101 protein-coding genes and 2 tRNA genes (2 of these 103 running past the window's edge) are annotated in these 114,168 nt (G+C 73.0%); 46 read left to right on the forward strand and 57 right to left on the reverse strand.

Annotated elements, in window-relative coordinates; genetic code table 11:
* The 5 genes from AC4H2G_RS08180 to AC4H2G_RS08200 form a co-directional block, all read left to right on the forward strand.
* A protein-coding gene (locus tag AC4H2G_RS08180; RefSeq protein WP_494365255.1) for a branched-chain amino acid ABC transporter permease crosses the window boundary here: on the forward strand, positions 1–691 show its 3' portion. Its footprint begins 659 nt before the window's first position; the window shows 691 of its 1,350 coding nt (coding positions 660–1,350); its start codon lies off the left edge, out of view; the stop codon is at positions 689–691.
* On the forward strand, positions 688–1,446 hold the full coding sequence (locus AC4H2G_RS08185) for an ABC transporter ATP-binding protein (RefSeq protein ID WP_435736440.1): 759 nt from the start codon (positions 688–690) through the stop codon (positions 1,444–1,446). The genes AC4H2G_RS08180 and AC4H2G_RS08185 overlap by 4 nt, the downstream gene beginning before the upstream one ends.
* The gene (locus AC4H2G_RS08190; protein ID WP_494365256.1) at positions 1,439–2,221 is read left to right on the forward strand and encodes an ABC transporter ATP-binding protein; all 783 of its coding nucleotides are present in this window, start codon (positions 1,439–1,441) and stop codon (positions 2,219–2,221) included. The genes AC4H2G_RS08185 and AC4H2G_RS08190 overlap by 8 nt, the downstream gene beginning before the upstream one ends.
* 92 nt (positions 2,222–2,313) lie before the next feature.
* Complete coding sequence (locus AC4H2G_RS08195; protein ID WP_494365257.1) at positions 2,314–3,501, forward strand: acyl-CoA dehydrogenase family protein; 1,188 nt, start codon at positions 2,314–2,316, stop codon at positions 3,499–3,501.
* 97 nt (positions 3,502–3,598) lie between these two features.
* Positions 3,599–4,807, forward strand: coding sequence for a trans-sulfuration enzyme family protein (locus AC4H2G_RS08200; RefSeq protein WP_494365258.1), 1,209 nt, complete (start codon positions 3,599–3,601; stop codon positions 4,805–4,807).
* On the opposite strand, the gene AC4H2G_RS08205 is transcribed toward AC4H2G_RS08200, so the two are convergent.
* Positions 4,793–5,170 carry a hypothetical protein gene (locus AC4H2G_RS08205; RefSeq protein ID WP_494365259.1) on the reverse strand — a complete coding sequence of 126 codons (378 nt, stop codon included), beginning with the start codon at positions 5,168–5,170 and terminating at the stop codon, positions 4,793–4,795. The two genes, AC4H2G_RS08200 and AC4H2G_RS08205, sit on opposite strands and share 15 nt — an antisense overlap.
* A gap of 96 nt (positions 5,171–5,266) precedes the next feature.
* On the opposite strand from AC4H2G_RS08205, the gene AC4H2G_RS08210 reads away from it, so the two are divergent.
* Positions 5,267–5,959 (forward strand): AMIN-like domain-containing (lipo)protein, encoded by a 693-nt coding sequence (locus AC4H2G_RS08210; protein ID WP_494365260.1) that lies wholly within the window; start codon positions 5,267–5,269, stop codon positions 5,957–5,959.
* 11 nt (positions 5,960–5,970) lie between these two features.
* Here the strand turns inward: AC4H2G_RS08210 and AC4H2G_RS08215 are convergent, their stop codons facing one another.
* From AC4H2G_RS08215 to murA, 5 genes are all read right to left on the reverse strand, one after another.
* Entirely contained in the window at positions 5,971–7,020 is a 1,050-nt protein-coding gene (locus AC4H2G_RS08215; protein ID WP_494365261.1) for an NAD(P)H-dependent glycerol-3-phosphate dehydrogenase, read from the reverse strand.
* The gene (locus tag AC4H2G_RS08220) at positions 7,017–7,745 is read right to left on the reverse strand and encodes a lysophospholipid acyltransferase family protein (RefSeq protein ID WP_494365262.1); all 729 of its coding nucleotides are present in this window, start codon (positions 7,743–7,745) and stop codon (positions 7,017–7,019) included. The genes AC4H2G_RS08215 and AC4H2G_RS08220 overlap by 4 nt, the downstream gene beginning before the upstream one ends.
* A gap of 56 nt (positions 7,746–7,801) precedes the next feature.
* On the reverse strand, positions 7,802–8,407 hold the full coding sequence (locus AC4H2G_RS08225; RefSeq protein WP_494365263.1) for a response regulator: 606 nt from the start codon (positions 8,405–8,407) through the stop codon (positions 7,802–7,804).
* Positions 8,404–9,699 (reverse strand): sensor histidine kinase, encoded by a 1,296-nt coding sequence (locus AC4H2G_RS08230; RefSeq protein WP_494365264.1) that lies wholly within the window; start codon positions 9,697–9,699, stop codon positions 8,404–8,406. Before AC4H2G_RS08230 ends, AC4H2G_RS08225 begins: the two co-directional genes overlap by 4 nt.
* Positions 9,700–9,807: 108 nt before the next feature.
* Positions 9,808–11,124, reverse strand: coding sequence for a UDP-N-acetylglucosamine 1-carboxyvinyltransferase (gene murA, locus AC4H2G_RS08235; RefSeq protein WP_494365265.1), 1,317 nt, complete (start codon positions 11,122–11,124; stop codon positions 9,808–9,810).
* Between the two features lie 321 nt (positions 11,125–11,445).
* On the opposite strand from murA, the gene phnD reads away from it, so the two are divergent.
* Genes phnD through AC4H2G_RS08260 form a run of 5 tightly spaced genes read left to right on the forward strand, consistent with a single transcriptional unit; the run spans position 11,446 to position 15,664 of the window.
* Positions 11,446–12,375 (forward strand): phosphate/phosphite/phosphonate ABC transporter substrate-binding protein, encoded by a 930-nt coding sequence (gene phnD, locus AC4H2G_RS08240; protein ID WP_494365266.1) that lies wholly within the window; start codon positions 11,446–11,448, stop codon positions 12,373–12,375.
* Positions 12,376–12,380: 5 nt separating this feature from the next.
* Complete coding sequence (locus tag AC4H2G_RS08245; protein ID WP_494365267.1) at positions 12,381–13,244, forward strand: phosphonate ABC transporter ATP-binding protein; 864 nt, start codon at positions 12,381–12,383, stop codon at positions 13,242–13,244.
* Positions 13,225–14,067 carry a phosphonate ABC transporter, permease protein PhnE gene (gene phnE, locus AC4H2G_RS08250; RefSeq protein WP_494365268.1) on the forward strand — a complete coding sequence of 281 codons (843 nt, stop codon included), beginning with the start codon at positions 13,225–13,227 and terminating at the stop codon, positions 14,065–14,067. The genes AC4H2G_RS08245 and phnE overlap by 20 nt, the downstream gene beginning before the upstream one ends.
* Positions 14,064–14,984 carry a tyrosine-protein phosphatase gene (locus AC4H2G_RS08255; protein ID WP_494365269.1) on the forward strand — a complete coding sequence of 307 codons (921 nt, stop codon included), beginning with the start codon at positions 14,064–14,066 and terminating at the stop codon, positions 14,982–14,984. The genes phnE and AC4H2G_RS08255 overlap by 4 nt, the downstream gene beginning before the upstream one ends.
* Positions 14,981–15,664: a TetR/AcrR family transcriptional regulator gene (locus tag AC4H2G_RS08260; RefSeq protein ID WP_494365270.1), complete on the forward strand. Its 684-nt coding sequence runs from the start codon at positions 14,981–14,983 to the stop codon at positions 15,662–15,664. Before AC4H2G_RS08255 ends, AC4H2G_RS08260 begins: the two co-directional genes overlap by 4 nt.
* A 90-nt stretch (positions 15,665–15,754) precedes the next feature.
* On the opposite strand, the gene AC4H2G_RS08265 is transcribed toward AC4H2G_RS08260, so the two are convergent.
* Complete coding sequence (locus tag AC4H2G_RS08265; protein WP_494365271.1) at positions 15,755–16,795, reverse strand: adenosine deaminase; 1,041 nt, start codon at positions 16,793–16,795, stop codon at positions 15,755–15,757.
* Positions 16,796–17,025: 230 nt separating this feature from the next.
* Between AC4H2G_RS08265 and AC4H2G_RS08270 the strand changes: the two genes are divergently transcribed.
* Positions 17,026–18,387, forward strand: a complete 1,362-nt coding sequence (locus AC4H2G_RS08270; protein WP_494365272.1) for a lytic polysaccharide monooxygenase — start codon at positions 17,026–17,028, stop codon at positions 18,385–18,387.
* A 134-nt stretch (positions 18,388–18,521) separates the two neighbouring features.
* Here AC4H2G_RS08270 and AC4H2G_RS08275 read toward each other — a convergent pair whose 3' ends face one another.
* Positions 18,522–19,277: an SDR family NAD(P)-dependent oxidoreductase gene (locus AC4H2G_RS08275; protein WP_494365273.1), complete on the reverse strand. Its 756-nt coding sequence runs from the start codon at positions 19,275–19,277 to the stop codon at positions 18,522–18,524.
* Positions 19,278–19,729: 452 nt separating this feature from the next.
* Between AC4H2G_RS08275 and AC4H2G_RS08280 the strand changes: the two genes are divergently transcribed.
* Complete coding sequence (locus tag AC4H2G_RS08280) at positions 19,730–20,674, forward strand: SDR family oxidoreductase (protein ID WP_494365274.1); 945 nt, start codon at positions 19,730–19,732, stop codon at positions 20,672–20,674.
* Positions 20,675–20,765: 91 nt separating this feature from the next.
* Complete coding sequence (locus AC4H2G_RS08285) at positions 20,766–21,707, forward strand: SDR family oxidoreductase (RefSeq protein WP_494365275.1); 942 nt, start codon at positions 20,766–20,768, stop codon at positions 21,705–21,707.
* A gap of 79 nt (positions 21,708–21,786) precedes the next feature.
* On the opposite strand, the gene AC4H2G_RS08290 is transcribed toward AC4H2G_RS08285, so the two are convergent.
* A complete protein-coding gene (locus tag AC4H2G_RS08290; protein ID WP_494365276.1) occupies positions 21,787–22,701 on the reverse strand; it encodes a Kelch repeat-containing protein in 915 nt (304 codons plus the stop codon).
* A gap of 296 nt (positions 22,702–22,997) precedes the next feature.
* Positions 22,998–23,858: an aldo/keto reductase gene (locus AC4H2G_RS08295; RefSeq protein ID WP_494365277.1), complete on the reverse strand. Its 861-nt coding sequence runs from the start codon at positions 23,856–23,858 to the stop codon at positions 22,998–23,000.
* A 215-nt stretch (positions 23,859–24,073) separates the two neighbouring features.
* Here AC4H2G_RS08295 and AC4H2G_RS08300 point away from each other — a divergent pair, with 215 nt between their 5' ends.
* The 5 genes from AC4H2G_RS08300 (at position 24,074) to AC4H2G_RS08320 (ending at position 30,273) form a co-directional block, all read left to right on the forward strand.
* Positions 24,074–24,916, forward strand: coding sequence for a helix-turn-helix transcriptional regulator (locus AC4H2G_RS08300; RefSeq protein ID WP_494365278.1), 843 nt, complete (start codon positions 24,074–24,076; stop codon positions 24,914–24,916).
* A gap of 283 nt (positions 24,917–25,199) precedes the next feature.
* Positions 25,200–25,820 carry a (2Fe-2S)-binding protein gene (locus AC4H2G_RS08305; protein WP_494365279.1) on the forward strand — a complete coding sequence of 207 codons (621 nt, stop codon included), beginning with the start codon at positions 25,200–25,202 and terminating at the stop codon, positions 25,818–25,820.
* Complete coding sequence (locus tag AC4H2G_RS08310) at positions 25,820–26,797, forward strand: FAD binding domain-containing protein (protein ID WP_494365280.1); 978 nt, start codon at positions 25,820–25,822, stop codon at positions 26,795–26,797. Before AC4H2G_RS08305 ends, AC4H2G_RS08310 begins: the two co-directional genes overlap by 1 nt.
* Positions 26,798–26,833: 36 nt before the next feature.
* Positions 26,834–28,024 (forward strand): XdhC family protein, encoded by a 1,191-nt coding sequence (locus AC4H2G_RS08315; RefSeq protein ID WP_494365281.1) that lies wholly within the window; start codon positions 26,834–26,836, stop codon positions 28,022–28,024.
* On the forward strand, positions 28,006–30,273 hold the full coding sequence (locus AC4H2G_RS08320; RefSeq protein ID WP_494365282.1) for a xanthine dehydrogenase family protein molybdopterin-binding subunit: 2,268 nt from the start codon (positions 28,006–28,008) through the stop codon (positions 30,271–30,273). The genes AC4H2G_RS08315 and AC4H2G_RS08320 overlap by 19 nt, the downstream gene beginning before the upstream one ends.
* Before the next feature lie 128 nt (positions 30,274–30,401).
* Here AC4H2G_RS08320 and AC4H2G_RS08325 read toward each other — a convergent pair whose 3' ends face one another.
* The 4 genes from AC4H2G_RS08325 to lpdA all read right to left on the reverse strand — a co-directional run bounded on the left by AC4H2G_RS08325 (position 30,402) and on the right by lpdA (position 34,075).
* Positions 30,402–30,884: a hypothetical protein gene (locus AC4H2G_RS08325; RefSeq protein WP_494365283.1), complete on the reverse strand. Its 483-nt coding sequence runs from the start codon at positions 30,882–30,884 to the stop codon at positions 30,402–30,404.
* Complete coding sequence (locus AC4H2G_RS08330) at positions 30,874–31,809, reverse strand: nucleotidyl transferase AbiEii/AbiGii toxin family protein (RefSeq protein WP_494365284.1); 936 nt, start codon at positions 31,807–31,809, stop codon at positions 30,874–30,876. The genes AC4H2G_RS08325 and AC4H2G_RS08330 overlap by 11 nt, the downstream gene beginning before the upstream one ends.
* A complete protein-coding gene (locus AC4H2G_RS08335) occupies positions 31,806–32,369 on the reverse strand; it encodes a type IV toxin-antitoxin system AbiEi family antitoxin domain-containing protein (protein WP_494365285.1) in 564 nt (187 codons plus the stop codon). The genes AC4H2G_RS08330 and AC4H2G_RS08335 overlap by 4 nt, the downstream gene beginning before the upstream one ends.
* Before the next feature lie 299 nt (positions 32,370–32,668).
* Positions 32,669–34,075 (reverse strand): dihydrolipoyl dehydrogenase, encoded by a 1,407-nt coding sequence (lpdA, locus tag AC4H2G_RS08340; protein WP_494365286.1) that lies wholly within the window; start codon positions 34,073–34,075, stop codon positions 32,669–32,671.
* A gap of 387 nt (positions 34,076–34,462) precedes the next feature.
* On the opposite strand from lpdA, the gene AC4H2G_RS08345 reads away from it, so the two are divergent.
* The 4 genes from AC4H2G_RS08345 (at position 34,463) to AC4H2G_RS08360 (ending at position 40,657) form a co-directional block, all read left to right on the forward strand.
* The gene (locus AC4H2G_RS08345) at positions 34,463–37,111 is read left to right on the forward strand and encodes a leucine--tRNA ligase (protein WP_494365287.1); all 2,649 of its coding nucleotides are present in this window, start codon (positions 34,463–34,465) and stop codon (positions 37,109–37,111) included.
* Positions 37,112–37,337: 226 nt separating this feature from the next.
* On the forward strand, positions 37,338–38,330 hold the full coding sequence (locus tag AC4H2G_RS08350; RefSeq protein WP_494365288.1) for a DUF808 domain-containing protein: 993 nt from the start codon (positions 37,338–37,340) through the stop codon (positions 38,328–38,330).
* A 38-nt stretch (positions 38,331–38,368) separates the two neighbouring features.
* Positions 38,369–39,676 (forward strand): hemolysin family protein, encoded by a 1,308-nt coding sequence (locus AC4H2G_RS08355; protein WP_494365289.1) that lies wholly within the window; start codon positions 38,369–38,371, stop codon positions 39,674–39,676.
* A gap of 93 nt (positions 39,677–39,769) precedes the next feature.
* Positions 39,770–40,657 carry an LLM class flavin-dependent oxidoreductase gene (locus AC4H2G_RS08360; RefSeq protein WP_494365290.1) on the forward strand — a complete coding sequence of 296 codons (888 nt, stop codon included), beginning with the start codon at positions 39,770–39,772 and terminating at the stop codon, positions 40,655–40,657.
* 427 nt (positions 40,658–41,084) lie between these two features.
* Here AC4H2G_RS08360 and leuD read toward each other — a convergent pair whose 3' ends face one another.
* Positions 41,085–41,720, reverse strand: coding sequence for a 3-isopropylmalate dehydratase small subunit (gene leuD, locus AC4H2G_RS08365; protein WP_494365291.1), 636 nt, complete (start codon positions 41,718–41,720; stop codon positions 41,085–41,087).
* A 73-nt stretch (positions 41,721–41,793) separates the two neighbouring features.
* A complete protein-coding gene (gene leuC / locus AC4H2G_RS08370) occupies positions 41,794–43,275 on the reverse strand; it encodes a 3-isopropylmalate dehydratase large subunit (protein WP_494365379.1) in 1,482 nt (493 codons plus the stop codon).
* 180 nt (positions 43,276–43,455) lie between these two features.
* On the opposite strand from leuC, the gene AC4H2G_RS08375 reads away from it, so the two are divergent.
* From AC4H2G_RS08375 to AC4H2G_RS08385, 3 genes are all read left to right on the forward strand, one after another.
* Positions 43,456–44,175: an IclR family transcriptional regulator gene (locus AC4H2G_RS08375; protein ID WP_251151737.1), complete on the forward strand. Its 720-nt coding sequence runs from the start codon at positions 43,456–43,458 to the stop codon at positions 44,173–44,175.
* A gap of 218 nt (positions 44,176–44,393) precedes the next feature.
* Positions 44,394–44,561 carry a hypothetical protein gene (locus tag AC4H2G_RS08380; RefSeq protein WP_251151738.1) on the forward strand — a complete coding sequence of 56 codons (168 nt, stop codon included), beginning with the start codon at positions 44,394–44,396 and terminating at the stop codon, positions 44,559–44,561.
* Positions 44,562–44,565: 4 nt separating this feature from the next.
* Complete coding sequence (locus tag AC4H2G_RS08385; protein WP_494365292.1) at positions 44,566–45,552, forward strand: PH domain-containing protein; 987 nt, start codon at positions 44,566–44,568, stop codon at positions 45,550–45,552.
* 51 nt (positions 45,553–45,603) lie between these two features.
* Here the strand turns inward: AC4H2G_RS08385 and AC4H2G_RS08390 are convergent, their stop codons facing one another.
* The 3 genes from AC4H2G_RS08390 to AC4H2G_RS08400 form a co-directional block, all read right to left on the reverse strand.
* Positions 45,604–46,032, reverse strand: coding sequence for a hypothetical protein (locus tag AC4H2G_RS08390; RefSeq protein WP_494365293.1), 429 nt, complete (start codon positions 46,030–46,032; stop codon positions 45,604–45,606).
* 124 nt (positions 46,033–46,156) lie between these two features.
* Positions 46,157–46,229: transfer RNA gene (locus AC4H2G_RS08395), tRNA-Glu, on the reverse strand.
* Between the two features lie 99 nt (positions 46,230–46,328).
* Positions 46,329–46,400, reverse strand: a tRNA-Gln gene (locus AC4H2G_RS08400).
* 226 nt (positions 46,401–46,626) lie between these two features.
* Between AC4H2G_RS08400 and AC4H2G_RS08405 the strand changes: the two genes are divergently transcribed.
* Entirely contained in the window at positions 46,627–47,406 is a 780-nt protein-coding gene (locus AC4H2G_RS08405) for a class I SAM-dependent methyltransferase (RefSeq protein ID WP_494365294.1), read from the forward strand.
* Positions 47,403–48,065, forward strand: a complete 663-nt coding sequence (locus AC4H2G_RS08410) for a hypothetical protein (RefSeq protein ID WP_494365295.1) — start codon at positions 47,403–47,405, stop codon at positions 48,063–48,065. The genes AC4H2G_RS08405 and AC4H2G_RS08410 overlap by 4 nt, the downstream gene beginning before the upstream one ends.
* 40 nt (positions 48,066–48,105) lie before the next feature.
* On the opposite strand, the gene AC4H2G_RS08415 is transcribed toward AC4H2G_RS08410, so the two are convergent.
* Both AC4H2G_RS08415 and AC4H2G_RS08420 read right to left on the reverse strand, forming a co-directional pair.
* Positions 48,106–49,083 (reverse strand): aldo/keto reductase, encoded by a 978-nt coding sequence (locus AC4H2G_RS08415; protein ID WP_494365296.1) that lies wholly within the window; start codon positions 49,081–49,083, stop codon positions 48,106–48,108.
* A gap of 65 nt (positions 49,084–49,148) precedes the next feature.
* A complete protein-coding gene (locus AC4H2G_RS08420) occupies positions 49,149–50,081 on the reverse strand; it encodes a LysR family transcriptional regulator (protein ID WP_494365297.1) in 933 nt (310 codons plus the stop codon).
* Positions 50,082–50,150: 69 nt separating this feature from the next.
* On the opposite strand from AC4H2G_RS08420, the gene AC4H2G_RS08425 reads away from it, so the two are divergent.
* Positions 50,151–51,257, forward strand: a complete 1,107-nt coding sequence (locus AC4H2G_RS08425) for a YeiH family protein (RefSeq protein ID WP_494365298.1) — start codon at positions 50,151–50,153, stop codon at positions 51,255–51,257.
* A 238-nt stretch (positions 51,258–51,495) separates the two neighbouring features.
* Entirely contained in the window at positions 51,496–54,504 is a 3,009-nt protein-coding gene (locus tag AC4H2G_RS08430) for a glycoside hydrolase family 9 protein (RefSeq protein WP_494365299.1), read from the forward strand.
* 24 nt (positions 54,505–54,528) lie between these two features.
* On the opposite strand, the gene AC4H2G_RS08435 is transcribed toward AC4H2G_RS08430, so the two are convergent.
* From AC4H2G_RS08435 to pdxR, 3 genes are read right to left on the reverse strand one after another with little or no spacing between them, the layout of a single operon-like run.
* Positions 54,529–55,332, reverse strand: coding sequence for an HAD family hydrolase (locus tag AC4H2G_RS08435; protein WP_494365300.1), 804 nt, complete (start codon positions 55,330–55,332; stop codon positions 54,529–54,531).
* Positions 55,329–56,825, reverse strand: a complete 1,497-nt coding sequence (gene gltX, locus AC4H2G_RS08440) for a glutamate--tRNA ligase (protein WP_494365301.1) — start codon at positions 56,823–56,825, stop codon at positions 55,329–55,331. The genes AC4H2G_RS08435 and gltX overlap by 4 nt, the downstream gene beginning before the upstream one ends.
* 21 nt (positions 56,826–56,846) lie before the next feature.
* Positions 56,847–58,286: a MocR-like pyridoxine biosynthesis transcription factor PdxR gene (gene pdxR, locus AC4H2G_RS08445; protein ID WP_494365302.1), complete on the reverse strand. Its 1,440-nt coding sequence runs from the start codon at positions 58,284–58,286 to the stop codon at positions 56,847–56,849.
* 47 nt (positions 58,287–58,333) lie between these two features.
* Here pdxR and AC4H2G_RS08450 point away from each other — a divergent pair, with 47 nt between their 5' ends.
* A complete protein-coding gene (locus AC4H2G_RS08450; protein ID WP_494365303.1) occupies positions 58,334–58,885 on the forward strand; it encodes a carboxymuconolactone decarboxylase family protein in 552 nt (183 codons plus the stop codon).
* A gap of 47 nt (positions 58,886–58,932) precedes the next feature.
* Here the strand turns inward: AC4H2G_RS08450 and AC4H2G_RS08455 are convergent, their stop codons facing one another.
* Together AC4H2G_RS08455 and AC4H2G_RS08460 are read right to left on the reverse strand one after the other, a co-directional pair.
* A complete protein-coding gene (locus tag AC4H2G_RS08455; RefSeq protein WP_494365304.1) occupies positions 58,933–59,715 on the reverse strand; it encodes a fumarylacetoacetate hydrolase family protein in 783 nt (260 codons plus the stop codon).
* A 38-nt stretch (positions 59,716–59,753) separates the two neighbouring features.
* Positions 59,754–60,647, reverse strand: coding sequence for a methyltransferase domain-containing protein (locus AC4H2G_RS08460; RefSeq protein WP_494365305.1), 894 nt, complete (start codon positions 60,645–60,647; stop codon positions 59,754–59,756).
* Positions 60,648–60,769: 122 nt separating this feature from the next.
* On the opposite strand from AC4H2G_RS08460, the gene AC4H2G_RS08465 reads away from it, so the two are divergent.
* The 3 genes from AC4H2G_RS08465 (at position 60,770) to AC4H2G_RS08475 (ending at position 63,472) form a co-directional block, all read left to right on the forward strand.
* Entirely contained in the window at positions 60,770–61,963 is a 1,194-nt protein-coding gene (locus AC4H2G_RS08465) for a heparan-alpha-glucosaminide N-acetyltransferase domain-containing protein (protein ID WP_494365306.1), read from the forward strand.
* A 9-nt stretch (positions 61,964–61,972) separates the two neighbouring features.
* A complete protein-coding gene (locus AC4H2G_RS08470) occupies positions 61,973–63,028 on the forward strand; it encodes an aldo/keto reductase (protein WP_494365307.1) in 1,056 nt (351 codons plus the stop codon).
* 63 nt (positions 63,029–63,091) lie between these two features.
* Positions 63,092–63,472 (forward strand): MmcQ/YjbR family DNA-binding protein, encoded by a 381-nt coding sequence (locus tag AC4H2G_RS08475; RefSeq protein ID WP_494365308.1) that lies wholly within the window; start codon positions 63,092–63,094, stop codon positions 63,470–63,472.
* A 154-nt stretch (positions 63,473–63,626) separates the two neighbouring features.
* Here the strand turns inward: AC4H2G_RS08475 and AC4H2G_RS08480 are convergent, their stop codons facing one another.
* The gene (locus AC4H2G_RS08480; protein ID WP_494365309.1) at positions 63,627–64,595 is read right to left on the reverse strand and encodes a DUF4190 domain-containing protein; all 969 of its coding nucleotides are present in this window, start codon (positions 64,593–64,595) and stop codon (positions 63,627–63,629) included.
* 310 nt (positions 64,596–64,905) lie between these two features.
* On the opposite strand from AC4H2G_RS08480, the gene AC4H2G_RS08485 reads away from it, so the two are divergent.
* Complete coding sequence (locus AC4H2G_RS08485) at positions 64,906–65,805, forward strand: 3-methyladenine DNA glycosylase (RefSeq protein ID WP_494365380.1); 900 nt, start codon at positions 64,906–64,908, stop codon at positions 65,803–65,805.
* Here the strand turns inward: AC4H2G_RS08485 and AC4H2G_RS08490 are convergent.
* On the reverse strand, positions 65,783–66,256 hold the full coding sequence (locus AC4H2G_RS08490; protein WP_494365310.1) for a peptidoglycan-binding domain-containing protein: 474 nt from the start codon (positions 66,254–66,256) through the stop codon (positions 65,783–65,785). The genes AC4H2G_RS08485 and AC4H2G_RS08490 overlap by 23 nt on opposite strands.
* 128 nt (positions 66,257–66,384) lie before the next feature.
* Between AC4H2G_RS08490 and AC4H2G_RS08495 the strand changes: the two genes are divergently transcribed.
* Positions 66,385–67,203: a phosphotransferase gene (locus AC4H2G_RS08495; RefSeq protein ID WP_494365311.1), complete on the forward strand. Its 819-nt coding sequence runs from the start codon at positions 66,385–66,387 to the stop codon at positions 67,201–67,203.
* A gap of 44 nt (positions 67,204–67,247) precedes the next feature.
* Here the strand turns inward: AC4H2G_RS08495 and AC4H2G_RS08500 are convergent, their stop codons facing one another.
* A complete protein-coding gene (locus AC4H2G_RS08500; RefSeq protein WP_494365312.1) occupies positions 67,248–67,841 on the reverse strand; it encodes a YdeI/OmpD-associated family protein in 594 nt (197 codons plus the stop codon).
* A 97-nt stretch (positions 67,842–67,938) separates the two neighbouring features.
* Between AC4H2G_RS08500 and AC4H2G_RS08505 the strand changes: the two genes are divergently transcribed.
* The gene (locus AC4H2G_RS08505) at positions 67,939–70,644 is read left to right on the forward strand and encodes a DEAD/DEAH box helicase (protein WP_494365313.1); all 2,706 of its coding nucleotides are present in this window, start codon (positions 67,939–67,941) and stop codon (positions 70,642–70,644) included.
* Positions 70,645–70,655: 11 nt separating this feature from the next.
* Here AC4H2G_RS08505 and AC4H2G_RS08510 read toward each other — a convergent pair whose 3' ends face one another.
* The 3 genes from AC4H2G_RS08510 to AC4H2G_RS08520 form a co-directional block, all read right to left on the reverse strand.
* The gene (locus tag AC4H2G_RS08510) at positions 70,656–71,066 is read right to left on the reverse strand and encodes a carboxymuconolactone decarboxylase family protein (RefSeq protein ID WP_494365314.1); all 411 of its coding nucleotides are present in this window, start codon (positions 71,064–71,066) and stop codon (positions 70,656–70,658) included.
* 128 nt (positions 71,067–71,194) lie between these two features.
* The gene (locus tag AC4H2G_RS08515) at positions 71,195–72,154 is read right to left on the reverse strand and encodes a GNAT family N-acetyltransferase (protein ID WP_494365315.1); all 960 of its coding nucleotides are present in this window, start codon (positions 72,152–72,154) and stop codon (positions 71,195–71,197) included.
* Between the two features lie 122 nt (positions 72,155–72,276).
* Positions 72,277–72,909, reverse strand: coding sequence for a GNAT family N-acetyltransferase (locus AC4H2G_RS08520; RefSeq protein ID WP_494365316.1), 633 nt, complete (start codon positions 72,907–72,909; stop codon positions 72,277–72,279).
* A 71-nt stretch (positions 72,910–72,980) separates the two neighbouring features.
* Between AC4H2G_RS08520 and ybaK the strand changes: the two genes are divergently transcribed.
* Positions 72,981–73,484, forward strand: a complete 504-nt coding sequence (gene ybaK / locus AC4H2G_RS08525) for a Cys-tRNA(Pro) deacylase (RefSeq protein WP_494365317.1) — start codon at positions 72,981–72,983, stop codon at positions 73,482–73,484.
* A 68-nt stretch (positions 73,485–73,552) separates the two neighbouring features.
* Here ybaK and AC4H2G_RS08530 read toward each other — a convergent pair whose 3' ends face one another.
* Entirely contained in the window at positions 73,553–73,951 is a 399-nt protein-coding gene (locus tag AC4H2G_RS08530; protein ID WP_494365318.1) for a YccF domain-containing protein, read from the reverse strand.
* Between the two features lie 88 nt (positions 73,952–74,039).
* Between AC4H2G_RS08530 and AC4H2G_RS08535 the strand changes: the two genes are divergently transcribed.
* The 3 genes from AC4H2G_RS08535 (at position 74,040) to AC4H2G_RS08545 (ending at position 77,779) form a co-directional block, all read left to right on the forward strand.
* Positions 74,040–74,789 (forward strand): YggS family pyridoxal phosphate-dependent enzyme, encoded by a 750-nt coding sequence (locus AC4H2G_RS08535; RefSeq protein WP_494365319.1) that lies wholly within the window; start codon positions 74,040–74,042, stop codon positions 74,787–74,789.
* A gap of 105 nt (positions 74,790–74,894) precedes the next feature.
* Entirely contained in the window at positions 74,895–76,721 is a 1,827-nt protein-coding gene (locus AC4H2G_RS08540) for a glycoside hydrolase family 15 protein (RefSeq protein ID WP_494365320.1), read from the forward strand.
* On the forward strand, positions 76,718–77,779 hold the full coding sequence (locus AC4H2G_RS08545; protein WP_494365321.1) for a glucose 1-dehydrogenase: 1,062 nt from the start codon (positions 76,718–76,720) through the stop codon (positions 77,777–77,779). The genes AC4H2G_RS08540 and AC4H2G_RS08545 overlap by 4 nt, the downstream gene beginning before the upstream one ends.
* A 56-nt stretch (positions 77,780–77,835) precedes the next feature.
* On the opposite strand, the gene murQ is transcribed toward AC4H2G_RS08545, so the two are convergent.
* The 8 genes from murQ to cimA all read right to left on the reverse strand — a co-directional run bounded on the left by murQ (position 77,836) and on the right by cimA (position 88,456).
* Positions 77,836–78,786, reverse strand: coding sequence for an N-acetylmuramic acid 6-phosphate etherase (murQ, locus tag AC4H2G_RS08550; RefSeq protein WP_494365322.1), 951 nt, complete (start codon positions 78,784–78,786; stop codon positions 77,836–77,838).
* Positions 78,783–80,066, reverse strand: a complete 1,284-nt coding sequence (locus tag AC4H2G_RS08555) for an anhydro-N-acetylmuramic acid kinase (protein ID WP_494365323.1) — start codon at positions 80,064–80,066, stop codon at positions 78,783–78,785. Before AC4H2G_RS08555 ends, murQ begins: the two co-directional genes overlap by 4 nt.
* Complete coding sequence (locus AC4H2G_RS08560) at positions 80,063–81,823, reverse strand: glycoside hydrolase family 3 N-terminal domain-containing protein (RefSeq protein WP_494365324.1); 1,761 nt, start codon at positions 81,821–81,823, stop codon at positions 80,063–80,065. The genes AC4H2G_RS08555 and AC4H2G_RS08560 overlap by 4 nt, the downstream gene beginning before the upstream one ends.
* 8 nt (positions 81,824–81,831) lie before the next feature.
* Positions 81,832–82,614: a carbohydrate ABC transporter permease gene (locus tag AC4H2G_RS08565; protein WP_494365381.1), complete on the reverse strand. Its 783-nt coding sequence runs from the start codon at positions 82,612–82,614 to the stop codon at positions 81,832–81,834.
* A gap of 83 nt (positions 82,615–82,697) precedes the next feature.
* Positions 82,698–83,702, reverse strand: coding sequence for a carbohydrate ABC transporter permease (locus tag AC4H2G_RS08570; protein WP_494365325.1), 1,005 nt, complete (start codon positions 83,700–83,702; stop codon positions 82,698–82,700).
* A gap of 108 nt (positions 83,703–83,810) precedes the next feature.
* Positions 83,811–85,121 carry a sugar ABC transporter substrate-binding protein gene (locus AC4H2G_RS08575; protein ID WP_494365326.1) on the reverse strand — a complete coding sequence of 437 codons (1,311 nt, stop codon included), beginning with the start codon at positions 85,119–85,121 and terminating at the stop codon, positions 83,811–83,813.
* Between the two features lie 285 nt (positions 85,122–85,406).
* On the reverse strand, positions 85,407–86,456 hold the full coding sequence (gene lplAB / locus AC4H2G_RS08580) for a lipoate-protein ligase LplAB (protein ID WP_494365327.1): 1,050 nt from the start codon (positions 86,454–86,456) through the stop codon (positions 85,407–85,409).
* Between the two features lie 341 nt (positions 86,457–86,797).
* The gene (gene cimA, locus AC4H2G_RS08585) at positions 86,798–88,456 is read right to left on the reverse strand and encodes a citramalate synthase (RefSeq protein ID WP_494365328.1); all 1,659 of its coding nucleotides are present in this window, start codon (positions 88,454–88,456) and stop codon (positions 86,798–86,800) included.
* Positions 88,457–88,783: 327 nt separating this feature from the next.
* On the opposite strand from cimA, the gene AC4H2G_RS08590 reads away from it, so the two are divergent.
* On the forward strand, positions 88,784–89,383 hold the full coding sequence (locus AC4H2G_RS08590; protein ID WP_494365329.1) for a hypothetical protein: 600 nt from the start codon (positions 88,784–88,786) through the stop codon (positions 89,381–89,383).
* An 82-nt stretch (positions 89,384–89,465) separates the two neighbouring features.
* Here the strand turns inward: AC4H2G_RS08590 and AC4H2G_RS08595 are convergent, their stop codons facing one another.
* Together AC4H2G_RS08595 and AC4H2G_RS08600 are read right to left on the reverse strand one after the other, a co-directional pair.
* A complete protein-coding gene (locus tag AC4H2G_RS08595) occupies positions 89,466–90,602 on the reverse strand; it encodes a branched-chain amino acid aminotransferase (protein WP_494365330.1) in 1,137 nt (378 codons plus the stop codon).
* A 183-nt stretch (positions 90,603–90,785) separates the two neighbouring features.
* Complete coding sequence (locus AC4H2G_RS08600) at positions 90,786–91,838, reverse strand: 3-isopropylmalate dehydrogenase (protein WP_494365331.1); 1,053 nt, start codon at positions 91,836–91,838, stop codon at positions 90,786–90,788.
* Between the two features lie 167 nt (positions 91,839–92,005).
* Between AC4H2G_RS08600 and AC4H2G_RS08605 the strand changes: the two genes are divergently transcribed.
* Entirely contained in the window at positions 92,006–93,226 is a 1,221-nt protein-coding gene (locus AC4H2G_RS08605) for an ROK family transcriptional regulator (RefSeq protein WP_494365332.1), read from the forward strand.
* Positions 93,227–93,233: 7 nt separating this feature from the next.
* On the opposite strand, the gene AC4H2G_RS08610 is transcribed toward AC4H2G_RS08605, so the two are convergent.
* The 10 genes from AC4H2G_RS08610 to AC4H2G_RS08655 form a co-directional block, all read right to left on the reverse strand.
* On the reverse strand, positions 93,234–93,785 hold the full coding sequence (locus tag AC4H2G_RS08610; protein WP_494365333.1) for an ASCH domain-containing protein: 552 nt from the start codon (positions 93,783–93,785) through the stop codon (positions 93,234–93,236).
* 235 nt (positions 93,786–94,020) lie between these two features.
* Positions 94,021–95,046, reverse strand: coding sequence for a ketol-acid reductoisomerase (ilvC, locus tag AC4H2G_RS08615; RefSeq protein WP_494365334.1), 1,026 nt, complete (start codon positions 95,044–95,046; stop codon positions 94,021–94,023).
* Positions 95,047–95,111: 65 nt separating this feature from the next.
* Positions 95,112–95,636, reverse strand: coding sequence for an acetolactate synthase small subunit (ilvN, locus tag AC4H2G_RS08620; protein ID WP_251151781.1), 525 nt, complete (start codon positions 95,634–95,636; stop codon positions 95,112–95,114).
* Between the two features lie 3 nt (positions 95,637–95,639).
* Positions 95,640–97,538: an acetolactate synthase large subunit gene (locus AC4H2G_RS08625; protein WP_494365335.1), complete on the reverse strand. Its 1,899-nt coding sequence runs from the start codon at positions 97,536–97,538 to the stop codon at positions 95,640–95,642.
* A gap of 482 nt (positions 97,539–98,020) precedes the next feature.
* Positions 98,021–99,016, reverse strand: coding sequence for an ABC transporter permease subunit (locus tag AC4H2G_RS08630; protein WP_494365336.1), 996 nt, complete (start codon positions 99,014–99,016; stop codon positions 98,021–98,023).
* Complete coding sequence (locus AC4H2G_RS08635) at positions 99,013–99,990, reverse strand: ABC transporter ATP-binding protein (protein WP_494365337.1); 978 nt, start codon at positions 99,988–99,990, stop codon at positions 99,013–99,015. The genes AC4H2G_RS08630 and AC4H2G_RS08635 overlap by 4 nt, the downstream gene beginning before the upstream one ends.
* A 123-nt stretch (positions 99,991–100,113) precedes the next feature.
* Entirely contained in the window at positions 100,114–101,973 is a 1,860-nt protein-coding gene (locus AC4H2G_RS08640; protein WP_494365338.1) for an alpha-glucosidase, read from the reverse strand.
* A 71-nt stretch (positions 101,974–102,044) separates the two neighbouring features.
* Positions 102,045–102,566 carry a hypothetical protein gene (locus AC4H2G_RS08645; protein WP_494365339.1) on the reverse strand — a complete coding sequence of 174 codons (522 nt, stop codon included), beginning with the start codon at positions 102,564–102,566 and terminating at the stop codon, positions 102,045–102,047.
* 8 nt (positions 102,567–102,574) lie between these two features.
* On the reverse strand, positions 102,575–103,714 hold the full coding sequence (locus tag AC4H2G_RS08650) for a DUF4037 domain-containing protein (protein WP_494365340.1): 1,140 nt from the start codon (positions 103,712–103,714) through the stop codon (positions 102,575–102,577).
* A 55-nt stretch (positions 103,715–103,769) separates the two neighbouring features.
* Positions 103,770–104,489: a 4a-hydroxytetrahydrobiopterin dehydratase gene (locus AC4H2G_RS08655; protein WP_494365341.1), complete on the reverse strand. Its 720-nt coding sequence runs from the start codon at positions 104,487–104,489 to the stop codon at positions 103,770–103,772.
* A 199-nt stretch (positions 104,490–104,688) separates the two neighbouring features.
* Between AC4H2G_RS08655 and AC4H2G_RS08660 the strand changes: the two genes are divergently transcribed.
* Entirely contained in the window at positions 104,689–105,453 is a 765-nt protein-coding gene (locus AC4H2G_RS08660) for a 4'-phosphopantetheinyl transferase family protein (protein ID WP_494365342.1), read from the forward strand.
* 15 nt (positions 105,454–105,468) lie between these two features.
* Here AC4H2G_RS08660 and AC4H2G_RS08665 read toward each other — a convergent pair whose 3' ends face one another.
* The 3 genes from AC4H2G_RS08665 to ilvD (AC4H2G_RS08675) all read right to left on the reverse strand — a co-directional run bounded on the left by AC4H2G_RS08665 (position 105,469) and on the right by ilvD (AC4H2G_RS08675) (position 110,625).
* The gene (locus AC4H2G_RS08665) at positions 105,469–106,773 is read right to left on the reverse strand and encodes a 4a-hydroxytetrahydrobiopterin dehydratase (protein WP_494365343.1); all 1,305 of its coding nucleotides are present in this window, start codon (positions 106,771–106,773) and stop codon (positions 105,469–105,471) included.
* A 51-nt stretch (positions 106,774–106,824) separates the two neighbouring features.
* The gene (gene ilvD, locus AC4H2G_RS08670) at positions 106,825–108,531 is read right to left on the reverse strand and encodes a dihydroxy-acid dehydratase (protein ID WP_494365344.1); all 1,707 of its coding nucleotides are present in this window, start codon (positions 108,529–108,531) and stop codon (positions 106,825–106,827) included.
* A gap of 231 nt (positions 108,532–108,762) precedes the next feature.
* Complete coding sequence (gene ilvD / locus AC4H2G_RS08675) at positions 108,763–110,625, reverse strand: dihydroxy-acid dehydratase (protein WP_494365345.1); 1,863 nt, start codon at positions 110,623–110,625, stop codon at positions 108,763–108,765.
* A 277-nt stretch (positions 110,626–110,902) separates the two neighbouring features.
* On the opposite strand from ilvD (AC4H2G_RS08675), the gene AC4H2G_RS08680 reads away from it, so the two are divergent.
* Positions 110,903–111,529, forward strand: coding sequence for a DoxX family protein (locus AC4H2G_RS08680; protein ID WP_494365346.1), 627 nt, complete (start codon positions 110,903–110,905; stop codon positions 111,527–111,529).
* 48 nt (positions 111,530–111,577) lie between these two features.
* Here the strand turns inward: AC4H2G_RS08680 and AC4H2G_RS08685 are convergent, their stop codons facing one another.
* Positions 111,578–113,230 carry a peptide MFS transporter gene (locus AC4H2G_RS08685; protein WP_494365347.1) on the reverse strand — a complete coding sequence of 551 codons (1,653 nt, stop codon included), beginning with the start codon at positions 113,228–113,230 and terminating at the stop codon, positions 111,578–111,580.
* Between the two features lie 52 nt (positions 113,231–113,282).
* Here AC4H2G_RS08685 and AC4H2G_RS08690 point away from each other — a divergent pair, with 52 nt between their 5' ends.
* A protein-coding gene (locus AC4H2G_RS08690) for a cryptochrome/photolyase family protein (RefSeq protein WP_494365348.1) crosses the window boundary here: on the forward strand, positions 113,283–114,168 show its 5' portion. The gene runs 518 nt beyond the window's last position; only the first 886 of its 1,404 coding nucleotides appear in the window; the start codon lies at positions 113,283–113,285; the stop codon falls past the right edge of the window.

Genomic DNA, 114,168 nt, shown 5'->3' on the forward strand with positions numbered 1-114,168 from the left:
GACGCGCAACTACAAGCTCGTCGCGTACGTCGTCTCGGCCACCTTCACCGGCCTCGCCGGCGGCATGTACGCCCTGTGGTTCGGCGACCTCGACCCGATCTTCCAGTTCTCGATCATGCTGGGCTCCTACATGGTGCTCATGGCGCTCTTCGGTGGCGTCCGGCACCTCTACGGCCCGCTCCTCGGCGCCGTCGTCGTCGGTTTCGGCCTCGAGTTCTTCAAGCTCGAGTTCGGCGACACCCAGTTCCACCTCGTCGCCACCGCCCTGCTCCTCGGCGTCGTCGTCCTGTTCATGCCGGACGGGATCATCCCCGCGGCCCAGTCGCTCCTCAAGCGCCTCGGCCCCCAGGACTCCTCGATCCGCGAGATGACCGCGGCCGACCTCCTCGAGCACAACCGCGCCGCCGCGGCGAGCCCTTCCGAGGGTGACCCGAAACCCGGAGGCGCACCGGACGCCGTCGGGCACCAACCCCGGCACGCGGAAGGTGCCGTGCCCACCGAGGGCCCGGGAGAGGACGAGGGGCCGCGTCGTGGTGGGTCTGGCGGGAGCGAGCGAGGAACGAGCGAGCGGATGGTAGACGCGGCCCCTCGTCCTCGGACGGGCCCGGACGCGACCACCCCGCCCGCGACCACCCCGACCACTCCCACCACCAAGCCCGCGACGACTCCGACCGAGGAGGACGACCGATGACGGCGACGACCGCACCCCCGACCACGCGCAACCTCGAGACCGTCGGCCTCTCCAAGTCCTTCGGCGGCGTCCACGCCGTGCGCGACGCCACGGTGACGTTCCAGCACGGGAAGATCAACGCGCTGATCGGCCCGAACGGCTCGGGCAAGACGACGTTCTTCAACTGCGTGACGGGCATGATCAAGCCGGACTCCGGCACGGTGACGTTCCGCGGCGAGGACATCACGCGCAAGGCGCCGCACAAGATCGCGCGGGCGGGGATCGGGCGCAGCTTCCAGCTGTGCCGGATCTTCCCGCGCATGACGGTGCTCGAGAACATGCTCGTCGCGGTCCGCCGGACGCGCGTGCGCGAGCTCCTCGCGGGCGCGCGCAACGCGGAGGAGATCGACAAGGCGCGCGCGCTGCTCGTACGCGTCGGCATCGACCACCTGGAGAACGCCGAGGCGCGCAACCTGTCCTACGGGCAGCAGAAGCTGCTGGAGCTCGCGGGCGTCCTCATGGGCGACCCGGACACGATCATGCTCGACGAGCCCGCCGGCGGCGTGAACCCGGCGCTCATCGGGCGGATCGGGACGCTCGTGCAGGAGCTCAACGCCGAGGGCAGGACGTTCCTCGTCGTCGAGCACAACATGGACATGGTCATGAGCCTGTCCCACCACGTCATCGTGTTCGACCGGGGCCGGCCCATCGCCGAGGGCTCCCCCGCCGTCGTGCAGTCCGACCCGCGAGTCCTGGAGGCCTACCTTGGTGTCTGAGCCGACCCCCGCAGCGGGGGCGCAGCAGGAGTACCTCCTCGAGCTGGACGACATCCAGGCCGGCTACGGCCGCGCGGCGATGGTCCTGCGCGGGCTGACGATCAAGGTCCCGGCGTCGACGGTCGTGTGCCTCGTCGGCCCGAACGGGGCCGGGAAGTCGACGGTGCTCAAGGTCGCGAGCGGGCTGCTCAGGCCGCGGTCGGGGCGCATCCTCGTCGGCGGTCAGGACGTCACCGGGCAGGGTCCGCAGGAGATGCTCTCGTCCGGGCTGGCGCACGTGCTCCAGGGGCACAGCGTGTTCCGCGAGATGACGGTGGCGGAGAACGTGCTGCTCGGTGCCTACACGCTGCGCGACAAGCAGCAGGTCGCGGAGCGGGTGGCGTTCGTGCAGGACCTCTTCCCGATCGTCGGCGAGCGGTGGAAGCAGCTTGCCGGCCTGCTCTCGGGAGGGCAGCAGAAGCAGGTCGAGTTCGCGCGCTCGCTCATGGTGAGCCCGCGGGTCGTGCTGCTCGACGAGCCGTCCATGGGGCTGGACCCGAAGACCACGGCCACGGTGTTCGAGCAGGTCGTGCGGATGCGCGACGCGGGCGTCGCCGTCCTGCTCGTCGAGCAGAACGCGCGCCGGGCGCTCGAGACCGCCGACATCGGGTGCGTCCTCGACCTCGGGCGCGTCCACATCACCGGCCCGGCGCCCGAGCTCCTCGCCGACCCCCAGCTCTCCGAGCTCTACCTCGGCGGGCGCCCGGGCGAGCGCGCGGCGTCGGCGAACGGGTGAGCACCGCCGCCTGACGGCGGGCCGACGTACGGTGGGCGTGGCCGGGTCCTCCCGGCCACGCCCGCCGCCGTCCCACCGACCCGAGGACCACGATGCCCAGCCCCGTCCCGTTCGCCCCCGCCCGCCGTCTGCTCGACGACGACCTCCTCGAGACCGTCCGCTCGCGCGCCGCCGGGTACGACCGCGACAACGCGTACTTCGCCGAGGACCTGGCGGACCTCACCGCCGCGGGCTACCTGCGCGCTCTCGTCCCGGAGTCGTTCGGCGGCGCGGGCCTCGGCCTGCGCGAGACGGCGCGCGAGCAGGCGCGCCTCGCGGGCGCCGCTCCCGCGACGGCGCTCGCCGTGAACATGCACCACGTGTGGACGGGCGTCGCGCGGTACCTCCACGTGCGCGGGGACTCGTCGCTCGACTGGCTGCTCGAGGAGGCGGGACGCGGCGAGGTGTTCGGCTTCGGCTACTCCGAGGCGGGCAACGACCTCGTCCTGCTCGGGTCGCGCACCGAGGCCCGGCCCGACGGCGCGGGCGGCTACACGTTCCACGGGCGGAAGATCTTCACGTCCAACTCCCCGGGCTGGACCCGCCTCGGCGTCCTCGGTCTCGACGCGGGGTCCGACGACAGGCCCGACGACGGCCCGCACCTCGTGCACGCGTTCCTGGACCGGGACGCGGGCGGGATCGAGATCCTCGACGACTGGGACACGATGGGTATGCGCGCGTCGCAGTCGCGCTCGACGGTGCTCGACGGCGCTCCGGCACGCGCCGACCGGGTGGTCCGTCGGATCCCGCCCGGCCCGACGCTCGACCCGCTCGTCGTGGGCATCTTCACGACGTTCGAGACCCTGCTCGCGGCCGTGTACACGGGGATCGCCGACCGGGCGCTCGAGCTCGCGATCGCGGCGGCTCGGCGCCGGACGTCGATGAAGAACGACGGCGCGCCGCTCGCGCAGGACCCGGACATCCGGTGGCGCCTCGCTGACGCGGCGCTCGCGCTCGACGGCGTGTGGCCGCAGATCGACACGGTCGCGGGCGAGCTCGACGCCCTCGTCGACCGTGGCGCGGGCTGGTTCCGCGCGACGGCGGGCCTCAAGGTGCGCGCGACGGAGACGGCGAAGCACGTCGTCGACCAGGCGGTGCGCGTCGCGGGCGGGTCGAGCTACTTCGCCGGCAACGAGCTCGGGCGCCTCTACCGCGACGTGCTCGCAGGCCTGTTCCACCCGTCCGACGACGAGTCCGCCCACTCGACGATCGCCCAGTCGCTGCTGGGCCCCCTCGACTGACCCGGCTCGCGTGAGCCGCCCCGCCTGAGCCGGGACGACATGGTCGGCAACTGGTCGCCCGGGGCACGGGACTACCCGCGCGGCGTAGCCTGCCGCCATGACCTCGCACGACCTGCCCGACGCCGTCCCGCCCGCCCCGCACGACGCCGCCCCGCACGACGCCGCCCTGCAGGGCCCGGCCTTCTCCCCCGCGACCCTCGTGGTCGCCGCAGGTCGGCCCGCGCGGGCGCAGGGCGCACCCGTCAACCCGCCCGTCGTGCTGTCTTCGACCTACGTCTCGCAGGGCGTCCAGCAACCCGGCGAGCTCCTGTACGCACGCATGGACACCGAGACGTGGCACCCGTTCGAGGAGGCGCTCGCCACGCTCGAGGGTGCCGGCCGTCCAGCGGTCGCCTTCTCGTCGGGGATGGCGGCGATCGCCTCCGTCTTCTCGTTCGTCCCCGCCGGAGGGGTCGTCGTCGTCCCGCGGCACGCGTACCAGGTCACGCTCGGCTTCGCGGACGACCTCGCGCAGCGCGCTGGGGTCGAGGTCCGGCGCGTCGACGTCGCGGACACCGACCAGGTCGTCGCGGCGCTCGACGGCGCGTCGCTCCTCCTGGTCGAGTCGCCCACCAACCCCATGCTCGAGGTCGCGGACCTGCCGGTGCTCCTGGCCGCCGCCCGTGAGCGCGGCGTGCTGACCGCCGTCGACAACACGTTCGCGACGCCGCTCGGCCAGCGCCCGCTCGACCACGGCGCCGACCTCGTCGTGCACTCCGTGACCAAGTACCTCGCCGGTCACTCCGACGTCGTCCTCGGCGCGGTCGTGGCCTCCACCGACGAGCTGGCCCAGCGCGTGCGCGCGTACCGCACGCTGCACGGCGCGATCCCCGGACCGTTCGAGGTCTGGCTCGCCCTCCGCGGCCTGCGGACCCTCGCCCTGCGTGTCGAGCGCTCGCAGACGAGCGCGGCGGAGCTCGCGCGCCGCCTCGCCCACCACCCCGGCGTCGCGGAGGTCCGGCACCCGAGCCTGCCCGACGACCCGGGGCACGAGCGCGCCGCGCGGCTCATGACGGGCTTCGGGTCGATCCTCGGGGTCCGGCCGGTCGGCGGCGCCGAGGGCGCGGACGCCGTCGTCGCGGCGGTGCGCCTCTGGGTCCCCGCGACGAGCCTCGGGGGCGTCGAGTCGAGCCTCGAGCGTCGGCGCCGGTTCGCGACGGAGTCCGTCACCGTCCCCGAGGACCTGCTGCGGCTGTCGGTCGGCATCGAGGACGTCGAGGACCTGTGGCGCGACCTGGACGGGGCGCTGCGCTCAGCGCGCGGCTGACGGCCGCCCCTCGGCGGGCGGCCCACCGAGGGGCACGACCGACGGGCCGTCCGGCCGCTCCTCGGCAGGCACGTAGAACACGCCCTGCTCCAGGTCGACGTCGAAGGGTCGCCCCTCCGCGGGCCGCTGCACGATGTCGAGACGCTGCCGCTCCTTCTCCTCGGTCACGTGCGTCCGGCTCGGCTGGAAGATCTCGACGATCTCGCCGAACATCCCCGACCCGGCGCTCTCGCCGTGCTCCGCCTCGCGCCGTGCCCGCGCCTCCTTGCCGGAGGCGAAGCGCTCGATGCCGACGACGAGCAGCGCGAGGACCACGAGCGTCACGAGGATGCCCGCTGCCTGCGTCCCGAGCTGCGCGATCATCTCGTCACCCTACCGAGACCGGACCGCCGTCGGAACGTCGCCGAAGCGTGTCCGGACCGTCGCGCGGGCGTGACCGACCCTTCCTAGGATCGGGGGATGACGACGACGAGGCGCGCGAGCAGGGCCAGGTCCACCCCCGTCATGGCGACGGCGACGGCCGCAGTGCTCGCCCTCACGCTCGCCGCGTGCTCCACGGACGGCGGGACCGACGACGACGCGACGCCGACGGAGACTGCGACGAGCGAGACGCCGAGCCCGACCGAGTCCTCCGAGCCCCCGACCGAGGCCCCCACCGACGACCCGACCGTGCCCGCCGACGAGTCGTCCGACGCGCCCGTGCCGTTCCCCGCGAACACCGAGCCCGACGTCCAGGAGCCCACGGCCGGGGCGCTGCTCACCGTGACCGACATCCGGATCGGCCACCACGACGGGTACGACCGCGCGGTGCTCGAGCTCGGCGGGACGGGCATGCCCGGCTGGCGGGTGGAGTACGTCGACCGGCCCGTCGGCGACGGGAAGGGCGACGTCGTCGAGGTGGACGGTGACGTCTACCTGCAGGTCATGATCTCTGGCTCCGGCTACCCCATGGACACGGGCGTCGAGGAGTACTCCGAGCCGAACCCGGTCGAGGGGGGCGACGACGGCGTGATCGAGGAGGTGCGGCTCCTCGGCGTCTTCGAGGGCTACACGCAGGCGTTCGTCGGGGTCGACGGCGAGCAGCGGCCGTTCCGCGTGTTCGCGCTGGAGAACCCGACCCGGGTCGTCGTCGACGTGCGCGACGACGGCTGACCTCCCGGGGCTCAGCGCTCCGCGGAGACCCCCTCGGCCTTCTGGGGCCGTGACAGCAGCCCGCGCGCCATCTCGTCGACGGGCATGCCCTCGTGCAGCACCGCGACGACGCCCGCCGTGATCGGCATGTCGACCCCGACCTTCTGCGCGAGCTCGAGGACCGAACGGCACGACTTGACGCCCTCGGCGGTGCCACCGGTCGCGGTGACCGCCTCGTCGAGCGACATGCCCTGCCCGATGTGCTTGCCGAGCGTGTGGTTGCGCGACAGCGGCGAGGAGCACGTCGCGACGAGGTCGCCCATGCCGGCCAGACCGGAGAACGTCTCGGCCTCCGCGCCGAGGGCGAGCCCCAGTCGCGTGATCTCGACGAGACCGCGCGTGATGACCGTGGCCGTGGTGTTCCAGCCGAAGCCGCGGCCCTGCGCGATGCCGACCGCGAGCGCGATGACGTTCTTCACCGCACCGCACAGCTCGACGCCCACGACGTCGTGGTTGGTGTACGGGCGGAAGTACGACGACGAGCACGCGCGCGCCACGAACCGCGCGACGTCCTCGTCGACGCTCGAGACGACCGTCGCGGTCGGCTGCCGGTGCGCGATCTCGCGCGCGAGGTTCGGTCCGGACACGACGGCGACGCGCTCCGCCGGGAGGCCGAGCGACTGCGCGACGACCTCGCTCATGCGCTGGTCGGTGCTGAGCTCGACGCCCTTCATGAGCGACACGGCGACGGCGTCCGGTTCGACGAGCGGGCGCAGCTCCTCGAGCGTGGCGCGCGCGACCTGCGACGGGATCGCGACGACGACGAGCCCCGCGCCCCTGAGCGCCTGTGCGGCGTCCGTGGTCGCGGCGATGCCTGCGGGCAGGTCGATCCCGGGCAGTCGCTTGTCGTTGCGCCGCGCGGCGTTCACCTGCTCGACGACGTCGGGGTCGCGGCCCCACAGGCGGACCTCGCACCCGGCGTCGGCCAGGACCGCGGCGAACGTGGTGCCCCAGCTGCCGGACCCCAGGACGGCGGCGACCACGGGGGCCGCAGACGGCGCGACGGGCTCGACGGCGTTCACCGGTGCTTCTCCGAGCCGGGGTTCTTGCGCATGTCGAAGCGCTCAGCGGGCGCCTTCTCGCCGCGGACCTGCTCCACCTGCGCGGTGATCGCCGCCATGATGCGATCCGTCGCCTCGCGCAGCGTCGCCGTGTCGTGCGGGCGGTCGTACAGGTCGGAGAGGTCGACGGGCGTCCCCGCGTGCACGGCGACGCGCTTGGGCGGGACCGGCTTGACGACCTTGCCGTACGGGGCGAGAAGCTGCTCAGCCCCCCACTGGCCGATCGGCACGACGGGAGCGCGGCTCGTCAGGGCGAGGCGGGCGACGCCGGTCTTGCCGACCATCGGCCAGCCGTCGGGGTCGCGCGTGAGAGTGCCCTCGGGGAAGAAGACGACGCACTCGCCGCGCTCGAGCTGCGTGGTCGAGTCGACGAGAGACTGCGCGGCCCCGGCGGTGCCGCGGTGGACGGGGATCATCCCGGTCCGGGTGAGGATGCCGCCGAGCACGGGCACCTTCCACAGCGACGCCTTCGCCGTGATCTTGGGCGCCCTCCCCTGGTCGTAGAGGAAGTGCGCGAGCGTCACCGGGTCGATCTCGGTGACGTGGTTCGCGACGGCGATGAAGCCGCGGTCGGGCAGGTTCTGGGCCCCCTGCCAGTCCCGTCGGGTGATCGCGAAGAGCAACGGGCGCAGGAAGAACGCGACGACGCGGTACGCGCGCGGGATGGGTGGTGGCAGGCTCGGCACGAGCACCGAGCCTACCGGGCGCCCGGGTGGCCTCTGCCGGAGTCCGTCCGCCGGCCTCAGATCCACCCGTGCCGGCGGGCGACGTGGACCGCCTCGTGCCGGTTCGCGGCGCCGAGCTTGGCGGCGGCCGACGAGAGGTAGTTCCGCACGGTCCCCGGTGCGAGGTGGGCGCGCGTCGCGATCTCCTCGACGGGCGCGCCGTCCGCCGCGAGCTCGAGGACGTCCGCCTCGCGCGGGGTCAGCGGGCTCTCGCCCGCGGCGATCGCCTCGGCGGCAAGCTCGGGGTCGACGTACCGGCCGCCGTCGTGCACCTGGCGCACGACCTCCGCCAGGACCCGCGACGAGACGGTCTTGGGCAGGAACCCGCGTGCGCCCGCCTCGAGCGCGCGCTTGAGGTAGCCGGGCCGTCCGTGGCTCGTGACGATCACCACGCCGCAGCCCGGCAGCTCGGTGGCGAGCCGCTCCGCGACCTCGACGCCGTCGAGGCCGGGCATCTGCAGGTCGAGCACCGCGACGTCGGGCGTGTGCTTGAGCGCGGTCGCGACCGCCTCGGGTCCCGACGCCGCCAGGGCCACGACCGCGAGGTCCTCCTCGAGACCGAGCAGGGACGCGATCGCGTCGCGGATGAGGTTCTCGTCGTCGGCGAGCAGGATGCGGATCACGAGCGTGGGGCCCTCTCGGTGGCGGGGAGCGTGCGGGGTGCGGACGAGGTCCCGGGAGGCGGGCCGCCGTCGTCGGGCACGCGGGCCACGAGGCCGAACCTGCCTTCCTCGCTCCACGTCTGGAGCTCGCCGCCCGCGGCGGCGAGCCGCTCCCCCAGACCGGTGAGCCCGGAACCGCTGCGCCGCACGGCGCCGGGCGAGACGCCGTCGTTGACGATCTCGACGACGCCGTGGGAGTCCGTGCGGTGCAGCGTGATCGTGCACGTGCCCGCGGACGAGTGGCGCACGACGTTCGTCACGCCCTCGCGCACGGCCCAGGCGAGCGCCTCCTGCGCATGCTCGCCGATCACGGTCTCCTCGCCGTGGACGACGGTCTCGACGCCGGCGGACCGCAGGACGGACCGGGCGCCGGCCATCTCGGCCGCGAGGTCGGCGGACCGGTAGCCGGCGACGACGGCGCGCACCTCGCGCAGCGCGTCCTGGGCGATGCGGCGCACCTCGAGCATCTGCTCCTCGGCGCCGGGGCGGCCGCGCGCGGCGAGCTCGGCGGCGAGCTCGCTCTTCACCGCGACGACCGAGAGCGTGCGGCCGAAGACGTCGTGCAGGTCGCGCGAGAAGCGCAGGCGCTCCTCGGCGACGGCGAGCCGCGCGTGCAGGACCCGGTTGCGCTCCTGCTCCCACACGACGCCGAGCATCCAGACCGACGCGCGGTACGAGCCGAACATCGCGACGAGCATGATGGCCACGGACAGGGCGAGGCCCACCGCCATCCCCACGGTCGTCGGCGTGATCGGTCCCGTGCCGATCCAGATCGAGCAGCCGGCGACCACGGCGAGGCCGAGCGCGAGGACGACGAGCCGGCGGAAGGTGAGGGCCGGGACGAGCGCGAGGGCACCGTACGCGATGCCCACGAGCATCGCGTAGTACCGCGCGCTGGCCGCGACGTCGTCGGGACCGCCGACAGGGAACGTCCAGAACGCGACCACGCTCACCGCGAGCGTGAGCACGCCGAGCGCCCCCAGGAGCACGGGGCGGACGGGGGGACCGCCGAGGAAGTGGGTCAGCCCGGCGCGCAGGCTCACGATGCACACGACCGTGTGCGCCAGGACCAGGAGCAGCCAGACACGCATGGCCTCGACGGTGAACGACGTGTCGATGCCGACGAGGGCGAGAGCCGCGAGCGGCTCGGACGCGGACAGCAGGTACAGGGTCCAGCGCGTGTACGTGTCGAACCGCTCGGGCGCGGTCCGCCGGGACCACACCTCGAGGAAGGTCCGGGGTCGGGTTCTCACGGTGACCAGCCTGTCACGGTGTGCGGCGCGCACGCCGTGACAGGCGTCATGAGGTCCCGGGTCGCCCGTGCGACGTGGAGCCGGCCGCGCGGGAACCGGGCGGAGCGATCAGCCGCGCGACACGTCCGCGCCGAGCGCGGCGAGCTTGTCCTGGAAGTTCTCGTAGCCGCGGTCGATGAGGCTGATGCCGCGGACCGTCGAGGTGCCCTTCGCGGCGAGCGCCGCGATGAGGTGCGAGAACCCGCCGCGCAGGTCGGGGACCTCGATGTCGGCGGCGGCGAGCGGCGTCGGGCCGGAGACCACGGCGGAGTGGTGGAAGTTGCGCTGCCCGAACCGGCAGTCACGACCGCCCAGGCACTCCTTGTAGACCTGGATCGTCGCGCCCATGCCGCGCAGGGCGTCGGTGAAGCCGAAGCGGTTCTCGTAGACCGTCTCGTGCACGATCGACAGGCCCTTCGCCTGGGTGAGCGCGACGACGAGCGGCTGCTGCCAGTCGGTCATGAAGCCGGGGTGCACGTCCGTCTCGAGCACGATCGGGTTCAGGTCGGCGCCCGGGTGCCAGAAGCGGATGCCGTCGTCCTGGACGTCGAAGCGCCCGCCGACCTTCCGGAACGTGTTGAGGAACGTCATCATCTCGGGCTGCGTCGCGCCCTTGACGGTGATGTCGCCGCCCGTGGCGAGCGCCGCGGACGCCCAGGAGGCCGCCTCAATGCGGTCGCCGAGCGCGGTGTGGGTGTATCCCTCGAGGCGGTCGACGCCCTCGATGCGGATGACGCGGTCGGTGTCGACCGAGATGATCGCGCCCATCTTCTGCAGGACGGCGATGAGGTCCATGATCTCGGGCTCGATCGCGGCGTTGGCCAGCTCCGTGATGCCCTCGGCGCGCACGGCCGTGAGCAGGGTCTGCTCGGTCGCGCCGACCGACGGGTACGGCAGCGCGATCTTCGTGCCCTGCAGGCGGCGCGGCGCGCGGATGTGGATGCCGTTCTCGCGCTTGTCCACGACCGCGCCGAACTGGCGCAGGATGTCGAGGTGGTAGTTGATCGGCCGGTCGCCGATCCGGCACCCGCCGAGGTCGGGGATGAAGGCCTCGCCGAGGCGGTGCAGCAGCGGGCCGCAGAAGAGGATGGGGATGCGGCTCGACCCGGCGTGGGCGTCGATGTCGGCGACGTGTGCCGACTCGACGTTCGAGGGGTCGAGGTCGAGGATGCCGCCGTCCGGGTCGGCCTTGACCGCGACGCCGTGCAGCTCGAGCAGCCCCGTGACGACGCCGACGTCGCGGATCTGCGGCACGTTGCGCAGGACGCTCGGCGACTCGCCCAGGAGCGACGCGACCATCGCCTTGGACACGAAGTTCTTCGCGCCGCGGACGGTGATGGTGCCGTCCAGGGGGGTGCCACCGTTCACGTACAGCACGTCGTTCATCAGCTCAGGTCGCCCTCTCGACAGCGGGGTGTTCCACGGGCCCGAGGTCGGGCCCTGGTGCGCCAACGCGGGGCACCCGGAGATTATTCACCCCCGCGGGTGCGTACGACACCGCTGACAGCCCGCAGCGCCCGATCGCCCGGCGACCCTCCACAGGACCGCCACACCGGCAGACGCGATCCTCGACACCCGGTGTTCACCGAGTCTTCCGTTCCAGGTCCGGCGGTCTCGTAATTCCCGGTCACCTTCGCGGGCTGTGATTCCGGTATCGCCAGTCGCGATACCCGCCGGGCCGTCCGGCCCACCTCGAAAGGAACGCTCATGCGCGCCCGCGCCCTCCCCGCCCTCGCCCTGCTCGGCGTCGGTGCCGCCGTCGTCCTCGCCGGCTGCTCGAGCACCGCCGATGCCTCCGACGCGACCACCACGGCCGACCCGGACGCCCCGATCACCTTCGCGACCACGCCGCTCGGCGACGACCCCGCCGCCGAGAACCCGATCGAGGCGTTCGCCGACCTCGTCGAGCAGGAGACGGGCCGCGAGGTCGAGATCGTCGACGTGCCCGACTACACGGCCGTCGTCGAGGCCCTGCGCAACCACCACGTCGACATCGGCTTCATGAGCGGCTTCCCGTCCGCCCTGGCCGTCAACACGGGCGAGGTCGACTCGCTCGTCGCGTGGCCCGGCAACGACGACCCGGTCTCGACGTGCCTCGTGCTCGACGGCTCGCCGCTGCAGTCCGTCGAGGACCTCACCCCCGAGTCGGTCGTCGCGTTCGCCGACCCGGCGTCGAGCTCGGGCTACTTCATGCCCGTGGCCCTGCTGCACGAGGCCGGCCTGGAGAAGGACGTCGACTACACGGCGATGTTCTCCGGCGGTCACGACATGAGCTTCACGGCCCTGAAGGAGGGCCAGGCCGACGTCGCGTGCACGTCGACGATCTTCCCGCAGATGGCCGGCGCCGGGAGCCCGATGTTCCCGTTCGAGGAGGGCGAGACCCGCTCGATCGGCGAGAGCGCGTCGATGCCCGTGGCCGTGACGGTCCTCGCCGACCAGGACCTCGCCGAGGACAAGCGCGAGCTGCTGCTCGAGGCGCTCCCGAACGTCTTCACCGAGGAGAACGCCGAGGCGCTCGGCGCCATGATGGAGGCGATGCAGGGCACGGAGCCGATCCTCGAGCCCGACGACGAGATCTTCCAGCCCTTCGTCGACATCGCGGCGATCGCCGACGTCGACATCTCGGACCTGGGCTGACCGGGATGACCACGACCGCCCCCGTGGACCCGCTCCCCGACGGGGTGTCCCTGGCCGCGGCCCCGGCCGCCGCCGAGACGGGCGTACCCCCGCTCCCGCTCGTGGCCGTGCGCGGTCTGAAGGTCGCCTACGGCGACGGTCCGCTCGTGCTCGACGGCGTCGACCTCGACCTGTTCCCCGGCGAGCTCGTGGCGCTGCTCGGCTCGTCGGGGTCGGGCAAGTCGACGCTCATGAAGAGCCTCACGGGCTTCGCCCCGGTGAACGAGGGCTGGGTGCGCGTCGCGGGCTACGACCTGACGAACCTGCGGCGCGGCCAGCTGCGCAGCCTGCGCGCGTCGGTCGGCCAGATCTTCCAGCAGTTCAACCTCGTGGGCCGGCTCAGCGTGCTGACGAACGTGCTCACGGGCGCCCTGCACGACGCCGGGCCGATCAACCTGGGCGGCGGGTTCACCAGCGCGCACCGCAAGCGGGCCCTCGAGCTGCTCGACCGGGTCGGGATCGCGCACAAGGCCAAGGACCAGGCGCGGACCCTGTCCGGCGGGCAGCAGCAGCGCGTCGCGATCGCGCGCGCCCTGATGCAGCAGCCGCGGCTGCTCCTCGCCGACGAGCCGGTCGCGTCGCTCGACCCGACGATGTCGCACACCGTGCTCGACCTACTGCACGAGATCGCCCGCGAGGACGGCATCCCCGTGCTCGTGAGCCTGCACGTGCTGCCGCTCGCCCTCGAGCACTCGGACCGCGTCGTGGGCCTGCGGCACGGCGAGATGCTCGTCAGCGCGCCGACCCGCGACGTCGACGCCGCAGCGCTCGAGGTGCTCTACGCCCACGACGACGAGGAGGGGGACGACCATGACGCTCACGTCTCCTGAGACCGCCCGCCGCAGCAGGCAGCCGCAGCTCGACCCGCGCGAGCGCGAGCGCCTCGAGCACGCGTTCCGCGTGCCCCGGGCGCGGTTCATGCTGGGCGTGCCGATCGCGCTCGTCCTGCTCGTGTGGTCGTTCGTCGGGGCGGAGTTCGACTTCGCCAAGCTCGGCGAGGGTGCGGCCAACATGGGCGAGTTCCTCTCGCGGATGTTCCCGCCCACGTGGGACAAGCTCGACGTGATCATCGAGCTGCTGATCGAGACGCTCCAGATGGCGATCGTCGGCACGGTCCTCGGCGCCGTGCTGTCGCTGGTCGTGGCCTTCGGGGCGGCGTCGAACATCGCCCCGAGATGGCTGTACTACCCCACCCGCTGGGTCATGAACATCATCCGGTCGCTCCCCGACCTGGTGTTCGCCCTGATGTTCGTCTCCGCCGTCGGTCTCGGTCCGTTCGCCGGCATCCTCGCGATGACGGTCGGCTCCATCGGCTCCATCGGCAAGATCTTCGCCGAGGCCATGGAGGCCGTCGACACCGGGCCCGTCACCGCCGTCCAGGCCGTGGGCGCCTCGAAGCGCCAGGTCGTGCAGTACGGCGTCCTCCCCCAGGCCGGGCCCATGCTCGTGTCGTACACGCTGCTCCTCTTCGAGGGCAACGTGCGCGGCGCGACCATCCTCGGCATGGTCGGTGCCGGTGGCATCGGCCTGGAGCTCACCACCGCCATGAAGATGTACGACTACGGGCACCTCTCCGCGATCGTCATCTGCATCATCGTGCTCGTCACGGTCATCGACCAGGCCAGCGCCATCATCCGAAAGAAGATCACGTGACCCTCACCGACTCCCCTGTCGCTGGCCTCGGCACCGTCGAGACCGTCCCCGCTACCTCCGCCGCCACCCCGGCGGGCCTGCCCCTGAGCGCACCCGTCAACCTCCGCGACCTCGGCGGCGTCCCCGTCGCCGGCGGCACCGTCCGCGACGGCTTCGCGATCCGCGCCGACGACCTCGCGATCGTCACCGACGCCGACGCGCAGCGGCTCGTCGACGGCGGACTGCGCGCCGTCGTCGACCTGCGCTCCGCCGACGAGGTCGGCATCACCGGCCGCGGACCGCTCGGCGCGCAGCCCGCGGTGACGTACCACCACGTGCCGTTCATGGCGAACATCGGCGAGGCCGCCCAGGGTGCGGGCACCGCGACCGACAAGGGTGGCGACGGTGCCACGCACCTCCCCGACGGCACCCCGGCCGCGGAGATGCTGGACCAGAGCCGGTTCGGCCGCCTCTACCTGCGCATGTACGAGGGCGCGGCGCCGCAGATCGTCACGTCGCTCGCGATCATCGCGTACGCCCCCGGTGCCGTCGCCTTCCACTGCGCGGCCGGGCAGGACCGCACCGGGGTCCTCGCGGCGTCGCTCCTGCTCGCCCTCGGCGCCGAGGAGGACGACATCGTCGCGGACTACGCCCGCACCGGCGAGAACTCGGCCGCCATCATGGCGCGCATCGCGCCCCTGATGCAGCCGCTCCTGCGCCGGTTCGGGCTCGACCTCGACGAGGCGGCGCGCGCCGCGGTCCGCACCGAGTTCTCCGAGGTACCCATGCGCGAGCTCTTGAGGGCCCTCGCCGAACGCCACGGCGACCCGCTCGCGCCGCTGCGCGCGGCCGGGCTCACCGACGGCCTCGTCGCGCGGCTGCGCGAGCGCGCGCTCGGCGGGCCCGACGACGCGCGCGTCGTCTCGCCGGCGGCGTGAGGACGGTCGTCGCCGAACGTCCCGGGACCGCGGCCGAGCGCCGCGGCCCCGGCCGTCCCCGTGCCGAGGGCCACGACGAGCGGATCCTGGACGCCGCCGTCGGGCTCATGGAGCAGGGCGAGGAGATCACGCTGAGCCGCGTGGTCGAGCTGAGCGGCGTCAGCCGGGCGGCCATCTACCGGCGGTGGCCCAGCATGACCGCCCTCGTCGCGGCGGCGCTCGACCGGGGGCGCGAGCCGTACGTGATCCCGCTGGACGGCGACCTGCTCGAGAACCTGCTCGCGGCGTTCGCCCCGGCCGCCCACGCCGCTGGGCGGGGCTACACGGAGCAACGCTTCCGCCTGCGGCTGCGCCTCGCGATGACGGACCGCAAGGTCGCGCAGGCCTACTGGCGTTCGCACGTGTCCCGCCGTCGAGCCGGCCTCGTCGCCGTGCTGCAGGCGGGCATCGACCGGGGCGTGCTGCGGCAGGACCTCGACGTCGACGCGTGCATCGACCTGGTCAACGGCGTCTTCTACTACCAGTACGTCGTGCGTGGGGTCTCGCTGGACGACCCTGCGGCAGTGGCACGCTGCCGCGAGGCCGTCCGCGTCGCGTGGCGCGGGATGTGCGTCGACCCGGGAGACTCGACCGGCACGTCGGCTCCGCGCCGACGCCCTCGGAGCCGGGCCGCGAGTTAGAACCGCCGGTCACGAGGTAGAACGCCGCGGGTTCTCTCTCGCGACCGGCGGTTCTACCTCGCGTCGGAGTCGGAGTCGGGAAGGGCGGCGTCAGTCCGACGACGCCGCGTACGCCGCGACGTAGCCGTCGACCTGCGCGACGTACGCGGCGCGCTGGGACTCGCCCAGCCACGACGCCTCGAACGAGTTCTTCGCGAGCGTCACGACCTCCGCCGTCGTGAGACCGGCGGCCTCCGCGAGCGCCACGTAGTTGTCGGCGACGTAGCCGCCGAAGTACGCCGGGTCGTCGGAGTTGACGGTGACGCGGACGCCGTCGCGCAACAGGCCCGCGATCTCCGCGGCCTTCATGTCGTCGGTGACGAACGAGTTCGACACCGGGCAGCATGTCAGCCCGAGCCCGCGCTCGCGCACGACGGCGACGAGCGCCGGGTCCTCCACGACGTTCGTCCCGTGGTCGACGCGGTCCACGCCGATGTCCTCGAGGACCGTGCGGATGTTGTCGATGCTGCTCTCCTGGTCGATGTCGCAGTGCATCGTCAGGCGGTAGCCGAGCTCGCGGGCGCGCGCGAACACGCCGGCGAACTTCTCCGGCGGGTTGCCGCGCTCGTCGGAGTCGAGCCCGACACCGAGGATGCGGTCGCGGAACGGCACCGACGCCTCGAGCGTCTCGGCGGCGCTCTCCGCGGACAGGTCCCGCAGGAAGCACAGGATGAGGTGCGCGTCGACGCCGTGCCTCTCCCCCGCCTCCGCCGCCGCCCGGTGGTACCCGGTCACGACCGTCTCGAACGGCACGCCGCGCGACGTGTGCGCCTGCGGGTCGAAGAACATCTCGACGTGCTTCACGCCGTCGGCCGCGGCGCGCACGAGGTACGCGTCGGCGAGCTCGTAGAAGTCGTCGGCGGTCTGCAGCACCTCCATCGCCGGGTAGTACACGGCGAGGAAGCTCGTCAGGGAGTCGAACGCGTACGTCGCGCGGACCTCCTCGACCGTCGACTGGCCGATGTCGATCCCGTTGCGCTGCGCGAGGCGCAGCTTGAGGTCCGGCTCGAGCGTCCCTTCGAGGTGCAGGTGCAGCTCGGCCTTCGGCAGGCCGGTGATGAACTCGCGCGTGGGCGTGGCAGGCAGTGCCATGGGTCTCCTTCTCGGGTCGGGTCGTCCCCCCGCACCATCCTCTCCCCTGCCCGACGCCGGGGCTCACCCGTGCGCGCGAGGTGCGGCCCGTCGTCGGGCACGAGGCCGTTGCTCGCCCGGCAGCGGCGACCGGGCACCGGAATGCCGCCGAATCGATTAAGGCGGTACCGACGCGACCGGCATCGCGGCATGGTCGTCGTGTTCGACATCCGTGAGCGAAGGAGCTTGAGATGCGACGCATTGCAGCCTGGGCCGCCGCGGCGGTCCTCGGCGCGGCCAGCCTCGTGGCGGTCTCTCCACCGGCGCCTGCCGAGGCGCACGGCGCCGAGGTCTTCCCCGGCAGCCGCCAGTACCTGTGCTGGGTCGACGGCCAGACGGCGAACGGTCAGGTCACCCCGGAGAACCCGGCGTGCGCGGACGCGTACGCCGTCAGCGGCAGCTCGGCGTTCTACAACTGGTTCGGCAACCTCGACTCGAACGGCGCGGGCCGGACCGCGGGCTACATCCCCGACGGTCAGATCTGCGACGGTGGCGGTCGTGGCCCGTACGACTTCTCCGGGTTCAACGCTGTGCGCGACGACTGGCCGACGACGCACCTGACGGCCGGCGAGACGTACCAGTTCCAGCACAACAACTGGGCCGAGCACCCCGGACGCTTCGACGTGTACGTCACCGAGGAGGGGTGGGACCCCTCCGGTCCGCTGGCGTGGAGCGACCTCGAGCTCATCGACTCGGTGACCAACCCGCCCGACACCGGAGGGCCCGGTGCCCTGAACTACTACTACTGGGACGTCACCCTCCCGGCCGACCGTACCGGCGACCACATGATCTTCACCCACTGGGTGCGGTCGGACAGCAGCGAGAACTTCTACAGCTGTTCCGACGTCGCGTTCGACGGCGGTGACGGCGAGGTCACCGGCATCGGGGACGACGGCGGCAACCCGACGGATCCGGTCTGCCCGGACGAGGCACCGGGAACGCCCGGCGCACCGATGGCCATGAGCATCACCGCGACGAGCGCGCACGTGATGTGGGGGACGGCGGAGTCCGGGTGCGTCACTGGGTACGACGTGCTCGACCCCGGGAGCGGGGCGGTGCTCGCGAGCACCGACGGGTCACCGATGGTCGACCTGACCGGACTGGAACCCGACACCGAGCACACGGTGGCCGTCCGGTCGCGCAACGACCACACCGGCGCCGTCTCGAGCACCCGGACCGTCACGTTCACCACGCTGGAGGACGACGAGACGCCGACGCCCACCGGCGCGTGCGAGGTCGACTACACCGCGTCCTCGTGGGGTGGCAGCAGCACCGGGTACACGGCCTCGGTCACCGTGAAGAACACGTCCATCGTGTCCGTCTCCGACTGGGTGGTGTCGTTCACCTACCCGGGCGGGCAGCGGGTCGACGAGCCCGGGTGGAGCGCGACGCTCGACCAGATGGGGACGACGGTCACGGCGACACGTCCGGTGTGGAAGACGAGCATCGCCCCGGGCGAGTCCGTGACGTTCGGGTTCAACGGCGCGACCGCGACGGCCGGGTCGCACCCGGAGCCGGCAGGGTTCGCACTCAACGGAGCCGCCTGCAGCTGACGTACTCTCACACGACGATGCGCCGACGGGAACTCCTCCGTCGGTGCATCGTCGAGTCGAGCGCCGGGAACGGGGTGGTCCTGTGCCGCGAGGCCGTCGAACCCGATCACGCGGTACGGGGGACGTTGCGCCGATCACCACGGCAGGTCCACGCCCTCCCAGAGCGTGAAGGTGCCGCTCGGGCCGTCCGGGCCGAGGCGAGCAACGCGCACCACTTCACGGCAGGCGTCCTCGACCGACTCCGTCCCCTCGAAGTTGACCAAGGCGGTGTTCGCGAAGCCCGGCGAAACGAGGTTGACCTTGATGTCGGTCGCCTCCAGCTCGATCATCATCGCCAGCGTCACGGCGTTGAGCGCGGTCTTCGACGCGGAGTAGACCGGCTCGAAGGTCTTGTGGAACGGGAAGGCCGGGTCGGCCATTGTCGTCAGCGAGCCCTGCGCGCTCGTGACGTTCACGATGCGCGCGTCCGACGACCTGCGCAGCAGCGGCAGCATCGCCTGGTACACCGCCAGGACGCCGTGGACGTTCACCTCCCAGACGGCCCGGACCTCGTCGAGCGAGACGACGCTGGGCTGCGACAGTGCGCGGAGCTCACTCAGGTCGCGGCCGTTGGTCCCGGTGCTGGAGATGGCGGCGTTGTTGACGAGCAGGTCGAGGCGGCCTGCCTCCTCCTGGATCCGCTCGACGGCCCGTGCGATCGATGGCGCGTCAGTCACGTCCAGCTGGAGCGCGATGGCGCCGAAGCGGATCTCGGCGGCCGCCTGCTCGCCGCGAGCGAGGTCGCGGGAACCGACGAAGACGGTGAACCCGTCGGCGGCCAGCTCCTTCGCGACCTGCTTGCCCATGCCCTGGTTGGCTCCGGTCACGAGTGCGATGCGGTTCGTCGGCATGATGCCCTTCCTGAGGTCGTCCGATGTGGCGGCGATGACGAGCGCTCCTGGCGCGGGGCGCGCCTGACCCTTGTCAGCACGCCGGGTCGTGGGTTCGGCGCAGCGATCGCGCGCCGATGATGGACAGCATCTACACGTTGTTTCTATCCCGCGTGAACGGCTGTAGCCACGGTCTGTCGATCCCCCTTGCGGGGCGGAGCCGTGGCCTGACGAGCCTGTGATCGGGAGGTCCTGGAACGGTGCGGGGCGTTCGCCGACGATCGATGCCGTGGCCCGAGGAGGTCACGAAGCGACGAGGCGGGGAGCTGACGATGACTGGCCCGACAGGGAAGGCCGCCGTCGTGACCGGTTCGGCGCGCAGGATCGGCGAGGCGATCGCACTGCGGGACGCCTCGCTGGGGCGAGCGCGGACGACCTGAAGCACCACCGCCACCACCCGAAGGAGCGGAACGATGCCACGTACCCCGATCGACATCACCATCCCCGACCTGTCCGGAAAGCGCGCGCTGGTGACCGGCGCCAGCGACGGCATGGGCCTCGGCATCGCCGGGCGCCTCGCCGCTGCGGGCGCGGAGGTCGTCATGCCCGTGCGCAACCCGGCCAAGGGCGAGGCGGCGATCAGCAAGATCAACCGGGCCGTCTCCGGCGCGAAGGTCTCGCTGCGGAGCCTCGACCTGGCGTCGCTGGCTTCGGTGGAAGCCCTCGGCGACACCCTGCGCGACGAGGGGCGGCCGATCCACCTCCTGATCAACAACGCGGGGGTCATGCGCCCGCCGCAGCGGCTGGCCACGGTCGACGGGTTCGAGGTGCAGCTCGGCACCAACCACCTTGGCCACTTCGCCCTCGTCGCCCACCTGCTGCCGCTCCTGCGTGCCGGGCAGGCCCGTGTGACCTCACAGGTCAGCATCGCCTCCTCCGCCGGCTCCATCAACTGGGCCGACCTGAACTGGGAGCGCAGATACGCCGGGATGCGCGCGTACGTCCAGTCGAAGATCGCGTTCGGGCTGTTCGGGCTCGAGCTGGAGCGGCGCAGCACGGCCCACGGGTGGGGCATCACCAGCAACCTCGCCCACCCCGGTGTTGCCCCCACCAGTCTCATGGCGGCCCGTCCGGAGATCGGCCGCGGCCAGGACACGCCCAACATCCGCCTGACCCGCGCGCTGTCGGCTCGCGGCATCCTGGTCGGCACGGCCGAGACCGCCGGGCTGCCCGCCCTCATGGCCGCGACCGACCCGACCGCCAAGCCGGGAGCCCTGTACGGTCCCAGCGGCCCCGGCACCCTGGGCGGTGCGCCCGCCGAGCAGCGGATGCACCGCCCCTTGCGCAGTCTCACCGAGGCAGCCCGCGCCTGGCAGGTCTCCGAGGAGCTGAGCAAGGTCACCTTCCCGACCGCGTGACCGGCGACAAGGGGGGATCGACAGGCCCTGTATGACGTGCTGGCGATCCACGACAGTGAGAGCGATAGGGCCACCATCGAGGAGCACCGACATGCGACGCACACCGATCGACATCACCATCCCCAGACTCTCCGGCAAGCGCGCGGTGGTCACCGGGGCGAGCGACGGCATGGGTCTCGTCATGGCCCGACGCCTTGCCGCTGCCGGAGCCGAGGTCGTCATCCCCGTCCGCAACCCGGCCAAGGGTGAGGCCGCGATCGCGAAGATCTACCACGAGGTTCCGGGTGCGAAGGTCTCGCTGCGCAGCCTCGAGCTGTCCTCCCTCGCCTCCGTCGCCGCCCTCGGCGAGACCCTCCGCGCAGAGGGCGACCCGATTCATCTCCTGATCAACAACGCCGGCGTCATGACCCCGCCCGACCACCAGACGACCGCCGACGGGTTCGAGCTCCAGCTCGGCACCAACCACCTTGGCCACTTCGCTCTCGTCGCGCACCTGATGCCGCTCCTGCGTGCCGGCGGCGCGCGGGTGACCTCTCAGGTCAGCGTCGCCGCCCGCAGTGGCGCCATCAACTGGGACGACCTGAACTGGGACCGCGAGTACGACGGGATGCGCGCGTACGTCCAGTCGAAGATCGCGTTCGGCCTGTTCGGCCTGGAGCTGGAGCGCCGCAGCACGGCCCACGGGTGGGGCATCACCAGCAACCTCTCCCACCCCGGCGTCGCGCCGACCAACCTGCTCGCCGCCCGCCCCGAGCTGGGCCGCGCGCGGGAGACCTCGGGGCGACGGATGATCCGCTGGCTCTCCGCCCGCGGCATCCTGGCCGGCACGGTCGAGACCGCGGCGCTGCCCGCACTCATGGCGGCTACGGACCCGCAGGCCGAGCCAGGCGCCCTGTACAGCCCCAGCGGCTTCGGCAACACCAGCGGCGCGCCGGCCGAGCAGCGGATGTACCCCCCGCTGCGCAGCGCCGAGGAGGCCGCACGTATGTGGGACGTCTCGGAGCAGCTGACCCGGACGGCCATCGCGGCCTGAGCCGTCGCGCTGAGCCGTCGCGCCGAGCCCTCGCGCGAACCTGCTGGCACGGACCCGCCGATCCGGGTCCGTGCCGGCATCACTGCGGTGTGAACGCCTCGTTGAGCGCACTGCCGAAGTTGCCGCCCACCTCGGTGCCCCCGCCGAAGGTGTAGATGACGTCGCCCACCGTGGCGGCGCCGAGCCCGTGCCGCGGCGTGGGGAGGTTCCCTGCGGCGGCCCACTCGTCGGCCTCCGGGTCGTAGCGCCAGACGTCGTCGTAGACCAGCGGGTCCGGGTTGTGCTGCTCACCGCCGAACACGTAGATCGAACCGTCGTGCACGGCCGCGGCCAGCCCACCACGGGCCTCGGGAAGCGGCGCGACCGTCTCCCACTCGTCGGTGGCCGGCTCGTACACCTCGACCGTCGCGACGTTCTCCTGGACGGCGGACCCGTCTGCGGCGAGCGAGAACTCCCGGCCACCGATCACGTAGATCCGGTCGTCGACGACCGCCGAGGCGGCGCTGTTGCGCGCGGTGGGGGCCGGGGCGAGCGTGGTCCACTCACCCGTGGCGGGGTCGAACATCTCGTTTCTGTCGCTGTCGACGTGGGTGGTGAAGGTCGTGGCGCCGGGTGTCTCACGGACACGGCCACCGATGACGAACACCTGGTCGCGCACGCTCTCGATCACGAACTCAGCCCGCGGCTCCGGCAGGTCGACGCCGGTGGACCAGGTGTCGTCGTCCGGCGCGTAGACGAAGGTGTCGGCCTCGGCGCGCCACCGGGGGAACCCACCGCTGAACCCGCCGACGGCGTACAGCGAACCGTCCGCCTCGGCGAGGCCGATGTGGTGCCTGGCCTGCGGGAGCGTCGCCAGCCGTTCCCAGGCGTCTGCGGCGGGGTCGTAGGCGTCGAAGTGTGCGGACACGCCGGTGTTCGGGTTCAGCAGGCCGCCGGCGACGTAGATCCGGTCATCGACAACCTCGGGGTAGAGCTCCTGCCGCTCCAGCGCCATGGGCGCGCGCTCCTGCCATGCCCCCGTCCGGCCCGAGGATGCTCCGGGTGACGACGCCGGCGCGGCAGTGCACGCCGTGGTGAGCATGGTGCCGAGGGCGAGCGCGGCGGTGGTCGTGCGAGGACGAGATGTGCGGGTACGAGGGGTTTCAGGGCGTCTTGTCACGGTGGATCCTTCGGTTGTCTCGCGGGGCGGACCCCACGTTCCAGAATCGGGGTGCGCGTGAACCGGGGACGTCATCCCCTGTGCCAGTGGCCAGATATCGCCGACCAGGGCCGTGCTCCGTGCTGCCGCGCTCAGCGCTGCCGTTTGTCATAGTCCGTCCGCATGGACTGGAAGATGACCCGCTCGACGAGCTCGGGCAGGTTGTGGAACCGCTTGTTCCGGTCCATGGCCGCGATCCGGTCCATCTCCTGGGCCGTCAAGGCGAAGTCGAACAGCTCGCTGTTGGACCGGATGTGAGCCGGGTCGGTGGACCCGGGGATGACGACCGTGCCGTCCTGGACGTGCCACCGCAGGATCACCTGCACCGGCGACTTGCCGTACTTGTGTCCCAACTCCGCGAAGAGCGGCTCCGCGAGCAGCTCTCGATCGCCTCGTCCGAGCGGGAACCAGCCCGTCACGACGGTACCGAGCCGCTCGAGGAACTCCTTCTGCTCGCGCTGCTGGAAGTAGGGGTGGCGTTCGATCTGCGCGACGGCGGGCAGCACCGTGGCTCTGCTGACCAGGTCGGTCAGGCGCCGGTGGTTGAAGTTGCTGATGCCGATCGAACGGACCTTGCCCGCCGCGACGGCTTCCTCCATCGCCCTCCACGCCCCGTTGTAGTCGCCGTACTGCTGGTGCACCAGGAGAAGGTCCACGTAGTCGGTGCCCAGCCGCTCGAGCGTGCGGTCGATCGCGACCGACATCCTCCGGTACGTGGAGTCGGTCGACCACACCTTCGTGGCCAGGTAGATCTCGTCCCGGACCAGGCCGCTGTCGCGGACCGCCCGGCCGACGGCGCGCTCGTTCAGATACGTGTTGGCGGTGTCGACCGAGCGGTAGCCGGCCTCGAACGCACGGGCCAGCGCCGGCCCGACGTCGGCGGACCGAACCTGGTTGACGCCGATGCCGAGCTTCGGGATCGTGTTGCCGTCGTTCAGCCTGAATGTCTCCACGCGGGCCCCCTCGTCAGATGCGCTCGATACGGCAGCTCCTGTGCGGGGTACGCCGCCGGCAGCTGCTCCGGATGCTCGTTTTCTACCCGCCGCGCACCGAGCTAGCCACGGCCTTCCGATCCCCCCGTCCGGCGCCGGGTGGTCACGCGTTCCCCTGGCGGGGACCATGGGTGAGCACGCGCGGTAGGGATGACCGAGCAGCCGGGAGGAGACGCATGGCGATCGATCGGGCCGGGCTCGCCGAGTTCCTCCGGCGTCGCCGCGAGTCGCTGCAGCCCGAGGACGTCGGCGTCCCCCGCGGACGGCGCCGCAGGACCAGCGGGTTGCGACGGGAGGAGGTCGCTTCCCTGTGTCACATGTCGGCCGACTACTACGCGCGGCTCGAACGAGCGCGCGGGCCTCAACCGTCCGAGAAGCTGCTCGCCTCCATCGCTCACGGGTTACGTCTGTCCCTCGACGAACGCGACCACCTGCTCCGGCTCGCCGGGCACAACCCGCCGGCCAGAGGTGCAGCAGGCGAGCGCGTCAGCCTCGGCCTGCTGCGCATCCTCGACCGCCTGGACGGCACTCCCGCCGAGATCGTCACCGAGCTCGGCGAGACTCTCCGGCAGAGCCCGCTGGGGATCGCGCTCACCGGCGACCGGACCCGGTACACCGGGCCGGCCCGGAGCATCGGCTACCGGTGGTTCACCGACCCCACCACGCGGCAGCTCTATCACCCCGACGACCATCCGGTCCTCACCCGAAGGTTCGCCGCGGGCCTGCGCCACGCCGTCGCACTGCGCGGCCCCGGCTCCCGGGCGGCGCAGCTGGCGGACCTCCTCCTCGCGCGGAGCGAGGAGTTCGGCCGGGCGTGGAGCGCTCACGAGGTCGGTGTGCACCCGCTCGCCGTCAAGCGTCTCGTGCATCCCGAGGTCGGCGCTCTGGAGCTGACCTGCCAGTCTCTGCTCGACCCGGAACAGTCGCACCGCCTCCTGGTCTTCGCCGCCGACCCGTGCTCCGAGAGTCACGAGAAGCTGCGCCGGCTGTCCGTCATGGGTCCGCAGGCGCTTCGCTGACACTCGCTGGGGCGATAGACGAGCTGCTGAGCTGCTGTACCTGCGTCCTCGAGCCGACCAGATCGACACAGTCGCGCTCCCCGTGCCGGCGTGGAGCACGCCGGCGACCTGAACCGCGCGCCTGACGCCGCGTACCCGTGCGACCTCAGCCTCGGATCGACAGGTCCTGGCTGTCTCCCGGCGGTGGGCGCAGCCTGGAGGCAGCACCGATCCCGACGACCCCCCGGGACGGCCGGAGCGCCGTCTTCCCTGTCCGAGCAGGCGAACAGCCAGGAGAGACTCCATGAATCACGAACACGATGCGGGACACGGCCCAACGGGCGTGTCCCGGCGGAACTTCCTGGGCGGCAGCCTGGTCGTCGCCGCGATGCCGCTGCTGACCGGACCGGCCGAGGCGGCAGTGCCTGCCTCGGCAACCACCGTGGACGGCGTGACCCCGGTGACGGTGCGGGCCGCCGTCAACGGCGACCCGGTCACGCTGCGGGTCGACCCGCGGGCCACCCTGCTGGACACGCTCCGCGAGCGGCTGGACCTCAAGGGCACCAAGAAGGGCTGCGACCGCGGCCAGTGCGGCGCGTGCACCGTGCACGTCGACGGGCGCCGCGTGCTGTCCTGCCTCACGCTGGCGGCCACGACGACCGGCCACGAGGTCACAACGATCGAGGGCCTCGCCGACGGCGACCGGCTGCACCCGATGCAGCAGGCGTTCATCGACCACGACGGTCTGCAGTGCGGCTTCTGCACCCCGGGACAGATCATGTCCGCGGTCGCCCTGGTCGACGCGGAAGGCGGGGCGGACTCGGACGACGAGATCCGCGAGCGCATGTCGGGCAACATCTGCCGGTGCAGCGCCTACCCCCGCATCGTCGACGCGATCGCCGACGCGCAGCAGGTGATGCGCTGATGCGGCCGTACACCTACGTCCGGGCCCGCTCCGTGCGCGAGGCCCTGCGGGGCGCCGGGCCGGACACGGCGTTCCTCGCCGGCGGCACCACCTTGGTGGACCTGATGAAGCTCGAGGTGATGACCCCCGGGCACGTCGTCGACATCAACCGGCTCCCGCTGGACGGCATCACCCTGGACCGCGACGGGCTGCACATCGGCGCGGTCGAGCGGATGAGCGACGTCGCCACCCATCCCGTCGTGCGTGCGCAGTACCCCGTCGTCGCGCAGGCGCTGGAGCTCAGCGCCTCGGGCCAGCTGCGCAACATGGCCAGCATCGGCGGCAACCTGCTGCAACGCACCCGCTGCGGGTACTTCCGCGACGTCACCACACCCTGCAACAAGCGCGAACCCGGTAGCGGCTGTTCCGCGCTGGAGGGCATCAACCGCGGTCACGCGGTCCTGGGCACCAGCGACTCCTGCATCGCGACCCATGCGAGCGACCTGGCCGTGGCCCTGGTCGCCCTGGAGACGGTGGTGCACCTGGCGTCGGCACGCGGCTCTCGCAGCATGCCGCTGGACACCTTCTACGCGCTGCCCAGCACCACGCCCGAGATCGAGAACGTGCTGCGACCGGACGAGCTCATCACCGGCATCACCGTGCCCCGCTCGCCCCTCGCCAAGCACTCCCGCTACGTGAAGGTCCGCGACCGGCAGTCCTACGAGTTCGCCCTCACGTCCGCCGCCGTCGCCCTGCAGGTGCGCGGTGGCACCATCACCCAGGCCCGGATCGCCGCGGGTGGCGTCGGTACGCGTCCCTGGCGGTTGCCGGCGGTCGAGCGAGCCCTCACCGGACGGTCCACAACCCCCGCCACGTACGAGATCGCCGTCGCCCGTGCCGCGGACGGCGCCCAGACCCGGGAGCACAACGCGTTCAAGCCGGCCCTGCTCCGCCGCACCCTGGTCCGGGCCCTGACCGAGCTGCAGGAGAGCCGATGAGCGACCGGTCCGACGACGCGAGAGCGGACGGCGACCGTGCTTGAGCTCGCCGACCACCTGCTCGAACGCGCTCGCTCCGGGACCCCGTTCGTGGTGGCCACCGTCACGGGCGTGCACGGCAGCGCACCCCGGCAGCCCGGCTCGTCGCTCGTCGTCGACGCGGGTGGCGCGGTGCTGGGCAACGTGTCCGGCGGCTGCGTCGATGCCGCGGTGCATGACGCGTGCCAGGAGATGCTGGCCGGGGAGCACCCACCCCGCATCCTGCGGTTCGGGTACACCGACGCCGACGCGATCGGCGTGGGCCTGACCTGCGGCGGCACGATCGAGCTGCTCCTGCGTCATCACGACCCGGCCACCGCACCCTGGCTGGAGCCGGCACTCGCCGACGCCGCCGCCGGCCGGGAGGTCGCCGTGGCCACGATCGTGCGCGGTCCGGACACCCACCTGGGCGCAGCCGTCGTCGTACGGCCCGGTCGTCCCGTCACTGGGGCCCTCGGCGACGGGCTGCTCGACCGGGTGGCCGAGGCTCACGCGACGGAACTCCTGCGCGCCGGGCGGACCGGCACCGTGGAGATTGGGGTGGCCGACGGTGCGTGCCAGGAGCCCATGACTCTCCTGGTGGAGTGCAACGTCCCGCCTCCGCGGATGCTCGTCTTCGGCGCCGTCGACCACGCCGCCGCGCTGGGGAGCGTCGGCACGTTCCTCGGCTATCGGGTCACCGTGTGCGACGCCCGGACCACGTTCGCCACCCCGGAGAGGTTCCCCGACGCGGAGGTCGTCGTCGAGTGGCCGCACCGCTACCTCGGTTCCCAGGCCGAGGCCGGGCTGCTCGACCGGCGAACCGTCGTCTGCGTGCTCACCCACGACCCCAAGTTCGACCTGCCGCTCCTGACCGCCGCCCTGCGCCTGCCCGTGGCGTACGTCGGGGCCATGGGGTCACGCCGTACCCACGAGGAACGCCTGGACCGGCTCCGCGAGACGGGCCTGGGCGACCACGAGCTGGATCGGCTCCGCTCTCCGATCGGGCTCGACCTCGGGGCCCGCACCCCTCAGGAGACGGCCTTGTCGATCGCCGCCGAGATCGTCGGCGACCGGCACGGCGGCACCGGTGCGCCGTTGAGCACCGGAGTCCCCATCCACCGCAGCGGCGTCCACCGTGGAGTCCCGTCGCCGTACCCGCTCGACGCACAGCAACCAGAGGAGTCACGATGCCCCGTTCCCCGGTAGGACGCGAGATCGACCGCGTCGATGGCAGGTCGAAGGTCACCGGCGCCGCCAAGTACTCCGGCGACCGCCAAGCCCCCGGCCTGGCGCACGCGCACGTCGTCACCAGCACCATCGCCCGAGGCACGGTCACGGGGTTCGACACGGCGGCCGCGCTCGCCTCGCCCGGGGTGCTGCGTGTCCACACCACGCTGGGGAACCCCCTGAAGCTGTACGAGACCACCGGCCAGGCCGCCGCCTTCTCCGAGAACTACGTCCCACTGAAGAGCGCCGTGGTCCATTTTCACGGCCAGGCCATCGCCATGGTGGTCGCCGAGACCCCCGAGCAGGCACGCGACGCCGCCGCGCTGGTCACCGCCACCTACGACGTCCAGCCGCCCCGCACCTCTCTCGCCGACGAGCCGAGCGTGCCGGCCGGCCCCACCATCAGCGGCGCACCGAGCCACCTCACCGTCCTGGCGCCCGGCGTCGGGTCGATCGACGCCGCGCTCTCCGCCAGCGACGTCGTCGTGGAGGCCGAGTTCCACCAGAACGTGCAGCACCACGTCGCGATGGAGCCGCACGCGGTGCTCGCCGAGTGGGAGGGCGACGACCGGGTGACCCTCTACGCAGGCGCACAGATCCCCTCGGCATACGCGCTCGGCATGGCCCAGCGGCTCGGCCTGCTGGCCCAGGACGTCCGGCTGATCACGAAGCACGTGGGCGGCGGCTTCGGCGCCCGCGTCGTCCTGTGGAGCGACACCCCGCTCGCCGCCGCGGCGGCCCGCGAGCTCGGCCGACCGGTCCGGCTGGTCCTCACCCGGGAGCAGATGTTCACCCTGACGGGCCACCGTTCGCACCTCACGCAGACCGTCCGGCTGGGCGCCTCCCGGGACGGAGTCCTCAACGCCGTCAGCCACCGGAGCGTCGCCGAGCGTCCGACCACCATGTCATTCATCATGACTCCTGCGCACTCCACGTCGGACGCGCTCTACCGCACGCCGAACCTGCACGTGGACGCGCAGATGGCCGTCCTCGACATCCCCGGGAGCCGGGCGATGCGCGGCCCCAACGAGGCTCCCGGTGCCTTCGCCCTGGAGACGGCGATGGACGAGCTCGCCGTCGCCACCGGCGTCGACCCGGTGCAGCTGCGGCTGCGCAACTACGCCACCACCAGCCCCTCCACGGGCCTGCCCTGGTCGAGCAAGCACCTCGACGAGTGCTACCGCGTCGGAGCGGATCGCTTCGGCTGGGCCGGCCGCAGCGCCACGCCCCGCTCACGTGTCGACGGGCAGTGGCTGTACGGCACCGGCATGGCCACCGCGATCTACCCCGCGGCCCGCCGGGCCGGGTTCGCCGTCCGGGTCCGGCTGCGCGCCAACGACACCGCGGTGGTGTCCACAGCCACCTCGGACCTCGGCACCGGCGCGGCGACCATGGTGGCGATCTCAGGCGCCGACGCCCTGGGCATCCCCGTCGAGCGGGTCACTCCGGAGATCGGGGACACCATCCTGCCCCCAGGCGCACCCGCGGTCGGCTCCAGCGGCACGCACGCCACCGTCCCGCTGTTGGTGGATGCCGCCCGGAATGCGATCGCCGAGCTCAAGCGGCTCGCCGTCACCAGAGACGGGTCGCCCTGGCGGGGAGCGGCAGTCGAGGACCTGCGCTACGAGCGCGGCATCCTGCACGGGCGCGGCCACTCGATGACCTTCGGCCGCCTGCTGGACGCCGTCGGGTCGCCGCGCATCGACAGAGAGTCCTCCCCGGGGGGCGAGGCCATCCCCGGAGTCGTCCACCACAGCTTCGGTGCCCACTTTTGCGAGGTACGGGTCAACCGGTTCACCGGCGAGACCCGCGTCACCCGCTTCACCACCGTCGCCGACGTCGGCCGCATCATCAACGCCAAGGCCGCCCGGAGCCAGCTCGTCGGCGGCGTCATCTTCGGCATCGGGCACGCCCTGCTGGAGGAGAACCGCCTGGATCTCGCCACCGGACGCCTCGCGAACAGCACCCTGGCCGACTACCTCGTGCCGGTGCACGCCGACATCCCTGACATCGACGTGCACATGCTCGACCGGCCTGACCTCCTGCTCACCGGGCCGCTCGGGGATGGCAGCGAGGACGTCGGCACCCAGAGCCTCGGTGCCCGCGGCCTCGGCGAGATCGGCACGGTGGGCTCCGCCGCCGCGGTCGGGAACGCCGTCTACAACGCCACGGGAATCCGTGTGCACGACGTCCCCATCACGCCCGACAAGCTGATCGACCGGCTGTAGCCGGCACGCGGGGAACACCGGACCTCGGAACGAGTCCCGGCCACCCCTCGACCCGGTGGGCGGTCACCCGCGCATCGCCGGGCCCCGGTAGTCGATCGCGCGCGACCCGGTCCGCGCGGACTCCCGCGTCAGAGCACCCAGCCCACGCGGCCCTCCGTCGGGCCGCCGCACGCCTCCGAACCGCCCACGCGCGCCCAGTCGACGTCCTTCTCGGTCTGGTCGAGGACGTCCCCGTCGTCGTCGAGCGCGCGGAGGGCGACCGGGCCCGCCGGGTAGAAGACCGTGAAGGACCAGGTGTCACCGTCCCGCGACATGGGGATCGCGGGTTCCGAGGCATCAGGACCCGTCGGGAGGGGCGGTTGCCAAACGTCCTCGCGACCGTCGCGCACCTGGAGGTGGGCCACCTCGGTGGTGTCCCCCGTCAGCGTCACCTCGAGGACGCTGGAGTACCCTTCCGCCGTGCAGACCTGCGGGCCCAGGGCGAACCGCGGACCCAGGACCACGGCGACGACGGCGAGCGCCCCGACGGCGATCGCCGTCGCCCCGGCCCAGAACGGCAGGCGCAGGCTCCGGGGTCGCGTCGGCCCAGAGCCTTCCGTGTCACGACTCATGGTCGGAGGGTCCGGCCGCGGTGGCGAGCTCGCGCACCCACTGACGCACGGTCGGCTGCCATGTCATTCCCCGGGCGGTGCCGCTCAGGACGGGATCGGCAAACTCGATGACCTCGTCGAGCAAGATCTGGAACTTCTCTGGTGTCGTGTCGGCCAGTCGCTGCTTCCGACGCCATGCGTTCCACCGCGCCTGGGAGATCTCGCCCATGCCCGCAAGGCTCTCGTCGAGGGGCCCTGCTCGGACGTGCCGGTGGTCGGCAACCACCTGGATGGCGGCAGCGAGTTCCGCTTCGACGATCTTCTGAGTCCGGGTGATCGAGGCGATATCGACGAAGTCACGCCACCTCGTATTGGCCACGCCTCGGTCGATAGCGGTGACGATCTTCTCCGCGAGAACCATGTGGGCGGGGTAGCCCAGCAGCCGGACCTCGCCGCCGAGGAGGAGTGGCACCGTCGTTCGCTGTGGTGCGGGCCAGATCGGGTCGCCGAAGTTGACGTCGACGTGGATCGGGATCCGCGCCTTCGACACCGCTGCGCTCAGGTGGACGCGTACGCCGGTGTAGTCCGCCTCATCGCGGATGGTCTCGCTGCGGACCGTACCGGCGTCGAACGCCAGACCGTCGAGGAGATCGACCGACAGGATCTCTCGCACCCGGTGCTCGACATCCTTGACGTCGTTGGACAGGCCTGTCGCAGCGAGGTCGATGTCACGGGTGGGGCGACGCGCGGCAAAGGCTGCCAGCAGCACTCCCCCCTTCAGCACGAAGTCGTCCATACGGTCAGAGGCGGCGAGCCGAGTCAGGAAGCCTTCCAGCGCGTACAGCGCGAGGTACTCCGCGGGGTCGCGGCCCTGTGACTTGGCGAGGTTGCGCACGTCGTTGTACGCGCGACCCGACGGCGTGTCGCGTGTCGGGTTCGGGCTCACAGGAGCACCTGGAGCGCCTGGCGGATCGCCGTGACGGTCCGCGGGAAGTGTTCCGCGGTGCGTAGCAGGTCGGCCGGCGAGCTACCACGACGCCGGACCCAGCGACGCAACGCCTCGTTGGCTTGGTCGATGCCCTCGAGGTGCGCTAACCGGAACGCGTCCACGATGGTCCGCTCAGGCGAGTACACCCACAGGTCCGGGTGCTCGGTCATGGCGGTGCGCCCGACCTCGAACGTCGTGCGATCGAAGGCATGCCACGTCACATGGTCGAAGCCGGCAGGAAACCTCGTGCCGCGCGGCAACGCGATATCGGTCGCGAGCGGGATCTCGTCGCTCAGCCCGTGGTGGACCAACGCGCTGGTCAGACACATCGTCGCGGCCTGCTTCACCGCCGTCGCGCCCGCCAGCGACACCAGGACAGGATCGAGCTCTCCGGGCCGGACGTACACCCCCCGCCCGATCCTCTCCAGCTCGCCGGATCGAGCCATGCGGTAGACCTCATCCTTGCGCAGCCCCGCCGCACGCGCCGACTCGATCGTCAGGACCGACACGTCGTCCACCTCCTCACTGCTTACAGGAAGCGTAGACCTGACTACGGATGGAACCAAGAGCACTGGACCTCGCATCGACCATGCATGCCGCGGGGCAGGACCTGCTGCGGTGGCGCAGCATCCTGGTGTCGTTCGACGGCGTCGACCGCAACCAGATGCTGTCGGACTGTGCTCGAGGACACCTTCTGCCTCTAGGCGCCCAGCCCTCCCCACGACGAAAAGAGACCCGGACCTGCGGAAACTCGCAGATCCGGGCCTCTGACCAGGCGATCAGCCGGTGACCGACCGCCGTCGGGCGGAGGGACGGATCAGAAGTTGATCATGTGCCCCGCGAGACCGTGGATCGACTCCTGGACGGCCTCGGACAGCGTCGGGTGCGTGTGCACGTTGCGCGACAGCTCGTTGACCGTGAGGTCCCACTTCTGCGCGAGCGTGAGCTCGGGCAGCATCTCGGAGACGTCCGGGCCGATGAGGTGGCCGCCGAGCAGCTCGCCGTAGGTCTCGTCGGAGATGAGCTTGACGAAGCCGACCGGGTCGCCGAGGCCGTGCGCCTTGCCGTTCGCCATGAAGGGGAACGTCGCGACCTTGACCTGGTATCCCTCGTCGCGCGCCTGCTGCTCCGTGAGGCCGAAGCTCGCGACCTGCGGCTGGCAGAACGTCGCGCGCGGCATCATGCGGTAGTCGCCGAGCGTGAGCGTCTCGGCGCCGGCGATGGTCTCGGACGCGACGACGCCCTGCGCCTCCGCGACGTGCGCGAGCATGAGCTTCGCGGTGACGTCGCCGATCGCGTAGATGTTCTCGACGTTCGTGCGCATCACGTCGTCGATCGCGATGGCGCCGCGCTCGGTGAGCTGCACGCCGGTGTTCTCGAGGCCGAAGCCCTCGACGTTCGGCGCGAACCCGACCGCCATGAGCACCTTGTCGACGACGAGCTCGCCCGGCTTGTCGTCCTTGACGCCCTTGTAGGTGACCTTGACACCGTCGGTCCCGTTGTCGGTCACCGTCTGGACCGCCGTCGACGTCAGCAGCTTCACGCCGAGCTTCTTGTACTGCTTGGCGATCTCCTTGGAGACGTCCGCGTCCTCGTTGGGCAGCGCACGGTCGAGGAACTCGATGATCGTGACGTCCACGCCGTAGTTCTTGAGGACGTAGCCGAACTCCATGCCGATCGCGCCGGCGCCGACGATGGCGATCGACTTCGGCAGCTCGCGCGTGAGGATCTGCTTCTCGTACGTCACGACGTTCTCGGACAGCTCGACGCCCGGCAGCAGGCGGACCTTCGAGCCGGTCGCGATGATCACGTTGTCAAACGTCACCTGGTCGGTGGAGCCGTCGGCGAGCTTGACGTCGAGCGTGTGCGCGTCGCGGAACGTGCCGCGGCCGTCGTACTCGGTGATCTTGTTCTTCTTCATGAGGAAGTGCACGCCCTTGACGCGACCGTCCGCGACCTGGCGCGAGCGGTCGAAAGCCGCGCCGAAGTCGAAGGTCACGTCACCGGACATGCCGAAGGTCTTCGCGTCGTGCGTGAAGAGGTGCGCGAGCTCGGCGTTGCGCAGGAGCGCCTTGGACGGGATGCAGCCCACGTTGAGGCACACCCCTCCCCAGTACTTCTCCTCCACGACCGCGACCTGCAGACCCAGCTGGGCTGCACGGATCGCGGCCACGTAACCACCGGGACCTGCACCGAGGACGACGACGTCGTAGTGGGATGCCATGGCGTCAAGCCTACTGGGGCTCGGCGGGCCGCGGACCGCCACGGCGGGCGACGTCCGCCACACCTCGCGGCCTCCTGGACCCCTTGCGGGGTTGACCCCGCAGTTCCCCCGGGGCGACGATGTCCGGGATGCGACACCTGCGGCTCCTCCTTCGCCGGCCGCGCTGAGCCCGCCGGGCGGGCACGCTCAGCGCGGCGGTGCCTGCGCGTCCCGGTGACGGTTCCCGGGAGCACACGGCGAGTGCCCGACGACGAAGCCCACCTCTCGAGGAGCCTCACCGTGGACGCCGCACCCCCTTCACCCGCCGACTCACCCCCCACCACACCCCCGACCACGCGATCGTCGACCGCCGAGCACGGGGATACCGACCGGATCGCGCCGGATCCGGTGGCCGATCCCGTGTTCGCGCCGGATCGACCGAGCCCCACCGCCGCGATCGAGGACCGCTGGCAGCGGTACTGGGACGAGCACGGCACCTTCCGCGCCCGCGACGACGGCAGCCGTCCCCGCCGCTACCTGCTGACGATGTTCCCCTACCCCTCCGGCGACCTGCACATGGGCCACGCGGAGGTTTTCGCGCTGGAGGACGTCGTCGCGCGGTACTGGCGCCTGCGCGGCTTCGACGTGCTCAACCCCATCGGCTGGGACTCGTTCGGGCTGCCCGCCGAGAACGCCGCGATCCGCCGCGGCGAGAACCCCGCCGTGTTCACCGAGACGAACATCGCGACGCAGGCCGCCACCGCGCGCCGGTACGCCGTCTCGTTCGACTGGTCGCGACGCCTCGAGACCCACCTGCCCGAGTACTCCCGCTGGACGCAGTGGCTGTTCCTGCGCCTGCTCGAGAACGACCTCGCCTACCGCGCGACGGCGCCCGTGAACTGGTGCCCGACGGACCAGACCGTGCTCGCGAACGAGCAGGTCGTCGGAGGCCGCTGCGAGCGCTGCGGGGCGGTCGTCGTGCAGCGCGAGCTGACGCAGTGGTTCGTGCGCGTCACCGCGTACGCGGACCGGCTGCTCGACGACATGGCCGCGCTCGAGGGCGCCTGGCCCGACCGTGTGCTCGCCATGCAGCGGCACTGGATCGGGCGCAGCGAGGGCGCCCGGGTGCGGTTCGCCGTCGTGCCCAACGGCGGCCCTCGCCCCACCAGGTCCCGGCCACCTGGCGAGGCGGCGGGCGAGGCAGCGTCCGAGACGTCGGGCGGGGCAGCGTCGCAGGCCGCGCGGGCCACGACGGTTGAGCGGCCGGCCGTGGTCGAGGCGTTCACGACGCGCCCCGACACGCTGTCCGGGGTCACGTTCCTCGCGGTCGCGCCCGACAGTCTGCTCGCGACCGCGCTGTGCGCTCCGGAGCAGGCGGACGCGCTCGCGTCGTACCGTGCTGCCGCCCTCGCCGCGGGCGAGATCGCGCGCACCAGCTCCGGACGCGACCCCGCCGGGCTGTTCCTCGGCGCGCACGTCCGCCACCCCGTCACGGGCGAGGAGCTGCCGGTGTGGGCGGCCGACCACGTCCTGCCCGGCTACGGCACCGGCGTCGTCATGGGCGTACCCGCCCACGACGAGCGCGACGCCCGGTTCGCCGCCGCCCACGGCCTGCCGACGGGCACCGGCGCGACGTGGCCGTCGATCGACGACGCGATCGCCCGCCTGGAGGCGACGGTCAGCGGCGAGCGCGCGACGTCGTACCGCCTGCGCGACTGGCTGGTGTCCCGGCAGCGCTACTGGGGCGCCCCGGTGCCCGTCGTGCACTGCGCGGCGTGCGGCGTCGTGCCCGTGCCCGACGAGGACCTGCCGGTGCGCCTGCCCGACCTCGCGGGCGACGACCTGCTCCCGCGCGGCCGCTCACCGCTCGCCTCGCCGGCCGCCGACGCCTGGCGACGCGTCCCGTGCCCGCGCTGCGGGGCGGACGCCGAGCGCGACCCCGACACGCTCGACACGTTCGTCGACTCGTCCTGGTACTTCCTGCGCTACTGCTCGACGGGCACCTCGGCGGACGGCTCCGGCACGCCGGACGACGTCCCGTTCCGCCCCGAGGACGCGCGCCGGTGGATGCCGGCCGCGCGCTATGTGGGCGGCGTCGAGCACGCGATCCTGCACCTGCTCTACAGCCGGTTCGTCACGAAGGTGCTGCACGACCTGGGGTGGGTCGACGTCGTCGAGCCGTTCGCCACGCTGCTCAACCAGGGCCAGGTGCTCAACGGTGGCCGCGCGATGAGCAAGTCGTGGGGCAACGGCGTCGAGCTCGGCGCGCAGCTCGACCGGTGGGGCGTCGACGCGGTGCGCCTCGCGATGGTCTTCGCCGGTCCGCCCGAGGACGACGTCGACTGGGCGGACGTCGACCCGGCCGCGATGCGCCGGTTCTGCGAGCGCGTGCTGCGGCTCGTCGACGCGGTCGCCCGACCGGTCGCGGTCGGGACGGGGGCGGTCGCGAGCCGCCCGGCCGCGGGCGGCGTGGTCAAGGACGCGGCGGGCGACACGGGCCGCGCCGACCCCGCCAGGGCGCTGCCCGGGACGCGCGCGCACGCCCTGCGGCGCGTGACCCACCGGACCGTGCACGACGCCGAGGACCTCCTCGAGCGGTCGCGGTTCAACGTGGTCGTGGCGCGCGTCATGGAGCTGGTCACCGCCGCGCGCCGTGCGGCGGCCGACGGGCCCGCGCCCGCCGAGGACCCCCGTGCACACCACGCCGCGGTCCGCGAGGCCGCCGAGGCCGCAGCCGTGCTGCTCGGGCTCTTCGCCCCGTACACCGCCGAGGAGGCGTGGGAACGGCTGGGGCACGCGCCGTCGGTCGCGGAGGCTGCGTGGCCTGACGTCGACCCCTCGCTGCTCGTCGACGACACCGTCGAGGCCGTCGTGCAGGTCGACGGGAAGGTGCGCGGACGGCTGACCGTCGCAGCCGACGTCGACGAGGCAACGCTGCGAGTTCGTGCGCTGGCGACGCCCGGCGTCTCCCGGGCAACCGACGGGCGCGAGGTGGTGCGCGTCGTCGTGCGCCCGCCGCGGCTCGTGAACGTCGTGACGCGCGCGTCGACCGCCTGACGCACGACGCGCACCTGCCGTCCTGGTTGCTGCTGCCCGCTCCGTGCCGCCTGCCGAGCACGGGGGCATCCACCGTTTCCGGCCGAGAACGGTGGATGATCCCGTGCTCGGCGACGGTGGACCGCGCGACATGACACCACGTCCGACGGATACGATGCTGCGGCCGCGTCCCGACACGACCCAGCGGACCCGCCCGCGGCGCCTCGGGCCCGCGTACGGAGAACTCATGGCTGTCGGACTCGCTGCCCTCCTCGACGACATCGCGGCGTTCGCCAAGCTCGCCGCGGCGTCGGTGGACGACGTCGCCGCGGCCGCCGGACGCGCGAGCGCGAAGGCGACGGGCGTCGTCATCGACGACACCGCGGTGACACCGCGCTACGTCGAGGGACTTGCCGCGAAGCGCGAGCTGCCGGTCATCAAGCGCATCGCCACCGGCTCGCTGCGCAACAAGCTGCTGTTCATCCTCCCGGCGATCCTGCTGCTGAGCGAGTTTCTCGAGTTCCTGCTCACCCCCCTGCTCATGGTCGGCGGCCTGTACCTCGCGTTCGAGGGCGCCGAGAAGGTGTGGGAGCTGGTCTCCGGGAAGCACCACGCGGAGGTCGAGAGCAAGGCGGAGAAGAAGGCCGTCGACGAGGACACCGTCGTGTCCAGCGCGGTCCGCACGGACTTCATCCTCAGCGCCGAGATCATGGTGATCGCGCTCAACGAGGTCGCGTCCGAAGGCTTCTGGTCGCGCCTGATCATCCTCGTCGTCGTGGCGCTGCTCATCACCGCGGTCGTCTACGGGATCGTCGCGCTCATCGTGAAGATGGACGACATCGGGCTCCACCTCGTGGGCCGCCGGACAGGCTGGGTGCAGTCGTTCGGCCGTGGCCTCGTCACGGCGATGCCCAAGGTCATGGCCGTCATCTCGTTCGTCGGGATCATCGCGATGCTCTGGGTCGGTGGGCACATCCTCCTCCAGGGCACGTACGACCTCGGCTGGCACGGCCCGTACGACGTGGTGCACCACCTCGAGCACGCGGTCGAGGGTGTGGCGGGCGTCGGAGGCTTCCTCGCCTGGCTCGTCAACACGGCGTGCTCCGCCGTGGTGGGTGTGCTCGTCGGCGGGCTCGTCGTCCTGGTCGTGCACCTGATCCCCCGCCGCAAGCACGGCGAGCCGGCGGACCACGGGCAGACGCCCTCCTCCCCTGCGCCCACCGAGCCGTCGGACGCCTGACCCGGCCTCGACGCCGCCCCTCCTGATTGGATGGGGCGATGGACTCCGGCACCTGGACCAACATCGCTCTCGTGCTGCTCTTCGTCCTCGTCGGCGGTGTGTTCGCCGGCACGGAGATCGCCCTCGTGTCGCTGCGCGAGAGCCAGGTCGCGCAGCTCGAGAAGCAGTCGGTCCGCGGGGCGCGCGTCGCGGCGGTCGCGCGCGACCCCAACCGGTTCCTCGCCGCCGTCCAGATCGGTGTCACCGTCGCCGGGTTCTTCTCGGCCGCGTACGGCGCGTCGACGCTCGCGCCGGACCTCGCGCCGGTCCTCGAAGGGCTCGGTCTGCCGGAGTCGCTCGCGTCGACGGTCTCGCTCGTCCTGCTGACGCTGCTCGTCGCGTACCTCTCGCTCGTGCTCGGCGAGCTCGTGCCCAAGCGCATCGCGCTGCAGCGCTCGGCGTCGGTCGCGCTCGCCGTCGCGCCCCCGCTCGACCGGTTCGCGACGCTCATGCGTCCCGTGATCTGGCTCCTGTCGCGCTCGACGGACGCCGTCGTGCGGCTGCTCGGAGGAAACCCGTCGGCGCGCGGCGAGGAGATGACCGAGGAGGAGCTGCGCGAGCTCGTGCTCGCCCACGAGGCGCTCCCGGAGGACGAGCGCCGCATCCTCGACGACGTCTTCGCCGCGGGCGACCGGTCGCTCGCCGAGGCGATGACGCCGCGCGGCGACGTCGCGTTCCTGTCCCGCGACGAGACGCTCGCCAGCGCCGCCCGCACCGTCGCCGCGGGGCCGTTCTCGCGGTATCCCGTGACGGGCGAGGACTTCGACGACGTCGTCGGGTTCCTCCACGTGCGCGACCTGCTCGGACGCGACTGCCCCGACCATCCCGAGACGGACGCGGCGACCGGGCGCCCTGTGCTCGTGCGCGACGTCGTGCGGCCGATCCTCGAGCTGCCCGCGACGAACACCGTGCTCCCCGCGATGTCGCGCATGCGCCGCGAGGGCGTGCACATCGCCGTCGTGGTCGACGAGTACGGCGGCACCGACGGCATCGTCACGCTCGAGGACCTCGTCGAGGAGCTCGTCGGCGACATCCGTGACGAGTACGACCCCGCCGAGCCGTCCGCGGCACGCGAGAACGGCGGAGCGGCGAGCATCGACGCCGGGCAGACCATCGAGGAGCTCGCCCGCCACACGGGGATCGTCCTGCCCGACGGCCCGTACGAGACCGTCGCCGGGTTCGTCGTGGCGGAGCTCGGCCGGCTCGCGGACCTCGGCGACCACGTCGACGTCACGGGGCACCGGCTCACCGTGACGCACGTGTCGCGCCGGCGCATAGTCCGCCTCGAGGTCTCCGACCTCCCGTGAGTGCTGGGGATTTGTCGTCCGACGTCCGGTCGGACGACAAATCCCCAGCACTCAACATTCCGGATGTCGGTGGCGCGTCGTAGCGTCCGGTCCATGGGCGCATCGACGGGGATCAAGGTCGGGGTCGTCGGGAGCTTCGGCTCCGCGACCGAGGTGCTCGACATGGCCGTCGCGGCGGAGGAACACGGCTGGGACGGCTTCTTCTCGTGGGACGGCATGAGCATCATGGAGGTCGACACGTTCGACCCCTGGGCGGTCCTCGCGGCGACCGCCGTGCGGACCGAAAGGATCACCCTGGGCGCGATGGTCTTCGCGCTTCCCCGGCGCAAGCCCTGGGAGGTCGTGCGCCAGGCGCTGACGGTCGACCACCTGTCGGCCGGGCGCCTGGTCCTGCCGGTCGGGGTGGGCGTGCTCGACGACGGCGGTTTCTCCGCCGTCCCGGACCAGCCCCAGGCGCTCCGGGAACGAGCAGAGCAGCTCGACGACGCCCTCGCCTTCCTCGACCGCGCCTGGACCGGCGAACGGTTCGCGTTCTCCGGCACGCGCCTGGACACCGGCGAGATGCAGTTCCTCCCGCGCCCGGTCGAGAAGCCCGTCGTCGGGCACCACGTCCCGGTCTGGCCCGTCGGCGTGTGGGACGCGGGCCGCCCGGCGCTGCGCTCGCTCGACCGCACGCTGCGCCACGACGGCATCGTCGTGCAGCTCAGGGGCGACCGCGGCTTCGACGTCCCCACGCCCGACGACGTCTCCGCCCTGGTCTCCTGGCTCACCACCCGCCGCACCGAGCTGGGCCTCGACGCCCGCCCGTTCGACGTCGTCCTCCAGGGCGAGCTCCCCACCGACCGCGCAGCCGCCGCCGATCAGCTCGCAGGCCTCGCCGACGCGGGCGCCACCTGGTGGGTCGAGTCCCGCTGGAACCCGGAGACCGCGACCCCGCAGTCCCTCCTCGAAGCGATCCGTCAGGGTCCGCCCCGCCCCTGACGCCACGCCCCACGGCGAACGGACAGCCTAAGCGGGTAACGCCGTCGGACCCACGAACCCGAGCCACGCCGGGCCGGCCGGATCACCACGGCGAAAGCGCCGTCGTCCCCGCGCAAGGCGTCCATGACGATGGGCGAGACGGATGACCACGGCGAGGAACGCCGCCGTCCCCCGCGCACCCGTCCAAGATGTGGGGCGAGACGGACGCCCGAGCCGTGGGACGTCGTCGGACCGTCGCCTGGGCGACCCCCGTGTCGGCGGTCACCAGCGGGCGGGTTCTGCGGAGGTGATGACGGGTCGTGGCGGGCCTGGCGGGAGCGGGGCGAGGGACGAGCCCCGCGGATGGTAGACCCGTCGTCACCTCCGCAGGGCCCGCCCCGTCACCCCCCGCAGGGCCCGCCCCCAGCCACGGAGAACGGCGGAACGATCAGACCGGCCGAGCCGCCTCGATCTCGACCTTGGGCAGCGTCTTCGCCGGCAGCGTCTTCGGCCGCCACGACGCACGCGTCGCCTCGAACGCGGAGATCTCGTCCTCGTGCTTCAGGGTCAGGCCGATGTCGTCGAGACCCTCCATGAGACGCCAGCGCGTGTAGTCGTCGATCTGGAACGGCACGGTGACGTCCTGCGCGGAGGCGGTGCGTGCGACGAGGTCGACGGTCACCTCGGTGCCGGGGTTGGTCTCGAGGATCTTCCAGAGGAGCTCGATGTCCTCCTGCGCGACGATCCCGGCGACGAGTCCCTGCTTGCCGGAGTTGCCCCGGAAGATGTCGGCGAAGCGGGACGCGAGGACGACGCGGAAGCCGTAGTCCTTGAGCGCCCACACGGCGTGCTCACGGGACGAGCCGGTGCCGAAGTCGGGGCCCGCGACGAGCACGGAGCCGGCCTTGTAGGCGTCCTGGTTGAGGATGAACGACGGGTCGCCGCGCCACGCGGCGAACAGCGCGTCCTCGAAGCCCGTGCGGGTGACGCGCTTGAGGTAGACGGCGGGGATGATCTGGTCGGTGTCGACGTTGCTGCGGCGCAGCGGGACGCCGACGCCGGTGTGGGTCGTGAACTTCTCCATGACGGGACCTTCTTCGGGGCTTCGGGGGAACGGCGAGCGGCGGGCGCTGACTGTGTCAGCAGCTGGGACCGGCTCAGACCTGCACGAGGACGCGCGGGTCGAGCGGCGCGAGCGGCGTGCCGTCGAAGGACGTGATGTCGACGTCGGCCGGGAGGTCGAGGTCGGCGAGCGACGACAGCGTGCCGCGCAGCGCGGTCGCGGCCGCGACGAGCGGCGAGACGAGGTGCGTGCGCCCGCCCTTGCCCTGGCGGCCCTCGAAGTTGCGGTTCGACGTGGAGGCCGCGCGCTCCCCCGGTGCGAGCTGGTCGGGGTTCATGCCGAGGCACATCGAGCAGCCGGCGTTGCGCCACTCGGCGCCGAAGTCGAGGAAGATCTTGTCGAGCCCCTCGGCCTCGGCCTGGAGGCGGACGCGCGCGGAGGCGGGGACGACGAGCACGCGCACGCTGTCGGCCTTCTGCTTGCCCTGGACGACCTTCGCGACGGAGCGCAGGTCCTCGATGCGGCCGTTGGTGCACGACCCGATGAACACGGTGTCGACGGGGATCTCGCGCAGCGGCTGCCCGGGGGTCAGGCCCATGTACTCGATCGCGCGCTCGGCGGCGACGCGCTCGTTCTCGTCGGCGATCCGCTCGGGGACGGGCACGGTCGCGGAGATCGGGAGGCCCTGACCCGGGTTCGTGCCCCACGTGACGAACGGCTCGAGGTCGGCCGCCTCGAGGAACACCTCGGTGTCGAACTCGGCGTCGTCGTCGGAGCGCAGCGTGCGCCAGTACTCGACGGCCGCGTCCCAGTCGGCCCCCTCGGGCGCGTGGGGGCGGCCCTTGAGGTACTCGAACGTCGTCTCGTCGGGCGCGATCATGCCCGCGCGGGCGCCGGCCTCGATGGACATGTTGCAGATCGTCATCCGCGCCTCCATCGAGAGCTTGCGGATTGCCTCGCCGCGGTACTCGAGCACGTAGCCCTGGCCGCCGCCCGTCCCGATCTTCGCGATGATCGCGAGGATGATGTCCTTGCTCGTGGCGCCGGGCGGCAGCTCGCCGTCGACGTTGATCGCCATCGTCTTGAAGGGCGCGAGGGGCAGGGTCTGCGTCGCGAGCACGTGCTCGACCTCGGACGTGCCGATGCCGAACGCGAGCGCGCCGAACGCGCCGTGCGTGGACGTGTGCGAGTCGCCGCAGACGACGGTCAGGCCCGGCATCGTCAGGCCGAGCTGCGGCCCGACCTGGTGGACGATGCCCTGGTCCGCGTCACCGAGGGAGTGGATGCGGACGCCGAACTCGCGCGCGTTGTTGCGCAGCGTGTCGATCTGCGTGCGGCTCGTGAGGTCCGCGATCGGCAGGTCGATGTCGAGCGTCGGGGTGTTGTGGTCCTCGGTCGCGATGGTGAGGTCGGGGCGACGCACGGGGCGGCCGGCGAGGCGCAGCCCCTCGAACGCCTGCGGGCTCGTGACCTCGTGCACGAGGTGGAGGTCGATGTAGAGGAGGTCGGGCGACCCGTCGGTGCCGCGTCGCACCAGGTGCGCGTCCCAGACCTTCTCTGCCAGCGTGCCGGCCATGTTGCTCATCTCCTCGTCGTCTGTCACGGCGTCTCCGCGGGGGCACGAAGGGCCGTCTGGGTCGATCGTCCGTCGTCCGGCCAGGGGGCGGGGAGAACGTCCAGCGGGTGGAACATTCTCGGCGGACCTGCATCTCAGTTCCGGCTTGCATCTCAGAGCATGAGACGTCAATATCGACCTATGGACAATACTAGCGGAGTCGGCGTGCTGGACAAGGCGGCCTCCGTCCTGGGCGCTCTGGAGTCAGGACCGGCCACCCTCGCCCAGCTCGTCACGGCCACGGGCCTGGCCCGCCCGACGGCGCACCGGCTCGCCGTCGCGCTCGAGCACCACCGCATGGTCGCGCGCGACATGCAGGGGCGTTTCGTCCTCGGACCGCGGCTCAACGAGCTCGCGACGGCCGCCGGGGAGGACCGCCTCCTCGCCGCCGCGAACCCGGTGCTCACGGCCCTGCGCGACCACACCGGCGAGAGCGCGCAGCTCTACCGCCGCCAGGGCGACCACCGCATCTGCGTCGCCGCCGCGGAGCGCCCGGTCGGGCTGCGCGACTCGATCCCCGTGGGCGCGACGCTCACGATGAACGCCGGCTCCGCGGCCCAGATCCTCCTCGCGTGGGAGGAGCCCGACCGGCTCCACCGCGGGCTGCGCGAGGCCGTCTTCACCGCCACGATCCTCTCCGGTGTCCGACGCCGCGGCTGGGCCCAGTCCGTCTCGGAGCGTGAGCTCGGGGTCGCCTCCGTGTCGGCCCCCGTGCGCGGGCCGTCGGGCCGCGTCGTCGCCGCCGTGTCGATCTCCGGACCGGTCGAGCGACTCACCCGCCAGCCGGGCCGGCTCCACTCGGGCTCGGTCGCCGCAGCGGCGAACCGGCTCACCGAGGTGCTCCGCCGCGCCGGCGAGTAGTCGCCCACCGAGGCCCGTGCACTCGGGTGCCGATCGCCCGCACGAACCGGTCGAGCGTCACCTGGAGTGCACGGGCCTCGGCGCGCCGTGGGACGCAAACGGGACGCCCCCTGTCAAAATGACGCTGTCTGCTGTCATGCTGTGCGGGCCGTCCGACGCGGCCCGAGCCGGGGCGCACCGTCTGGCAGTCCGACCGACCTCGACACGGAGGAGCCCCGATGCATCCGAAGGTGAAGGCGATCCTGATCTGGGCGCTGGTGATCTTCGCGCTGTACGCGATCGTCACGAGCCCGGAACGAGCCGCCGACATCCTCGAGGGGATCTGGGACGTCATCGTCGGCGCGTTCCGCAGCATCGGCCAGTTCTTCAGCTCGCTCCTGGACTGACGCCGTGGCCGGGCGTGGCGGACCTCGCAACCGGATCCTCGACCGCTACGTCCTGACCGGCGAGCGGGTCGTGGTCGCGACGCGCCACCACTGGGCCATGCTCCTCGAGCCCGTCGCCACGACGGCGGCGGGCCTGCTCGTGGTCGTCTGGCTCCTCGTGCAGGCGGGACCGTCCGCGGGCGACGGGCTGATGGTCCTCTGGCTGCTCTGGCTCGTGCTCGTCGCACGACTCGCGTGGAAGCTCCTCGAGTGGCGCAACGAGTGGTTCGTCGCCACCGACAAGCGCCTCCTGCTGCTCTACGGCCTGATCACGCACAAGGTCGCGATGATGCCCCTCACCAAGGTGACGGACCTCAACTACGGTCGCTCGCTCACGGGCCGGGTGCTGGGCTACGGGCAGTTCCTCCTGGAGTCCGCAGGTCAGGACCAGGCCCTGCGCCAGATCGACTGGGTCGCCCGTCCGGAGGCGACCTACCGCCGGATCTGCGACACCCTCTTCGGTCCCGGCGGCATGGCCGGACGCCCCTCCGGCGGCGCTCCTGCGCCGGTCGCCGTCGCCCCCGGATCGTCGACGTCCCACGCCGGTGGCGGTGGAGCCGGCCCGTCACACCGCCCCCCGCGAGACGCGCGTCCCGACGGCGCCGGGCCGACCCCGGTGCCGCCTGCGCCTGCCTGGGACGGCCGCAGCCCTGTCCCACCGTCCCCGGTGCCGCCCGCGCCTCCGGCGCCCCACCGTGGCGACGCCGTGGTCGTAACGGGCCGCAGCGCGCCGCCGGCCACCGGGAAGCACGGCAGCGGGACGCACGGCACGGCGAGCGGACCCACTCAGCCGCTGCCCGTCGGGCACCCCGACGACCACGAGGACGATCCGGGCTGGGCCGTGTCGGGCGAGCACCGCGCGACGTACGTCCCCGTGATCCACCCGCGTCCGGCGTCGCCCCCGGTGCCGAAGCCCTACGAGCCGGGCCCGGGTCGCGCCGAGGCGCCCTAGCCGCCTGCGGCGGGACGTCCGACCGGGGGTCCGGACGGTGACCGGTGCCGGTCAGCCGGTGACAGCGCGCGCCGCGGGCCCCGCGCCGTCGCCGCGGTCCTTGTCACCGAGCTTCTCCTTGAGGAAGAACATCGGCAGGAGGAACGTGGCGAGCGCCGTGACGAGCCACACGACGAGCGTCGCCAGGATCCACGGCACAGCGCCTCCCTCGATGCGCAGCCCGTCGCCGACGAGCGAGGCGATGAGCAGCGCGACGAAGGTCGACACGAGGCCGATCCCACCGAGGAAGGCCGGCGCGTACCGCGCGGTCATCTTGGCGATGAACGGCGAGAGGACCGCCTGGGCGATCGTGAAGACGGCGACGGCGACGACGAAGCCCGTCGCGGTGAGCACGACGCCGTCGATGACCCAGCTCGCCACGAGCAGACCGAGGGCGACGGAGGCCAGGAGGATCAGCACGCGGATGAGTAGACGGACCATGCGGCGAGCATAGCGACGCACGTCACACTCGGCGCGCCGGGCAGAGCGGCGCGGCCCGGCCGGGAGGACGTCCCGGGGAACGTCGAAGGCCCGGTCACCGTGTGGTGACCGGGCCTTCGCGATGTACCCCCAACGGGATTTGAACCCGTGTTACCGCCGTGAGAGGGCGACGTCCTAGGCCGCTAGACGATGGGGGCCTGTGGTTCCCGATCCGTTGCCAGACCGTTTCACCGGAGAGAACTCTACCTCATGGTCTCGGCGGTTCTGACCGCCGATCCAGGAGCCGGAGCTCATCGCTGGGGTACCAGGACTCGAACCTAGACTAAGTGGACCAGAACCACTCGTGCTGCCAATTACACCATACCCCATGGTGGTATCGACCCCCTGTGTTCGGAGAGCCGTGCGGACGGGTTGACACCTGTCCCCTGGGCCCCTCACGTGGAGGTCTCACCGGCCGAGAACATTACCGGACTCGGGGACGGGGACCAAATGCGACACCTGCGGACCTTGGTCGCCAGCCGGTCGACACAGCCGGTCGACGTGCCGGTCGACGTGCCGGTCGACGCGACGCGCCCGGCCTGGCACCGTCGAGGCATGAACGCCTCGCCGCGCCGACCGGACGCACCGGACCCCACGTCGCGCCGCGACCGTGCGGCATCCTTCGAGCAGGGCGCGTCGCAGTACGCGGCGACGCGCCCTTCCTACCCCGACGCCGCCGTCGACTGGCTCCTGCCCGACGGCGCGCGCACGGTCCTCGACCTGGCCGCCGGGACGGGCAAGCTGACGAGGCTTCTCGTCGCGCGGGGACTCGATGTCGTCGCGGTCGAGCCGTCGGAGGCGATGCGGGCCGAGCTCGTCCGGACCGTGCCGGGAGCGCGCGCTCTCGGTGGGACCGCCGAGTCGATCCCGCTGCCGGACGCGAGCGCCGACGCGGTGCTCGTGGCCCAGGCCTGGCACTGGTTCTCCCCCGCGGCCGCTCCCGAGATCGCCCGCGTGCTGCGGCCCGGCGGCCGCCTGGGCGTCGTGTGGAACGTGCGCGACAGCAGCACGGACTGGGTCGCGCGCTTCACCGAGATCATCCACCGCGGGGACGCGCTCGAGCCCAGCTACACCGAGCCGGACCCCGGTCCCCGTTTCACCCCTCCCGAGCACCGGACGTTCGCGTGGGCGGACCGGATCCGCCCGGAGGCGCTCCGTGCCCTCGCGGCGTCCCGCAGCTACCTGCTCACGCTGCCCACCACGCGCCGCGACGAGCTGCTCGACGAGATCGACGACCTCGTCGCGACGCACCCCGAGCTGAGCGGCCGACCCGACGTCGACCTCCCGTACCGCGCGGAGTGCTGGCGGGCCGACCTGCTTCCGGCGACGGCATGACGCCGGCACCCTTCGGGTCGGGCGAGGCTGCGCCCCGACCTGCCGGCACCCGGGTCACGGGCGACGACGTCCGTACGGCAGCGACCTGGCTCGCGGAACGGCTCGAGCGTCACGACGGCGTCGCGTTCGACGCGCAGGCCGGGCCGGTCCGCTGGTCGTGCTGGACGACGGCGGAGCACGTGGTCGACGACCTGGTGGCGTACGCGCTGCAGCTCGCCGCGCTCCCCCGGCTCGCGTACGTGCCGCTCGTCGGGCCCCGCGGCGAGGACGAGATCGTGCACGTCGATCGCGCGACGGGCACCGCGGGCCTCGTGGAGGCGCTGCGCGGTGGCGCCGAGCTGCTCGCGACGCTCGTCGAGACCCGGCCCGGCGACGAGCGCGCCTACCACCCGTACGGCCTCTCGGACCCCGAGGGCTTCGCCGCGATGGGCGTCGTCGAGGTCCTCGTGCACGGGCACGACGTCCTCCTCGGCCTGACGGGCCAGGCCGTGCCGTTTCCTGCCGGCGTGGCGCTCCGCGTCCTGGGACGCCTCTTCCCGGACGTGACCGTGCAGGCCGACGAGGACCCCGACCTGGTCCTGCTGTGGGCCACGGGTCGCGGCGAGCTCCCGGGACGCCCCCGTCGCACGCGCTGGCGCTGGGACTCGACGGTGCGGTGACGACGCCCGGACGGCGACGAGACGTCGGTGGCCGCCGCGCTCACGCGGTGCGCCGGACGCGACGCCGCACCGCACCGCGCGCCCGCTCCCACGTCGAGACCTGCTGGAACGCCGCGGACCGCTCGTCGAGCGCCGCGACCTCGTCGTCCGCGAGCCGGACCGACGCGGCCTCGACGTTCTTCTCGAGCTGCTCGACGCTCGACGCACCCGGGATCGCGAGCACGTTCGGCCGCGCCACGACCCAGGCCAGAGCGGCTTGAGAGGCGGACAGGTCGTGGGCCTCACCGACCTGCCGCAGCGTGTCGAGCAGCGGTACGAGGCGTTCGAGGTTCTCCGGCGCGAACACCGGGTTGGCCCGTCGCACGACGTCCTGCGGCCGGTGGTCCGGGGTGTACCGGCCCGAGAGCACGCCCTGCCCGAGCGGGCTGTAGGCCACCACGACTCGTCCCTCGGCCCGTGCCCACGGCAGGAGGTCCTCCTCCGGGGCCCGGTGGACGAGCGAGTACTCGACCTGGTTGCTGACGACCGGGCCCCCGAGGGCACGCTCCGCGGACTGCCACCGGTCGAGGGAGTAGTTGGAGACCCCCACCTGGTCGATCAGCCCGGTGCGCTGCAGCGCACCCATCCCGCGCATCGTCGTCCCGTCGCGCACCACCGGGTTCGCCTGGTGCACCTGGTACAGGTCGATCCGGCGGACGCCCAACCGGTCCGCGGACGCGACGGCACGCTGCTCGACGACCGGTGCGACAGGCAGCAGCGGGAAGATCTTGGTGGCCACGAGGACCTCGTCCCGTCGGTCTCCGAGCGCCTCGCCGAGGATCCGCTCGCTGCGGCCGAACCCGTAGAGCTCGGCGGTGTCGAAGAACGTCACCCCGAGCTCGAGCGCGCGCCGGACGATCTCGCGCGCCTGCCGGTCGGCGAAGTCGTCGCCGTAGCCCCACTCGCGCGAGCCGAACTGCCACGTGCCGAGGCCGATGACGGAGGCGGGGACGGGGGTGCCGAGATCCAGGGTGCGCATCGGCACACTCTCCGACGGCGTCGGCCCCGCGGCAAGCGGGTTGGGCACCCGCTTGCCCCGGGACGTCAGCCGACCGTGGCGTTCGCCGCCGCGGCGATGCGCCGGGCACCGGACGACAGCGCCGTGCCGTCCTTCCAGACCATCCGCAGGCGCCGTCCCAGCTCGAGCCCCGGGACGGCGAGCCGGACGAGCGCGCCCCGGGCGACGTCGTCGGCCACGGCGAGGCTCGAGAGCACGGCGACCGCGCCGCCGTGCTGCACGGCGGTCTTGAGGGCGGAGGTCGACCCGAGGTACGGGAGGTGGTCGGGGAGGCGCTCGCCGAGGGTGGCGAGACCGCGCTCGAGCGTCTCGCGGGTCCCGGAGCCGCTCTCGCGGACCACGAGCCCGCCGGAGAGCAGCTCGTCGACGCGCAGGGCGCTGCGGCGCGCCCAGCGGTGGCCGGGGCCGACGACGACCACGAGCTCGTCGTGCGCGACGGTGCGGCTGCGCAGCCCGCGGCGCAGGGTCGCGCTCTCGACGAAGCCGAGCTCGACGTCGCCCGCGAGGACGAGGTTCGTCACCTCCGTCGAGTTGCGCACGACGAGCTCGACGTCCGGGGCGTCTCGTGCCGACCGTGACGGCTCCGTGAGCGCCAGCCGGGCGAGCCACCGCGGCGCCAGGTACTCCGCGACGGTGAGGCTCGCCGCGACCCGCACGCGCTCGGCGGGCTGCTCGCGCAGCGACGCGACGGAGGTCTCGAACCGGTCGGACGCGTCGATCACCTCGCGCGCCCACGCCGCGGTGGCGCGTCCGGTCTCGGTGAGGCGGGCGCCGCGCGTCGTGCGCTCGAGAAGCTCCAGCCCGAGCCTGCGCTCGAGCGCCCGCAGGCCGGCCGACGCCGTCGGCTGCGCGACGCCCAGCGCGCGGGCGGCGGCGCTGATCGACCCGTGCGAGTCCGTCGCGACGAGGAGCTCGAGCGCGCCGAGCGGGGTGCGGTGGTCGCGCGGCGTCGGAGCCATAGGTCCATCCTATAGGTGGGTGTGGAGATCGGCCTTCCGGCGAGACGCCGCGAGCGACAGCCTGGGAGCATGACCACCACCCGACCGTCGACCGAGCCCACCCGGCACGACGTGCACCGGGCGCCGACCGCCCCGCGTCGCGCCGTGCGCGCCCTCGCACCAGGCCTCGCCGTCGTGGCCGCCGCCACCGCGGTCGTGCTGGTGGGCTCCCGGCTCGTCCCGACGGTCTCGCCGCTCGTCGTCGCGCTCGTGCTGGGTGCCGTGGTGGGCTCCGTCGTGCTCGGGCGGGCTCGTCGTCCGCGGACCGTGGCCCGGCTCGCAGGACTGCGCCCGGGCGTCGCGTGGACGACGTCGACGGTCCTGCGGACGGGCGTCGTCCTGCTCGGCCTCCAGCTGTCCGTCCCGGAGGTCCTCGCCCTCGGGTGGCGCGGGCTCGTCGTCGTGACGACGACGCTCGCCGTGACGTTCGCGGGCACGCTCGCGCTCGGCCGGCTGCTGCGCGTCCCCCGCGCCACCTCGCTGCTCGTCGCCACCGGGTTCTCGATCTGCGGCGCGGCGGCGATCTCGGCGATGCAAGGGGTCGTCGCGCGGCCGGGGCGCACTCCCGCTCAGGTCCGCGAGGACGACGACGCCGTCGCCACCGCGCTCGCGCTCGTCACGGTCTACGGCACCCTCGCGATCGTCGCGCTGCCCTGGCTCGCGGGGCTCCTGCGCCTCGACGACGCACAGACCGGGCTGTGGATCGGCGCGAGCGTGCAGGAGGTCGCCCAGGTCGTCACCGCCGCGGGCACGGTGTCGGCTGCCGCGCTCGCGACGGCGACGGTCGCGAAGCTCGCGCGCGTCGCGCTGCTCGCGCCGATCGTGACCGGGGCAGGGCTGGTCGCGGCCCGCCGGGGCGCACCGGGCGGCCGGACGCGGGTCGTGCCCGTCCCGTGGTTCGTCGTCGGGTTCCTCGTGACGGTGGCGCTGCGCAGCTCGGGCGTCGTGCCGCAGGAGGTGCTCGACGCCGGGTCTGCGCTGATGACGGTCGCCTTCGTCGCGGCGATGTTCGCGCTCGGCCTCGGCGTCGACGTGCCGCGCCTCGTGCGCACCGGGCGGCGCGCGCTCGTCCTCGGCGGGCTGTCGGCCCTCCTCGTCACGACGACGGCCCTCGCCGGGGTCCTGCTGCTCGCCTGACCCGGCCATCCGCCCGTCGACCGGCCGCACGCCCGGCCGCCCAGCCGTCCGTCTGGCCGCCGAGACGTGATCTTCCGCCCCGGTTCGGGGCAGATCAGGGGCGGGAGGTCACTTCTCGGCGGCTACGGGGCGTGCTAGGTTCGAGGAACGCGATCCGGTGGGAGCGCTTCCACTTCGTTTCATCTTCACAGCGCTCCCGCCCCGCGAGTCTCGTCACCGTCGACGAAAGGACTCCCCCGTGCGCCGCACGCGATCTCTCGCTCTCGCCGCCACCGCAGCCCTGCTCCTTCCCCTTGCCGCCCCGGCAGCGGCCGACGTCGTCGACGGTGACTTCGACGACGGCGGCGGCGCCTGGTGGTCCACGCCGGACGTCGCCACCACGGTCACCGACGGCGCGCTGTGCGCCGACGTCCCCGCCGGCGGCGACCCGTGGACCCACATCGTCGGCCAGGGCGGTGTCGAGCTACCCGCCGGCGAGTGGGCGCTGACGTTCACCACCACCGGCGACGGGCCGGTGCGCGCGAACGTCGCGCAGGACTACGCCCCGTACGACGCGTACGGCACGCTCGCGCTCGCTCCGGGCGCGGCCACCGGCACGCACACGCTGACGTTCGACGTCGCGGCCGACGAGCCGCAGGCCCAGGTCGCCTTCCAGCTCGGCGGGCACGACACCGCGTGGACGTTCTGCCTCGACGACGTCTCGCTGGTCCCCGCCGGGACGGAGCACCTCCCGCGCACCGACTTCGCGGACGGCAGCGACCCCTGGTGGTACTCCCGCTCGACCGGGATCGACACGTCCTCCGGCGCGGCGTGCGTCGACGTCCCCGGCGGCGTCGGCACCTACGACGCGATCCTCGGCGTCAACGACCTCGAGCTGCCGGCCGGCGACTACGTCGCGCGGTACAGGGGCACGGGCGACGGGCCGGTGCGGGCCGTCGTCGGTCTCCAGGTGGACCCGTACACCGCGTACGGCGAGGCGTCGGGGGCGAGCGGCGAGCTCGCGTTCACCCTCCCCGGTCCGGACGACGGCGGCGCGGAGACCTACCCGCAGACGCAGATGGCGTTCCAGCTCGGCGGCGCGAGCGAGGCGTGGACGTTCTGCCTCGAGACGGTGTCGCTCGTCTCGGGTGCGAGCCTGCCGCCCTACGAGCCGGACACCGGGCCGCGCGTGCGCGTCAACCAGGTCGGCTACCTCGCCGACGGGCCGCAGCACGCGACGCTCGTGACCGACGCCGTCGACCCCGTCGCCTGGGAGGTCCGGGCCGACGACGCGGTCGTCGCCTCGGGCGAGACCGCGCCGTCGGGCAACGACGCGGCGTCGGGCCAGGACGTGCACATGATCGACCTCGGCTCCCTGCCCGCGGGCACCTACACGCTCGTCGCCGACGGCGAGACGTCCCACCCGTTCGACGTCGGCACCACGGCCTACGACGCGCTGCGGTACGACGCGCTCGACTACTTCTACCTCGCCCGCTCGGGCACCGAGATCGACGCGGCCCTCGTCGGCGAGGAGTACGCGCGGCCCGCCGGGCACGTCTCCTCCCCCGCAGACGGCGCGACCAACAAGGGCGACCTCGACGTCCCGTGCCAGCCCGCGGACGACCCGGTGCAGCCGTACGAGGAGCCGTGGACGTGCGACTACACGCTGGACGTCGTCGGCGGCTGGTACGACGCCGGTGACCACGGCAAGTACGTCGTCAACGGCGGCATCGCGACGGCGCAGCTCCTCGCGACGTACGAGCGCTCCCTGCACGCCGCGACCCGCGACGCGGGCGCCCTCGCCGACGGGACGCTCGCGATCCCCGAGAGCGCGAACGGCGTCCCCGACGTGCTCGACGAGGCGCGCTGGGAGCTGGAGTTCCTGCGGTCGATGATGGTCCCCGACGGCGAGCCGCTCGCCGGCATGGTCCACCACAAGGTGCACGACAAGGGCTGGACCGGTCTGCCGCTGCTGCCGCACGAGGACCCGCAGACGCGCTACCTGCACCGCCCGTCCACCGCGGCGACGCTCAACCTCGCCGCGACCGCGGCGCAGGGCGCGCGCCTGTTCGCGGCGCACGACGCGGCGTACGCGGACGCGCTGCTGGGCGACGCCCGCACCGCCTGGAAGGCAGCGCTCGCCACCCCGGACCTCTACGCGCCCGCGGCCGACGGCGCCGACGGCGGCGGTCCCTACGACGACGCCGACGTCTCCGACGAGTTCTTCTGGGCGGCCGTGGAGCTGTACCTGACGACCGGTGAGCGCGCGTTCGGCGACTCCGTGCACGCCCACCTCGACGACGTCACCGACACGATCGGGCGCGGCGGGTTCAGCTGGGGCCAGGTCGGGCCGCTCGGGCTCATCGACCTCGCGACGGTGCCGAACGCGCACCGTGACCGCGAAGCGGCCCGCGACGTCGTGCTCGACGGCGCGGACACGATCCTCGCGGTCCAGCAGGGCGGCCCGTGGGGAGCCGCGTACGCGGGCGAGGAGGACGGCACCTACGTGTGGGGCTCGAACAGCTCGGTCCTCAACGCGCAGGTGGTGCTCGGCACGGCCTTCGACCTCACGGGCGACGTCGCGTACCGGGACGCCGTGATCGAGTCGGCGGACTACCTGCTCGGGCGGAACGCGCTCAACCTGTCGTACGTGACGGGCTACGGCGAGACCTTCGCGCAGAACCAGCACTCGCGCTGGTTCGCCGCGCAGCTCAACCCGGAGCTGCCGCACCCGCCCGCCGGGTCGGTCGCCGGCGGTCCGAACTCCGACACGCCCACGTGGGACCCGACGATGCAGGGTCTCTTCCCCGACGGCTGCGCGCCGCAGACGTGCTACGTGGACGACATCAGCTCCTGGGCGAGCAACGAGATCACCGTCAACTGGAACTCGGCGCTCACGTGGGTCGCGTCGTTCCTCGCGGACCAGGGGCAGGGCGAGGTCGTCGCGCCGACGTGCGAGGTGTCGTACACCGAGCACGGGTCGTGGCGCGGCGGGTTCGTCTCCCAGCTCTGGCTGCGCTCGACCGACGGCCCGCTGGACTGGTCGGAGCTCACGTGGTCGTGGGTCGGCGACCAGCGCGTCACACGCCTCGCGTGGGGCGGCGGATGGTCGCAGGACGGCGAGACCGTCACCGCGACGTCGCTGCCCTGGAACGCACGGACGAAGAAGGCGACGGTCGGGTTCATCGGCGACCCGGGGTCGTTCGCGTCGCCGCAGCCCGAGCAGTTCTGGCTCGACGGCGCGCCGTGCCGGACGGTCAGCCGGTAGCCGCCGGCGGCCCGGGCCGGGCGCTCAGCGCGTGGGTGCGTGCACCGCGAGCGCCGTAGGCAGCTCCGCCAGCCCGTGCACCACCACGACGCCCGACGCGCGGGCCGCAGCCGGATCCTCCGGGTGCGGCCCGCCGCGGCGGGTCCCGGGCCGGTCGAGCCAGACGCCGACGAGCCCGGCCGCGAGCGCCGCGCGGGCGTCGACGTCGAGCTCGTCGCCCACGTACGCGGTGCGCGCCGGGTCGGTGCCGAGCCGACGGCACGCCTCGGCGAACACGCGCGGGTCGGGCTTGCCGAAGCCGAGCGTGTCGACGCCGACGAGCAGGGGGACGTCGGGCAGCCCGGCGGCGGCGAGCTTGCGGGTCTGGAGCTCGACGCGCGCGTTGGACAGCGAGCCCACGCGGATCCCGGATTCGGTCAGCGCGTCGACCACGGGCCGGGCGTCGTCGAACCCGGTCCACGACGCCTCGAACGTGCCCCAGAAGAGGTCCTTCCAGTCCACGTACGCGGCGTCGTCGAGGAGACGGCCGCCGAACGTCGCCTGGAGCTCGTTCGCGCGCATCATGCGCTGCGCGTCGAAGTCGATCTCGCCGCGCGTGTAGGCCCGGTAGTGCTGGTTCGGGTCGGCGCGCCAGAGCGCGAGGACCTCGTCGTACCGGTCCTCGGGGAGGTGCGGCAGCCAGACCCGGGACGCCGCGGCGATCGCCGCCGAGAACGCGGCCATCGTGTCGACGAGCGTGTCGTCCACGTCGAACAGGACGCCGTCCAGCGCCCGGCCCGGCGCCCCCACGGCCGTGCCGCCACCGACCGGCACGGGCAGACCGCTCACAGGGCGGCCCGCAGGCTCGCGAGGCGCGCGAGCGTCGAGGCCTTGCCGAGCAGCTCCATCGACTCGAACAGCGGCGGCGAGACGCGGCGGCCGCTGACGGCGACGCGCAGCGGCGTGAACGCGAGCCGCGGCTTGATGCCGAGACCCTCGACGATCGCGGCGTTCAGCGCCGCCTGGATCGGCTCGGCGGTGAAGTCGTCGACGCCCTGGAGGGCGGCGACGGCCGCGTCGAGCACCTGGGGTGCGGTCTCCTTGAGCGCGGAGCGCGCGTCGTCCTCGATCGCGAGCGCGTCGTCGGTCGTGAAGAGGAAGCCGAGCATCCCGACGGACTCGCCGAGGAGCACCATGCGCTCCTGGACGAGGGGCGCCGACGCGGTGAGGAGCTCCTGCTGGCGCTGCTCCAGGTCGGCGAACGAGTCGGCGGGGACGAGGCCACCTGCGTGCAGGTACGGCACGAGGCGGTCGCGGAAGTCCTCGGGCGCGAGCATCCGGACGTGCGTCGCGTTGATGGCCTCGGCCTTCTTGAGGTCGAAGCGCGCCGGGTTGGGCAGCACGTCGTGGACGTCGAACGCCGCGACCATCTCGTCGACCGAGAAGATGTCGTTGTCCGGCGAGATGGACCAGCCGAGCAGCGCGAGGTAGTTGAGCAGCCCCTCGGGCGTGAAGCCGCGCTCGCGGTGCAGGAAGAGGTTCGACTCGGGGTCGCGCTTGGAGAGCTTCTTGTTGCCCTCGCCCATGACGTAGGGCAGGTGGCCGAACTCGGGCATCACCTGCGCGACGCCGATCTCGAGCAGCGCCCGGTACAGCGCGATCTGGCGCGGGGTCGAGGACAGCAGGTCCTCGCCACGCAGCACGTGAGTGATGCCCATGAGCGCGTCGTCGACCGGGTTCACGAGCGTGTACAGCGGCTGGCCGTTGGCGCGCACGAGCGCGTAGTCGGGCACCGAGCCTGCCTTGAACGTGATCTCCCCGCGGACCAGGTCCGTGAACGTGATGTCCTCGTCCGGCATTCGCAGGCGCAGCACGGGCTCGCGACCCTCGGCGCGGAACACCGCCTTCTGCTCGTCCGTGAGCGTGCGGTCGAAGTTGTCGTACCCCTTGGTCTTGATTCCCGCGGCGGCGTTGCGCGCGTCGGACTCCTCCGGGGTCGAGAACGACTCGTACACGTAGCCGCCCTCGACGAGGCGTCGGATCACGTCCTGGTACAGGTCCGCGCGCTGCGACTGCCGGTACGGCGCGTGCGGGCCGCCGACCTCCACGCCCTCGTCCCAGTCGAGGCCGAGCCAGCGCAGCGCGTCGAGGAGCTGCTGGTAGCTCTCCTCGCTGTCCCGCGCGGCGTCGGTGTCCTCGATGCGGAACACGAACGTGCCGCCCACGTGCCGCGCGTACGCCCAGTTGAACAGCGCGGTGCGGATCAGCCCGACGTGCGGCGTCCCGGTCGGGGACGGGCAGAAGCGGACACGGACGGGCGAGGAACCAGGTGCGGGGATCACGGGGACCAGGGTAGTCGGGTCTCAGTCGCGCAGGGCGGCGACCAGGCGCGCCACCGCCGTCTCGAAGGACCCGTCGGTGGGGGCGCCGAAGCCGACGACGATCCCCGGAGCCCCGGTGCGCCCGAACCCGTGCTCGGCGAGCGTGACGAGCTCGAGCCCCGCGCGGTCTGCGCGCCCGACGACGGCGTCGGGGTCGGCGCCGTCGGCGAGGGAGACGAGCACGTGCACCCCGGCGGGCACTCCCCCGACCCGGACGGCGCCGTCACGCACGAGCGGCGAGAGCGCGTCGACGAAGACGTCGCGACGCCGGCGGTAGCGCGTCCGCGCAGCACGGACCACGCGGTCGTACGCGTGCGTGCGCACGAGGTGCGCGAACGCGAGCTGGGTGACGACGTCGGTCCGCAGGTCCGCGTACCGCTTCGCCTCGACGACGGCGTCGAGCAGGTGCGGCGGGACCACCAGCCACCCGAGCCGGACGGCGGAGCCCAGCGCCTTCGACACGCTACCGGCGTGGACCACGACGTCCGGGGCAAGGCCCTGCAGGGCGCCGACCGGGCGCCGGTCGTAACGCAGCTCGCCGTCGTAGTCGTCCTCCAGGACGCACCCGCCGCGCTCCCGCGCCCAGGTGACGAGCTCGTGCCGGCGGTCCGCCCCGAGGACGACCCCCGTGGGGTACTGGTGGGCCGGCGTGACGACGACGGCCCCGGCGCGGTCCCCGAGCAGGTCCGCTCGCGCACCGGCCTCGTCGACGGGCAGCGGCACGGGACGCAGCCCGCGGCGCCGCACGACCTCACGGTGGAAGGGCATCCCCGGGTCCTCCATCGCGACGTCGTGCACGCCCGCCTCGCGCCACACGTCCGCGAGGAGGGCGAGCGACTGGGCGTAGCCGGTGGTGACGACGACGTGGTCCGGGTCGGTCACGACGCCGCGCGTGCGCGCGAGGTACGCCACGAGGTCCGCGCGCAGGTCGGGCCGCCCGCGCGGGTCCCCCAGCCCGAGCGACGTCGGTGCCGCGGCCCGCAGCGCGTCCCGGACCGCCCGCGCCCACAGGCTCGACGGGAACGCGCTCGCATCCGGGACGCCCGGGACGAGCCGGAGCCGGGAGGGTCCTGCGAGGTGGGCGTCCGAGCGGGACGGGGCGGCGTCGGGCGCACGGCGCGGGACACCGGGCGGGACATCGGGCGGGACGACGGCGGCGGGCCGGCGGGCCGCGACGCGTGTCCCCGATCCCGTGCGAGCCTCGAGATAGCCCTCCGCCACGAGCTGGTCGTACGCGCTCGTCACGGTCCCGCGCGCGACGCCGAGGTCCGCGGCGAGCGCACGCGTCGAGGGCAGGCGCGACCCCGGGGCGAGCCGACCGCTGCGCACCGCGGCGCGCAGCGCGTCCTCCAGCGCCGCCCGGCGTGGCATGGAGCCCAGCTCGACGAGCAGGTCCGGCGAAGCGGACCACGAATCCGTCACGGGAATGGACCTTACCGATGGTCCACCGCGCTGCCTACCGTCGTGGCATGACGACGACCGAGACCTTCACCGACCAGACCGGCCAGACCGGCCCCACGGCACCGACCGACCCGGAGACGTCCGCCCCGACGCCGGACCACCGGCCGACCGTCCCCCAGCCTGCCCGCCTCGACGTCGACGCCCACGCCGCCGACCAGGCGGGCGCCATGCTCGCGCTCGAACGTGCCACGACCTGGTCCACGACCCTCGAGCGCGGCCTCCTCGAGCTCGTGCGCCTGCGCGTCTCGCAGGTCAACGGCTGCATCTACTGCGTCGACCTGCACGGCCGGGAGGCGCAGCGGCTGGGCGAGGACGTGCGACGGCTGCTCGCCCTGCCGGTGTGGCGCGAGAGCTCGGCGTTCACGGCCCGTGAGCGTGCCGCGCTCGCGCTCGCCGAGGCGGCGACGCGGGTCTCGCAGGGTCCCGTGCCCGAGGAGGTCGTGACCGAGGCGGTCGCGGAGCTGGGCGAGCGCGAGGTCGCGGAGCTCCTGTGGGCCGTCGCGGCCGTCACGGCGTGGAACGTCGTCGGGGCGACGCTGCGCCCGTGGGCCGTGTCCTGAGCCGCCGTGCGGCTCGGCCACGCGGGCCGAGCCGCACGGGACGTGCTTCAGCCCCGGCGGACGACCGGGTTGCTCAGGACGCCGATGCCCTCGACCTCGCAGTCGACGCGGTCGCCGACGTCGATGAGGCCGACGCCCGCGGGCGTGCCCGTGAGGATGACGTCGCCCGGCAGGAGCGTCATGGCCTCGGAGACGTACGACACGAGGAACGGGATGTCGAAGACCATGTCGCTCGTGCGGCCGTCCTGCTTGACCTCGCCGTTCACGCGGCTGCGGACGCCGACGTCTTCCGGATCGAGGTCGGTGTCGATCCACGGACCGAGCGGGCACGACGAGTCGAAGCCCTTGGCCCGGGCCCACTGCCCGTCGGTGCGCTGCGCGTCGCGGGCCGTCACGTCGTTGGCGACCGTGTACCCCAGCACGTAGGCCGACGCGGCCTCCGGCGTGACGTCCTTGGCGAGCCGGCCGATGACGACGGCGAGCTCGGCCTCGTACGAGACCTCCTGCGAGAAGTCGGGCAGGACGATCGGGTCGTCCGGCCCGACGACCGACGTGTTCGGCTTGAGGAACAGCAGCGGGCTGGACGGGACGTCGTTGCCCATCTCCTTCGCATGGTCCGCGTAGTTGCGCCCCACCGCGACGATCTTCGAGCGCGGGATGACCGGTGCCAGGAGGCGCACGCCGTCGCCGAGCTCGACCCGCTCGCCCGTCGGCGTGACGGGCATGTAGAGAGGGTCGCCCGTGAGGACCGCGAGGTACGTGCGGTCCCCGTCCTGCTGGACGAGGGCGTAGCGGGGGTCGTCTCCGGTGGTGAATCTCGCGATGCGCACCGACCCAGGCTATCCGGCCCGCGCCGTCGCGCTCGGCGTCACACCCGCGCGAGCACCTCGCCGTTGAGCACGGCGAACCAGCCCGCGGGCTCCTCGGCCCACCGCAGCCAGTCCTGCGCGAGCTGCTCGAGCGCGACGTCGTCCGCGAGCGCCGACTCCTGCGCCTGGACGGCGAAGTTGGACGCGACGCAGCGCTCGGCCCACAGCCCTCCCCACCAGGTGCGGTCCTCGGGGGTCGCGTAGCACCACGTGCTCGCCGACGGGACGATGCCCGCGACGTCGAACCCGGCGTCCTGGACCCACGCGAAGAGGCGGCGCCCGGCGTCGGCCTCGTACCCGTAGGCGTGCGTGACCTCGTGGTAGAGCGTGTTCCACTCCGTGAGCCCGGGGGAATCGGGGTACCAGGTCATGGCGGCGTAGTCGGCGTCGCGCACGGCCACGAGGCCGCCGGGCTTCGCGACCCGCTTCATCTCGCGCAGCGCGGCGACCGGGTCGGACAGGTGCTGCAGGAGCTGGTGGGCGTAGACGACGTCGAACGTGCCGTCGGCGAACGGCAGCTCGTAGGCGTTGGCCTGCTGGAACGAGATGTTCGCGGTGCCGCGCTGCGCGGCGAGCTCTCGCGCGCTGTCGAGCACGGTGGCCGACGCGTCCACGCCGACGACCCGCCCGCCCGCCACGCGCTCGGCGAGATCCACGGTGACCGTCGCCGGGCCGCAGCCGACGTCGAGGACGCTCATGCCCTCACTCAGGTGCGGCAGGAGGAAGCCCGCGGAGTTCTCCGCGGTGCGCCAACGGTGCGAGCGCAGCACGGACTCGTGGTGGCCGTGCGTGTAGGACTCGGACTCCTTGGAGGGGTTGGAGCCGGCAGCCCCGGTGGGGGCGTCGCCGCGGGGATCGGTGGCGTCGGCTCCGCTGAGAGGGGTTTCCGTCATACCCGCACGGTAGGCCGGACCTCGGGCCTTCTCGACCCCGTTCTCACACTCTGGGCGCCGACTTCGCGAGAAGGGCGCGGCGGGCGTCGCGCACGGAGCCCCGGCATCGGACAATCACCCCCATGACTGCCGTCGCCGCCCCCGGCCTCGCCCGCCGGCACGCCGACCTGCTGCTCGGGGGTCCGGGTCGGGTCACCGGTGTCGACGTCGCGCGCGGGCTCGCCGTGCTGGGCATGTTCACGGCGCACGTCGGGTTCACGTCGGCCGACGCCGGTGGTGTCGCCGCGTTCCTCGAGATCTCGCACGGCCGGTCGTCGATCCTCTTCGCGCTCGTCGCGGGGGTGTCGCTCGCGATCGTCTCGGGCGGACGGACGCCGTTCACCGGCCTGCCCCTGCTCCAGGCGCGCACGCGCATCCTCGTCCGGGCGGTCCTGCTCCTCGCCCTCGTCGGACTGCTCGACCTCCTCGGCACCCGCGTGCTGCTCATTCTCGGCTTCTACGCCGCGTACTTCGTCCTGGCCCTGCCGTTCCTGCGCTGGTCGCCCGGCCGGCTCGCGGTCCTCGCGGGAGTGATCGCGCTCGTCGGTCCCGTGCTCGCGTACTACGGCCCGGAGGTCCTCGCGCGGGCCGGGCTGCACCTGCCCGAGGACGGGTCGGGCGCCTTCACCGACTTCCTCCTCTCCGGCCACTACCCCGCGATCGTGTGGATGGCCTACGTGTTCGCGGGGCTCGCGATCGGCCGGCTCGACCTGACGTCGACGCCCGTGCGCCTGCTGCTCGTCACGGGCGGCCTGCTCGCGACGGCGATCGGGTACGGGGTGTCCTCGGCGGTCGTCGGCCCGCTCGGCGGTCCGCAGGCGGTGGAGGACGCCGCGGCGGCCTGGTCGAGCGACCTGCGGCCCGCACCCCTCACCTGGTCGGACCCGTGGCCCACGTCCGCGTACCTGTGGCTGGCCGGCCCGCACACCGACACCCTGCCCGAGGTCGTCGGCTCCGGCGGGTTCGCCGTCGCGGTGCTCGGCCTGTGCCTGTTCGTGGGGCGCGTCGGGCGGTGGGTGCTCGCGCCCGTCGCCGCCGTGGGAGCGATGGCGCTCAGCGTCTACTCGGCCCAGATCGTCGTCCTGTGGTTCTGGGGTGACATCGCCTACGAGCAGACGACGAACGGGCCGCTGCTCGTCCTCGTGCTCGCGACTCTCGCCGCGGCGACGGCGTGGCGCTGGGTGTTCGGCCGCGGTCCGCTCGAGCGGCTCTTCGCGGCGGTGGCAGCGCGGGCGTCGGCCCTCGTCCCCCGCTCGCGGCCGGACGACGCGTCGTAGGGTCGGCGCATGACGACCCAGGGACCGACCGACCAGCCCGTCTCGGCGCCGGGACCGGGCACACCGGACGCTCCGGACGCGGCGGGGCACCCCGAGCTGCGCCGCCTCGGCCGGTCGGGGCTGGCCGTGTCGGCCGTCGGGCTGGGCTGCAACAACCTGGGGCGCCCGAACGCGGCGACGACGACGTACGAGGGCAGCCGCGACGTCGTGCACGCCGCCCTGGACACGGGGATCACGTTCTTCGACACCGCGGACACCTACGGGGCCGTGCCGGGGCGCAGCGAGGAGTTCCTCGGCCGCGCCCTCGGCGCGCGCCGCGACGACGTCGTGGTCGCGACGAAGTTCGGCATGTCGATGCGCGGCGCGGCGGGCGACGACCACGACGCGCGCGGCTCGCGGCGGTACGTCGTGCGCGCCGTCGAGGGCTCCCTGCGCCGCCTCGGCACCGACTACATCGACCTCTACCAGTTCCACACGCCCGACCCGCTCACGCCGATCGACGAGACGCTCGCCGCGCTCGACGACCTCGTGCGCGCGGGCAAGGTGCTCTACGTCGGCCACTCCAACCGGGCCGGGTGGCAGATCGCCGAGGCCGAGCTCACGGCGCGCGCCGCCGGGACGGTGCGCTTCGTCTCGGCGCAGAACCAGTACAACCTCGTCGACCGTGCGGCCGAGCTCGAGGTGCTGCCCGCTGCGCAGGCCTACGGGCTGGGCGTGCTGCCGTACTTCCCGCTCGCCAACGGGCTGCTCACGGGCAAGTACGCGCACGGCGCCCGGCCCGACGACGGCCGCCTGGTGCGCTCCAAGCCGCACCTGCTCGAGTCCGCGCCGTGGGAGGCGCTGGCACGCCTGCGCGCGTTCTGCAAGGTCCGCGGCCTCACGGAGGTCCAGGTGGCGTTCGGCTGGCTGCTCTCCCGCCCGCAGGTGTCGAGCGTCATCGCCGGCGCGACGACGCCGGAGCAGGTGCGGCAGAACGCCGCCGCCGGTGCGTGGGCGCCGACCGCGGACGAGCTCGCCGAGCTGGACGACATCTTCCCTCCCGCCGCGAAGATCGCCCCGTTCTGACGATCGCCCCGTTCTGACCCGTCGGGGGTACCGCCCGCACCGGTGCGGGCCTACCGTGGGTGGATGGCCACGTGGGAGGACGTCGACCGCATCGCCGCGGTCCTGCCGGACACCGCGCAGGGCGAGCCGCACCAGTGGCGCGTCCACGGGAAGGCGTTCGTCTGGGAACGTCCCCTGCGCCCGAAGGACCGCACCGAGCTGGGCGACGAAGCACCCGACGCCGCTCCGCTGGCGTTCTGGGTGTCCGACGAGGGCGAGAAGCAGGCGCTGCTCGGAGACGACCCGGCGGCGTTCCTCACGACCTCGCACTTCGACGGCTACGCGATCGTCCTCGCCCGGCTCGACCGGATCCCGGTCCCGGAGCTCGAGGAGCTCGTGCAGGACGCGTGGCTCGCGCGCGCGCCGAAGCGGCTCGCGGCGCAGTACCTCGCGGCATCGGAGTGATCGCGGCAGCCGGGTGAGCGCGCCCGACGGGTGAGCGCGCCGGACGGGTGATCGCGCCGGACGGATCGCCGCCGGAGCGACCGTCGGCGGGAGTTCCGCAGACGACGACGGCCCACCCGGAACCCGGGCAGGCCGTCGTGAAACGCAGGGCCGGTCAGTACTGGCTGACCGACGACACCTCGAACGTCGCGGTCTTCATGGCCTCGAGGTTCTCGGCGTCGATGAAGTCGAAGACCTCGACCGTCGCGGACGCACCCGGCTCGAGCCTCTCGGTGAAGGCGAAGTCGGACTCGATGACGGTGCCGTCCGCCGCGACGGCGTCGATGTCGAGGTCGTACATCACGGCCTCGTCCGCGTTGTTCGTCAGCGTGACGGGCAGCGACGACTCGACCCAGCCGTACTCGTCCGCGGTGCCCTCGAACGCGCCGAACTCCACCCCGAGGTCGTTCGCGAGGATGTCGTCCGTCGCGTCGCCCGACAGGTTGTCGAGGTCCTGCTGCGTCTCCGTCTCGATCTCCGAGAGCGTCTGCTCGTACTCCGACGTCACCGACTCCGCCCAGCCGACGAGCAGGTAGTACGTGAGGATCGTCCCGACGATCGCGAGCGCGCCGACGATGATCGCCGAGAGAGCGAACCCCTTGCCCGTCTTGCCCTTCTTCACCTGGGTGAGCCCGACGATGCCGAGCACGAGGCCCGCGAGACCGAGGATCGCAGCGAAGATGTTCAGGCCGGGGATCCAGCAGCCGAGCAGGCCGACGATCGCGAGGACGAAGCCCGTGATCGCGAGAGTGTTCGTCGACGACGGCGCGGGCGGCCCGTAGCCCGGGTACCCGCCGTAGGGGGCGCCGTAGGGCGGCTGCTGCGTCGGGTCCGGCGTGCCGTAGCCCTGAGTGCCGTAGGCCTGCTGCGACGGGTCCCCCGCGCCGTACGGCGCGGCGTAGGGCTGCTGGGCCGCCTGCTCCAGCTGGCTGGCGGGAGCGCCCCAGGCCGCGGACTGCTCGGGCGCGCCGTACGGGGCGCCCGACGGCGCGGGCGGCGCGTACGCGTCCGGTGAGGGCGAGCCGCCGGGCTGGTACGGGTCGTACGGGTAGGGGTCGGGGGAGCCGGCGGGCGGCTGCGTCATGATGCTCCTTCGCGGTCTCGCCGCGTGCTTCGGGTGGGGTGCTGGGCGTTCACGGGCTTTCGGGGGCCTTCACGGCTGCCCACGGGCCTTCACAGCACGTTCACACCCATTCTGTCGGCATCGGTGCCCGAGGACCCAATCGTCCACAGGGTGATCTCTGCCGTGGCCTCACCCCGTGACCTCGCGCGCTGTGGGGCGGCGCCCGGCCCCGCCACGGGCTCGGCCGACGCTCTCGTACCCTGGGGTGGTGCCCACCACCGACCTCGACACGCCGCCGACCGCGCCGCCGCGCGCCGTCGTGCCCGGGGACGTGGTGCCCGGGGACGTGGTGCCCGCGGAGGTGTGGCACGAGACCGAGCGACGGCACGCCGAGCGGGCCGACGCGTTCACCGCGGGCTGGCGCCGCCGCAAGGCGCTCGGCGAGAAGCACGCGATCGAGGACTTCCTCTTCACGTACTACCCGACGCGGCCGGCCCAGCTCCGCCGCTGGCACCCGGGCGCCGGCGTCGTCCTCGCGGAACCGGGCGAGCGCGCCGCCTGGCGCTGGTACCGCCCGACGCCGGACGGCGTGACCCTCGACGTCCCGGCCTACCTCGCCGAGCGCGGCGACACCGTCCGGTACGTCGTCGCGCTGCTCGGAGCGACGGCGTCGCGCCCCGGGCGCTTCGGCTGCTTCGGCCTGCACGAGTGGGCCATGGTCTACCGCGACCAGGCGTCCGGTCGCGACCACCGCCACCCGCTCCCCCTGCGGCTCGGCCACGAGGGCACCGACGCCGTGGTCGCGTCGCACCCCGTGCAGTGCACGCACTTCGACGCGTTCCGCTTCTTCACGCCCGACGCCGTGCCGCTCAACCGCCTGACACCGACGCGCGAGACCCAGCCCGCGCTCGAGCAGCCGGGCTGCCTGCACGCGACGATGGACCTGTACAAGTGGGCCCTGAAGCTCGGCCCGGCGGTGCCGGGCGACCTCCTGCTCGACACGTTCGAGCTCGCGCGGGACGTGCGCGCCGTGGACATGCAGGCGTCGCCGTACGACGTCTCGTCCTACGGGCTCGCCCCGGTCGCGATCGAGACGCCCGAGGGCAAGGCCGAGTACGTGCGCCACCAGCGCGCCTTCGCCGAGCGCGGAGCGGCGCTGCGGGACCGTCTGCTCGCGGTGTGCGCGCCGCTCCTCGGGGACTTCGGGATCAGTGGGACAGCATCCCGCTGACGAGGCAGCGCCACGTGACGGGTCCGACGACGCCGTCGACGAGCACCTCGGGGAATCCCGCGTGCAGCGCGTCCTGGAACGCACGCACCCACGCCTCGGTGCGGGGACCGAACTGCCCGTCGACGACGAGCACCGGCTCCGGCCGTCCCGAGAGGTCGCGCGCGACGGCCTCGCGCTGGACCGCGCGCACCGCCTCGCCGACGCTCCCCCGGCGCACGACCACGACGAGCGCCGCCCACGTCGCGGGGCCCACGACCCCGTCGACGTCGAGGCCCTTCACCTCCTGGAACGCACGCACCGCTCGTTCGGTCAGCGGCCCGAGCACGCCGTCGACGACGAGGTCGTCGTGGCCTCGGTGCCGCAGCAGGTGCTGGACGGACTGGACAGGATGCCCGTTCGCGCCGCGCCGCACGCGCGGCCACGGCGGCAGTGTCGTGATGACCGTGGTCATGATCCTTCCTTCCGTGGTCGCGGACGCGGCGGTCGGTCCCGCCGGGAGGCGTCCGCGCCCCCGTCCGGAGAGAGGAGCCACCCCGGCGGCATGATGCGGCGCGCACGAGCCGTGCGAGGATCGCTCGCGTGACCCACCTCCCCGTCGCCGAGGTCCCGACCGGTCCCGTCACCGTCCCGGACGCGGTGCGCGCGCTCGCGGGCGGCGACGTCGTGACGCCCGCGTGGCGCAACCAGCTCGGCGGTCTGACGTTCCGCCTCGACCCCGTCGACGGGTCCGGGCCCGCGCGCTACGCCAAATGGGTGGCCGCCGGGACGCCCGAGCTCGACCTCGCCGCCGAGGCCGCGCGCCTCGCGTGGGCCGCCGGACGCATCGCGGTCCCCCGCGTCGTCGACCACGGCACGGACGCCGACGGCGACTGGCTCGTCACCGAGGCGCTCGCGGGCACGTCGGCGGTCGACGGCCGCTGGGTCGCCGAGCCCGCGACGGCCGCGCGCGCGATCGGTCGGGGGCTTCGCCTCCTGCACGACGCGCTGCCCGTCGACGAGTGCCCCTTCGACTGGGGGGTCGCGCTGCGCGTCGCGCAGGCCGACGCACGTCTCGCCGGGGGCAGCGGCCCGCACGAGTGGTTCCCCGAGCACCGCGGCCTCACCACCACCGCGGCACGGTCCCTGCTCGACGCACCGCCCGCCGTCGACCGCCTCGTCGTGTGCCACGGCGACGCGTGCGTGCCCAACACGCTCCTGCACGACGACGGCACGTTCGCCGCGCACGTCGACCTCGGCTCGCTCGGGGTCGCGGACCGCTGGGCCGACCTGGCCGTCGCCGCGTGGAGCACGGAGTGGAACTACGGCCCCGGGTACGACGGGCTCGTCTACGCGGGCTACGGCGTCGAGCCCGACGCCCAGCGCATCGCGTTCTACCGGCTGCTGTGGGACCTGAGCTGACCAGCTGAGCCATGGCGCGTGCTGCCGGTCCCCGCCGCGAGCGCCTAGCGTCGCGGCTGGTGCGCCGGGACGCCCTGCTCCGCCTGATCGGCCGTCTCGGTGATGCGGCGCTCGCGTGTCTCCGCGCGGCGCGCCTCGACGATCCACCCCAGGATCGCGCGCCGCGCACCGGGCGTGAAGGCGTCGAACCGCTCACGCGCCCGGGGCCGTTCCGCGAGCGCCGCCGCGAGGTCGTCCGGGACGACGAGCGCCTCGGCGTCGTCGTGGCGCGTCCAGGACCCGTCGGCCCTGGCCGCGTCGACGACGGCCCGGCCGGCGTCGGTCAGGCGGCCGTCGGCCTCGATGCGCGCGAGGCGCTCCTTGCTGAGCCGCGTCCACCGGCTGCCGGGCCGGCGTCGCGTGAACCACAGGGCGTGCCGGTCGGCGTCGACCGTCGACGCCTGCCCGTCGATCCAGCCGAACGACAGGGCCTCCTCGATCCACGGCTCGTACCCGAACGTCTCGTGGCCGCTCTCCCGGCGCCAGGTCACGAGCCACACGCCCGGGTCGGCGTCGTCGTGGTGCTCGGCGAGCCAGGCACGCCACGTCGCGGGCGTCTCGGCGTGGAATGCGGGCCGTCCGCGGTACTCGTCGGTCACGTGCGCCTCCGTCGTCGATGGAGGCACCAGCGTGCCCGGTGCCGCGCGGCGGCGCCAGGGTGGGCCGCGCCGTCGGACCACCTGACAGACTCTCCCTGTGACCACCACGACCGGCCGCACGCCCACGCTGCTCGCCCACGTCCCCGCGCCCACGGGGGGCGCCCCGGACCCGGACGCGCTGTACGAGGGCTTCACGACGTGGGCGACGGAGCAGGGCCTCGAGCTGTACCCGCACCAGAGCGAGGCGCTCATCGAGCTCGTGTCCGGGTCGCACGTCATCCTCGCGACGCCCACCGGCTCGGGGAAGTCGCTCGTCGCGATGGGCGCGCAGTTCGCCGCGCTCGCCGCGCACCGCTCGGGCCGCGGCGGCCGCACGTACTACACCGCTCCCCTCAAGGCGCTGGTCAGCGAGAAGTTCTTCGCGCTCGTCGCCGCGTTCGGGTCGAAGAACGTCGGCATGATGACGGGCGACTCGGCGGTGAACCCCGACGCCCCGATCATCTGCTGCACCGCCGAGATCCTCGCCAACCTCGCCCTGCGCCGCGGTGCGGGCTCCGACGGCCGTCCCGGCGCGGACGAGCACGCGATCTCGCAGGTCGTCATGGACGAGTTCCACTTCTACGCCGACCCGCAGCGCGGCTGGGCGTGGCAGGTGCCGCTGCTCGAGCTGACGGGCACCCAGTTCCTGCTCATGTCCGCGACCCTCGGGGACACCTCTCGTTTCGTCGAGGAGATCGAGGAGCGCACGGGACGGCCGGTCGCCGAGGTCACGACGGCCGAGCGCCCGGTCCCGCTGCACTTCTCCTACGTCGTCGAGCCGCTCACCGAGGTCATCGAGGAGCTCGTGACGACGCGCCGCTCGCCGGTGTACGTCGTGCACTTCACGCAGAAGGACGCGGTCGAGCGGGCCCAGTCGCTGCTGTCGATGAACGTCGCGTCGCGGGCCGAGAAGGACGCGATCGCGGCCGAGCTCGGCGACTTCCGCTTCGCGACGGGCTTCGGCAAGACGCTGAGCAAGTTCCTGCGGCACGGCGTCGGCGTGCACCACGCGGGCATGCTGCCCAAGTACCGCCGCCTCGTCGAGCGCCTCACGCAGTCGGGGCTGCTCAAGGTCGTGTGCGGCACGGACACGCTCGGCGTGGGCATCAACGTGCCCATCCGCACCGTGCTCCTCACCAGCCTCGTGAAGTTCGACGGCGAGCGCATGCGCCACCTCTCCGCACGCGAGTTCCACCAGATCGCGGGACGCGCGGGCCGCGCCGGCTACGACACCGTCGGCGAGGTGCTCGTCATGGCGCCCGAGCACGTGATCGAGAACCGCAAGATGCTCGCCAAGGCGGGCGACGACCCGAAGAAGCTCAAGAAGATCGTCCGCAAGAAGGCGCCGCAGGGGTCGGTCAACTGGACCGACGCGACGTTCGAGCGCCTGCGCGACGCCGACCCGGAGCCCCTGACGAGCCACTTCCGCGTGACGCACGCGATGGTCCTCAACGTCCTGGCGCGCTCGCAGCACGGCGAGGACCCGGTCGCCGCGATGGAGCACCTGCTCCTCGCGAACCACGACTCCGACTCCCAGCGCCGCGAGCACGTGCGCCAGACGTTCCGCGTCTACCGCTCGCTGCGCGTCGCCGGGATCGTCGAGCGCGTCCGCGTCCCGGACGCCTCGCGCCCGGCCGGGTACCGCCCGAGCGTGCGGCTGACGATCGACGTCCCGCGCGACTTCGCACTCAACCAGCCGCTCTCCCCGTTCGCGCTCGCGGCCCTGGACCTGCTGGACGTCGCGAGCCCGTCCCACGCGCTCGACGTCGTCTCCGTTATCGAGGCGACGCTCGACGACCCGCGCCAGGTGCTCTACGCGCAGCAGAACGCCGCGAAGGGCGAGGCGGTCGCCGCGATGAAGGCCGAGGGGTACGAGTACGAGGAGCGCATGGCGCTGCTCGAGGAGATCACCTGGCCGAAGCCGCTCGAGGAGCTGCTCGCGCCCGCGTTCGCGATGTACAAGCGGACGAACCCGTGGGTGGCCGACGCGGAGCTCTCTCCGAAGTCGGTCGTGCGCGACATGGTCGAGCGGGCCATGACGTTCGCCGAGTTCGTGTCGGTCTACGGTCTCGAGCGCACCGAGGGCGTCGTGCTGCGCTACCTCGCCGACGCCTACCGGGCGCTGCGCCAGGTGGTGCCCGACGAGCACCGCACGGAGGACGTGCACGAGATCGTCGAGTGGCTCGGCGAGCTCGTGCGCGGCACGGACTCGTCGCTGCTCGACGAGTGGGAGCGGCTCTCGCGGCCGGTCGACGACGACGCGGACGATCTCGTCGCCGACGGGCCGCTCTCGGGGAGCGGTGACGAGGCGCCCGCGCGGCCCGTCACGGGCAACCCGCGCGCGTTCCGCCGGCTCCTGCGCAACGCGATGTTCCGCCGCGTCGAGCTCGCCGCGCGCGAGGACTACCGGGCGCTCGCCGCGCTCGACGGCGCGAGCGGCTGGGACGCGGACGCCTGGGGCGACGCGCTCGACCCGCTGTTCGACGCCCAGGGCGACGACGCGGTCGGCATCGGTCCGAGCGCCCGCGCCGCCGCGCTGTTCCAGGTCGTCGAGGCGGGCGGCGAGCTGCCGCCCGGCCACGAGGGCCCGACGACGGAGCACGCCCCCGGCGGCGTCGTCCCGGCGGGCACGTGGCTGGTCCGGCAGGTGCTCGACGACCCGGCGGGCGACCACGACTGGGCGATCACGGCATCCGTCGACCTCCCGGCGAGCGACGAGGCCGGCGCACCCGTGATCACCGTGCTGGCGGTCGGCCCGCTGTAGAGGTTCGCCCCCTACACCTGCACGACGGGCAACAGCCCGCGGTCACCGAAGACCTTCTTCGCGACGGCCGTCGCGTTGAGTGCGCGCGGGAAGCCGCAGTGGACCGCCGACTGCAGGAGGGCCTCGACGATCTCGGGTGGCGTGAGCCCTGCGTCGAGGGCGGCGTTGACGTGGATCTCGAGCTGCGGCTCGCAGCCCCCGAGCGCGGTGAGCATCCCGAGCGTGACGAGCTGTCGATCCCTCGGCTCCAGGACCGGCCGGGCGTAGATCTCGCCGTAGGCCCAGGCCAAGACCTGGTGCTCGAGCTCGGGAGAGACGTCCGCGAGCGCGTCCATGCCCGCGGCCCCTGTCGGACCGCTGATCGCGTCGAACAGCGCCCTGCCCTGCTCGTAGCGCTCCTTGCGGGTCGTCGCCTCGTCCATGGTGCTCGCTCCTTCGTCCAGGTCCGTCAGGGGACGAGGAGGAACGGCACGGCCTGAGCCCGCCCGCGGCATCCCCCTGCATCACGTCGAGCAGGCTAGGCGGTGGACCGCACCTCCCGTCAAGGGCGTCACGCGGGCCGCGCACCGTCGTCGCGGCGACGGTCCCGCCGCTCGGGCAGGCGGCGGAACCCGGCGGACTCGTAGGTCGCGACGGCGGCGAGGTTGGAGCTCGGGGTCGCCACGACAGCGCTCGACGCGCCCAGCCCGCGGAGGGCGGCCGCTGCGGCGATCGTCACCGCCCGCCCGTAGCCGTGACCGCGATGGTCGCGGTGCACGCCCATCGGTTCGATCAGCCCGGGACGCCCGTGGCCGGCGGACCACACCGCCACGACCGCCACCGCTGTCCCGTTCGCCGACGCAGACACGGACGTCGATGCCGACGCCGGTGCCGATTCCGGTGCCGATGCCGGTGCCGGTGCCGGTGCCGGGCCGTCGTACGCGACGAGGCACCGCGCGTCGGCGAAGGGCAGCCCGGCCGCCATCGCGAACCAGCGCTCGTCCGTGGACGTCGCCCCGTCGAACGATGCGCGCAGCACCTCGGCCCACACGGACGCCCGGTCCGGACCCACGTCCTCGACCCGGATCCCGGGGTCCTCCACCGGCGCGGCGAGGTCGCGCCGCAGCACCGCCCACGGCTCGTCGGCACGCCAGCCGGCGGCGGCCAGGTGCTCGTCGACCAGCGCGCCGACGGGCACCTCGAGGGACGCCGCCCCTGCGGCCAGCACACCGCGCCCAGGGTGTGAGACGTCCTCGACGAGCCGCTCGGCCAGCGCGACGTCCCCCAGCGCGTCGGGTGCGATCGCCACGCGGAGCAGGTCCGGGCCGTCGAGCAGCCCGACGGCGACCACCCGCCCGTCCCGGCGCCACGTCCGGACGGCCTCGGCCGTCGCGTCGGCACCGAACCGCCAGAACCACCCGAGGTCACCGGGGTGCAGCTGGAACGGCGTCTCGTCGTCCTGCCACGACCGCAGGACGTCGTCCACCTCCCCGAGACCGTCGACGTCAGGGGTGCCCGTCTCGATCGTCATGGACCGATCACACACCAAGACGACGCCCGCCCGCGCCCTGATTTCCCGATCTGACGGGTACGGGGCGGCAACGGTGGTCTCGTGCCGTCCGCCCGCCCTCAGCGCCACCCTCGGCGCCGCGCTCAGCGCAGGTCGAGACGCATGACCCGGCGCCGCGTCGTCGGGCGCGCGACCTCCTCGAGGCCCGCGGCGCGGAACGCCTGGACGCTGCCCACGGAGTTCTCGCCCCACGTCACGGGCGCGCCGGACGGTTCGAGGATCGGGTAGCCCTCGATCGCCGCCGCGCCGCGCTCGCGCGCGAAGGCCACCGCCGCGCGCGCGAGGTCGTAGGTGAGCCCGAACCCGCGGAACCCGGCGCGGACGACGAAGCACGCGACCGCCCACACGTCGGGATCGTCCTTGTCCTGCTCGCCGCCCACGGGCCGGCCTTTCCACGGGACCGGGCTTCCCCGAAGGCGGCGGAAGGACGGACGCGGCCCGACGGCGACCCACCCCGCGGGCTCGCCGTCGAGGAACGCGACGAGACCGCTCGTCGCCGGCGCGTCGGGATCGCCGCAGCTCGTCTGCTCGTGCAGCAGCCGGGCGCGCTCCTCGGGCGGGGTCGCGTACCAGGCGCGATCACCGAGGACCTGCCGCTGGCACCAGCACACCGCCGGGTAGCCGCGGTCGCCGAACACGGCGGCGAGGTCGTCCCAGCTCGCCTCGTTCGCGGGGCGGACGTCGACGACGCCCGCGGGCACGGTCGCTCTCGTCACCCGGTCGACGCTACGCCGCGCCTCCCACGCCTGCGCGGCGGTCCCCAGCCGGGCTGAGGCAGAATCGGGCCGTGGCCAAGAAGTCGAAGTCGTCCGCGCACGCCAGGACGCCCGCCGTCGTGCTCCTGGAGCGCGAGGGCGTCGCGTACACGCTGCACCCGTACGAGCACGACCCGGCGAGCGACCTGTCCTACGGGATGGAGGCCGCGGCGGCGATCGGCGCGGCGCCCGAGCAGGTGTTCAAGACGCTGCTCGCGACGGTCGACGGCGGCTCGCTCGTCGTGGGGATCGTGCCCGTCGACCGCCAGCTCGACCTCAAGGCGCTCGCGCACGCCGCGGGAGGCAAGAAGGCGACGATGGCCGAGCCCGCGGCGGCCGAGCGCGCGACGGGGTACGTCGTGGGCGGCATCTCGCCGCTCGGGCAGAAGCAGCGCCACCGCACGGTGCTCGACGAGAGCGCGCTCGCGTTCGACGTCGTCTACGTCTCCGGCGGGCGGCGCGGCCTCGACGTCGGCCTCTCGCCCGCCGACCTGCTCCGCCTCACGAGCGGGACCGCGGCCCCGATCGCGAGATAGAACCCGCGGTCGCGAGGTAGAACGCCGCGAGTTCTACCTCGCGACCGCGGGTTCTATCTCGCGTGAGATCACCGGCCGTAAGCCGCGAAGGGCGCGTCGGTCGGCACGATGTCCTTGCCGAGCGGCAGCAGTGAGACCGGGATCATCTTGAGGTTCGCGATCCCCAGCGGGATGCCGATGATCGAGACGAACAGCGGGATCGCCGTGAGCACGTGCCCGATCGCGAGCCAGATGCCGGCGACGATCACCCAGATGACGTTGCCGATCGTCGACCACGCCCCGGACGTGGGCTTGTCGACGACCGTGCGGCCGAACGGCCACAGCGCATACCCGGCGATCCGGAACGAGGCGATGCCGAACGGGATCGTGACGATGAGGATGCAGCAGATGATGCCCGCGGCGACGTAGCCCAGGGCGAGCCAGAAGCCGGCGAGCACGAGCCAGATGATGTTGAGCAGGGTCTTCACCCGACCATCCTCGCGCACGACGACGCTGTCGGGGATCCGGGAGACCCCTCGTCCCGACCCTGAGCGGCACCAAACCTAGACTGGCCGCATGCCCGACGCCGTCACCTCCTCGTCTCTCGACCTCGCCGGACGCGTCGCGCAGAACCTGGCCGCGGTGCGGTCCCGGATCGACGCGGCGGCCCGCGCGGCAGGACGCGAGCCGGCGGAGGTCCGGCTGCTCGTCGCGACGAAGACGCAGCCCGCGGAGGCCGTGCGCGCGGTCGTCGAGGCGGGCGTCGACCTCGTCGGCGAGAACCGCGTCCAGGAGCTCGTGGCGAAGGCCCCCGACCTCGCGGACCTCGTCGCGGCCGGGCGCGTGGCGGTGCACATGATCGGCCACCTGCAGCGCAACAAGGTGAACCAGGTGCTGGCCACGGCGACGGGTGTCGAGACTCTCGACTCGCTCGCGCTCGCGGAGGCGCTGTCGTCGCGCTGCGCGCGCGACGGACGCACGCTCGACGTCATGGTCCAGGTCAACGTCTCGGGCGAGTCCTCCAAGTCGGGCGTCGTGCCCGACGACGCCGCGCCCCTCGCGCACGACGTCGCCGCCCTCCCCGGGCTGCGGCTCACGGGCTTCATGACGATCGGCGCGAACTCGCCGGACGAGGCGACCGTGCGCGCCGGGTTCGCGCGGCTGCGCGAGGTGCGGGACGGCGTCGTGCACTCCGGCGTTCCGGGGACCGCGAGCGCCCGGGAGCTGTCCATGGGGATGAGCGGCGACCTGGAGATCGCGATCGGCGAGGGGGCCACCATCGTGCGGGTCGGCACCGCCGTCTTCGGCGCACGCGCGACGGCCTGACCCGCCCGCCGCCCGCGCCGTCGAGGTGCGCCCGTCTCCTGACTCTGCCCATACTCGACGGGAACCCCGCTCCCACCCGACGCCTACGCCGAGGACCACGCCCGCATGGCAGGACGCATCGAGGACTACGGCATCGTCGGCGACCTGGAGACCGCCGCCCTCGTCGGGCGGGACGGCTCGGTCGACTGGCTGTGCCTTCCCCGCTTCGACTCCCCGGCGTGCTTCGCCGCGCTCCTCGGCGGCCCCGAGCACGGGAGGTGGCGGATCGCGCCGGCGTCCGGAGGCCCGTGCACGTCCCGGCGCTACGTCGGTGACACGCTCGTCCTCGAGTCCACGTGGCAGACCCCCGAGGGCACGCTCACGGTCACGGACTTCATGCCGCCGCGCGACCGCGCCCCCGACCTGGTGCGCGTCGTCGAGGCGACGGGCGGCCGGGTTCCGGTCGAGATGGAGCTCCGGCTCCGCTTCGACTACGGGGCCGTCACCCCGTGGATCGTCGCCGGCCCGCCCCTGAGCGTGGTCGCCGGCCCGGACGCGGTGCACCTCCACACGCCGGTCGCCCTCACGCACGGCTCCGGGACGGTGACGGCGCGGTTCGACGCGGTCCCGGGCGCCCCCGTGCCGTTCGTGCTCCAGCACCACCCGTCGCACGAGCCGGCGCCCGAACCCGCGACCGCGCGCGAGGCGCTCGACCGGACGCTGCGGTTCTGGGAGACGTGGAGCGGACGGTCGACGTATCGCGGGCCGTGGCGCGACGCGGTGACCCGGTCCTTGGTGACGCTCAAGTCGCTCACGTACGAGCCGACGGGCGGGGTGCTCGCCGCCGCGACGACGTCGCTGCCCGAGCAGATCGGCGGCGTCCGCAACTGGGACTACCGGTTCTCGTGGCTGCGCGACGCCACGTTCACCCTCCAGGCCATGATCGCGACGGGGTACCTGCGCGAGGCCCGGCGCTGGCGCGAGTGGCTCCTGCGCGCCGCCGCCGGCGACCCCGCCGACCTGCAGATCATGTACGCGATCGACGGCTGGCGACGCCTGACCGAGCACACGATCGACTGGCTGCCGGGGTACGAGGGCTCGACACCCGTACGGGTCGGGAACGGCGCCTACGGCCAGCACCAGCTCGACGTGTGGGGCGAGGTGCTCGACTCCCTCCACCTCGGCCGCACGGCGGGGATCGCGGCGACCGAGGACGGGTGGAGCCTCCAGCGGGCGCTGCTCGACTACCTCGAGGGCCACTGGACCGACCTCGACAACGGCCTGTGGGAGATCCGCGGCGAACCCCGTGCGTTCGTGCACTCGCGCGTCCTCGCGTGGGCCGGCGTCGACCGGGCCGTCCGCGCCGTCACCGAGCACGGCCTCGACGGCCCCGTGGACGAGTGGCGCGCGCTGCGGGACACGATCCGGCAGGACGTCCTCGCTCACGGGTACGACGCCCGCCGGAACACGTTCACCCAGTTCTACGGTTCACGCGGCCTGGACGCCGCCCTGCTGCTCCTGCCCCGGGTCGGCTTCCTCGCCTGGGACGACCCGCGCGTCGTCGGCACCGTCGAGGCGGTCCGCCGCGAGCTCGACGCCGACGGACTGCTCCTGCGCTACGACCCGTCCGCCGACGGCGGGGTCGACGGCCTCCCGGGCGACGAGGGGGCGTTCCTCATCTGCACGTTCTGGCTGGTCGAGGCGCTCGCGGGCATCGGCCGCCGCGGCGAGGCCGAGGCCCTGTTCGAGCGGCTCCTGTCGCTGCGCAACGACCTCGGTCTCCTCGCCGAGGAGTACGACACGCGCGCCGGGCGGCAGCTCGGCAACATCCCGCAGGCGTTCAGCCACGTCGGCCTGGTGAACGCGGCGCTGACGCTCGGGTCCGCGAACCTGCCCGGGGCGGGCGGCACGACGGCGCGCGGGGACGAGGCAGAGAGTGGGAGGACCCCGTGAGAGCACTGACCCTGGTCCCCGGCGAGCCCGGCTCGCTCGCTGTGCGGGACCTCCCCGACCCCGAGCCGGGACCGGACGACCTGCTCGTCGAGGGCGTCGTCGTCGGGATCTGCGGGACCGACCGCGAGATCGCCGCCGGCGAGCACGGCAGCGCGCCCGAGGGCGAGGAGCGTCTCGTCCTGGGCCACGAGTCGCTCGGACGCGTCCTCACCGCTCCCGACGGCAGCGGGTTCGCGCCGGGCGACCTCGTGGTGGGCGTGGTCCGCCGACCGGATCCCGTGCCGTGCGGCGCGTGCGCGCGGGGTCACTTCGACATGTGCCGCAACGGCCTCTACACCGAGCGGGGCATCGCCGGCCGGCACGGCTACGCGAGCGAGCGCTGGACCGTCGAGGCGGACTACGCCGTGCAGGTCGACCCCGGGCTCGGCGACCTGGGCGTCCTCGTGGAGCCGACGAGCGTCGTCGCGAAGGCCTGGGCGCAGGTCGACGCCGTGGGCGGGAGGTCGTGGTTCGAGCCCGAGCGCGTCCTCGTCACCGGGGCCGGACCTATCGGGCTGCTCGCGGCGCTGGTCGGCGTGCAGCGCGGCCTGGACGTGCACGTGCTCGACCGGGTCGAGGACGGCCCCAAGCCCGAGCTCGTGCGCCGTCTCGGCGCGACGTACCACGCGCGGCCGGCGCGCGACGTCATGGACGACGTCGAGCCGGAGGTCGTGGTCGAGGCGACCGGGGCGCGCGAGGTCGTGCTCGACGCGATGTCCCGGACCGCCCACTACGGCGTCACGTGCCTGACCGGGGTGTCGGCGGCCGGTCGCCGCGTGCAGGTCGACGCGGGGGCGCTCAACCGCGACCTGGTCCTCGAGAACGACGCGATCGTCGGCTCGGTGAACGCGAACGTGGGGCACTACCGGGACGCGGCGGCGATCCTCGCCGCGGCGGACCCGCGCTGGCTCGCCGACCTCGTCACCCGACGCCTCCCCCTCGACGACGTGCACGACGCGCTGGACGCGCACCCGGACGACGTCAAGGTCGTGCTCGACCTCGCGAGCACGCCGACCTGATCGGCCCAGCCCGGCCCGGCCGAGCGACACCCGTCGCGTACCCGCCCGACCGCCCGTCAGAGCGGCGGGAGCGCGCCGAGCCGGGCGAGAGCGCCCCGCACGCCCGCGACCCCGTCGCCGCGCAGCGCAGCCCGTGCCGCCTCGACGTCCGCACCGGCGAGGAGCATGACGAGCGCGACGTGCACCTCGCCGTCCGCGGCGTGCAGCACGTCCTCGCACGCCTCGGGCTCGAGCCCCGTGGCCTGGACGAGCATGCGCACGATGCGCGCGCGCAGCTTCTGGTTCGTCGGCCGCACGTCGATCATGAGGTTCGAGTACGTCTTGCCGAGCCGGATCATCGTCGCGGTCGAAAAGGTGTTGAGCACCAGCTTCTGGGCGGTCGCGGCCTTCATGCGCGTCGAGCCCGTGACGACCTCCGGCCCGGTGTCGACGAGGATCGCGACGTCCACGTCGTGCGCGAGCGTCGCGTGCGGGTTGGCCGAGACGAGCACGGTCCGGGCGCCGCGCTCCCGGGCGACGTCCAGCGCACCCCGCACGTACGGCGTGCGACCGCTCGCGGCGAGCCCGACGACGACGTCGTGCGGGCCGACCGCGTCGACGTCGCGTCGACCGAGCTCGACGTCGTCCTCGGCGCCCTCCACCGCGAGCATCATGGCCCCGACGCCGCCCGCGAGGTGCGCGACGAACCACTCTTCCCCCACGCCGTAGGTCGGCAGCAGCTCGACCGCGTCGAGCACGCCGAGCCGCCCCGACGTGCCCGAGCCGACGTAGTGCACCCGTCCCCCGGCACCCAGCGCCCCGACCGCGAGGTCGACCGCCTCGGCGATCCGGTCGCGCTGCGCGCGCACCGCGTCCGCGACCGTCGCGTCCTCGTCGGTGATGCGGCGCACGACGTCCGCCGTCGGCAGCAGGTCGACGTCCGTGGTGCGCGGGTTGCGCTCCTCGGTCGGCGACGCGAGGCGCAGCAGGTCGTGCCAGTCCTCGGTGGTCGTCGTGGGGTCGGTCATCGGGTGCTTCCCTTCGTCGGTCCCGGCGTCGGGCCCGGATCCCGCGGGACGAGTCCCCGCGGCGAGTTGGCGAGGACCATCCGCCGCACGGGCGTCGTCGCGGCGGGCCACGGCAGCGGCCCGGCGGGCGTGAGCGACCCGAGCACGACGGCGCGTCGTGCCCCGGTGGCCCGACGCCGGTGCTCGCCCTGGGCAGTGCCCGGCAGGCCGTGCGCGGACAGGAAGCCGAGGAGGGCGAACAGGTAGGCCTCCTTGGCGTCGACCGGCAGCCCGAGCTCGTCCGACGTCACGACGGCGTACCCGGCGGCGACGCGCCGGTCGAGCGCGGCCCGCAGCCGGTCGACCAGCACGGGGTTGTGCGCGCCGCCGCCCGAGACGACGACGCGGCGCACGTCGTGCCCGGCGAGCGCGTCGGCCACGCTGACGGCCGTCAGCTCGGTGAGCGTCGCGACGAGGTCGGGTCCCGTGAGGTCGGGCCGGACCGTGGCGAGGCGCCGCTGGACGTACGTGGCGTCGAACAGCTCTCGACCCGTGGACTTCGGCGCGGGGGCGGAGAAGTACGGGTCGTCGAGCAGGGCCGCGAGCGCGACGTCGTCGACCGACCCCTGCGCGGCGAGCGCGCCGTCGCGGTCGTACGCGAGCCGCCCGTCCGTGAGCTCGGCGACGGCGACGTCGAGGAGGCAGTTCCCCGGTCCGGTGTCCCAACCGGTGACGGGGTCGTCGACGCGCCCGACGAGCGTGACGTTCGCGATGCCGCCGACGTTGAGCGCGGCGGTCAGCCCCGACCCCTCGTCGGCCGCGTCCCGGCCCAGCCACAGCGCGTCGAGCACGCTGACGAGCGGGACGCCGTGGCCGCCGGCCGCGACGTCCGCGACGCGGAAGTCGCTGATCACCGGGCGCTTGACGTGCTCGGCGATCCACGCGGCGCTGCCGAGCTGGAGCGTCCCGCGCGTCCGCGCCCCGACCACCCAGTGGTAGATCGTCTGCCCGTGCGACGCGACGAGGTCGGCGTCCCCTCCCGCGACGTCGTCGATCGCCCGGCGCCCGGCGCGCCCGAGCTCCTTGCCGATGAGCGTGTCGAGCTGAGCGACCTCCGCGACGTCGACCGCCGCGGGCGGGAGCGCCTTGAGGATGCGCTCGCGCAGCGCGGCCGGCCACGCGTACTCCGTGTGGCCGAGGGGCCGCACGCGCAGGACGCCGTCAGGGCCGAGCGAGAAGTCGGCGGCGGCGGCGTCGATGGCGTCGACCGACGTGCCGGAGGACAGGCCGAGGACGATCACCGGGGCACCTCCGCGTCGGGGCGGGCGAGGACGCCGGGTGCCGCAGGGCCCGCGAGGAGCCCGACGGCGGCGCGCGCGTTCGCGCGTCCGGTCCCGCACGCGACGACCACCGCGGCGGGCACGGTGCCGCCCTCCCCGGGGCGGCCGAACCACTGCTCGACGGCGCCCGGGAACCCTGTGTGCACGACGACCAGCTCCGGCCGCGCCGCGAGCAGCGCGTCGAGACGCGCGCGCTCGCCCGAGCCCGGCACGGGCTCGCGGGTGAGGACGACGAGCGGACGGTCGGAGGCGGTGACGTCGGCGAGGACGTGCGACCACGCGTCGTCGTCCGTGGGCCGCAGGTGCCGCACGACACCCGGGGCGAACGCCTCGTCCAGCGCGCGCTGCACGTGCTGCGCGGTGCGTCCCGCGGCGTGGTCGTACCGCAGGCGCAGGTCGACGACGTCGGGCACTCCAGTCACCGGGAGCGGCGGCGGTCCGCTCGGGGCCGGCCCGGCCGCGAGCCCTCCGGGCCGCGCCGTCGCGACGGCGCCGTCACGCACGGCGAGGACATGGACGGCGCGCGCGGCGGCGTCCGCCCCCACGGTCTCGAGGTCCGCGAGCGCCGCGACGGCCGCCGCGGGCGAGCAGACCACGCCGGACGCCGCCTGGCGCGTGCGGATCGCGACGCGGGCCCGGGCGGTGCGGGCCGCGGAGGTCCGCAGCCGGTCGAGCGGCACGCGGCCCGAGGCGACCGCGCCGACGAGCGCGTCCTGCGCCTGCCGGAACAGCGTCTCGTCGTCACGGCCCACCGTGGTCCCGAGGCAGAGCAGGTCGGCGCCGCCCTCGATCGCGCGGACGGCGACCTCGCCGACGTCGTGCGGTCCGCCGTCGGGGGTCTCGTCGGCTCGGCCGACAGCAGCATCGGTGCCGGTGCCGGAGGTGGCGCCCGCACGGCCCGCGTACGCCGCGAGCGCGCCCATGTCGAGCGCGTCGGTGACGATCGGGCCGTCGAAGCCCAGCGAGCGGGCAAGGTCCGCGACGGCGGGCTCGAGCGTCCCGGGCAGCGCCCCGAGGGCCGGGACCACGAGGTGCGCGGTCATCGCCGCGTCGAGCCGCTCCTCGGGCGCGACGGCCGCCCCGACGGTCGCGGCGAACGGCGGCAGGTCGCGGGCGTGGAGCTCGTCGAGGCTCGCGTCGACGACCGGCAGCGACAGGTGGGAGTCGACGTTCGTCGCGCCGTGCCCCGGGAAGTGCTTGCCGCACGCGCCCACGCCGCCCGCGTGCAGGCCGCGGACGAACGCGGCGCCGTGCCGCGCGACGAGCGCCGGGTCGGCGCCGAACGACCGCACGCCGATGACGGGGTTGTCGGGGTCGGAGTTCACGTCGAGGTCGGGCGCGAGGTCCAGGTCGATGCCGGTCGCGGTGAGCAGGCGCCCGAGCGCACGCCCGACCGTCTCGGTGAGCGCGACGTCGTCCACCACGCCGAGCGCGGCGTTGCCGGGGATGCCCGACCCCGTCGCGGCCTCGAGCCGCGACACGTCGCCGCCCTCCTCGTCGACGGCGATCAGCAGGTCCGGCGCGATCTCGCGCAGGCGCGCCGAGAGCCTGGCGGTCGTCGCGACGTCGGGCGTGTTGTGGCCGAAGTACAGGACGCCCGCGAGCCCGTGCAGGGCGGCGTCGACGAGCCACGACGGAGGTTCCTCGGTGCCGGTGAAGCCCGGCAGGAGGACGCCGTTGACGGCGTGGACGATCTCGTCCGCGGTCTGGTCGGCCATCCGGTGGCTCATCCCTTCACCGACCCGGCGGTGAGGCCCGACGAGAGGTTGCGCTGGACGGCCACGAAGAAGATCAGCACGGGCAGGGTGATGATCGTCGACGCGGCCATGACCGCGCCCCAGTCGGTGGTGTTCTCGCCGAAGAACTTCTGCAGGCCGATCGGCACCGTGTACTTGCTCGACTGCTGCAGGAACGTCAGCGCGAAAATGAACTCGTTCCACGCCGTGATGAAGGAGAAGACGCTCGTCGCGACGACACCCGGGGCGACGAGCGGCACGAGGATCCGCCAGAACATCCGGCCCCACGACGCGCCGTCCAGGTAGGCGGCCTCCTCGAGCTCGACCGGCACGGCCGCGACGAACCCGCGCAGCGTCCAGATCGCGAACGGCAGGGCGAACGCGAGGTAGACGACCGTCAGCCCGAGCAGCGAGTTGAGCATGTTGAGCGTGCGCATCTGCAGGAAGAGCGGGATGACGAGCGCCTCGAGGGGCACCATCTGCACCATGAGGATGAGCACGAGCATCGACCGGCGGAACCGGAAGCGGAAGCGGCTGACCGCGACGGCCGCGAGCAGCGCGATGATCGACGACGCGAGCACCGTGCCGACCGCGACGATCACCGAGTTGCGCAGGTACTGACCGAAGCCGCCGTCGTCGATCACCGTGAGGAAGTTGTCCCACGTGACGCCGGCCGGCAGCAGCCGGGCGCCGCGCGTCGCGGCCTCCGGGTCGATCGCCGAGGAGAACATCCAGTACGCGGGGAAGAGCGAGAAGAGCAGCAGCGCGACCATGCCGGCCGTCTTCGCGCCGGCCGCGCCGGGGCGGCGGCGGTGCGCGCGCAGCACCTGCGCCTCGCGGTCGAGGGTCGGGGCGCTCACAGCTCCTCCTCCTTGAACAGGGTGCGCATGTACACGAGCGTGATGCCGAGCAGGATGAAGGTGAGGAGCACGGCGATCGCCGCGCCCATGCCGTACTTGCCCTGCGCGAACGACTCGATGTACGACCACACGCCGAGGTTGAACACGTCCTTGTTGCCGCCGTTGCCGCCGGGCATCAGATAGATCTGCGTGAAGACCTTGAAGTCCCAGATCGTCGACAGGATCGTCACGACGGCGAACACCGGGCGCAGGATCGGCGCGGTGATGGACCAGAACCGGCGCCACGCCGACGCGCCGTCGACCTTGGCGGCCTCGTGCAGCTCGTGCGGGATGGTCATGAGGCCCGCGAGCACCGTGATGGCGACGAACGGGAATCCGTGGTGCACGACGTTGAGCGTCGCGATCGCGTAGAACGACAGCCGCTCGGTGAACCAGTTGACGGTCCCGGGCTCGATCGCGCCGACGCCCTCGAGGACGGACGCGACGAGGCCGTTGAGCGGGTCGAAGATCCAGACCCACACGTACGTGCCGGTGATGGCGGGCACTGCCCAGGCGACCATGATCGCCGTCGCGCCGACGCCCCTCCACACCGGTCCGAGCGTGTTGAGGAACAGCGCGACCGCCGTGCCGAGCACCACCGTGAGCACGACGCACGCGAGCGCGAAGAGCACGGTGTTCGGCAGGACGACGGTCCACAGGTAGCTGTCGCCGAGGATGTCGGCGTAGTTCTGCAGGCCGATCCAGTTCGACTCGCCGCTCGCGATCTGCCGCAGCCCGTAGTCCTGGAGGGACAGGAGGACGACGCGCACGAGCGGCCACAGGAGCAGCACGCCGAGCACGACGAGCGCCGGGCCGAGCAGCAGCCAGGGCCGCAGGGCGGACCGGTGCCCCAGTCCGGGTCTGCGCCGCGGGGGGCGGGTCGGGGTGGTGGCCGACGGCGCGGGGGCGCCCGGTCCTGCCGGGTCCACCGAGGCGCCGGGAGCGGCTCTCTGGTCTGCCATGGTCGTCCTTGCGTGTCGTCCGGGCGCGCGGCCGTGCGGGAGAGGTTCGGGCGAGGCGACGGGCGCCGGGTCGCGGGATCACCGCGGCCCGGCGCCGGTCGCGTCCGGTCAGGAACCGAACGTCTCGTCCATGTCGGCGGCGGCGGTGTCGGCCGCCTCCTGGACGCTCGCGCTGCCCGAGAGGATCGACTGCAGCATCGTCTCGAGCGTCTTCTTGCCCTGGATCTGGCCGTACAGCGGCGTCACCGGCACGGACCGGCCGGCCTCGACCATCTGCTCGGCGAACGGCGCGACCAGCGGGTCGTCCTCCTCGATGACCTTCTCGAGGAGCGACGTCTGGCCCGGGAAGTAGCCGGACTGCTGGCCCCACTCCTCCGCGAGCTCGCCCGTCGTCATCATCTCGACGAACTCCCAGGCGAGGTCCTGCTTGTCGCTCTCGGCGAAGACACCGAGGTGCGAGCCGCCGAGGAACGAGTCCGACGTACCCTCGGTCTGGCCCGGGATCGGGAAGGCGCCGATCTTGCCCTCCATGTCGGGGACGTCGGCGAAGATCTTCCCCGGCGTCCACGAGCCGGAGATCATCATGCCGACCTGGCCCTGCTCGAACGCCGCGAGGAGGTCGGTCTCCTTCCACGTCGTGGCCGCGGCGGTCGAGAAGCCGTGCTCGGTCGCGAGGCCGGTGTAGAACTCGAGCCCTTCGACCGACTCGGGAGAGTTGATCTCCGACGTCCAGGTGTCGCCGTCCTGCGTCGCGAGGTCACCGCCCGCGCCCCAGATGAACGGCATGGCGCCGTACTGGCTGTCACCCGCGACAGGGAACGGGATGATCTCGGGGTCGGCGGCCTTGAGCGCGTCGGCCGCCTCGGCGAGCTCGTCCCACGAGGTCGGGGGCTCGATGCCTGCGGCCTCGAACAGGTCCGTGCGGTAGACGATCGACCGGACGCCGGCGTACCAGGGCATGCCGTAGATGCCGCCGTCGAGCGTCGCCGACTCGACCAGGCCGGGCACGAGGTCCTCCTCCAGCCCAGCCTCGGAGATCTTGTCGGTGAGGTCCGAGAGCGCGCCCACCTCGGCGAACTCGCCGGTCCACGTGGTGCCGACCTCCGCGACGTCGGGCGTGGTGCCGCCCGCGATGGAGGTCGTGAACTTGTCGTGGGCGCTCGCCCACGGCTGGAACTCGATCTGGAGGTCGGCGCCCGTCTCTTCCTTGAAAGCGGTCGTCACCTCGTCGAAGAACGCGTCGGCGTCGGGGTTGGTGCCCTCCATGATCCAGACGGTGAGGGTCTCGCCCGTGTAGTCGCCGGAACCGGATTCCGCGGAGCTGTCCGCGTCACCGCCGCCGTCCGACCCGCCGCACGCGGACAGCCCGAGTGCGAGGAGGAGGGTGCCCGTGACGGCCACCGTGCTGCGTCGCTGCATGCCGTGACACTTCCTTTCTGGTCGGCCGCTGGGGGGACGGCCGGGTCGTGTGCCCTGATGCGCCTCGCGCTGCCGAGACGGCCGGCGCGGTGTGAAACTTACTTCCATCAATGGGCGTATGCGTGGAGATTACTGCCAGAGCGCCGCGAACGGAAGCCCGGCGCACGGATGTTGCAGGATCTTGACCATCGCCGGCTCGCCGAGGCACCCCGCCACCGGCGAGGTAGTACCGCAGCTCCGCGAGGTAGTACCGCAGTTCTGGGCGCGGGCCGCGCTCCACCCGCGTCAGGGGACGCGCGAGGTCCACTCCGGCGTCGAGAACTTCGACCGCGCGAGCTCCTCGGCCTGTACGCGCTCCTCGGGCGTGACCTTGCCGTCGACCGTGCGGTAGCGCGCGCGGAAGTGCGCCTTGAACGCCTCGATGACGTCCTCGCGCGCCATGCCCGTCTGCGAGCGCACGGGGTCGACGCGCTTGTTCGCGCTCGTCGTGCCCTTGTCGGAGAGCTTCTCGCGGCCGATGCGGAGCACCTCGGTCATCTTGTCGGCGTCGATGTCGTACGCCATCGTCACGTGGTGGAGCACCGCTCCCCCGCGCAGGCGCTTCTGCGCCGCCCCGGCGATCTTGCCCGCGGGAGACGCGATGTCGTTGAGCGGCTTGTACGTCGCCTCCACGCCGACCTCGGCGAGCGCCCCGAGCACCCAGTCGTCGAGGAACGCGTACGACCGCTCGAAGCTCAGCCCTTCGACGAGCGACGCCGGGACGTAGAGCGAGTACGTGATCGTGTTCCCGGGCTCGACGAACATCGCCCCGCCGCCCGAGATCCGGCGCACCACCGTGACGCCGTGCCGCTCGGCACCCTCGGCGTCGACCTCGTTGCGCAGCGACTGGAAGGATCCGATGATCACGGCGGGCGACGCCCACTCCCAGATGCGTAGCGTCGGGCCGCGCCGGCCGGCGTCGAGCTCCTCGGTGAGCACCTGGTCGAGCGCGAGGTGCATCGCCGGGCTCTCGGGTCCCTCGTGGATCACCTCGAACTCGTGGTCGTGCCATCCCGTCGCATGACCGAGCGCGCGCCGCACCGCGATCGCGACGGCCTCGGGCGAGAACCCGATCATCGTCACACCGTCGCCGATCACGCTCTGCACCGCGTTCGCGAGCTGCGCCACGGTCGCCGACTCCGGCATCCCGGTCAGGGCACCGTCGATGTCCTCGAGCGCGTCGTCGGGCTCGAGGAAGAAGTCGCCGCTCACCGCGACGCGCGCGAGCCGCCCCTCCTCCACCTCGACGTCGACCGCCACGAGCTTGCCACCGGGAACCTTGTACTCACCACGCACCCGCCCAGCCTAAGCCCGGCACGACAGACCCAGCCGCCCGACGTCGGGCCCGACCGCGGTGCTACCGCGCGCAACCACGGCTCTTCCTCGCGCACCACGGCTCTACCTCGCGGAGACGGAGAGGCGACGGACAAGCGGGCGGGCCGGAGCGGGCGGGCCGGAGCGGGCGGGGTCGCGGGTCGTGGCGGGTCTGGCGGGAGGCCGCGAGGAACGAGCGGCCGGATGGTAGACCCGCGACCCCGCCCGCGAAGGTCCGCCCGCGGAGGCCCGCCCGCGGACTCGCCCACACGAACCCACCCCCGCGAAGAGCCCGCCTGCGGGCCCGCTCTCCGCGCCAAGACTCAGCGGGGCTCGACCCCCGCGTGCACGAGCCCGAAGATCGCCGAGTCCGTCAACGCCTCCCACGCGGCCTCGATGAGGTTCGGGCCGACCCCGACGGTCGACCACGACGTCGAGCCGTCGGTGGTCTCGATGAGCACGCGCGTGATCGCGTCGGTTCCCTGCTCGGTGTCGAGGATGCGGACCTTGAAGTCGATGAGCTCGAACTCCTCGATCTCGGGGTAGACGCGGGTGAGCGCGAGCCGCAGCGCGTGGTCGAGCGCGTTGACCGGCCCGTTGCCCTCGCCGGTGGTGACGATGCGCTCGCCGCCGGCGTGCAGCTTGACGGTCGCCTCGGCAGTCGCCTCCGTCCCGCGCGAGCCGGCCCGCTCGATGATCGTGCGCCAGCTCTCGACCCGGAAGTATCCCGGCCGCTCGCCCGTCATCTCCTCGCGCAGCAGGAGCTCGAAGGACGCGTCGGCGGCCTCGTAGGTGTAGCCGTTCGCCTCGTCGTCCTTGACGCGGTGGGTGACGCGCGTGAGGAGCTCGCCCTGGCCGGAGAGGTCGAACCCGAGCTCGCGACCCTTGAGCTCGATGGACGCACGGCCGGCCATGTCGGAGACGAGCATGCGGATGTCGTTGCCTACGGCGGTCGGGTCGATGTGCTGGTAGAGGTCCGGGTCGACCTTGATGGCGCTCGCGTGGAGCCCCGCCTTGTGGGCGAACGCGCTCGCTCCGACGTACGGCTGGCGCGCGTAGGGCGAGATGTTGGTGATCTCCGAGACGGCGTGCGCGATGTGGGTCGCTTCGTCGAGCCCGCCGCCCGCGAGCGTGCGCAGACCGTACTTGAGCTCGAGGTTCGCGACGACCGTGAGGAGGTCGACGTTGCCCGTGCGCTCGCCGTAGCCGTTCACCGTGCCCTGGACGTGCGCCGCGCCGGCCTCTACGGCGGCGAGCGTGTTCCCGACGGCGCAGCCCGAGTCGTTGTGCGCGTGCATCCCCAGCAGCCGGTCGCCCGGGAGCGCGTCCCGACCGTGGACGAGCCCGACGGCGTCGCGCAGCTCCGTGACGATCTCGCCGACCCAGGTGGGCAGCATGCCGCCGTTGGTGTCGCACAGCGCGACGACCTCGGCGCCGGCGTCGAACGCCGCGTGGACGGCGGCGCGCGTGTACGCCGGGTCGTGCCGGTAGCCGTCGAAGAAGTGCTCGGCGTCGACGACGACGCGCCGCCCCTCCCCCACGAGGAACGAGACCGTGTCGGTGATCATCGCGAGGCCCTCGTCGGGCGTCGTGCGCAGGGCGCGCTCGACGTGCCGGACGTCGGACTTGGCGACGAGCGTGACGACCGGCGCCTCGGAGTCGAGCAGGGCTCGGACCTGCGGGTCGTCCCACGCGCGAAGGCCCGCCTTGCGCGTCGCGCCGAAGGCGGCCAGCACCGCGTTGCGCAGGTGCAGCTCCTTGGCGGCGCGGCGGAAGAACTCGGTGTCCTTCGGCACGGCACCGGGCCAGCCGCCCTCGACGAACCCGACGCCCAGCTCGTCGAGCAGCGGCGCGATGGCCAGCTTGTCCGCGACGGAGAGGTTCATGCCCTCCTGCTGCGCGCCGTCGCGCAGGGTCGTGTCGTAGACGTGGAAGACCCGGGGGCTGCGAGGGTCGGTCCCGGGGGTCGTCACCGAGGTCATGGTGCTTCTTCCTGCCGTTCGTCGGGTGGGGCTCCCGCTCCCAGGAGGCCGGGTCGAGCCCTCGTGAGGCGACGGGCCCGGCGTCCGCGTCGCCGGGCGTGGGTGGTGCCCGGCAACAAAAAGACCCCCCGAGGGTGCGGGAGGTCTGCGCGTCCGGTGAGTGCTACCGGACGCGCTACTCGATAATGAGCTGGGAGACGAGGTGTGTCACAGGGCACATCGTGCCACAGTCCGACAGGATGGACGAGAGCGTCCACCCACTGGGCAGGAGCGTGCAGCTCGTGCGCGGCTCGGGTGCGACGCGACGCGACCGACGGAGGAGTGACGATGAGCGACCCGACACCCGGGTACGACCCGCAGAACCCCCAGACCCGACGCTACGGACAGCCCCCGGTCCAGCCGAGCGGTGCCGCGCAGGGCCAGCCGCCCGCGCTGCCCCCGACGCACGACCCCCGCGCCGACTTCCCCGAGCCGCAGCGCACGGTGAGCCCCGCCGACCCGCGTCTGACCGTCGAGGCCGGACGCTTCTGGGCGGGCGCGGCCGCCACGGCGCTGGTCGCCGCGCTCATCGGGCTGATCGGCGTCATCGTGTTCGAGCGCATCTTCACGATCACGCTCGTCCCGCCGCCCGACCTCTTCTCGACCGGTTCCCAGCAGGCCGCCTGGGCGATCGACGGTGCGATCCTCGCGATCCTCGCGGCAGGGCTGCTCCACCTGCTCATCCTCAGCACGCCGCGCCCGCGTGCCTTCTTCGGCTGGATCATGGCGCTCGTCATCGTGGTGATCGCCGTCCTGCCGTTCGCGTGGACGGACGACATGACCGCCGCGGCGCTCTCCGGGCTGATCAACCTGCTCATCGGGATCGCCGTGTGGTCGCTGCTCGCCGGTGTCGCAGGCCGCACGATCGTCCGGCGCCCGGCCGTCTGACGCCGCTCCCCACGTGCCCGACGCCGGGGCGCGCCTCCGGCGGGAGGCGCGCCCCGGCGTCGGGCACGAGCTGGAGGAGGACTCAGGCGAGGCGGCGCAGCCAGCCGTGCCGGTCGGCGGAGCGGCCCGTCTGGATGTCCGTGAGCTCGGTGCGGACGGCCATGGTCAGCTGGCCAGCCTCGCCGTCCGCGATGGTCTCGTCGAAGTCGGACCCGGCGAGACGGCCGATGGGCGTGATCACCGCCGCCGTGCCGCAGGCGAACACCTCGGTGACGGACCCGTCGCGGATGTCGTCGAGGAGCTCGGCCAGCGGGATGCGCCGCTCGACGACCTCGTGACCCCGGTCCGTGAGGAGCTGGATGATCGACGAGCGCGTCACGCCTTCGAGGATCGAGCCGCTGAGCTCGGGCGTCTCCACGGAGCCGTCGGCCCGCACGACGAACACGTTCATGCCGCCGAGCTCCTCGAGGAACGTGCGGGTGCTCGCGTCGAGGAAGCACACCTGCTCGCACCCGTGCTGCTGCGCGACGACCTGCGGCAGCAGGCTCGACGCGTAGTTCCCGCCGCACTTCGCGGCTCCCGTGCCGCCCGCGCCGGCACGGCTGTACTCGCGGTCCACCCAGATCGACACGGGCTTCACGCCGCCCGAGAAGTAGGGCCCGACGGGCGACGCGATGACGAGGTACTCCGCCTCGAGGGACGGGCGCACGCCGAGGAACGCCTCCGACGCGTACATGAACGGGCGCAGGTACAGGCTCGCCTCCTCCCCCGTCGGGACCCAGTCGACGTCCGTGCGCACGAGCGCCGTGACGGATCCGACGAAGTCGTCCACCGAGAGGGCCGGCAGCGCCAGGCGGTGCGCCGAGCGCGCGAACCGCGCGGCGTTCGCCTCGGGACGGAACGTCCACACGGAGCCGTCGGCGTGCCGGTACGCCTTCATGCCCTCGAAGATCTCCTGCCCGTAGTGCAGGACGGCGGTCGCCGGGTCGATCTGCAGCGGACCGTACTTCTCGATGCGGCGGTCGACCCACCCGTCGGTCGAGTTCCAGCTGATCCGCGCCATGTGGTCGGTGAAGACCGTGCCGAACTTGGGGGCCGCGATCGCGGCCTCGCGCTCCGCGGGCGGGCGGGGCGCGTCCGAACGACGGACGTCGAACAGGGCGATGAGGTCCTCCGTCGAGGAGGACGGCTGGTGCTGCGCTGCAAGCGGGGTGCTCATCATGAGGCCTTTCACCTGGCGACCCGGGTGGTCTCCGCCTAGTTTTCCACGACCGCCCGCCCTGCGCGGGCAGCACGACGTCGCGACGGCGTCACCGGGTCAGAACGGGAGGGGTTCCGGTCCGGGGTGACGACGACCGAGGCGTAGGACTGGCCCGCCGGTGCCGGAGCACCGGTCGACGGCTCAGCCTGCGACGCGAGCGGCGAGCTCGCGGCCCACCTCGGCCGTCGAGCGTACTCGGCCACCACCGGCGCCTCGGTCGGCGAGGTCGGCCGCGACGGCCGCCTCGACGCGCTGCGCCTCGTCGGCGAGCCCGAGGTGGTCGAGCAGCAGCGCGACGGACAGCACCGTCGCGGTGGGGTCGGCCTTGCCCTGACCGGCGATGTCGGGCGCGGAGCCGTGGACCGGCTCGAACATCGACGGCGCGGTGCGGTCCGGGTTGATGTTCGCGGACGCCGCGAGGCCGATGCCGCCGGTGATCGCGGCGGCCTGGTCGGTGAGGATGTCGCCGAACAGGTTGTCCGTCACGATGACGTCGAACCGCGAGGGGTTCGTGGTGAGGAAGATGGTCGCGGCGTCGACGTGCAGATAGTCCGTCGTCACGTCGGGGAAGTCGGCGTTCACGGCCTCGACGGTGCGGCGCCACAGGTGGCCGGCGTGCACGAGGACGTTGTGCTTGTGCACGAGCGTCAGGTGCTTGCGCGGGCGGGCCTGGGCACGGGCGAACGCGTCACGCACGACACGCTCCACGCCGAACGCGGTGTTGACCGACACCTCGGTCGCGATCTCGTGCGGCGTCCCGGTGCGCAGCGCGCCGCCGTTGCCGACGTACGGGCCCTCGGTCCCCTCGCGCACGACGACGAAGTCGATCTCGCCCGGGTCGGCCAGCGGAGACGTCACGCCGGGGTAGAGCTTGCCGGGACGCAGGTTCACGTAGTGGTCGAGCGCGAAGCGCAGCTTGAGGAGCAGCCCGCGCTCGAGGACGCCGGACGGCACGGTCGGGTCGCCGATCGCGCCCAGCAGGATCGCGTCGTGGCCGCGGATCGCCTCGAGGTCGGCGTCCGTCAGGGTCTCCCCCGTCGCGTGCCAGCGCCGCGCACCCAGGTCGAAGGGCGTCGTCGTGACCTTCACGTCCGTACCGGAGAGCACGGACTCGAGCACGGCGAGGCCCTGCTCGACGACCTCGGTCCCGATGCCGTCGCCGGCGACGACTGCCAGATCAATGGTGCGCGTCATGCCGTCGACCCTACGCCCGCCAACCACCCCTCGGGACGCTGGTCTCATCTCTCGGACGATCGCGCCGCCCCCGCACTGCCCCGCGCCGGCCGCGACCGAGTTGCGCTGCAAACCCACGACCAGGCACAGTGAGGAAACTTTCTTAAAGCCCGTTCGAAGGACGACCGATGACCGTTCCCTCCGCGTCGAGGATCCCCGGGACGCCAGGGCTGCTGCGCACGATCAACGACCGTGCGGCGCTCGAGCTCCTCCTCGACGAGGGGCCCATGACACGCTCGCAGATCGGCGACCGCACCGGCGTCTCGCGGCCGACCGCCTCCCAGATCGTCGCACGGCTCGAGGAGTCGGGCCTCATCGAGGCGACGGGCGTGGTCCAGGGGGCGCGCGGACCGCAGGCGGTGACCTACTCGGCGCGCACCGACGTCGTGGTGGGGCTCGCCCTGGACGTCCTGCCCGGCGGCGTCCGGGCCAGCGTCGTGGATGCCCTGGGACGTCCGCTCGGCGACACGGTCGTCCGGTCCGGTCCGGACCGGACCGCGGTCGACGACGTCCGCACCGCGTGCCGCGACGCGTGCGCAGCCGCGGGGGTCCCGCAGGAACGGGTCGCGTGCGCCGTCGTCGGCGTGCAGGCCGCACCCGACCAGCGCAGCGGGGACCTCGCCCTCGTCGGCGAGCTGCCCGGCTGGCCGCAGCACGGACTGCGCGCGCACCTCGAGAACGCGCTCGGCGTCTCGTTCCGCATCGAGAACGACGTCAACCTCGCTGCCATCGCCGAGCGGGACGCCGGCCGCGCGGACGCCAGCTTCAGCCTCCTGTGGCTGGGCGAGGGCATCGGCCTGGGGTCGTGGGTCGACGGCCGGGTCCACCGGGGGACGGCGGGCGGCGCCGGCGAGATCGGCTACCTGCCCGTGCCGGCCGACCACATCGACGACTCCGTCAACGCCCAGGACCTCGTCGGCGGCCTGCGGATCGTCGAGATCTCCGTCCGTGCAGGAGTTCCCGGCGTCGCCGAGGGCACTCCCTACGACACGGTGGTCGACGCCCTCGCCCTGCACGTCGGGACCCCTGCCGTGGACGCCGTCGTCGCCGACCTCGCGCGGCGCGTGGCGGTGGTCCTGCGGCCGGTGGTCGCGATCCTCGAGCCCGACGCCGTGGTCCTGGGCGGTCCGACCGGCGTCGCGGCAGGCGCGGCGCTCGCCGAGGAGACCGCCCGCCTCCTGCGCGAGACCGACCAGGCGACCGGGTCGATCGTCACCAGCGCCGTGCCCGAGCTGGCCGTCCTGCGGGGTGCGCGCTCCGTCGTCGCGCAGGACGTGCGCGCGCTCCTGCTCGCCGCGGCGGGTCGGCCCGGCCACGCGCCCGCCGCCATGCCCACCGTCTCGGGGTAGTCCGGCGCTATCGCGGGTAGCGCAGCTCGAACCGCTCGCACACCACCGGCATGTCCTCGGGCACGTCCCGCTCGAGGACGCGGGCGAAATAGCGCCGGTGTCCCTCGCGCCACGCCTCGAGCGACCCGTCGTCCTCCCCCTCCGCGAGGGCGAAGTCCGCATCCACGTCGCCGAACGGCACGACGTCGACCGCCGTCGTCCGGATGAGCGCCCGGGGGTGCCCTGCGCCGTCGAGCAGGATCGACAGCTCACCCTTCTCGGGGACGGGCGTCTCGTCGTCGTACTCCCACAGGGACGACGACGTCGCCGTCTTCGCACCGGAGAGGACGGCCGCGAGCAGCGAGTCGGCGAGGTCCGGGTTGTCACCGAACGACCAGGCGGCCGGAGGCATGCTCTCGGTCACGCCCTGACCGATGACGACGCCGATCTTGCCGAGACCCGCGCTCGGTCGCGCGACCTCCCAGAAGGCGAGGATCTCCTGCGCCTGCTCGTCGGTCGCGCCGACGAGCTCCACGGGCTCCGCCGTCTCCGGCCCGCCGCTGTTCTCGCCGTCTGCCATCGGATCTCCCGTCGGTACCGTCATGCCCTCATCCTGTCCCAGCGCGCGTCGAAGTGCCCGGTCTTCGCCCTTCGTCCAGGTCGTGTCGCCCCGCACGAAGACGGGTGGGTGACCCCTGTCGCGCGATCGTGGTGGGTCTGGCGGGAGCCTCGCGAGGGACGAGCACCGCGGATGGTAGATCGCGCGACAGGGGTCACCCACCCCGGAAGGCGAGCGAAAGAAACTCAGGAGAGGCTCAGCGAGCAGCCGACCCGTCCGTGTAGTCCGCGTCCTGCTGCTTCCACGCGAAGAGCGCACGCAGGTCCTTGCCGACCTTCTCGATCGGGTGCTGGGCACCCTGCTCGCGCAGGCGGTGGAACTCGGGGGCACCGGCGTCCTGGTCGTCGATGAAGCGCTGCGCGAACGCGCCGGACTGGATGTCGGCGAGGACGGCCTGCATGTTCTCCTTGACGTGCGGGTCGATGACGCGCGGGCCGGAGACGTAGTCGCCGTACTCGGCCGTGTCGGAGACGGACCAGCGCTGCTTGGCGATGCCGCCCTCCCACATGAGGTCGACGATGAGCTTGAGCTCGTGCAGCACCTCGAAGTAGGCGATCTCTGGCTGGTAGCCCGCCTCGGTGAGGGTCTCGAAGCCGTACTGGACGAGCTGCGACACACCACCGCAGAGGACGGCCTGCTCGCCGAACAGGTCGGTCTCGGTCTCCTCCGTGAAGGTCGTCTTGATGACGCCCGCGCGCGTGCCGCCGATGGCCTTCGCGTACGACAGCGCCGTCTCCCAGGCGTGGCCCGAGGCGTCCTTCTCGACCGCGATGATGTCGGGGATGCCGCGACCGGCGACGAACTCGCGACGGACCGTGTGGCCCGGCGCCTTCGGCGCGACGAGGACGACGTCGACGCCCTCGGGAGCCTCGATGTAGCCGAACCGGATGTTGAAGCCGTGCGCGAACGCGAGCGTCTTGCCGGCCGCGAGGTTCGGCTTGATCTCGTCGTTGTAGATCGAGCGCTGGTGCTGGTCCGGCGCGAGGATCATGATCAGGTCGGCCCAGGTCGCGGCCTCGGCGACCGTCCTGACCTCGAAGCCCGCGTCGGTCGCCTTCGCGATCGACTTCGAGCCCTCCTTGAGCGCGATGACCACCTGGACGCCGGAGTCACGCAGGTTCATCGCGTGCGCGTGCCCCTGGCTCCCGTAGCCGACGACCGCGACCTTCTTGCTCTGGATGATGGACAGGTCGGCGTCGTCGTCGTAGAACAGCTCAGCCACGGTGGATCTCCTCGTTCTTCGGTGCGGTGCAGGGTCTGCAGGTCTGGTGGGAGGGTAGGTGATGGTCAGGCCGACCGGACGACGCGTTCCAGCGCTCGGTCGGTGATGGAGCGCGCGCCGCGCCCCACGGCGACGGTCCCGGACTTGACGATCTCGCGGACGCCGTAGGGCTCGAGCGCGCCGAGCAGGGCGTCGAGCTTCTCCCCCGTGCCGGTGGCCTCGATCGTCACGGCGTCGGGGACGACGTCGACCACCTTGGCGCGGAACAGGTTGACGACCTCGAGCACGCCCGTGCGGTTCGCGCCGTCGGCACGGACCTTGACGAGCAGGAGCTCGCGCTGCACGGACGCCGCCGCGTCGAGCTCGACGATCTTGATGACGTTGACCAGCTTGTTGAGCTGCTTGGTCACGTGCTCCAGGGGGCGCTCCTCGACGTCGACGACGACGGTGATGCGGGAGATCTCCTCGTGCTCCGTCGGGCCGACGGCGAGCGAGTGGATGTTGAACGCGCGGCGCGCGAACAGACCGGCGACGCGCGTCAGCACGCCGGGCTTGTTCTCGACGAGCACGGAGAGGGTGTGGCGGGACATGGCTCAGTCCTCCCGGTCCCACGCGGGCGAGATGCCGCGTGCATATTGGATGTCGTCGTTGCTCACGCCGGCGGCCACCATCGGCCACACCATCGCATCACGCGAGACGTTGAAGTCGATGACGACGGGGCGGTCGTCGATCTCCATCGCGCGCTTGATCGCGGCGTCGACCTCGCCCGCGGACTCCACGCGGATGCCCTCGCACCCGTACGCGTCGGCGAGCTTGACGAAGTCCGGCACGCGCGCGGTCCCGTGCCCGGTGTGCAGGTCGGTGTTGGAGTAGCGCTTGTCGTAGAACAGGGTCTGCCACTGGCGCACCATGCCGAGCGAGCTGTTGTTGATCAGCGCGACCTTGATGGGGATCTCGTTGATCGTGCAGGTCGCGAGCTCCTGGTTGGTCATCTGGAAGCAGCCGTCGCCGTCGATCGCCCACACGGTGGCGTCGGGCCGCCCGACCTTCGCGCCCATGGCCGCGGGGATCGAGAAGCCCATGGTGCCGAGGCCGCCCGAGTTGAGCCACGTGCGCGGGTGCTCGTACCGGATGAACTGCGCGGCCCACATCTGGTGCTGCCCCACACCCGCGACGTACAGCGCCTCGGGGCCGGCGATCTCCCCGAGCCGGGAGATGACGCGCTGGGGCGAGAGGTGGCCGTCGTCGGGCTCGGTGTACCCGAGCGGGTACGTCTCGCGCCAGTCGTCGATCTGGTGCCACCAGGCCGCGAGGTCGGGCTGACCCTGCGCCGCGTGCTCGCGCTCGAGCTCGGGGACGAGGTCGGTGAGGACCTCCTTGAGGTCGCCGACGATCGGGACGTCGACGTCGCGGTTCTTGCCGATCTCTGCCGGGTCGATGTCGGCGTGCACGATCGCGGCGTGCGGCGCGAAGCTCGACAGCTTGCCCGTCACGCGGTCGTCGAAGCGCGCACCGAGCGCGACGATGAGGTCGGCCTTCTGGAGCGCCGCCACGGCGGGGACCGTGCCGTGCATGCCGGGCATGCCCAGGTTCTGCGGGTGGGTGTCGGGCACCGCGCCGCGTGCCATCAGCGTCGTGACCACCGCTGCGCCGGAGAGGTCGACCAGACGGCGCAGCTCGGCGGTCGCGTTCGCCCGCACCGTCCCGCCCCCCACGTACAGCACGGGGCGCCGTGCGGACGCGAGCAGGCGCGCGGCCTCCTTGATCTGCTTGCTGTGCGGCTTGGTGACCGGGTGGTAGCCGGGCAGGTGGAGGTCCTGCGGCCAGGAGAAGGTCGTCTGCGACTGCATCGCGGACTTCGCGATGTCGACGAGCACGGGACCCGGCCGGCCGGTCGAGGCGATGTGGAACGCCTCGGCGATGGTCCGCGGGATCTCGTCGGGGTCGGTGACGAGGAAGTTGTGCTTCGTGATCGGCAGCGTGATGCCGACGATGTCCGCCTCCTGGAAGGCGTCCGTACCGATCGCGCCGGCGGCGACCTGGCCCGTGATCGCGACGAGCGGGATGGAGTCCATGTTCGCGTCGGCGATGGGCGTCACGAGGTTCGTCGCGCCGGGGCCGGACGTCGCCATGGTGACCCCGACCCTGCCGGTCGCGTGGGCGTAGCCCTGGGCCGCGTGCCCGCCGCCCTGCTCGTGCCGCACGAGGATGTGGCGCAGCCGCTTGCTGTCCATGAGCGGGTCGTACGTCGGGAGGATCGCACCGCCGGGGATGCCGAAGACGACCTCGGCGCCGACCTCCTCGAGCGAGCGGACGATCGACTGCGCGCCCGTCATCTCCTCGCCGGGCGTCGTCGGCTGGGCGGGCCGGACCTGAGCGCGGCGGGCGTCGCTGCGGGGCGCGACGGACGCGGGCGTCGGGGCGGGCTTCGGCGCCGCGGCGGGTGCCGCGGCCCCCGGTCGCGGGGGTGCCGGGGTGGGACCCTGGGCCATGGTGTCTCCTGCGTGTCGTGGCCTCGGTCCGGCGGGCGCCCCCGAGGGGGCGCTCCGCCGGGTCCGGAGCCGACCGTGGTCGTGCGGTCGTGCCGTTCGCGGTGCGGTCACCGGTCGCCGCGGGTCTCGCGGGTACGGCGGTCGCGGTGGCCGGATGGGCCGGTCGCGTCGTGCTGGACAGGTTGCTTGTGCTGTTGTGGTGGCAACAAAAAACCCCTCGAACCCGGATGACGGGCTGGACGAGGGGTGAGCGCGCTGACGAAGCCTGTGGGCGTGGCCTCAGCCGGCGCGCTCAGGAAGTACTACAAGGAGGATCGTCTGCACGTCATGGGACTGTACGCCCATGTTTCGGGGATGTCACGTACCGAGGCGCCCGTCTCACGGGATGGACACGGTGCGGCGCGGCGCTCCTCCGACGGGCGGGCCAGGCGGGCCGACGTGCGGCCCATCTGTCCCGGCGGGGCCGCACGTCGGAGCGGGGCTCATGACACGTCGCGACGGCGGAACACCACGGCGGCGAGCAGGGCCAGGAGGATCGTGGCCCCGCCGAGGACGAGCCCACCCTGCGTCATGGACACGACGCGTTCGACGCCTTCGCACGTCGTCCCGGTCGCGTCGGTCTCGCACGTCATGACCCAGTAGCCCGAACTGCCCTGGACCCACGCGAGGAGGTTGGTGGGGAGGGACCAGCGCTGGAGCTCGTCCAGGGCGGCGACGGCGAGCCGCTCGAGCACGAGCCACCCCGCGACGACCCCGACCGCGGCGGCGGCGTGCCGGACGAGCGTCCCCAGGGCGACACCGATCGCCGCGAGCGCCGCGGTCGCCGCCACGGCGCGAGCGGACAGCCCGGCGAGGTCCGTCCAGGTCTGCGCGGTGACCGGGCCGAGCTGGTCGTTCGCCGCGTACGCGCCCCACGCCCCGCCGACCATGACGAGCGCTGCGACGGCGGCGAGCGGGACCACCGCGACCGCGGCGGCGGCGAGCTTCGACCAGTACACGCGGCGTCGCCGTGGCTCGAACGTGAGCCAGAGCCCGATCGCGCCGGTCGAGAGCTCGGCCGTGACGAAGGTGATGCCGATGACGAGGCCGGCGAGCCCGAGGAACGGGAGCTGCGTCGTGAGCGTCTGCACGCCCGTCGGCGGCCACGTGTCGTCCTCGCCCTCGAACGTCGGGACCGGCGTGAGGTAGTGCTCGAGCCGGGGCTCGCCGTCCTCGCACCCGAAGTCGATCGCGGGATCGCTCTCGCGCGCCCGCTCCTCGTCCTTCTCGCACTGCGCGAAGCCTTCGTCCTCCCACCATTCCTGCTGCTCCGCGAAGACCGTCTCGGCTGCGGCGATCTCCACGGCCGGCGTCGGGCGGCTCCCGAGGAACGCGACGAGCACCGTGAGGAGCGCGACGGTGACGGTCGCGACGGACAGCCAGCGGATCGCCGACCGCGCGCGGTAGCGCCGCAGCTCGGCGGTGACGAGCCGGTTCATGCGGCCACCTCCTCGGCGTGGGCACCGCGGTGCGGTCGGTCGGGGACGGCGGCCTCGGCCTCGGCCGTGAGGTCGAGGAAGACCGACTCGAGGTCCGCCTGGACCGGCACGAGCTCGGCCACCCACAGGTCGTGCGCGGCCAGGGTCCGCGTGATGTCCGCGGCGTCCGCGACGGCGTCGACCAGCAGGTGCGGGCCGTCCTCCCGGACGGTCATGCCGGCCGCGCGCAGGAGCGCCGCGGCACGGGCCGGGTCCGGGACGCCGACGCGCACCGACGCCCCGCCCGCGCCGATGAGCTCGTCCACGCGACCGCTCGCGATGAGACGGCCCCGCGAGATGATCGAGACGGTGTCGGCGACCTGCTCCACCTCGGCGAGGATGTGGCTGCTCACGAGGACCGTCTTGCCGCGCGCGGCGAGGCCGCGCATGGTGTCGCGGATCTCGCGGATCCCGGCCGGGTCGAGCCCGTTCGTCGGCTCGTCGAAGATGAGCAGGTCCGGGTCCTTGAGCAGCGTCGCGGCGATCGCGAGGCGCTGCTTCATGCCGAGCGAGTACCCGCGGTAGCGGTCGGCGGCCCGCTCGGAGAGACCGACCTCCTCCAGGACCTCGCCGACGCGTCCGCCGGGCGCACCGATCGCGGCGGCGAGCAGGTCGAGGTTCCGGCGCGCCGTGAACGCCGGGAAGAACTTCGGGGACTCGACGATCGCCCCGACGCGCGCGACGACCTCGGGCAGGTGCCGCGGGACCTCCTGACCGAAGATCCGGGCCGAGCCCGAGTCGGCGCGGACGAGGCCGAGGAGCATCCGGATCGTCGTGGTCTTGCCCGACCCGTTCGGCCCCAGGAAGCCGTGGACGCCGCCCACGGGGACCACGAGGTCGAGCCCTTCGACGCCGACCGCTCTCCCTCGCCGGCTCCGATACGTCTTGCGCAGTCCCCGCGTCTCGATCGCGGGCACCTCCGCCGTGCTGTGCACCGTGCGCTCCCCTCTGCGACCGACGTCGCGGCCCCGTCGCCCGGCGTCGTCGCCGGCTGCGAGGAGCCTAGGGCATGCTTGGTGCTCAGCGGAACAAGATCCTACGCAGGCATGACCGGCCCCCTACCTGCGAGGGAGGGCCGCGCGACGACGCAGGACCACTCCCTCCCACGGCCTCAGGTGCCCGACGCGCCCGGCCCGCCCTCCGCCGTCGGGCTCCGGGTGGGTGGCCACGAGGACGGACGCGCCTTCCCACCCGTCCTGGACCGCGGACGGTACGTCCTGCGGCGCGTCGCCCACGTTGACCAGGACGAGGAGCTCGTCGCGCCCCCATGCGGCGTCGGGGCCGGCGCCGTCCGACGGCGCGTCGAGCGCGCGCGTGAACGCGTAGACCGCCTCGTGGTCCGGGAGCAGCATGCGGAAGTCGCCGAGCGCGACCACCGGGACGTCGTGCCGCAGCGCGTGGAGGCGGCGGTAGAAGTGGAGGACGGAGCCCTCGTCGGCCCACGCCGCCTCGGCGTTGACCTCGACATGGTTCGGGTTGACCTCGAGCCAGGGCTCGCCCGTCGTGAAGCCCGCGTTCGTGCTCGCGTCCCACTGGACGGGCGTGCGCGCGTTGTCGCGGCCCACGGCGGCGAGAGCGGCGAGCATCTGGTCGGGCGTCGCGACGCCGTGCTCGACCATCTCGCGGTAGTGCCCGAGCGACTCCACGTCCTGGTACTGCTCGATGTGCGTGAAGTGCGCGTTCGTCATCCCGAGCTCCTCGCCCTGGTAGACGTACGGCGTGCCGCGGTGCAGGTGCAGCAGCAGGGCGAGCGCCTTGGCCGAGGCGACGCGGTGCTCGGGCGAGTCGTCCCCGAACCGGGAGACGACGCGCGGCTGGTCGTGGTTGTCCCAGTACAACGAGTTCCAGCCCGCCTCGGCCAGGCCGACCTGCCAGCGGCCGAACGTCACCTTGAGATCCGTCAGGCGCATCGGGACGGGATCCCACTTGGAGGCTCCGTGGTCCACGCCCATGTGCTCGAACTGGAACACCATGTCGACCTCGCGCCGCGCCGGGTCGGTGTAGCGGCGGCCGTGGTCGACCGTCACGCCCGGCGTCTCTCCCACCGTGAGGATCTCCCGCCCTGCCGCCTGGTACGGCGCGAAGACCTCCCGGTGCATCTCCGCGAGGTACTCGTGGACGTGCGGACCGTCGGTGTAGTGCGGGCTGCCGTCGCCGAGCACCCCGTAGCGGACCTCGCCGTCCGGCAGCGACCCGTCGGGGCCGACCACCTTGGAGATCAGGTTGATGACGTCCATGCGGAAGCCGTCGACCCCGCGGTCGAGCCACCACCGCATCATCGCGTGGACCTCGCGGCGGACCTCCGGGTTCTCCCAGTTCAGGTCCGGCTGCTTGGTGTCGAAGAGGTGCAGGTAGTACTCGCCGCTCGCCTCGTCGAACGCCCAGGCGCTGCCGCCGAAGAAGGAACGCCAGTTCGTCGGCTCGGCGCCCGGCGTGCCCGGCTCCATGCCGGGCCGCGCGGGGCGCCACCAGTACCAGTCGCGCTTCGCCGCGCCCTGCCCGCGACGACTGTCGACGAACCACGGGTGCTCGTCGCTCGTGTGGTTGACGACCAGGTCCATGACGAGCTTCATGCCCCGCTCGTGGAGCCCCTCGATCAGCGTGTCGAGGTCCGCGAGGGAGCCGAACAGCGGGTCGACGTCCTGGTAGTCGCTGATGTCGTACCCGTTGTCCGCCTGCGGCGACCGGTACACGGGCGAGAGCCACACGACGTCGACGCCGAGCCGCTCGAGGTGATCGAGGCGCCGGAGGACGCCGGGAAGGTCACCGACGCCGTCGCCGTCGGAGTCCTGGAAGGACCGCGGGTAGATCTGGTAGACGACGGCACGCGTCCACCACGGGGCGTCCGCCGGGGAGTCCGTCCCGGGCCAACCGCCCCGGGGTGCGTCGTCGGTGTCCGTCCAGGCCTTCTGCGTCATCGTCCGTCCTCTCACGTCACGACGTCACACCTCACCCTGCCCGACGACGCGCAGGGGCGCGCGCACAGGCGTCACTCCCAGACGAACCCGTCGAGGAACGGCGTGAGCACGTCAGCCGTGTCGTCGAGCGTCCCACCGCCGAGCTGTGCGAGAACCATGGCCGACCGGTCCCCGTGGACCACCGAGACGAGCACCTTCCGGATGACCAGGGGCTCGGTGAACGGGCAGTCGAACACGAGGTGCGGATCGCCGAACGTCGTGTCGCCGGTGAGCCTGTGGCATGCACCGCCCTGCCCGGCGATCTCGACGGCAGCCTCGAGCGCTCTCTCCTCGGCCGCTCCTGCCGAGTCGAACGTCGTGACGATCAGCTGCTGGGTCTCGTCGCCGACCTCGGTCGCCGCGAAGGCCACGCCGTCGGGCAGCTCGTCGACCGTCTCCCATCCCGTCGGTACCGCGACGCTCAAGGTGCCGTCGGCCACGGCGACCCGCTGCTCTGTGGGCTCCGCGCCGTCCGGGTCGTCGTCCACCGCGCGGGGGATGGTGCAGCCGGCAAGGACCACCAGTACCAGGAGCATCCCGAGGGTCTGTCGCATCGCGCCAGTCAACCAGTCCGCGGACCCCGGCCGGCCGTTGTCCACAGGGTCGACGGCCGGTGCAGAGCGGGTTCGTCTGCGCGACGAGGTCCGCGTCCCGTCATCGACGACTCGGCGACCGCCGGACGAGGCTGTGCGCCGCAGCGACGCGACGGTCCGGGTCCATGAGGACATCGACGTCGTCCACCCACTGCTCGACGGACCCGACGCCAGGCGGGAGCGACCGGACCTCGGGGTCGGCGATCGACGCCGGTCACCGCCTCCGGCACCGGGCCGACCCCCCGGTACGGCCGGCCCCAGAACGGGCCGAGCGCGCGCTCGACGACGGGCAGCCCCACGTCGGCCTGGAGCGCGTGGAGCTGCTCGACCGCACGGCAGATCGCCGCCTCACGATCCCGCCAGGCGTCGGCCGCGAGCGCCGCGTGCAGCGCTGGAGCGACCGCGCCCGCCCGCGGCAGCCGGGCGAAGAGCGTGCCGAACCACTTCGCGTAGGGCGGCCAGCGGCGTTCGAGGAGGAAGCCCAGGTGCATCGCGACCCGCACGAGCCGCGCGGCGACCACCCGTGAGCCGAGGTCGTCGCCGCGGTCGCCGGCACGCCCGACGAACGGCAGCTCCTGCCCGAGCCGCACCCAGTCGGTCGCGACGACGTACCGCCACACGTCCTCCGGGTACCGCGCGAGGCGCTCGCGCGCGGCGGTGAGGCGACCGTCGGTGTCCGAGAACACGGGACCGGCCGTCACCTCGAGGATCGCCTGACCGGTGAGCGCGAGCCAGTCCGCCACGCTCATCGGCCGCGTCGCGTCGACACCGAGGCGGGACGTCACGAACGCCCCCGGCGAGGCGACCTCGACCTGGTGCGGACCGTGCGACGCCCACGTCGTCGGGAAGCGCGTCGGCAGGCCGTCGAACGTGGCCGGGAGCTCGGCGTCGAGCAGCGCGTCGACGGCCGCGACCATCGACTCGTCGACGAGGAGCGTGAGGCGCAGCCCCCAGTCGTGGTCGCGTGACGTCGGGTCGTCGAGGCCGAGCACGTCCGACCCGCTGCCGAGCCGCGCCGTCGCGTACGGCAGGCCGGGCCACCGGCCGAGCACGAGCGGTGCGACCACGTGCTCGTCGTAGCGGCGTGCGAGGTCTGCCCCGGAGCTCATCCGGTCATCCTGCCGGGCCGCCCGACCTGGCGCGACCACCTTCTCCTGGGAAGCGTCAGCCGAGAGGCCCGCGCGGGGCTGCGTCGTCGGTGGGGACCCGGTCGCGAGACTGCCACGTACACACGCACGCCTCGTTGCCCTCCGCGTCCGCGAGCACCCAGAACGACGGCGCGCGGTCGTCCGACACGAGGTGCCCGCCCGCAGCGATCGCTGCCGTGACCCGCGCCTCCGCGACGTCGTGCGGGACGGTGACGTCGACGTGGATGCGGTTGCGCTGCGGTCGCGGCGCGTCCATCTGCTGGAACCAGAAGGCCGGCGCGTGCGTCGTCGGGTCGATGAGCGCCGGTGCTGCCGAGGTGTCGGTCGCGTCCACGCCGTACCCGAGGACGGCACGCCAGAACGGCTGGACCGACGGACCGACGAGCGCGTCGACGGCGATCTCGAGCTCCTGGACGGCGCTCGGGGCGGCGCGGAGGTCGAGCTCGCGGGCGGCGTCGGAGATGCGGCGGGCCAGCTCGACGTCGCGGCGGCTCAGCCCGCCGACGTCGTGCGACGTGAGCCGGACGGTGACCGTACCGTACCGGAGGTCGACGTCGGGGTGGTGGTCCGCCGCCTCGGCGAGCTCGCCGATCGCGTCGACGAGCTCGACGCCCGCGGTGAACGAGCCCGTGCGGAAAAGCGTCTGGGCCGTGGCGAGCAGTACCCGCCAGTCCTCGACGCCGTCGCTGTCGTGGAACTCGCGTGCGGTGATGCGGTCGCCGATCGCGTCGGTCATCTCGGAGCCTCCCGGTACGTGGACCGTCCCTGGCCGTGCAGTCCCGCTCACGGTAGCGAGACCTGCCCGGGCGCGCCCGCGCGAGCCGTCCTATGCTGGCGCGGGTCCGCCGCTCCGTGAGCGGCGGCGGGATCTGCCGACGTCGTGCCCGCCGGGCGAGCACACACGCGAGGCACGACGCCGGACAGGAGGACGCACCGTGGACCGTACGCTCGACGACCTCGCGCGGGTCGACGACCTGCCGGGTCTCGCTCGCGCCGCGTTCGGCGAGCGGTCCGCGTCCTCGGGAGCGTCCGCCGAGCCGACGGTCTGGTGGGGCACCGTCGAGCGGTGCGCCGCGTGGGCGTCACGGCTCGGCGACCGCGTCCTCGACGCGGACGAGCGCACTCGTGCCGACCGGTACGTGGACGACACGGACCGCGCGACCTACGTGGTGTCGCACGTGGTCCTGCGGCTGCTGCTCGCGCACGAGCTGTCGGCGGAGCCTCACGAGGTGTCGCCACGCCCCTCGCCGTGCCCGTCGTGCGGCGGTGCGCACGGGAAGCCGGTGCTCGACGGCGGCCCCGAGTTCTCCCTCGCCCACACGCGCGGCGCGTTCGCCGTCGCCATAGGCCCCACGCCCGTCGGCGTCGACGTCGAGGGCACGCCCGACGAGCGCGTGGTGCGGAGCGTCTCGAGCTCCCTCCACCCCCGCGAACGGGCCGAGCTCGCCGCCTGCGCTCCGGGCGCTCGCGGTGGCGCCTTCGCCCGGACGTGGACGCGCAAGGAGGCGTACCTCAAGGCGATCGGGACCGGGCTCTCGCGCGACCTCTCGCTGGACGACGTCGGAGCGGGAGACACCCCTCGGGCGCCCGGCCCGGGCTGGCACGTCGCCGACGTGCAGCTCGCGGCACCGTTCACGGGCGCCGTCGTGTGGTGCGACGCGGACGTCCCTGCCGTCACGGTCGACGACGCGCTCTCCTGACGACCACGGTCGGCCCTACTGCTCGTCCCGCCCGAGCGACACGGCGACGTCGACCTCGTTGCCCTCGGGGTCGGCGAGCGTCCACCAGTGCGGTGATCGGTCGCGCACGAGCCGCCCGCCCGCAGCGAGCGCCGCGTCGACTCGGGCCTGCGCCTGGTCGTGCGCGACGAAGACGTCCACGTGGATCCGGTTCCGCTGCTCGCGGTGCTCGTCGAGCTGCTGGAGGAAGATCGACGGGCCGCGCAGGAGCGGGTCGTACAAGTCGGTCTCCTCGCGCTCGGTGTACGCGAGGACGGCGGCCCAGAAGTGCTGCACGGCCGGGATGTCGAGCGCGTCGAACGTGAGCTGGACGTCGCGCACGGTCGCCGGGTCCGCGGTCAGCCCGAGGTCGTGCGCCGCGGCCTGCACCTGCTGGGCGAGCGCGAGGTCCGCGCGGGCGACCCAGCCCTCGTCGGGAGGCCCCAGGCGCACGGTGACCCCGCCCGGCCGCAGGTCGACGTACGCGGTGAGCCCGGCGTCGTCGGCCAGGGCGCCGGTGCGCGCGACGAGGCGGACGAGGTCCGCCCACGGTCCCGCCCAGTAGGCGCTGACGCCCTGGAGGAAGCGCCAGTCCTCGACGTCCGGCGCGGAGAGGAACGCGTCGGGCGTGAGCCACGGCTCCGGGAGCTCGAACGGGAACGTGTCCCAGCCCTCCAGGTCGACCTCGTTGCCCTCGGGGTCGGCGAGCGTCCACCACTGGGGTGCGAACGCGTCGTTCGCCACGCGACCGCCAGCGGCGAGGATCGCCGCCTGGCGCTGCGGCCGGACCTCCCGTGGGACGAACACGTCGAGGTGCACGCGGTTGCGCAGGGGCCGCGGCGCGTCCATGTCCTGGAACCACACGAACGGCCACCGCCAGTGCCGGTCGATGACGTCCTCCTCGCCGGCCAGCTCGTGCCCCAGGGCCGTGGACCAGAACCGTCGCGCAGCGTCGACGTCCTGCGTGTCGATCGCCAGGTCGACCTCCTGGGCCGCGGCCGGGTCGGGGACGAGCCCGAGCTCTCGCGCCGCGGCGGAGACCTGGCGGGCGAGTGCGAGGTCGGCCTCGGTGAGCGCCCACACACCGTGCGTGATGACGCGGACCACGACGGCGCCTGGACGCAGGTCGACGTCAGGGTGGTGCCCGGCCGCCTCCGCGAGCGCACCGACCCGCTCGACGAGCGCCGCGCCGTCGCGCAGGGACCGCGTGCGGAACGTCGCGGACGCGCCCCGGGCGAGCGCGCGCCAGTCCCGCGCGCCCTCGGCGGCTTGGAACGCCTGGGTGGTGACGACCTCGTCCATGACCCCTCCTGGTGGCGAGCGCCCGCCTGCGACCGGCGACGACCGGGTGTGCTACTCGAGGATCGCCCCGCGCGACGCCGACTGGACGAGCTTGGCGTACTTGGCGAGCACTCCGCGCGTGAACGTGGGCGGGAGCGGCACCCAGCCGTCGCGGCGCACCTCGAGCTCGGCGGGGTCCACGAGGAGGTCGAGCGTCTTGTTCGCCACGTCGAGCCGGATCCGGTCGCCGTCGCGCACGAACGCGATCGGGCCGCCGTCCACGGCCTCGGGCGCGACGTGCCCCACGCACAGTCCCGTCGTCCCGCCGGAGAACCGGCCGTCGGTGAGGAGCAGGACGGTCTTGCCGAGCCCCGCGCCCTTGATCGCACCCGTGATGGCGAGCATCTCGCGCATCCCGGGGCCACCCTTGGGGCCTTCGTACCGGATGACCACGACGTCGCCGTCGGTGATGGTCCCGTCCTCCAGCGCGTCGAGCGCCGCACGCTCGCGCTCGAACACGCGCGCGGTCCCCTCGAACACGTCCTCGTCGAAACCCGCTGACTTGACGACGGCGCCCTCGGGCGCGAGCGACCCGTGCAGGATCGTGATCCCGCCGGTGTGGTGGATGGGGTTGTCGAGCGCCCGCAGGATCTTCCCGTCGGGGTCGGGCGGGGCGATGGCCGCGAGGTTCTCGCTCACCGTGCGTCCCGTGACGGTGAGCGCGTCGCCGTGGAGGAGCCCGGCGTCGAGCAGCGCCTTCATGACGACGGGCACTCCCCCGATGCGGTCGACGTCGTTCATGACGTAACGGCCGAACGGCTTGAGGTCGCCGAGGTGCGGCACGCGACCCGCGACGCGGTCGAAGTCGGCGAGGGTCAGCTCGACCTCGGCCTCGTGCGCGATGGCGAGCAGGTGCAGCACCGCGTTGGTCGACCCGCCGAACGCCATGACGACGGCGATCGCGTTCTCGAACGCCTCCTTCGTCATGATGTCGCGTGCGGTGATCCCCCGACGCAGCAGGTCGACGACCGCCTCGCCCGACCGGTGCGCGAACGCGTCCCGGCGGCGGTCGGCCGACGGCGGCGCGGCGGAGCCCGGCAGCGACATGCCCATCGCCTCGGCGACCGACGCCATGGTGTTCGCCGTGTACATCCCGCCGCACGCACCCTCGCCCGGGCAGATCGCGCGCTCGATCCGGTCGACGTCCTCGCGGCTCATGAGCCCACGGGCGCACGCCCCGACGGCCTCGAACGCGTCGATGAGCGTGACGTCCTTCTCCGTGCCGTCGGACAGCTTCACCCAGCCCGGCATGATCGAGCCGGCGTAGAGGAACACGCTCGCGAGGTCGAGGCGGGCCGCGGCCATGAGCATCCCCGGCAGCGACTTGTCGCAGCCCGCGAGGAGCACGGAGCCGTCGAGACGCTCGGCCTGCATCACCGTCTCGACCGAGTCCGCGATGACGTCGCGGCTCACGAGCGAGAAGTGCATCCCCTCGTGCCCCATCGAGATGCCGTCGGAGACGGAGATCGTCCCGAACTGCAGCGGGTACCCGCCGCCCGCGTGGACGCCCTCCTTGGCACCCTGCGCGAGCCGGTCGAGCGACAGGTTGCACGGCGTGATCTCGTTCCACGAGCTCGCGATGCCGATCTGCGGCTTGACCCAGTCCTCGTCGCCCATCCCGACGGCGCGCAGCATCCCGCGCGACGCCGTCGCCTCCAGTCCGTCCGTGACCTGCCGGGAACGAGGCTTGAGGTCGGGTCCGCCGTCGGTGTCCGTCATGGACCCACTCTAGGAACCCACCGCGCGCACGGCGAGGTAGAACCGCAGGTCGCGAGATAGAAGCCCGCGAGCTCTATCTCGCGACCGCCGGTTCTATCTCGCGGACGACCGATGCTCGGCGACGATCGACGCACGAGCCGAGGCTCGCCGTCGGGCACCAGAACCCGAGACGACAGAAGAGCGAGACAGGGGGCGGGGACCCAGCCACGGCGGGGAGACCTGACTCGAGAACTACCGGCGCTTGATGAGCGACACGTCGCGGACGGCGCCGCGGTCGGCGGACGTCGCCATAGCGGCGTAGGCCTGCAACGCCGGCGACACGTACCGGTCGCGGTCGGCCGGCTGCCACGGGTTCTCGCGCGCCTCCATCTTGGCGCGGCGCTCGGCCAGCACCTCGTCGGTGACGTTGAGCCGGATGAGGCGCGTGTCGACGTCGATCTCGATCTCGTCGCCGTCCTCGACGAGCCCGATCACTCCCCCGGCCGCGGCCTCGGGCGACACGTGGCCGACGGAGATGCCGCTGGACCCGCCGGAGAACCGGCCGTCGGTGATGAGCGCGCAGACCTTGCCGAGACCGCGGCCCTTGATGAACGACGTCGGGTAGAGCATCTCCTGCATGCCCGGACCGCCCGCGGGGCCCTCGTAGCGCACGACGACGACGTGCCCGGGCTGGACCTGCTTGGTGAGGATCTTCTCGACCGCCTCGTCCTGCGACTCGCAGACGAGCGCCGTCCCGACGAAGTGGAAGACGTCCGGGTCGACGCCCGCGGTCTTGAACACGGCGCCGTCCTCGGCGAGGTTGCCGCGCAGCACGGCGAGGCCGCCCTCGACGGTGTAGGCGTGCTCGACGTCGTGGATGCAGCCGTTCTCGGCGTCCGTGTCGAGCGACTCCCAGCGGTTGGACGTGGAGAACGCCTGCGTGGTCCGCACGCCGCCGGGCGCCGCGTGGAACAGCTCGAGCGCACGATCCGTGGCCTTGCCGCCCCGGATGTCCCAGTCGTCGAGCCACGCGCGCAGGGTCGGCGTGTGGACGGACGTCACGTCGTGGTCCAGCAGGCCGCCGCGGTCCAGCTCGCCGAGCAGCGCGGGGATGCCACCGGCGCGGTGGACGTCCTCCATGTGGAAGCTCGGGTGGTTCGGCGCGACCTTCGACAGGCACGGCACGAGGCGGCTGATGCGCTCGATGTCGGTGAGGTCGAAGTCGATCTCACCCTCCTGCGCGGCCGCGAGGACGTGCAGCACCGTGTTGGTGGAGCCGCCCATCGCGACGTCGAGCGCCATGGCGTTGGAGAACGCCGCCTTGGTGGCGATGGAGCGCGGTGCGACGGAGTCGTCTTCGTCGTCGTAGTAGCGCTTCGCGAGGTCGACGATCGTCCGGCCGGCCTCGAGGAAGAGCTCCTTGCGCGCGGCGTGCGTCGCGAGCGTCGAGCCGTTGCCGGGCAGCGAGAGACCGAGGGCCTCGGTGAGGCAGTTCATGGAGTTCGCGGTGAACATGCCGGAGCACGACCCGCACGTGGGGCACGCGTTCTCCTCGACCTGGGCGAGCGCGTCGTCGGACACGTTGTCGTCGGCCGAGTAGTTGATCGCGTTGATGAGGTTCAGGGGGGTCTTCGCGACGCCGTCCGCGACGATCGCCTTGCCGGCCTCCATCGGTCCGCCGGACACGAAGATCACCGGGATGTTCAGGCGCAGCGCGGCGTTGAGCATGCCGGGCGTGATCTTGTCGCAGTTCGAGATGCACACGAGCGCGTCGGCGCAGTGCGCGTTGACCATGTACTCGACCGAGTCGGCGATGAGGTCGCGGCTCGGGAGCGAGTAGAGCATCCCGGCGTGGCCCATGGCGATGCCGTCGTCGACCGCGATGGTGTTGAACTCCTTGGAGACGCCGCCCGCCTCGCGGATCGCCGACGCGACGAGGTCGCCCATGTCCTTGAGGTGGACGTGGCCCGGGACGAACTGCGTGTACGAGTTCGCGATCGCGATGATCGGCTTCCCGAAGTCCTCCGCACCCATGCCGGTCGCGCGCCACAGGGCGCGGGCTCCGGACATGTTGCGACCGTGGGTGGACGTCCGAGAGCGCAGGGGGCGGCTCATGTCGGGTCAGCTCCTTCGACGGGTGGCCGCGGCCGATCCTCCGGCCGCCGGGTCACATTACGCCTGTCCCGGACCGCGCGAGGGGTGCGTCCGCGTCGTGGTCGTCCCGGTACGTACGGGGAATCCCCGTCCCTGAGGGATCCCCGCTTAAACGTTACGTAAGGGTTGAACCGGGCCACGCCCGGTGCCACGGTGGTCCGGCGCGGCACGCCGTTCGTCGGTCGTCGCCGCCGCCCGACGCGCACGGCGCCGGGCCGTCACGATCGAGGGGGCTCGTATGAACACGTCCACCACCGGGGCACCGCAGCACCGCACGGCAGACGTGCCCGACGCCGCGGCGTCGGGCCGTCGTCCCGACTCACCGGGTCCGCGCCCGGCCCGTGCGCTCGTGCCCCAGGAGGACGTGGTGACCCGGGTGTCCGCCCGGCGAGCGCTCGCCCTCGCCCGGCTCGGGACGGCCGTCGTGTTCCTGTGGCCGTTCGCCGACAAGCTGTTCGGCCTCGGGTACGCGACGCCCGCCGAGGGCGCGTGGCTCGCGGGAGCCGCCCCGGCGCAGGGATACCTCGAGCACGGCGCCGAGGGCCCGCTCGCGGGCACCTTCGCGACGATGGCCGGACCCGCGACCGACTGGCTCTTCATGCTGGGCCTGCTCGGAACGGGCCTGGCGCTGCTGCTCGGGACCGCGGTCCGGGCCGCGGCCGTGTGCGGCGGCCTCCTGTTCGCGATGCTCTGGCTCTCGACATGGCCCGTCGCCGCCGGGTCGAACAACCCACTCGTCGACCAGCACGTCGTCGTGATCCTGCTCCTCGGCGTGCTCGCCACGACCCTCGCGGGCGACACGTGGGGCCTCGGCCGCCGCTGGGCAGCGCTGCCTGTCGTGAGCCGGTCGCCCTGGCTCCGCTGAACGCGCGTCGTGGGTCGGCGGCTCACGCACGACGTGGACGGTCCGCCGTCAGGCGCCCGCGGTGTGGGCCCCCTCGAGCTCGTCGGCGTGCCGGATGTGCCGCGTGACCCACGGCGCGAGCGCGAACAGCGCGAGCGCGAACACGAGCGCGACCGCACCGATCCCACCGAAGTACGCGGTGTCCGACGCACCCTCCGTGACCTGCACGAGCTGCGCCGTGATCGCCTGGCCCGCCGCCGGCGCGAGGAACCACAGCGCCATGGCCTGCGAGCGGAAGGCGCGCGGTGCGAGCAGTGTGGTCGCGGCGAGGCCGACGGGCGACAGGCACAGCTCGCCGAGCGTCTGGATCACGTAGACGAGCACGAGCACCCACGCCGGGGCCTTGCCGTCCCCCACGACCGCCGACGCGACCGCGAGGAAGAGGAACGACACCGACGCGAGCGTGAGACCGATCGCGAACTTGTTCGCCGTCGCCGGACGGTCCCCGGACTTCAGCCAGATCCACGCGAACACCGGGGCGAGCACGATGATCGAGAGCGGGTTCACGGACTGGAAGAACTCCGGGCTGATCCCGATGCCGAAGATGCTCAGCTCGGTGCGGTCCTTGGCGAACGCCGACAGGGTCGTGGCGGCCTGCTCGAAGATCATCCAGAACAGCATCGCCGCCACGAACAGGGGGATGTACGCGATCACGCGCGGCCGCTCGGCGTCGGTGACCTTCGGGGAGCGGTACATGACCACGAAGTACGCGATCGGCGCGAGGAACGCGAGGTAGGACATCGTGTCGATGAACGTCGAGATCCCGAACCCGCCGGAGACGACGACGGCGATCAGCCCCACGACCATCACGCCTGCCGCGATGATCGCGAAGAGCCGCACGATCTTCGAACGCTCCTCCGAGCGGATCGGGTTCGGCACGTGCGCGCCCGCCTCGCCCAGGTAGCGGCGGCCTGCGACGAAGAAGACGAGCGCGACCGCCATGCCGACCGCGGCGACCGCGAACCCGGCGTGGTACCCGCCCCAGGCTCGCGCGGCGCCGACGAGGAACGGCGCGACGAACGACCCGATGTTGATGCCCATGTAGAAGATCGAGAACGCCGAGTCGCGGCGCGGGTCGTCGCGCGCGTAGAGCTCGCCGACCATCGACGAGACGTTCGGCTTGAGCAGGCCCGTGCCGAGCGCGACGAGGGCGATACCGACCATCGAGAACCCGACACCGGGGACCGTCAGGCTCACGTGCCCCGCGGCGATGATGATCCCGCCGTACAGGACGGACCGCCGGGACCCGATGACCCGGTCGGCGAGCCAGCCCCCGACGACCGACAGCAGGTAGACGCTCGTCCCGTAGATCGACACGAGCGCCAGGCCTGTGGTCTCGTCGAGCCCGAGACCGCCGTCGGCGATCGTGTCCGTGAGGTAGAAGAGCAGGATGGCGCGCATCCCGTAATAGCTGAACCGCTCCCACAGCTCGGTGGTGAACAGGGTCGCCAGGCCTCGCGGCTGCCCGAAGAACGCGTGGTCGCCCTCGATGTGCCCGGCCGCGGGCCCGACACCCGAGTCCGTCGCCGCGACTCCGGCGGCCGTGCCTGCACCGAAGGGTGGCGCACCCGCGTCCGGTTCGGTCACGGCCTCGCGCTCGAGGCGGCGCGCAGCGTCGTCGTCGCGCCCCTGGTCTCCGTCGTCCCGACCGCCCCTGTCCATGCTTGCGATGCTCCCACCGGCGAGCGCGACCGGCGACCGTTAGCGTGGCCGGATGGTCTCGCGAGTGCCGTCGATCTGGTGGTGCCGCCGCGACCTGCGGCTGGCCGACAACCCTGCCCTCGTCGCGGCCGCCGACGCCGCCCGCCGGGACGACGGCGAGGTCGTCGCGCTGTACGTCCTCGACCCGCGCCTGCGGGACGTGGCCGGCAGCCCTCGGCTGTCGTACCTCGCCCGCAGCCTGGCCACGCTCGACGAGGCGACCGGCGGTCGGCTCGTCGTGCGCCGCGGCGACCCGCGCGACGTCGTCCCGGCGGTCGCGCACGAGGCCGAGGCCGACGAGGTGCACGTCGCCGCGTCGTTCGAGCCGTACGGGGTGGCCCGCGACGCAGCGGTCGAGGCCGCACTGCCCGACGTCGGGGCGCGCCTCGTGCGCACCGGCTCGCCGTACGCCGTGGCGCCCGGCCGGGTGCTGACCCGGCAGGGCAGCCCGTTCCAGGTGTTCACGCCGTTCCGCGACGCGTGGGTCGAGCACGGCTGGCGCGACCCCGTCGCGGCGCCGAGCGGGGTCCCGTGGGCGGAGCTGCGATCGGACGGCCTGCCGGAGGATCCCGGCACGGACGCCGACCTCCCACCGGCGGGCGAGGCCGCGGCGCGCGACCGCTGGCACGCGTTCCTCGAGGACCACCTCGCCGGGTACGCGCGCGAGCGCGACCGCCCGGACCGGCCCGCGACGTCGGGCATGTCGATCCCGCTCAAGTGGGGCGAGCTCCATCCGCGCACGCTGCTCGCCGACGTGCGCGACGCTGTGCACGAGGCTCGCCACGACGGCGCCGACATCTCCGACGACGCGCTCATCTACCGCTCCGAGCTCGCCTGGCGCGAGTTCCACGCCGACGTCCTGTTCCACCAGCCCGGCGCGGCGCACCGGTCGCTGCGGG

Source organism: Cellulosimicrobium sp. BMG9.23 (genome assembly GCF_059159985.1).

Bases quoted from the DNA above. Each gene is read 5' to 3' on its own strand.
- ilvD (WP_494365345.1), bottom strand. From the start codon at position 110,625: ATGAGCCGCCCCCTGCGCTCTCGGACGTCCACCCACGGTCGCAACATG.
- AC4H2G_RS08630 (WP_494365336.1), bottom strand. From the start codon at position 99,016: ATGAACCGGCTCGTCACCGCCGAGCTGCGGCGCTACCGCGCGCGGTCG.
- leuD (WP_494365291.1), bottom strand. From the start codon at position 41,720: ATGGAGAAGTTCACGACCCACACCGGCGTCGGCGTCCCGCTGCGCCGC.
- AC4H2G_RS08565 (WP_494365381.1), bottom strand. From the start codon at position 82,614: ATGGTCGCGCTGCTGCTCTTCTCGCTCTTCCCCGCGTACTGGATGTTC.
- phnD (WP_494365266.1), top strand. From the start codon at position 11,446: ATGCGCGCCCGCGCCCTCCCCGCCCTCGCCCTGCTCGGCGTCGGTGCC.
- leuC (WP_494365379.1), bottom strand. From the start codon at position 43,275: ATGGCCGGCACGCTGGCAGAGAAGGTCTGGGACGCGCACCTGGTGCGA.
- AC4H2G_RS08650 (WP_494365340.1), bottom strand. From the start codon at position 103,714: ATGAGCTCCGGGGCAGACCTCGCACGCCGCTACGACGAGCACGTGGTC.
- AC4H2G_RS08625 (WP_494365335.1), bottom strand. From the start codon at position 97,538: ATGGCCCAGGGTCCCACCCCGGCACCCCCGCGACCGGGGGCCGCGGCA.
- AC4H2G_RS08490 (WP_494365310.1), bottom strand. From the start codon at position 66,256: ATGACCACGGTCATCACGACACTGCCGCCGTGGCCGCGCGTGCGGCGC.
- AC4H2G_RS08515 (WP_494365315.1), bottom strand. From the start codon at position 72,154: ATGACGATCGAGACGGGCACCCCTGACGTCGACGGTCTCGGGGAGGTG.
- AC4H2G_RS08420 (WP_494365297.1), bottom strand. From the start codon at position 50,081: ATGGCTCCGACGCCGCGCGACCACCGCACCCCGCTCGGCGCGCTCGAG.
- AC4H2G_RS08355 (WP_494365289.1), top strand. From the start codon at position 38,369: ATGGACTCCGGCACCTGGACCAACATCGCTCTCGTGCTGCTCTTCGTC.
- AC4H2G_RS08275 (WP_494365273.1), bottom strand. From the start codon at position 19,277: ATGCCGACGAACCGCATCGCACTCGTGACCGGAGCCAACCAGGGCATG.
- AC4H2G_RS08665 (WP_494365343.1), bottom strand. From the start codon at position 106,773: ATGGACGAGGTCGTCACCACCCAGGCGTTCCAAGCCGCCGAGGGCGCG.
- AC4H2G_RS08185 (WP_435736440.1), top strand. From the start codon at position 688: ATGACGGCGACGACCGCACCCCCGACCACGCGCAACCTCGAGACCGTC.
- AC4H2G_RS08285 (WP_494365275.1), top strand. From the start codon at position 20,766: ATGCGACGCACACCGATCGACATCACCATCCCCAGACTCTCCGGCAAG.
- AC4H2G_RS08265 (WP_494365271.1), bottom strand. From the start codon at position 16,795: ATGGCACTGCCTGCCACGCCCACGCGCGAGTTCATCACCGGCCTGCCG.
- AC4H2G_RS08645 (WP_494365339.1), bottom strand. From the start codon at position 102,566: ATGCGACAGACCCTCGGGATGCTCCTGGTACTGGTGGTCCTTGCCGGC.
- AC4H2G_RS08425 (WP_494365298.1), top strand. From the start codon at position 50,151: ATGACCACCACCCGACCGTCGACCGAGCCCACCCGGCACGACGTGCAC.
- AC4H2G_RS08570 (WP_494365325.1), bottom strand. From the start codon at position 83,702: ATGGCAGACCAGAGAGCCGCTCCCGGCGCCTCGGTGGACCCGGCAGGA.
- AC4H2G_RS08305 (WP_494365279.1), top strand. From the start codon at position 25,200: ATGAATCACGAACACGATGCGGGACACGGCCCAACGGGCGTGTCCCGG.
- AC4H2G_RS08575 (WP_494365326.1), bottom strand. From the start codon at position 85,121: ATGCAGCGACGCAGCACGGTGGCCGTCACGGGCACCCTCCTCCTCGCA.
- AC4H2G_RS08470 (WP_494365307.1), top strand. From the start codon at position 61,973: ATGACGACCCAGGGACCGACCGACCAGCCCGTCTCGGCGCCGGGACCG.
- AC4H2G_RS08320 (WP_494365282.1), top strand. From the start codon at position 28,006: ATGCCCCGTTCCCCGGTAGGACGCGAGATCGACCGCGTCGATGGCAGG.
- AC4H2G_RS08540 (WP_494365320.1), top strand. From the start codon at position 74,895: ATGGCAGGACGCATCGAGGACTACGGCATCGTCGGCGACCTGGAGACC.
- ilvD (WP_494365344.1), bottom strand. From the start codon at position 108,531: ATGACGGACACCGACGGCGGACCCGACCTCAAGCCTCGTTCCCGGCAG.
- AC4H2G_RS08465 (WP_494365306.1), top strand. From the start codon at position 60,770: ATGACTGCCGTCGCCGCCCCCGGCCTCGCCCGCCGGCACGCCGACCTG.
- lpdA (WP_494365286.1), bottom strand. From the start codon at position 34,075: ATGGCATCCCACTACGACGTCGTCGTCCTCGGTGCAGGTCCCGGTGGT.
- AC4H2G_RS08390 (WP_494365293.1), bottom strand. From the start codon at position 46,032: ATGGTCCGTCTACTCATCCGCGTGCTGATCCTCCTGGCCTCCGTCGCC.
- AC4H2G_RS08680 (WP_494365346.1), top strand. From the start codon at position 110,903: ATGAACACGTCCACCACCGGGGCACCGCAGCACCGCACGGCAGACGTG.
- AC4H2G_RS08200 (WP_494365258.1), top strand. From the start codon at position 3,599: ATGACCTCGCACGACCTGCCCGACGCCGTCCCGCCCGCCCCGCACGAC.
- cimA (WP_494365328.1), bottom strand. From the start codon at position 88,456: ATGACCTCGGTGACGACCCCCGGGACCGACCCTCGCAGCCCCCGGGTC.
- AC4H2G_RS08290 (WP_494365276.1), bottom strand. From the start codon at position 22,701: ATGGCGCTGGAGCGGCAGGAGCTCTACCCCGAGGTTGTCGATGACCGG.
- AC4H2G_RS08205 (WP_494365259.1), bottom strand. From the start codon at position 5,170: ATGATCGCGCAGCTCGGGACGCAGGCAGCGGGCATCCTCGTGACGCTC.
- murA (WP_494365265.1), bottom strand. From the start codon at position 11,124: ATGAACGACGTGCTGTACGTGAACGGTGGCACCCCCCTGGACGGCACC.
- AC4H2G_RS08450 (WP_494365303.1), top strand. From the start codon at position 58,334: ATGACGACGACCGAGACCTTCACCGACCAGACCGGCCAGACCGGCCCC.
- phnE (WP_494365268.1), top strand. From the start codon at position 13,225: ATGACGCTCACGTCTCCTGAGACCGCCCGCCGCAGCAGGCAGCCGCAG.
- AC4H2G_RS08560 (WP_494365324.1), bottom strand. From the start codon at position 81,823: ATGGCCGACCAGACCGCGGACGAGATCGTCCACGCCGTCAACGGCGTC.
- AC4H2G_RS08210 (WP_494365260.1), top strand. From the start codon at position 5,267: ATGACGACGACGAGGCGCGCGAGCAGGGCCAGGTCCACCCCCGTCATG.
- ilvN (WP_251151781.1), bottom strand. From the start codon at position 95,636: ATGTCCCGCCACACCCTCTCCGTGCTCGTCGAGAACAAGCCCGGCGTG.
- AC4H2G_RS08640 (WP_494365338.1), bottom strand. From the start codon at position 101,973: ATGACGCAGAAGGCCTGGACGGACACCGACGACGCACCCCGGGGCGGT.
- AC4H2G_RS08280 (WP_494365274.1), top strand. From the start codon at position 19,730: ATGCCACGTACCCCGATCGACATCACCATCCCCGACCTGTCCGGAAAG.
- AC4H2G_RS08410 (WP_494365295.1), top strand. From the start codon at position 47,403: ATGACGCCGGCACCCTTCGGGTCGGGCGAGGCTGCGCCCCGACCTGCC.
- AC4H2G_RS08270 (WP_494365272.1), top strand. From the start codon at position 17,026: ATGCGACGCATTGCAGCCTGGGCCGCCGCGGCGGTCCTCGGCGCGGCC.
- AC4H2G_RS08405 (WP_494365294.1), top strand. From the start codon at position 46,627: ATGAACGCCTCGCCGCGCCGACCGGACGCACCGGACCCCACGTCGCGC.
- murQ (WP_494365322.1), bottom strand. From the start codon at position 78,786: ATGACCGACCCCACGACGACCACCGAGGACTGGCACGACCTGCTGCGC.
- AC4H2G_RS08595 (WP_494365330.1), bottom strand. From the start codon at position 90,602: ATGAGCACCCCGCTTGCAGCGCAGCACCAGCCGTCCTCCTCGACGGAG.
- AC4H2G_RS08605 (WP_494365332.1), top strand. From the start codon at position 92,006: ATGACCGTTCCCTCCGCGTCGAGGATCCCCGGGACGCCAGGGCTGCTG.
- AC4H2G_RS08310 (WP_494365280.1), top strand. From the start codon at position 25,820: ATGCGGCCGTACACCTACGTCCGGGCCCGCTCCGTGCGCGAGGCCCTG.
- AC4H2G_RS08380 (WP_251151738.1), top strand. From the start codon at position 44,394: ATGCATCCGAAGGTGAAGGCGATCCTGATCTGGGCGCTGGTGATCTTC.
- AC4H2G_RS08480 (WP_494365309.1), bottom strand. From the start codon at position 64,595: ATGACGCAGCCGCCCGCCGGCTCCCCCGACCCCTACCCGTACGACCCG.
- AC4H2G_RS08510 (WP_494365314.1), bottom strand. From the start codon at position 71,066: ATGGACGAGGCGACGACCCGCAAGGAGCGCTACGAGCAGGGCAGGGCG.
- AC4H2G_RS08535 (WP_494365319.1), top strand. From the start codon at position 74,040: ATGCCCGACGCCGTCACCTCCTCGTCTCTCGACCTCGCCGGACGCGTC.
- AC4H2G_RS08350 (WP_494365288.1), top strand. From the start codon at position 37,338: ATGGCTGTCGGACTCGCTGCCCTCCTCGACGACATCGCGGCGTTCGCC.
- AC4H2G_RS08685 (WP_494365347.1), bottom strand. From the start codon at position 113,230: ATGGACAGGGGCGGTCGGGACGACGGAGACCAGGGGCGCGACGACGAC.
- AC4H2G_RS08475 (WP_494365308.1), top strand. From the start codon at position 63,092: ATGGCCACGTGGGAGGACGTCGACCGCATCGCCGCGGTCCTGCCGGAC.
- AC4H2G_RS08375 (WP_251151737.1), top strand. From the start codon at position 43,456: ATGGACAATACTAGCGGAGTCGGCGTGCTGGACAAGGCGGCCTCCGTC.
- AC4H2G_RS08245 (WP_494365267.1), top strand. From the start codon at position 12,381: ATGACCACGACCGCCCCCGTGGACCCGCTCCCCGACGGGGTGTCCCTG.
- AC4H2G_RS08460 (WP_494365305.1), bottom strand. From the start codon at position 60,647: ATGACGGAAACCCCTCTCAGCGGAGCCGACGCCACCGATCCCCGCGGC.
- AC4H2G_RS08590 (WP_494365329.1), top strand. From the start codon at position 88,784: ATGAGCGACCCGACACCCGGGTACGACCCGCAGAACCCCCAGACCCGA.
- AC4H2G_RS08325 (WP_494365283.1), bottom strand. From the start codon at position 30,884: ATGAGTCGTGACACGGAAGGCTCTGGGCCGACGCGACCCCGGAGCCTG.
- AC4H2G_RS08655 (WP_494365341.1), bottom strand. From the start codon at position 104,489: ATGACCGACGCGATCGGCGACCGCATCACCGCACGCGAGTTCCACGAC.
- AC4H2G_RS08195 (WP_494365257.1), top strand. From the start codon at position 2,314: ATGCCCAGCCCCGTCCCGTTCGCCCCCGCCCGCCGTCTGCTCGACGAC.
- AC4H2G_RS08360 (WP_494365290.1), top strand. From the start codon at position 39,770: ATGGGCGCATCGACGGGGATCAAGGTCGGGGTCGTCGGGAGCTTCGGC.
- AC4H2G_RS08600 (WP_494365331.1), bottom strand. From the start codon at position 91,838: ATGACGCGCACCATTGATCTGGCAGTCGTCGCCGGCGACGGCATCGGG.
- AC4H2G_RS08415 (WP_494365296.1), bottom strand. From the start codon at position 49,083: ATGCGCACCCTGGATCTCGGCACCCCCGTCCCCGCCTCCGTCATCGGC.
- AC4H2G_RS08610 (WP_494365333.1), bottom strand. From the start codon at position 93,785: ATGGCAGACGGCGAGAACAGCGGCGGGCCGGAGACGGCGGAGCCCGTG.
- AC4H2G_RS08300 (WP_494365278.1), top strand. From the start codon at position 24,074: ATGGCGATCGATCGGGCCGGGCTCGCCGAGTTCCTCCGGCGTCGCCGC.